Consider the following 115,343-nt stretch of genomic DNA (forward strand, 5'->3'; position numbering starts at 1 on the left):
GTAACGCTGGTCATGCAGTGCGTTGTAGGGTACATCGTTGCTGCGGATGTATTCCCAGACCTCAGCTTCGGTCCACTCGATAAGCGGATTGAACTTCATCAGGCCATTATCGGTATCGAACTCTTGATTGCCCAGATCCTGCCGGGTTGGCGACTGTTCGCGACGCAAACCGGTAATCCATGCGGTCTTGCCTGCCAGCGCCCGCTTCAGCGGCTCAATCTTGCGGATCTGGCAACAGGATTTGCGCAATTCGACGCTTTGATAAAAGCCATTGATGCCATGGGTATTGACATAGGTCTCGGTGGCGGCAGTGTCCGGGAAGTACACCTTTACCAGTACCGCCGGATAGCGTTCGGCAACCTGCTGCATCAGCGTATAGGTTTCGGCCGGCAGCCGGCCGGTATCCAGGCTGAACACCTGCAGCGGCAGGGACAGGCGGGCGATCAGGTCAGTCAGTACCATGTCTTCGGCACCATAGCTGTTGGCCAGCACCGCATCCGGGTGTTTGGCGGCAATTTCGGTCAGCAGGGCTTGGGTTGCTGCAAGTTTCACATCCAGGCTCATCGAGCGCTCCACTATAGGTAAAGTCTGGCTAGGGCATCATCCTACCCAAGCCCTATATAAACCTAAAAGAATATTGTGTTAGTATTTAATGCCTACAGGTTTTATGGAATATGCCCGTCTTATGAAACTGCAACAGCTGCGCTATCTGGTCGAAGTGGCCAAACAGGGTCTGAATGTCTCCGAAGCGGCAGAGAAGCTGCATACTTCGCAGCCGGGCATTTCCAAGCAAATCCGCTTGCTGGAGGATGAGCTGGGCATCCAGGTCTTCATCCGCAATGGCAAGCGTGTGGTATCCGTCTCCGAACCAGGCAAGGAAGTGCTGCGCATTTCCGAGCGCATTCTGCGCGAAGCGCAGAACCTGAAGCGTGTCGGCGATGAGTTCTCGCGCGAATCGGAAGGTGCGCTCACCATTGCCACCACCCACACCCAAGCACGCTACGCCCTCCCCCCCACCATTGCAGCGTTCGTGCAACGCTATCCCAAGGTAAAGCTGTCCATCAAGCAGGGCAGCCCGACCCAGATTTGCGAGATGGTTGTGTCCGGCGAGGCAGATCTGGCCGTTGCCACCGAGGGCATTGCCCTCTACAAAGAGCTGGCCATGTTGCCTTGCTATGAGTGGAACCGTTCCGTGGTGGTACCACAGGACCATCCCTTGCTGCAGCTGGATCATCCGCTCAGCCTGGCAGACATCGCCAGTTATCCGATTGTTACTTACGACTTTGCCTTTGCCGGCCGCTCCAAGATCAACAAGGCTTTTGCAGATCAGGGCCTCAGCCCGAATGTGGTGCTTACTGCCATTGATACCGATGTGATCAAGACGTATGTCGCCCTTGGCCTGGGCATTGGCATCATTGCCAGTATGGCGTTCGAGCCGGTCCGGGATGCAAACCTGCGCATTATCGATGCCGGCCATCTGTTCGAACCATCCACCACCAAGATCGGCATTCGCAAGGATGCCTACCTGCGCGGCTTTGCCTACACCTTTGTCGAACTGTTTGCTCCACATCTGCACCGTCGTGAAGTGGATGCGGCCCTTCTTGCCCATGACAGTGAGCTGGACGACTGACACTCAAGCATTCTGAGTTGCCCGACAAGCAAACGCCCCGGCATGCCGGGGCGTTTTCACTGCATCTGCCTGCTGCTTACAGCGTCAGGCCGCCGGTTACTTCAATGGCAGCGCCGTTGATGTAGCTGGCTTCGTCCGACGCCAGGAAGGCATAGACATTGGCAATTTCAGCCGGGTCGGCCATACGCTTCATCGGCACCTTGTCTTCCATGGCCTGGATCACTTTTTCCGGCATGGATTTCAGGATGGGCGTAGCCACAAAGCCCGGGCATACGGCGTTGGCACGAATGCCCTTCTTGCCCAATTCCTTGGCCCAGGTCTTGACGAAACCAATCACGCCAAACTTGGTGGCAGCGTAGTTGGTCTGGCCAAAGTTGCCATACACGCCGACTACCGAAGACGCATTCAGGATAACGCCGCCGCCCTGCTCCACCATGGTATCCACCACGGCGCGTGCGCAGTTGTAAACGCCCTTCAGGTTGATGTCGATTACCTTGTCGAACTGGTCGTCGGTCATCTTGATCAGTTGAGCATCCATTACGATGCCGGCATTGTTTACCAGTACATCGATGCGGCCAAAGCGTGCTTTCAGATCACCAACCATATCGGCGATCTGCGCCTTGTCGGTCACATTGACCAGATAGCCGACAGCCTCGCCACCCAGAGCCTTGAGTTCTTCCACCACTGCATTCACGGCATCGATGTTCAGGTCACAGACGGCAACGATGGCGCCTTCCTTGATGAACTTCTCTGCAGTCGCCTTGCCGATACCGCTGGCAGCGCCAGTGATGATGGAGACTTTCCCTTTCAATCGCATGGTTCTTCCTTCATTAACTTGAGGTTGCAGGCAACCCGGTTCCGGGTCGACCTTCGGGCTCCACCATCGACCCATTCAAGATCGGGTTCCTGTTTTGGTCTTGTCGTTATTATGTTGGTGCTACAAAAAACGGGAGCATCGTGCACTGTTATTTTGCAGCGCAACACGATGTCGCACTGCAATATAGCGCACCTGCTCCCGTCGGTAAAGCAATCGCTCTAGCCTGCCTGCCAACAAGACAAAGGCATTGAAGAAAGAGCGACTTACCGCTTATTCCAGACCCTTGCTGGCCAGGTAATCTTCATAATTGCCAGTGTAGTAGTCATAGCCGCCCTTGCCATCGAGCTCCAGTACATGAGTAGCCAGCGAGCTGACGAACTGACGGTCGTGCGAGACGAAAATCAGCGTGCCCTTGTACTTTTCCAGCGCCATGTTCAGCGATTCGATCGACTCCATGTCCATGTGGTTGGTCGGTTCGTCCATGATCATCACATTGGGCTTTTGCAGGATCAGCTTGCCATACAGCATGCGGCCCTTTTCACCACCGGACAGCACGTGAACCGGCTTGGTCACTTCGTCGCCGCCAAACAGCAGACGACCCAACGTGCCGCGGATCACCTGTTCATCATCACCGTCCTGACCCCACTCGCGCATCCACTCGGTCAGGTTCATGTCGGTGTCAAAATCGGCCTCGTGATCCTGCGCGAAATAACCGATCTGGGCTTTTTCCGCCCACTTGATGTTGCCAAAGTCAGCGGTCAGACCTTCGGCAAACTTGGGCTCAAAAGCACCGGCCAGCAGTTTGACCAGCGAGGTCTTACCTGCACCGTTCGGGCCAATCACCGCCAGGCGGGCACCGGCTTCCAGAATGAAGCTCATATCCTTGAACAGCACCTTGCTGTCGTAAGCCTTGTTGAGGCTTTCCACTTCTACGGCCTGACGGTGCAGCTTGAACTTGTCGTCGGTCTCGAAGCGGATGAAGGGGTTCTGTCGGCTGGACGGCTTCACGTCCACCATTTCCGACTTCAACTTGTCCACCTGCTTCAGACGGGAAGTCGCCTGACGCGCCTTGGACTTGTTGGCCGAGAAACGGGCCACAAATTCCTGCAGCTCCTGGATACGCTCCTTGGCCTTGCTGTTGGAAGACAGCTGACGCTCACGCGCCTGGGCCGAGGCAATCATGTAGTCATCATAATTACCCGGATAGATGCGGATGGTGTTGTAGTCCAGATCCGCCATGTGGGTACATACGGAATTCAGGAAGTGACGGTCGTGGGAGATGATGATCATGGTGGAGTTGCGCTCGTTCAGCACATTCTCCAGCCAGCGAATGGTGTTGATGTCCAGGTTGTTGGTCGGTTCGTCCAGCAACAGGATGTCCGGGTTGGAGAACAAGGCCTGTGCCAGCAGCACACGCAGCTTCCAGCCGGGAGCCACTTCACTCATCGGGCCAAAGTGCTGCTCCACCGGAATACCCACACCCATCAGCAGTTCACCGGCACGCGCTTCTGCGGTGTAGCCGTCATACTCAGCGAACTTGGCCTCCAGTTCGGCCGCGTGCATGTAATCTTCTTCGGTGGCTTCGAGATTGGCGTAAATGGCGTCACGCTCGCTCATCGCCGCCCACATCTCGGTATGGCCCATCATCACCACATCGATGACGCGCTGTTCTTCGTAGGCAAACTGGTCCTGACGCAGCTTGCCCAGACGCAGGCCGTTTTCGATGGCAACTTCGCCACCGGTTTGTTCCAGGTCACCGCCCAGAATTTTCATGAATGTCGATTTGCCGGAACCGTTGGCGCCAATCAGGCCATAACGGTTGCCTTCGCCAAACTTGACGGAAACCTTTTCAAACAAAGGTTTCACGCCAAACTGCATGGTAATGTTGCTTGTGGTAATCACGCTTGGGATCCTTCAGCCAATCCAGCCGTAAGTATCGGAAAAACCGTGGATTCTATCACATCGGCACGACAATCCGGCGCTTGGCACCAAATGCGATGACATGCTTTTGACCCGTAGGGGAATTCCGCTACAATCGAAGACTTTGAATCTTCATCCCTAGATATAGGCAGAACTATGCTTACCGGTAGCTTGGTTGCCCTGGTCACCCCGATGACCACAGATGGTCGGGTCGACTTCGAATCGCTCTCCCGCCTGGTCGATTTCCACATCGACAACGGCACCAGCGGCATTGTTGCCGTTGGTACCACCGGCGAATCCGCCACCCTTGCCGTTGATGAACACATCGCTGTCGTCGAAGCTGTCATCAAACAGGCCAAAGGCCGCGTCAAGGTTATCGCCGGTACCGGGGCAAACTCCACCGCCGAAGCCATCGAACTGGCGGCACATGCCAAGCAGGCAGGTGCTGACATGACCCTTTCCGTGGTGCCCTACTACAACAAACCGACGCAGGAAGGCATGTACCGCCATTTCCGCGCAATTGCTGAAAGTGTCGACATTCCGGTAATCCTGTACAACGTACCGGGTCGTACCGTTGCCGACATGAACAATGACACTGTACTGCGCCTCACCGAAGTGCCCGGCATCATCGGGCTGAAGGATGCAACAGGTGATATCGGCCGCGCTTGCGACCTGATCAGCCGTGTCCCGAAAAACTTCGCGCTGTACTCCGGCGATGATGCAACCGGCATGGCATTCATGCTGTGTGGTGGTAATGGCGTCATCTCCGTCACCTCCAACGTTGCACCGAAGCTGATGAGCCAGATGTGTGACGCCGCCATTGCCGGTAACGCGGCCTTGGCACGCGAACTGAACGACAAGTTGCAAGGTCTGCACAAGCAGCTGTTTGCCGAACCCAACCCGATTCCGGCCAAATGGGTACTGCAAGAGCTGGGCATGATTCCTGCAGGCATCCGCCTTCCCCTTCATGTGATGTCGGACAGCCTGCGCCCGCAGCTGACGGCCGCCATGAAGCAGGCTGAACTCATTTAAACCCCCTGACGACAAGGGAGTCCGCATGAAACGAAGCGCGCCCGCCGCGATTCTGCTTGCAACCGGCATTCTCGCTGGTTGCAGCACCTCCAACCCGCTGGAAAAGAAACTGGACTACAAGTCCGCCGAACCGCCCAAAGCGGGCAACACCCTGGAAGTGCCGCCGGACCTGACCGCGCCGCAAATCCAGAACAAATATGTCATTCCGGCCACCGGCAGTGCTTCTGCCCTGGCAAGCAGCAATGCCGTGGCAGCCACCCAGCAAGCCGCGGCCGTTCAGGCTGCCGTGACTGGCAATACAGTCGCCGTCAACAGTATCGACAACATCACCATGGAACGCGCAGGCACCCAGCGCTGGCTTGAGGTGAAGGGCAAATCGCCGGCAGAACTATGGCCGGTATTGAAAGCCTTCTGGCAGGAAAACGGTTTTGTCATCAAGACCGAAGAGCCGGATCTTGGCATCATGGAAACCGACTGGGCCGAAAACCGTGCCAAGCTGCCGTCCGATGGTATTCGCAAGCTGATGGAAACGGTTGGCCTGGGCGGCGCAATGTCCACACCGGAGCGTGACAAATTCCGCATCCGCCTGGAAAAAACCGCCAACGGCACCGAGATCTACTTCTCGCATCGCGGCATGTACGAAACCTTCATCAACGAAGGCAAATCGGACACCATGTGGCAGCCCCGTCCGGTTGATCCCAATCTGGAAGCCGAGCTGCTGGGCCGCTTCATGATCCGCATGGGCATTACCGAAGAGCAGGCCAAGGCCGCAGTCAAGAAAACCCAGGTTGTTGCCGACAAGCCGAAAGACAGCATTGTTGATGGCAAGCTCAACATCAATGACGGCTTCGATCGCGCCTGGCGTCGTGTTGGTCTGGCGCTGGATCGCATCGGTCTGGTGGTCAATGACCGCGACCGCTCGCAGGGCCTCTACTTCGTCAAGCCGGCCAAGGGCGAACTGGACAAGAAAGACGAGTCCTCCTCCGGTGGTGGCTTCTGGTCCAGCCTCGCATTCTGGAAGAGCAAGGATAGCGACGAGAAGGCCAATCCGTCCGGACCGGAATACCGGATCCAGGTCAAGGAAATTGACGGCGGCAGCAGCACGCTGGCCGTACTGGACAAGCAAGGCAAGCCGCTGTCGGACAGCTTTGCCAAATCGGTACTGTCCAAGTTGCAGACTGAGCTGCAATAAGCCTCCCGTAGTAAAGCAAAAAGCCCGCTCCAGCGGGCTTTTTTCATGCTTACGTACAATGCGCCGCCTGCAAGCGGCAAACAATGGGCGTAAAAAAACCGGCCGAAGCCGGTTTTTGGTGCTTTCGCGCTGAATTACTGAGCAGCGGAAGCAGCCGGAGCGGAAGCAGCAGCAGCGGAAGCGTCAGCAGCCGGAGCGGAAGCGTCAGCAGCCGGAGCGGAAGCATCAGCAGCCGGAGCGGAAGCTTCAACAGCAGGAGCGGAAGCTTCAGCAGGAGCATCAGCCTTCTTACCGCAAGCGGACAGAGCAACGGCCAGCAGGGCAGCAACGAGGAGCGACTGTTTCATTTTTTCTTGACCTTTAAAGATAAGTTAACAAGACGTCAATTTAATCGCCCAAGCTGTATTTGGAAATGACTGGGCGACTGAAAATCTTTCAGTGCGCAAATTGTATCACGAAAAAAATTGCTGTGTAGGGGGGCAGACCAGCAAAAACGCCACTAATCCCACTGCAACCTTCCGCAGCGCAGCATTCCCGGCAAAATGAGCGTTTGAACGCCGATGCTTGACCGGTAGATGCCTTGCCATGTGTACATTTGAACATCTGATGTGGTTATTTTGCTACAGACTGCGGCAAATGCCAATATCCAGATAGATATCCTTCGTACAGCACATCCAATAACGACGGCCTGATGTCGGCTGGGGACAAATGCCGCTGATTGGCAAATTGTTGCCACAGTGCAACATCATCCGGTTCGATTTCGAGAAGCTCACCATTGCAATAGAACATTTCATCATGGAACAGAATCAGGCTTTTGCGATCCAGTTCAATCCCGAGAAGCCTTACTTCTTGGACAAACTCATCCTCATCCAGCTCTTCTGCTGGTGAATCGTAAAACACATGCGGCTTCGGTTCGGTCAGATAGTGTCCAAGGAAGTCGCTGATCGTCCGCTTATCCCAGGTAATCTGGCTCAGCATCTGGCTGACCTTGTCCACCATTTCGTCGCTGATGCGTGCCGGGTCTGGCTGGCGCTGCAATTCGGGATCGGCATAACGCCCGTCCAGGCAGATGCGATCCTGCATATAGACCAGGAACTGTGTAGCCAGCTCCTGCGTCGGTGCGGCTCGAAAGCCGATCGAGTACGTCATGCCCGGCTCAAGCGCGACACCATAATGTGCGCACTTGGGCGGAAGGTACAGCATGTCGCCATGCTCGAGCACGAATTCTTCTTCCACGCGGAAATCCTGCAATACACGAATGGGGGCATCCGGAATAAAGTCGTCATCGGCTTGCGAAGAAATCTGCCAGCGCTTCTTGCCGCCCACTTGCAGCAGGAAGACATCGTAGGAATCAAAATGCGGGCCGACAGTGCCACCTGGCGGTGCATAGCTGATCATCAGGTCATCCAGCCTAGCAAAAGGGATGAAATCGAATTGCCACAATATCTTGTCGATATGCGGCAAGTGATGGTTCACATTCTGTACCAGGATGGTCCAGTCGGTTTCACCCAGCTTGCGGAAGCGGGCCGGGCGGAATGGGCCGCGTTCCAGATGCCATTTCCCGCTGCGGTTTTCGATCAGGCGGGACTCAACGTCCTCTTGCATGGCCAGTTCGGACAGGCATTTGAAATCAACATGCGGACCAACATCAGTCAGCGCACCACGGATCAGCAAAGGCTTTTTTTGCCAATATTCGCTGAGAAACTCTTCGGGGGTGAGTCCCCCCAGCAATGTCATCGGTTTCATGGCAGTTTCACGGGCTTGCGGGCCCTTCTATGGTTTACAATACGTTCAAGCGGCATTCCGCACTATTGCTTGCAGGACTGGGGCGCAATGTGCACCTCGCCCTGACAAGGTTTTTCATTTCATTCCGGACAATTTCTGATGCAAATCGCCAAAGATACCGTCGTTACCCTCCACTACGAGATGTTTGACGCAGAGAACACCCTTCTCGACAAGACTGAAGAACCCATTGCCTACCTGCATGGCGGCTATGACGGCATCTTCCCGCTGGTTGAAGAGGCCCTGCACGGCAAGAGCGTTGGCGACTCCGTCGACGTCAAGCTGACCCCGGATGATGCTTTCGGCGACCCGGAAGAAGAACTGGTTCGCGTTGAAGATCTGGACGTGTTCCCGGCTGACGTCGAAGTCGGCATGATGTTCGAAGCTGACGATCCGGAAACCGGCGACGTGCTGCTGTTCCGCGTAACCGACATCGCCGACGGCAAGGCTATCGTGGATGCCAACCATCCGCTGGCTGGCCAGACCATCCGCTTTGTTGCCAAGGTTACCGAAGTACGTGCCGCCAGTGCTGAAGAACTGAGCCACGGCCACGTTCACGGTGCACATGGCCACCACCACTAAGCAATAACGCCAGACAATACCCGCTATTGTCTGCTCAAGCTGGCGTAGTCCTTAATCTCTATGATGATCGGGGCTACGCCAGTTTTCCTTTAGCCATCCACAGGAAAACACAGCAGGAATCACTCCAGAAACATCACAGTTTTCGGACTGGAGCCAGCATGCCGTTGGAATCGGCCTTGCCCCTTGATACAGGGCAAAAAAACTACTGTTGACTGACAATCCCTCGCGCCCCTCTCGGCCAGACCTAAAGATATGCGCCTTACTGCCTCAGTCTTCACGAGGTGCGAGACCACGCCCCGCACTTACACCGAGAGCAAGTCAATCGGCATCTGTCCTAGAGATACCCGATCCAGTCCCGCCAGGTCCGCCCGTGTTGCTACTGCCTGCAAACCCGCCTGCCGCAATAACTGGCGTACAGCCGCCCCTTGATCATAGCCATGCTCCAGCATGATCCAGCCTCCAGGCTTCAGCCGTGCCGGTGCACCGGCAATGATTTTGCGCAGACAATCCAGCCCGTCGCCCTCATCCGTCAGCGCCATACGCGGCTCGAAACGGACATCGCCCTCTTCCAGATGATGATCGTGCTTTTCAATATAGGGGGGATTGGAAACAATCAGGTCAAATCCGCACTGTTCACCCAGCGGCTGATACCAGCTGCCCAGATGAAAACTGACAGTCGCGCCAAGCCGATCTGCATTGTCACGACTAACTGCGACTGCATCATTGGATAGGTCAACAGCCTGCACCTGCCATGCCGGCGCTTCCAGTGCCAAGGTAACGGCAATGGCACCACTACCACAGCCCAGGTCAAGCACGCGCATTGGTGCGACGGCGGCCACGTACTGCAAGGCGGCCTCCACCAGATGCTCGGTTTCGGGGCGGGGGATCAGCACTGCAGGTGTAACCCTGAAGTTGCGACCATAGAATTCCCGTTCCCCCAGCAGGTAGGCCATCGGCTCGCCCTGCAGTCGGCGCTGTGCCAGCTGCGTAAACTGGGCAACTTCACTTTCAGTTAGCTGCAGATCGGGATCGGCAATCATGCGAGCATGGGTCAGGCCCGGGCGGACATGCTGCAACAGCATACGCGTTTCCAGGCGGGGCAAGGGGTGGCAGCGCAGTGCCTGTTCAATGGTTAGCATGATTCAAAGCAGGAAGATGGTGGCCAGGCCAAGAAAAATGAAAAAGCCACCGGAGTCGGTACATGCCGTGATCAGCACGCTGGAACCCAGTGCTGGGTCACGTCCCAGTTTTTGCATCAGGGACGGAATCAATACGCCCATGGTGGCTGCCAGCATCAGGTTGAGCGTCATGGCAGCCAGCATCACCAGCCCCAATGACAGGCGTCCATACAATAGCCAGGCAATCAGGCCGATGGCTCCACCCCACACCAAGCCATTGATGATGCTGACCCCCAATTCCTTGCGCCACAGACGCCAAGCCTGGCTTACCTGCATCTGGCCCATGGCAAGTGCCCGCACGATCATGGTGATGGTCTGGTTGCCGGAGTTGCCGCCGATACCGGCCACGATGGGCATCAGTGCTGCCAGCGCCACCAGCTGATTGATGGAGTGTTCGAATGCACCAATCACCCGGGATGCTACAAAGGCCGTACACAGATTGATTGCCAGCCACGACCAGCGGTTTTTCACCGAGTCGATCACTGGCGCAAACAGGTCCTCTTCTTCTTTCAAACCCGCCAGGTTAAGTACTTCGCTGTCCGATTCTTCGCGCATGACATCGACCATCTCATCCACGGTCAGGCGGCCAATCAGCGCACCGCGCTCATCGACGACAGGCGCGGATACCAGATCGTAACGTTCGAATGCCTGGGCGGCATCCCGTGCTTCGTCTTCCGGCTGAAAGGACACAACCTCGGTTGCCATCACGGCTGACACCATGGCTTCCGGATCCGCCACCAGCAGGCTGCGCAAGGGCAGAACTCCGCATAGGGTTTCATTGGCATCCAACACAAATATCTTGTCGGTCTGATGCGGCAACTCATCAAAGCGGCGCAGATAACGCAGTACCACTTCGCAGCTGACATCGGCACGGATCTTCACCAGCTCGAAGTCCATCAGGGCACCGATACTGCCCTCAGGATAGGACAGTGCAGACTGCAACTGCTCGCGCTCGGCTTCGTCCAATTCGCCCATGACTTCATAGACCACCTGACGCGGCAGGTCGCCGGCAAGGTCAGCCAGCTCGTCGGTATCCAGCTGGCGCACAGCGGCCAGCAACTCGGCCGGGGCCATGGACTCGATTAGGGTTTCCCGGACGGCATCGGAAACCTCCAGCAGGATGTCACCATCCTGTTGCACTTTGACACGATCCCAAACCAGCAGACGCTCATCCAGCGGCAGGGCTTCCAGAATATAGGCGATATCTGCCGGATGCAGGTTTTGCAGCCTTTGCTGCAGTTCGTCCAGTGCCGGTGAGTTGCCCGGGGCGACGGCACCCTCTTCGACATGCAGCGCGATCAGCCTTTGCACCTCGGCCAGGCTTTCGCTTAATCGTTCAGCAGTTTGTTTTTTTTCAATAACCGACAAGCACAACTCCTTCCGCCATGGCGACGGAGACTGGGCTACACGGTCGTGACGGCGGGAATCAAGCAGGAAAAACAGGGAAGCCAGAGGCTATGGAGTAACTGGGTAAGTCCATGTGCAATACCACGCCTTGCGGTGTGGCAGAACGTATAAACAGGCGCGGGATTGTAACATGAAGCCCCCTTGCCTTCCAGCAAGGGGGCGATATCAGGGGAGATCAGCGAAAGCCATGCGCCGCTGGATGATGCGGGTTTTCTTCATCAGACCGGGAGCGTTGCGATGCTCATCGTAGTAACGCGGATTGGGCACCATGGCGGCCAGTTTGGCAGCCTGACCTGATGACAGGCGGGCGGCACCGGTACGGAAATAATAGCGAGCAGCCGCTTCCGCACCAAATACGCCATTGCCCCATTCAATAACGTTAAGGTAAATCTCGAATATGCGGCGCTTGTCCAATACCTTCTCAAGCATGACGGTAATGGCCGCCTCTTCCAGTTTGCGCCAGGGCGTCTTCTTGCTGGACAGAAACAGGTTCTTGGCCAATTGCTGGCTGATGGTGGAACCGCCGGCCACAATATGGCCCTGCTTCAGGTTCTTTTCGAATGCTGCCTCGATGCCATCCCAGTCAAAACCTTCGTGGTCGGCAAACTTGGCGTCTTCTGCAGCAATCAGTGCGCGCTTGAGATTGGGAGAAATCTGGGCGTACGGCACCCATTTCTGCCGCAACTCGGCCTCGGGGTCGTCTTCCTGTAATTTGGCTAGCTGTTCGTTCATGAAGGCACTGGCAGAGGGGTTGTGGCTACGCCAGTAGACGATGTGACCGAAAATCCACAGGTTGTACAACACAATGGCGGCCACCAGGACCGCCATGATCTTGAATAAAAGACGCATCAATCAGGCCAGCACTTCTCGCAGCATATTGGTGACCTTGCGTGTGTCCGGCTTTACACCACGCCAGATATGGAAGGACTCGGCAGCCTGCTCCACCAGCATGCCCAGGCCATCAGCCAGCATGCCGGCATTTTCGCTTTGGGCACGCTTAAGGAAAGGGGTGAGGCCCTTGCTGTACACCATGTCGTAAGCCAGTGTGCGCGCGGTAAAGATGTTTGCCGGCAGTGGCGGAATTTCGTTGTGCAGGCTAGTGGAAGTCCCGTTGATGATGATGTCAAAGGTTTTGCCTTCCAGCGCCTCGTAGCCGCTGGCCACCACAGCACCCCAGGGCGCAAAATGGTGGGCGATGGATTCCGCCTTGATCAGGGTGCGATTGGCAATGGTGACCTTAGCCGGTTTCTGTTCCAGGATTGGCTCCAGCACACCGCGCACGGCACCGCCGGCACCCAGAATGAGGATGCTTTTGCCTTCCATCGGAAAATCGAGATTTTCCACGATATCGCGCACCAGACCGACGCCGTCGGTATTGTCGCCATATACCTTGCCATCGCGGAAAGTCAGGGTATTCACCGCTTCGGCAGCACGGGCGCGTTCAGTGACTTCCTGCGCCATACGGAAGGCATCACCCTTGAACGGCAGGGTGACATTCAGGCCCAGACCGCCATTTTGTACGAACTGGCCAACCACTTCGTCGAATTTGCCCAATTCGGAAAACAGCTTTTCATATTGCACGGCCTCGCCGGTGGCGCGGGCAAATTCACTGTGGATAAACGGCGACTGGCTATGGGAAACGGGGTTACCGATGACGGCGTAACGGTTGGTCATGATCAGCTTTCTTGGATTCCTGTGGTGCTACCGCATCATGCGGTTCATCTGCTGAGGTAGCACTTTGCCGTGTAACGTCATAAACATCAACCGGTCAATACCCCTGTCCCAACAATTTAGACCCTGTTCAGCCCTGTACCCAGGGCAGGCCGTGGGCTTTCCAGCCGGTCAGATTGCCGCGATGCTCCAGCCCGTCCTTATCGCCTTCAAAACCCTCCAGCACGTTGTAAACCCGGCTGTAGCCAGCAGCAGCGGCCATTACCGCCGCCTCATGCGAACGCACCCCGCTTCGGCACATCAGCAGCAGCATTGCCTGCTTGTCTACTGCGCCCTGCAATTGGGCAGTGAACTGCGGATTAGGCTGCATACCGGGGAAAGTGCGCAGCTCGATACGCAAGGCACCGGGTACCACACCCACGAATTGCCACTCTGCAGCACTGCGGACATCCACCAGCACCGCCCCCTCCAGATGCTGGGTCAGATAATAAGCCTCCGGCGGCGTCAATGCCCCCTGATAGCCCAGTTGCTGGCTTGCTGCACGTTCGGCAGCGGTTTGCAAAATGACTGCGGACTGTTCCATATCGAAGCTTCCTTTCCTTGTAATGTAGCCATGCCACCCTATGCACGCGGGCTGACTTGGCACCCGGATACATCTGCGGATTGCCAATCGCACTGAATTGGTGCGTGCGCACAATGCAGCATCCCATTTTGGTGCAATCCGAATGACTAGCCGGACCGGATACCCTGTGACACAATGATTAAATTAGCGTTCTTAGCCTGGCACGCTTCATGCTTCAAGCGAAGCGTACCATCTTTATCAAGCAATATTGCTTTCGATGCACGTTGCCTTTAGGAGAACATTCATGGCGGTTGCAGACGTAGTCAAGCTGATTCAAGAAAACGACGTCAAGTTCGTAGACCTGCGCTTTACTGACACCCGTGGTAAAGAACAACACGTTACCATCCCGGCACACGTTCTGCTGGAAGATGCTGATGAATGGTTCGAGCACGGCCACGCGTTCGATGGCTCTTCGATCGCGGGCTGGAAGGGTATCCAGGCTTCTGACATGCTGCTGATGGCTGACCCGGCCACCGCCAAGATCGACCCTTTCTTCGATGAACCCACCGTATTCATGTCATGTGACGTGATCGACCCGGCCGATGGCAAGGGCTACGACCGTGACCCGCGCTCCATCGCCAAGCGTGCTGAAGCCTACCTGAAAGCCTCTGGCCTGGGCGATACCGCCTACTTCGGTCCGGAACCGGAATTCTTCGTATTCGACAGCATCACCTGGGGCACCGACATGTCCGGTTGCTTCGTGAAGATCAAGTCCGAAGAAGCTGCATGGGCCTCCGCTGAAGAATTCGAAGGTGGCAACACCGGTCACCGTCCGGGCGTGAAGGGTGGCTACTTCCCGGTTCCGCCGGTTGACTCCGCACAAGACCTGCGTTCTGCCATGGTTCTGCTGCTGGAAGAACTGGGCGTACCGGTTGAAGTTCACCACCACGAAGTGGCCACTGCCGGCCAGATGGAAATCGGCACCAAGTTCAGCACCCTGACCCAGCGTGCCGACTGGACCCAGATCCTGAAGTACGTGGTTCAAAACGTGGCGCACAGCTACGGCAAGACCGCTACCTTCATGCCCAAGCCCATCGTTGGTGACAACGGTTCCGGCATGCACGTTCACCAGTCCATCTGGAAAGACGGCAAGAACCTGTTTGCTGGCGACGGCTATGCTGGCCTGTCCGACACCGCCCTGTACTACATCGGCGGTATCATCAAGCACGCCAAGGCTCTGAACGCCATCACCAACCCGGGTACCAACTCTTACAAGCGTCTGGTTCCGCATTACGAAGCCCCGGTAAAACTGGCCTACTCCGCCAAGAACCGTTCCGCTTCCATCCGTATCCCGCACGTTGCCAATCCGAAGGGCCGTCGTATCGAAGCCCGTTTCCCGGATCCGCTGGCTAACCCGTACCTGTGCTTCTCCGCACTGCTGATGGCCGGTCTGGATGGTATCCAGAACAAGATTCACCCGGGCGATGCCGCTGACAAGAACCTGTACGACCTGCCGCCGGAAGAAGACAAGCTGATCCCGACCGTGTGCGCCAGCCTGGACGAAGCCCTGGCGGCCCTGGACGCAGACCGCGACTTCCTGACCCGTGGCGGTGTGTTCTCCAACGAATGGATTGACGCCTACATCGAATTGAAGATGCAGGAAGTAAACCTGACCCGCATGACTACCCACCCGGTAGAATTTGCAATGTACTACTCGCTGTAATCAGGTTTGGGTGTCTCTTGACGCCTTGCCAGATACAGAAAACCCGCACAAGCAGCGCTGTGCGGGTTTTTTCATGGCTGCCAGCTGCCACTTGGGAGCGCTCAGCCCGGTAGCCCGGCAAAAACCTTGAGCATGGCCAAACCATCTTGTGGCGCAACGACCAGCTGGCTGACATCAAATCCCGGGTCGAACACCGGGGCAAACTGGGGAAAGCGCGCCAGCGCCTCTGGCTGCGGTATATGGAAACCCATATACCACTGGGCAAACTCGCGTTGCTTGCATTCACTGCGAAACAGGGACTCCACCTGATGATGGCGCGGATCAAGGCTGATTCTCCTGAAAGCCGCTTCCACCACGTCAGCTTCACCTTCCAGCAGCTGCAAGAAACAACCATCGCGGTATAGCAACAGGCCAGTGATCTGCCTGGCCTGATTATTGGCCACAGACTTGTCCAGGATTACCGTCAATTCAGCAGGCGACAGGGCCGTGGTGGCTTTGCTGGAATAAAGCAACTGGATCAGCATGAGCAAGCTTTCTGTAAAATTACAAGGTGATGGCCTGAACGGATGACTGCAAACATTTCCTCATTCACCTTCTGCATGAATACCGGACATCAAATCCAGTCACATGGCATGCCATTGGCACGACGTGAAGCCGGACCGCATGATGACACAATCAGGATGATATGCGGCATGACTGCAGTGGCATTGTTGTCATGCAGATGTGACGCGAGCCAACCTTTTGCTTATCATAGTGTCACGTCCACCCGTTTTCACCGCAGATGCCCGACACCATGAAAACCCTTGCTTTCTGCCTGCTGCTGACCTGTGGCCTTGCCCATGCCGAGGTATACAAATACATCGACGCCAATGGCAATGTCACCTTCACCAATGTGCCGATCAAGGGAGCAAAGCCCATGCACCTGGCACCGCTATCAACCTATGGCAACAGCAAGCCACACACGTCGGGCAGCGGCAAGCCTGCCTCGACACCGGACGGCTATCCCAGTGTGGACAACGGTACCCAGACCAAGCGGGATGAAGGCCGGCGCAAGATTCTGGAAGGCGAACTGGCCAACGAGCAAAAGGCGCTGGCTGATGCACAAAAAGCCTATACCGACGGCGCAGCCACCCGCAACGGCGATGAAACCCGGAACTACCAGAAATACCTGGACCGGGTACAGAAGCTGAAGGACGCGGTAACCGATCGGCAGAAGAATGTGGATGCACTACGCCGCGAATTGGGGCAATCTGCATCTTCCGCACAATAATGGTGCATAATTAAGGCCGATTTCGTGCATTCGCTGTGCTCTGGCTTGGCGTGCTTATTGCTAATAGCTTCAGGCACAGCCCCATCCGATTCGGAGCACCATGAACTCTCCCAGCTTTGCCGGCCTGGAATTACTCGACACCCCGGTGCTGATTGCCCACGCCGACGGCAGACTCGAGTTTGCCAACCCCGCCTGTGAAAACTTGCTGGCCATTGGCCGGCGTGAGTTGCTGCGCCACTCGCTGTTCGAGTTGCTGCAAGACAGCCCCGCCTTGCGCCAGGCACTGACCACCGCCTTACAACATAACTCCAGTTATATCGAGCACGATCTCGAACTACGCACTCCGCATGGCGAGCAGCCGCTGCACATTGCCCTGTCTGTCACCCCCATTGATGCCGAAGGCCGACTGGCGCTGGTAGAGCTGCGGCCACTGGACCAGCAACTGAAAATTGCCAATGAAGAGCGGCTTTTGCTGCAACAGCAGGCCAATCGCGAGCTGATTCGTAACCTGGCGCATGAAATCAAGAATCCGCTGGGGGGAATCCGTGGGGCCGCCCAGTTGCTGGAACATGAGCTGTCCGACCGCCCCGAGCTGAAGGAATACACCGAGGTCATCCAGGAAGAAGCACTGCGCCTGCAGTCACTGGTAGACCGACTGCTGGCTCCACATCGCCGTCATGTGCGCAGCGAAATCAATATCCACGAAGTACTGGAGCGGGTACGCAGTATTGCGTTGGCCGAGTATCCGCAGGGCCTCACCATCCGCCGCGATTACGACACCAGCCTGCCGCATATGGTGGCCGACAAGGAGCAGCTGATCCAGGTGGTGCTCAATATCGTCAAGAATGCCATCCAGGCCATGAAGGCCACGGGGGAGGTGATTTTGCGCACCCGTGTCGCCCGGCAAGTCACGCTGGCACGGAAGCGTCACCTGCTGGCATTAAAATTGCAGATTGTCGACAACGGCCCCGGCATTCCGGAAGAAATCAGGGATCACATTTTCTATCCCCTGGTCACCGGACGCGCCGAAGGCACTGGTTTGGGGCTGACACTGGCCCAGGCCTATGTACACCAGCATGGCGGCAGCATCGAATTCGAATCCCGCCCCGGCCAGACTTGCTTTACCGTGATGCTGCCCTTCAGCAACACGGATTGAACCCAATAACAGAAACGAGGGCTGCTATGAATAACCCGGTGTGGATCATCGATGACGACAAGGCCATCCGCTGGGTACTGGAAAAGGCGCTCGGCCGCAGCGGCATTGGCTTTGACAGCTTTTCCAGTGCCGATGACGCACTCAACGCCCTGTACGACAACACGCCGCGCGTCATCATTTCCGACATTCGCATGCCGGGGACGGACGGCCTGAAATTCCTTTCCAAGGTAAAGGCGGATCATCCGCAATTGCCGGTCATCATCATGACCGCGCATTCCGACCTGGACTCCGCCGTTGCCGCCTTTCAAGGTGGTGCCTTCGAATACCTGCCCAAGCCCTTTGATGTCGACCAGGCGGTGCAGCTGATTGAGCGCGCACTGGCGGAAAGCAATAGCCAGATCGAAGCCACCGGCGGCGTGGAAGCCATGCCGGTGCTGCTAGGCCAGGCCCCTGCCATGCAGGACGTGTTCCGCGCCATTGGCCGCTTGTCGCAATCGCACGTCACCGTGCTGATTACCGGCGAATCCGGCACCGGCAAGGAGCGGGTGGCCGAGGCGTTGCATCGCCATTCGGTGCGTTCCAGCAAGCCTTTCATTGCCTTGAATACCGCGGCCATCCCCAAGGATTTGCTGGAGTCCGAACTGTTCGGCCATGAAAAAGGCGCGTTTACCGGCGCCCTGGCCACCCGTCGGGGTCGTTTTGAAGAGGCAGAAGGCGGCACGCTGTTTCTGGATGAAATCGGCGACATGCCCACCGAGTTGCAAACCCGCCTGCTGCGCGTGCTGTCGGACGGACACTTTTACCGCGTGGGCGGCCATGTGCCGATCAAAGCCAATGTGCGGGTGATTGCCGCCACCCACCAGAACCTGGAAGACCGGGTCAAACGCGGCCTGTTCCGGGAGGACCTGTTCCACCGCCTGAACGTGATCCGCCTGCGTCTGCCACCCTTGCGCGAACGGCGCGAGGACATCCCGCTGCTGACCCGCCATTTCCTGGCCAAGAGCGCCAGCAGCCTGGGTGTTGAGCCCAAACGCCTGACCGAAGCGGCCATGGAAGTGATCAAGTTCCACAGCTTTACCGGTAATGTGCGCGAACTGGAAAACCTGTGTCAGTGGATTACCGTGATGGCACCGGGCCAGCAGGTGGAAGTGGGCGACTTGCCCGCCGAACTGCGCGAACCGGAAGCCGCGGCACCAAGCACCGAGAGCGATGGCAGCCCGGTGATCAGCAGCGCCGTGCACGTGGTGGACTGGACGCTGGGGCTGGCCGAAGAAGTGGCACGCCGACTGCGCGCTGGTGAAGTCGGCATCATCGACGACCTGACCCGACGCTTTGAAGAAAGCTGCATCCGCACCGGGCTGGCGCACACCGGTGGTCGCAAGGTGGAAGCAGCCCACTTGCTGGGCTGGGGCCGCAACACCCTCACCCGCAAGATTCAGGAACTGGGCATGGAGGGGCATGACGAACATGCCGACCATGTCTAGGCCCTGACTGCTTAGCCGGCCAATACGGTCAAGCCGGGGAGCGTGGCGAAGCTGCGCTCCCGTACCGTGGCCAGAAAATCCCGCATGAAGGCAAGCGGCGCATCCTCGCTACGCACCGCGGCATACAACTCGCTGCGCAGGCCCTCATCGCCAATGGTACGCGCCACCACATAGCCCTTTTCCAGATAAGGCCGTACCGCCCAGTACGGCAAGGCCGCCACCCCGCGCCGACTGGCCACCAACTGGATGATGGCCACCGTCAGCTCGCTGCTGCGCCGTGGCGGGTTCACCCCGGCGGGCAACAATACCTTGCGCCACAAGTCCAGCATGTCATCCGGCACCGGGTACTGGATCAGCGTTTCCCCGGCGAAATCCGCCGCCTGCCACACTTTTTTGTCCGCCAGCGGATGATCCCGCGCCACGATGCCCACCATCTCGTAGGCAAACAGAGGGTGGTGCACCACGCCGGCTTGCGGCTCCATTTCCGACACGATGGCCAGATCAGCCCTTTGCGTCAGCAGCAGGCTGACCGGGTCGGCATGAAAGCCGGACACGATGTCCAGCTCCACCGCAGGCCAGTGCTGACGGTAACTGTCCATGGCCGGCATCAGCCAGTCAAAACAGGTGTGACATTCCACGGCAATGCGCAATTCACCGGCATCCCCTTCGCGAATGCGCGCCACATCACGCTCGGCCGCCGCCACACGGCCCAGCAGCTCATGCGCCAGTGTCAGCAGGCGTTCCCCCGCCAGGGTAAAGCGTAGCGGCTGGCTTTTGCGTTCAAACAGAGGCTGCTGATAGTAGGCCTCCAGCTGCTTCAGTTGATGCGACAAGGCGGACTGGGTGAGAAACACCCGCTCTGCCGCCAGCGACACGCTGCCGGTTTCCTGCAAAGCAATCAGGGTACGCAAGTGACGAAGTTCCAGCACGGTTGGCAGGCCTCAATACATGAATATGATTAATGCAGAACAATAAAATTATGCGTTTGAATCATACAACAAAAACCACCATGCTGGAGCCACTGACAACAAGGAGCCCCGCATGACCACACTGCACCTGAGCGGATTCCCGCGTATCGGCACCAAGCGCGAGCTGAAATTTCTGCTGGAAGACTACTGGCAAGGCAAAATTGACGAACAGGCACTGCGGCAGGGAGCGCGTGAACTGCGCCAGCGCCATTGGCTGCTGCAAAAGGGTGCCGGCATCACCCTGTCGCCGCTGGCTGACTTTTCCCTGTACGACCACGTGCTGGATGCGCAGATTCTGGTGGGTGCCATCCCGCCCCGCTTCGGCTTTGACGCGGCCACCATCAGTCCTGAACAGTATTTCCAGTTGGCACGTGGCAACCAGCAACAACCTGCGCTGGAAATGACCAAATGGTTCGATACCAACTACCACTACCTGGTGCCGGAATGGCATGCCGACACCCGCTTTGCCGCCAACCCGGCGGTCTTGCTAAGCCAGCTGGCCGAGGCGCGTGCACTGGGCATCCGGACCAAACCGGTGCTGATCGGGCCGGTCTCCCTGCTGTGGCTGGGCAAATGCAAAGGCGGGGATTTTGACCGGCTGCAACTGCTGCCCGCACTGCTGGCCTGCTACGAAAACATACTGCAACAGCTGTCCGCAGCCGGCGTGTCCTGGGTACAACTGGACGAACCCATCCTGGCACTGGACTTGCCCGCCGACTGGCTGCAGGCCATCGCCACCGCCTACCAGCAACTGGCTGCCACCCCGCTGAACATCCTGCTGGCCACTTATTTTGGCAGCGTCGCAGACCACTGCACCCTGCTTAGCTCGCTACCGGTGGCCGGCCTGCATCTGGACCTGGTACGCGCACCGGAACAGCTAGCGGCCTTCGCCGCTCATTGGCCGGCAGACAAGATTCTTTCCGCCGGCATCGTGGATGGCCGCAATATCTGGCGCAGCAATCTGTCCGCCCAGCTGGCACTGCTGGAGCCACTGGCCGGACAACTGGGCGACAGGCTGTGGCTGGCCCCCAGTTGCTCGCTACTGCACTGCCCGGTAGATGCCGCCGCCGAAACCACCATGGATGCCGACATCCGCAGCTGGCTTGCTTTTGCCGTACAAAAGCTGAATGAGCTCAAGCTGCTGCAGCGTGCTCTGGAACAAGGCCGCAACAGCATCGTGCATGAACTGCAGGCCAGCGACCATGTGCAGACCCTGCGCCGCAACAGCCCGCTGACGCATCGCCCGGCAGTGCAGGACAGGCTGGCCACCCTGCCGCCGGGTGCCGACCAACGCCGCAGCCCCTTCGCCAGCCGGGCAAAGCAACAGCAGGACTGGTTGCAGCTGCCCCTGCTGCCCACCACCACCATCGGCTCCTTTCCGCAAACTGCCGGCATCCGCAGCGCCCGTGCCGCCTTCAAGCGCGGCGAACTGTCTGCGGCGGACTATCAACAGGCCATGCAGCAGGACATCGCGCTGGCCATCCGCCGCCAGGAAGCGCTGGGCCTGGATGTACTGGTGCATGGCGAGGCCGAGCGCAACGACATGGTGGAATACTTTGGCGAACAACTGGATGGCTTTGTGTTCACCCAGCTGGGCTGGGTACAAAGCTATGGCAGCCGCTGCGTCAAGCCGCCCATCATCGTGGGTGATGTGGCACGGCCGCAGGCCATGACCGTCGGCTGGGCGGTTTACGCGCAAAGCCTGACGCAACACCCGGTCAAAGGCATGCTCACCGGGCCGGTCACCTTGCTGCAATGGAGCTTTGTCCGTGACGACCTGCCGCGCAGCACGGTGTGCAAGCAAATTGCCCTGGCATTGAATGAGGAAGTACTGGAGCTGGAAAATGCCGGCATCCGCATCATCCAGATTGACGAACCAGCCATCCGGGAAGGCCTGCCGCTGAAAAAAGCCGATCAGGCAGACTACCTGCGCTGGGCGGGTGAAGCCTTCCGGCTATGCAGCTGGCGGCTGGATGACAGCACGCAGATTCACACCCATATGTGTTACTCGGCCTTTGGCGACATCCTGCCGCAGATTGCCGCCCTGGATGCCGACGTGATCACCATTGAAACCTCGCGCTCGGACATGGCGCTGTTGCAGGACTTTGCCCGCTTCCATTATCCCAACCAGATCGGCCCCGGCATCTACGACATCCACAGCCCGCGCACGCCACACACTGCCGATATGGAGGTCCTGCTGCACAAGGCCTTGCAGGTGATTCCGGCCAGCCGCTTATGGGTCAACCCGGATTGCGGCTTGAAAACCCGCAGCTGGCCGGAAGTGGAAGCCGCGCTGCAAGGCATGGTAGCTGTGGCAAAAACGCTGCGCCAACAGCTGGCCGCAACGGCAGACTGACCACCATCTATTGCAATTTGTAAAAAGTATTTTTAGTATTTGCTTACCAAGACTCTCTCTCAGGGCCCGCTCCGGCCCGCTTGGTACCCGCTGATCAAGGGCTCCTTTGGGAGCCCTCTTTTTCTGCTGCACAATAAAAAACCCGCCATCTGGGCGGGTTTTGCGCAAACCGGATTATTCACTCTCCAGGTGTCAGCATGCTCGGCGTCATCATCACCTTCAGGCGTACTTGCTCCAGATCGTGGCGAACGCGATGGCTCAGCCACCAGACCGCACCTTTTTTCACGCTCCACAACAAGGGCTGCTCACCCAGCAACTGAGCGGACAAACGCCCGATATAGGGCTGATGCCCCACCAGCACGATGGTTTTGCCCGCCTCGGGCCAGTTAACCGCCTGCATCACCGCCTCAATCGAGGCATCCGGGTTCAATTCCGGCAGTACGGTATAACGCTTGCTCAGCAGCGCAGCGGTCTGCTGCGAGCGCTTGGCCTCGGATGCCAGCAAGATAAAATCGCGCGGCAGACGGTCGCGCAGCCAAGCGGCCATCTGGCTGGCCTGCTGCTGGCCACGACGCGTCAGTGCGCGCGCTAGATCATCCGACCCCTCTTCCGCTTCGGCATGACGCCACAGAATCAGATCCATCATTCACCTCCGTTATTGTTGTTGGTGCTGCGCCACGATAAGGCGGAGTCGCCTCTCTGTACAGCAGCTTATACCCGCTACAGCAGCTTGGCTGTGCGGCAGCCTACACCAGCCGTGTGTCAGCCGCATGTCGGACAAACACCTAGCCCCCAGCCTAGTGCTAATGCAGCAAGGGTGCCAGCAACGGCACCAGAATGGCCGTCACCACACCGTTCAACCCCATGGCGAGGCCAGCAAAGGCACCCGCCGTTTCCGACAGTTGAAACACCCTGGCCGTGCCAATGCCGTGGGCGGAGATCCCGGTTGCCGTCCCCAGCACCATATCGTCGCGCAGCCCCAGCAGGCCAAACAGGGGTTTGACAATGACCGCACCGAAAATGCCGGACAGGATGACAAACATGGCCGACAACTCCGGAATACCGCCGATGCCCTGCGACACACTCATGGCAATCGGCGTGGTGACCGCACGGGTAGTCAGCGACAGCAACACCTGCTGCGGCAATTGCAGCAGCCAGCCCACCCCCACCGCACTGACAATGCCCACCAGGCCACCAAACCCGATGGTAATGGCCAGGGGGCCGGCGGCACGCTTCAGCCGCGACAGATTGCCATACAGCGGCACGGCCAGTGCCACCGTGGCCGGACCCAGCAGCATCTGCACCATCACCCCGCCCTTCATGTAATCACGGTAGCCGGTGCCGGTGGCCAGCAGCCATGCCAGTAACAGCAGCACACCGATCAGCACCGGATTGGACAGCGGATGGCCCTTGCAGCGGCGGTTAAACAGCACCGCCAGTTTGTAGGCCAGCAGGGTGACAAACACCCCGGTCAAGGGCGAGGTGCGGATCACGCTCAGGGCTGCATCGGTATTCATGCGCCCTCCTGATGTCGATGGCGCGCCAGCAGCAGCTTGAGCAACAGGCCGGGCAGCAGCAGGGTCAGCGTGGTGGACAGCACCAGCACCACAATCAGCTGCCAGCCGAAACCGGCCAGCAAGTCACGGTAGGCCAGCACCGCGGCCCCAGCCGGAATGAACAGCAGTGACAGATGCGACAGAAAGCGCGGCACGTTCAGCTTCATGCTTTCCGGTACGGATTTGCGCAAGGCCAGGGTGGCAAACAGCAACAGCATGCCCAGCACCGGGCCAGGCAAGGGCAAGGAAAAAGTGCGGCTGATCAGTTCTCCAGCCAGCTGGTAGCCTACCAGCCACAACAGGGTTTCAATCATGATTGTCATTCCGCTTGCGGCAACTGGCCGCCACAAGTCTGGCAGTGGGCAAGGACATGGGGCTTTCATCATACCTGCGGCAGCCCGGCGGTGAAATAAACAGACAAGCCCATTGTCGTATTACAGGTGACAAACAGGACAAGCGGCACCGGGCTTTGGCATAATGCGCGCCATGATTGAGGATTCGCACTGGCTGCTCCAGCCACCCGCACTGGCACCGGCCCTGCTTGGTTTTGTCTCCGAGCCCGGCTCGCTCACCGAACGGTTGATGGCCACCGGCCACCGCTTTGGCGTACAGCTCCTGTTTCAGGGAGCAAGCACGGCCCACCCGGATGAAGCGATACTGCTAGGCCTCCCAGCCGGCAGCCCGCTCTACGCCCGCCATGTCCGGCTTACCCTGGATGACACCCCGGTGGTCTATGCCCGCAGCATCGCCCGGCTGGACTGCCCGGTATGGCAGCCGATACTGGATCGCGGCAGCCGCTCGCTGGGTTTCACTCTGTTTGGCGGACTGCCGCAATTGCAGCGCGCTGCCCTGCATTACCGGCAACTGGACAGCAGCCATCCGCTGCATCAGGCCAGTGAGGCCGAGGCTGACAGCCTGACGGCACGCCGCTGCCGCTTTGTGCTGGATGAAGCTCCCATGGTGGTATGCGAAGTGTTCCTGCCCGCCCTGAAAGACTTTGCCCGATGACACTGCACGCCCTGAAAGACCGCTACACCGTTTACAAGCAGCTGATGCGCATGGACAAGCCCATCGGCACCCTGCTGCTGCTGTGGCCTACCCTGTGGGGGCTGTGGATAGCCGGCAACGGCAAGCCGGACCCGCTGGTGGTGCTGATTTTCGTACTGGGCACCTTCCTGATGCGCTCGGCCGGCTGCGTCATCAACGACTATGCCGACCGCCACTACGACATGCATGTGGAGCGCACCAGCCAACGCCCGTTTGCCCGTGGTGCGGTGACCGAGCGTGAAGCGCTGCTGCTGGCCCTGGTGCTGGCCATTCTCTCCTTCCTGCTGATTTTGCCGCTCAACCAGCTGACCTGGCTGATGAGCGTGCCAGCCGTTTTCGTAGCCGCCAGCTACCCCTTTACCAAGCGCTTCTTCCCCATGCCACAGGCGTATCTGGGCATTGCCTTCTCTTTTGGCATTCCGATGGCCTTTGCCGCGCTCAACAATCACGTACCCGCGCTGGCCTGGCTGCTGCTGCTGGCCAATGCCTTCTGGACCGTGGCTTACGACACCGCCTATGCCATGGCCGACAAGCCGGATGACCTGAAAATCGGCATCAAGACTTCGGCCATTACCTTTGGCGATCACGACGTCACCGGCATCATGCTGTGCCATGCCGTGTTCGTGGCCATGATGGCGGGTATCGGTGCCGAACTGGCGCTGGGTTGGCCCTTCTTTGCCGCGCTGGTCATCAGCCTGGGCTTGATTGCCAAGCAGTATCTGGAAATCCGCACCCGCGACCGCGGGCTGTGCTTCAAGGCTTTTCTGGACAACAACCGCGTCGGTGCGGTGCTGATGGCAGGCATCGTGCTGAGCTATTTGTTGAAGTGAAGGTTTAGCCGCATGGTGGGCGGTCAAAGTTAAAACAGGTTTTGCACCCGCTCACGCGGATGATGGTTTACATGCCGCTTCCGCGCGGCGGACGGGAAAGAGGGCTTGCCTGGCCAATCCCTCCTTCACCTCCAAGGCCACCCCACAAGCATGGCCTGCGGCTGCCCGACAGGCCCCGTCCGGTGCGAGGCGCGCCTGAACTCGCGATTTGCTAACGTCAAATCGCTCAGACAGGGCAGGCGCTTAACACCTCGCCCCGGCCCCCCGTCGGCATGCTTGACGGGGCCTGTGGGCGCGTTGATGCGGTGGTTCTCTGATCAGGAACACCTGTCGGAGCCGCCCCTCTCCCGTCAGCGCGAGCCGACACAGACGTGCAGCTCAGGGTCTTAAGCGGTCGGCTGTCCGCAGCGGCGCGACGTTAGCGCGCCGCAAGTTCCGGCCGCGCCCTGGGCGGTGCGGCTGGGGCGGGAATTCGACACGCTGCGGGTCGCCTTTTCTTTGGGTACTTTCTTTTGGCGAAGCAAAAGCAAAGTACCTCGACGGCGGGGCGAGACCCGCGAAGTTGGTTTTTGTTTTGATCTTGCCGGCGATAACCCAGTGTGGGAATCCGCTCACGCGGATGATGATTTAAGTGCCGCTTCCGCGCGGCGAACGGGAAGGAGAGCTTGCCTGGCCAAGCCCTCCTTCACCTCCAAGGCCACCCCAGCAAGCATGACCTGCGGCTGCCCGACAGGCCCCGTCCGGTGCGAGGCGCGCCTGAACTCGCGATTTGCTAACGTCAAATCGCTCAGACAGAGCAGGCGCTTAACACCTCGCCCCGGCCACCCGTCGGCATGCTTGACGGGGCCCAAGGGTGGCGTCGGTACGATGGAAGTGATGTGAAAAGGTAAAAGAATCAGGTTTTATCCGACCGGGTTGTGGGTTCGAATCCCACGGTTTTAAAAGATGGTGAGTACAAACCCGGCGCGGTCCCGGCCCCGTCAGCGCGAGCCGACGCAGACGTGCCGCTCAGGGTCTTAAGCGGTCGGCTGTCCGCAGCGGCGCGACGGTAGCGCGCCGCAAGTTCCGGCCGCGCCCTGAGCGGCATGGCTGGGGCGGGAATTCGACGCGCTGCGGGTCGCCTTTTCTTTGGGTACTTTCTTTTGGCGAAGCAAAAGCAAAGTACCTCGCCGGCGGGGCGAGACCCGCGAAGTTAAACGCAGTGACGCAGGATGAACGTCGGGTTCCGCTGCGATGTAAAAACAGGCGTTGCCTCCGCTCACGCGGATGATGTTTTGCATTGCCGCTTCAGCGCGGCGGACGGAAAAGGGATCTTTGCTTGGCCCTCAACAAAAAAGGCCCCGCCCGGAGCCTTTGCGTGCTGAACGATACCTGCGCTACTGCGTCTGGAACGGCAGGCTGTAAGCCTTGTCACCCAGATGCAGGGTGGCAATCCAGTGACGGCTACCCGTGGCACATACCGGCAGGGTGATGCGGGCTTGCCAGTTGGCACCATCCGCCACAAAGCGGTAGCGATTGAACCCCATGTCCATGTCCGCCATGGAAAACTCCACGCTAGGTTCGCTTGCGCTTACACCCTCCAGCCGCATGACAAAGGGCTTGCCATTTTGTGGTGGGCTGACAAAACGCAGGCTGCCCCCATCCGGGAGGCTGCATAGCCCCTGCGTCGCATTACAGGCCAACGCAACAGGCGCTGCGACTTGCTGCTTGTGCTGCAGATACCACCACACCAGCCCGCCCTTGAGCGCAGCCAGCAGCAGCAGAGCCACCCCGATCAGCAGCAGTTTTTTCTGTTTCAGATTCATTGTCATTGCCATGCTCCCCGCATCAGGGCCACACCGTGGGCCGCATGCTGGCGGGCGCTGTCCACATCCTGCGGTTTCAGGCCACCCAGGGCATAAACCGGTAGCGGGATGCCATCCGCCAATACTGCTGCAAAACCGTCCCAGCCCAACGGGGTGACGCCGGGATGACTGGCCGTAGGCTGTACATGGCCCAGCAAGGCATAATCCAGCGCCAACTCACCTGCCAGTTGCAGCTCGGCGGCGCTATGCACCGACGCCCCCACCCAGGCAAAATCCGGCCGCTGTGCCAGATGCCGCAAACGGGTGCCATTCAGATGCACGCCATCCACCGGCCAGCCGGCCAGCCAGTCCGGGTCGGCATTCACCACCACCTTGCCGCCACGCGCATGCACGATGGCTGCCACGTCGGAGACAAAGGCCTGTAACTGCTGCCGGCTCATGTCCGGTTCGCGTACCTGTACCAGCCCGTATGCCGGTCCAGTGGCCAGCGCCTGCAGTTGGGAGGCCACCCCGATTTCATGGGCGCACGTGATGACATATACGGCAGGCAGTTGCAGGGATTTGAGAATCGGGCCATTGGCCGGCAGCATGGGCTGGACACTGGTCTGCTCTGGCGCTTGCCAGGCAAACTGTTGCCCCTCTTGTGGCTGTGGCTCGCCCTGCCAGTCCCATACGCGGAAGAAGTGCAAGCGCACCGAGGCGTGTTCGTAATGATGTACGCGGGTCAGCCAGGGGGTGGCATGGGTCACCGTGATGGCCATTTCTTCTTGCAGCTCGCGTACCAGCGCCTGCATGGCGGTTTCGCCAGCCTCCAGCTTGCCACCGGGGAATTCCCAGTAACCGGCATAAGGTTTGCCCTCTGGCCGGCTACCCAGCATGAAGCTGCCATCCGGGCGCATCAGCGCGCCGGCCACCACTTCGATGATTTTCTTGTCGGAATGCATGTTGATTATTGTTTGCCTTAATGTTTCTCGCGGGCCACCACCACGCCGCTGGCGATGATGAGTGCACCACCCAGCCAAGTGGTGATGCCGGGCATTTCACCAAAAAACAGATAGCCCAGCGCGGCTGCCCATAGCAGGATGCTGTATTCCAGCGGTGCCACTGCCGACAGTTGCACATAGCGTAGCGACAGGGCATTGACGAAATTGGCCAGTCCGCCGCTCAGGCCCAGCAATAGCAGCACCAGCCAGTCGCCCCAGCCCGGCAGCTGCCAGTCGCTGCCTGCGGTCAGCGCACTGACGCCCAGCATGATCAGCGTACCCAGCATGGCAATGGTGGCCGGGCTGTCGGTGGCCGACAGCTGGCGCGTCAGCAGCGAGGCCAGGGCATAAGACAAGGCCGAGCCCACCGCCAGCAGGCTGTAGATATTGAACTGCAGGCCGGACCAGCCACACACCACCAGCACGCCCAGCAGGCCCAGTGCCACTGCCAGCCATTGCCGTCGTCCTACCTTCTCACCCAGCCACACCAGGCTAAGCAAAAGCATGAATACCGGGTTGGACAGGGTGATCACCGTCACCGTGGCCAGCGGCAGATGGCGCAAGGCAATGAAGAAAGTGACGATGGTGACCAGCACCACCATGCCACGTAGCAGATGCCGCCACGGGTGAGCAGTAGCCAGCAGGCGTGCTGGCGCACTGCTGTGACGCAGCCCCAGCACCAGCAAAATGGGCAGGGCAAACAGCGAGCGGAAGAAGATGATCTCCCCCACCGGATAGCCGTGGGTCAGCCATTTGGCGCTGGCATCCATCACCGCCAGCAAAAAGATGGCCAGGCTGTACAGCAGGATGCCGCGGCCCTTGTGTTGCTGCGGCATGGCAGCCGCGGCCACGCTCACTTGCCCAGCTCCGCCTTGCGTTCCCTGGCGCTGCGACCGGCCCAGTCATTGGCAAACTGCCAGGCTACCCGGCCGGAACGGCTGGCGCGCAGCTGGCTCCATTGCAGTGCCGCGCGTTCGGCCTCGCTGTCCATCGGCAGCTGGAAATGTTCCAGCCAGGTTTTGACCGCGGCCAGATAAGCATCCTGATCAAAGGGATAAAACGACAGCCACAGGCCGAAGCGGTCGGACAGCGACACCTTCTCCTCAATGGCTTCACCCGGATGGATTTCGCCATCACTGACCCAGCCTTCGCGGTTTTCGCTGTGTTTTTCCGGCATCAGGTGACGACGGTTGGAGGTGGCATACACCAGCATGTTTTCCGCCCGGCGCGCCAGGCCGCCATCCAGCGCCGTTTTCAGTGCCTTGTAGGCGTCATCACCGTCTTCAAACGACAGGTCGTCACAGAACAGGATGTAACGCTCCTTGCGTCCGGCCACCAGTGTCATGATCTGGGCCAGGTCGGACAGATGATCCTTATCCACCTCGATGATGCGCAGGCCCTTGTCGGCAAACTCCGGCAGCAAGGCCTTCACCAGCGAGGACTTGCCGGTGCCGCGTGCGCCGGTCAGCAGCACATTGTTGGCAGGACGGCCCTTGACGAACTGACGGGTGTTGCGCACCAGCAGCTTGAGCTGGTTGTCGATATGGGTCAGCCGTGCCAGCGGCAGGGTGTGCGGCTCGTTGACGCCCTCCAGCCAGCCGGCCATGCCCTGACGCCGCCAGCGGTAGGCCGGTGCGCTCCAGTCCGGCTCGGGCCGGGCCGGAGGCAGCAAGGGTTCGAGACGGGCCAGCATGGCTTCGGCGCGGGCCAGAAAGGCTTCAAGTTGCTGCATGTCGTTCTCCGGGCAAAAAAACAGGCTGGCACGGCGGCCAACCTGTACGGACGGGCTGATGGCGGGCTTAGCCGCGCAGGCTGATGATCGGCCAGCCCTGCTCCTTGGCATGCTGGCGCAGGGTGTCGTCCGGGTCCACCGCCACCGGATTGCTGACAATGGACAGCAGCGGCAGGTCGTTGTGTGAATCGCTATAGAAGAAGCTGCGGCCATAGCTGGCCAGGGTTTGGCCACGCTCGGCCAGCCACATTTCCAGCCGGGTGATCTTGCCGGCCTGGAAGCTGGGCACGCCGGTGTGCTTGCCGGTGTAGCGGCCATCGGCGGTGCGTTCCAGGTCGATAGCGATCAGGTGTTCGTCATCCACGCCCAGTTCGGCGGCAATCGGGCCGGTGATGAAGCGGTTGGTGGCGGTGATGATCAGGATTTCATCGCCCTGCTGACGGTGCAGGTTGAGCAGGTCACGCGCGGCTTGCGGAATGATGGGGCGGATGTGCTCATCCATATAAGCGGCATGCAGCGCGGCCAATTGCTGGTTGTCGTAGCGGGTGAGCGGCTCCAGCGCGAATTCCAGGTATTCGCCGATATTCAGCGTGCCGGCCTTGTACTGTTCGTAGAAATGATTGTTGCGGTGGTCGTAGTAGGCTTGGTCGACAATGCCGCGCTTGATCAGGAAGCGCGGCCATTCGAAATCGGAGTCACCGATCAGCAGGGTGTTGTCCAGATCGAACAGGGCCAGATTGCGTGCTTGGGTCATGTGTCGGAAGAACTCGCGGTTTGCAAAACGTTTTTCACCAGCGGCACGGTGATGGGGCGGCGCAGTGCCAGCGAATAGCGGTCCAGCATGTCCAGCATGCCGATCAGGCTGGACAGGTCGCGCCGCCAGTGGGTAAGCAGGTAACGGAACACATCGTCGGCAATGGCCAGCTGGCGGTTGGCAGCGTGGGTGCGCAGCGCGGCCAGCTTGTCGTCGTCGGACAGCGCCTTTACTTCCAGCACCAGTCCCCAGCCCAGGCGGGTACGCAGGTCGTCACGCACGGCGGCGGCCATCGGCGGCTTGCGCCCGGCCATCAGCAGGCGGCCCTCGCCGCTCTCCTTCAGGGAGTTATAAAAGGAGAACAGGGTGATCTGGTCGTCCGGTGCCAGGTCGTCGACATGGTCTACCGCGATGAAGCTGGCTTCGCGGGCGAAATCCGGCAAATGCTCTTTCTGGCCATCCAGATAAATGGAAGCACGCCCCAGCCGCTCGGCGTGGGCAATCCAGGCCTGCAACAGATGCGTCTTGCCGCTGCCGGGTTCACCCCACAGGTAGATGAAGCGCTCGCCATCCTCCGCCGTGAGGGCAGTAATCACCTCGCGGTTGCGCTGGGCCAGAAAATTGTCGAAAGCCGGCAGCGGCGTGGGGGTCAGGTCTAGTACTAGCTGGTCCAAGAGTAATGTCGTGTGGGCCGATTGAGGTCAGACTGCGATTTTACGCTGAGATGCCCGCTTGGCGAAACCGCTGCATGGCATTTGTTTAGTGCTTGTTGTTGTATAAAATCGCCAACAGCCTCCTGTCAGACCGCAGGCGCACCAACCGTCTGCGGCAATGCTGGCCCGCATTTTGCCGCCCATCCCCACCCGCTTGTGCCGCTTTCTGACCGACAGATGCAAACTAAGCGCAGCTTTCCCAAGGAAATTCAGTTAAAATACAGTGCTTTCGCATCAGCGAAAGCTTGACGTGAAAATACTTCAAGTTAGCAGAAAGCGAGTTTACCTTGAGCACCCAGTCCCTCAGTTACCGTGATGCAGGCGTGGATATCGACGCCGGCGACGCGCTCGTCGAAAACATCAAGCCCTATGCCAAGCGCACCATGCGCCCGGAAGTTCTCGGTGGTATCGGCGGTTTCGGCGCACTGGTGGAAATTTCCAAAAAGTACAAAGAGCCCGTCCTGGTTTCCGGCACCGATGGCGTGGGCACCAAGCTGAAACTCGCCTTTGACTGGAATCGCCACGACACCGTCGGTATCGATCTGGTGGCCATGAGCGTGAACGACATCCTGGTTCAGGGCGCCGAGCCGCTGTTCTTCCTGGATTATTTCGCCTGCGGCAAGCTGGACGTACCGCAAGCCACCGACGTCATCAAGGGCATTGCCGCCGGTTGCGAACAGGCCGGTTGTGCATTGATCGGCGGCGAAACTGCCGAAATGCCGGGCATGTACCCGGTAGGTGAATACGATCTGGCCGGCTTTGCTGTCGGCGTGGTGGAAAAAAGCCAGGTGATCACCGGCCGTACCATCGTGCCGGGCGACGTGGTGCTGGGCCTGGGTTCCAATGGCGTGCATTCCAATGGCTACAGCCTGGTACGCAAGATCATCGACCGCGCCCAGCCGGATCTGGACGCCGCCTTTGACGGCGACAAGAGCCTGCGCGATGCCGTGATTGCACCGACCCGCATTTACGTGAAACCGCTGCTCAAGCTGATGCAGACCCTGCCGGTAAAAGGCATGGCCCACATCACTGGCGGTGGCATCACCGAAAATACCCCGCGCGTACTGCCGGACAATGTTGTTGCCCAACTGGATGCCAACAGCTGGGAGCTGCCCAAGCTGTTCCAGTGGCTGCAAAAGGAAGGCAATGTCGACAGCCAGGAAATGTACCGCACCTTCAACTGTGGCATCGGCATGGTGGTGATCGTGGCAGAAGAACACGTCTCCGCCGCCACCGCCCTGCTGCAGCAGGAAGGCGAAACCGTACATCGCCTGGGCAGTGTGCGCGCCCGCAATGGTGACGAACACCAGACCCAGATTTCCTGAGTCCGGCAGTGACACCAAACGGCGCCGCTAGCACTGCTGGCGGCGCTTGTTTTTTTACCGGCAGGCATTGTGGCTGCCGCAGACATGTTGACCCATGAAGAATATCGTCATCCTGATTTCCGGCCGCGGCTCCAATATGCAGGCCATTGTCGACGCCAATATCCCCGGCGCGCACATTGCCGCGGTGATCTCCAATCGCCCTGATGCCGCCGGCCTGGCCTGGGCGGCCGCACGTGGCATCGCCACTGCCGTGGTGGATCACAAGGCCTATACCAGCCGCGAAGCATTTGATGCACAGCTGGCGCAAGTGATAGACAGCTATCAGCCCGATCTGGTGGTACTGGCCGGTTTCATGCGCATTCTCACGGCAGACTTCACCCGCCGCTACGAAGGCCGCATGCTCAACATCCACCCCTCGTTGCTGCCGGCCTTCCCCGGCCTGCACACCCATGCACGGGCGCTGGAAATGGGCTGCAAGGTAGCAGGTTGCACCGTACACTTTGTCACCGCCGAACTTGATCACGGCCCCATCGTGTCGCAGGGTGTGGTCAGCCTGCTGCCAGATGACACCCCGGACAGCGTAGCCGCGCGGGTATTGCAACTGGAACACCAGTTGTATCCAGATTCCGTGCGCCGCTTCGTGGCTGATGATCTCAGTATTGTCGATGGCCGGGTTGCCTCGCCGGCACAGCCGGCTGCCAGCCTGATGGCACCGGCACCATAAAGCCGTCATCGGCATGAAAAAACCGCTGCGGGTCTTTGTGCTCGCCCTGCTGGCCTCCGTTCTGGTACATCTGGCTATGCTGGGCTCTGGTCTGCTGCCCGATGCCGTGATCGAACTGCCGCCGGATCAGGCCTTGCGCAAGATTGACGTCAAAATGCAGGCTCTGGCGCTGGATGCCCCGGCGCCACCCGCAGTACCCACCGCCCGCTTGCTGCCGGCAGGGCCGGCACCGGGTACGGTGTCGCACCATCCGGCAGCGAAAAAGCGCAAGCCCAAGCGTGAGGCATCCGGGCCGCAGGCCAGGGCAGACCGCGCACAGGACAAGCAGGCAGACACTACGGCAGAGATGGCCGATGCCAGCCAGCCGGCAGCGGAAAGCAGCAAAACGACAGAAGCCAGTGCGGCCACGGCAGAACACGTGGCAGCCAAAGCGGAAAAACACGCCAAGGCAGAAGAAGCCAGCACACCGGTGGCCAGCAGTACCGACAAGGCAACAGGCTATCTTTATCCAGCCAGCACGCTGCACCGCTTCCCGGCACGGGCCAAACTTGGCTACCAGACCTTCTATAATGGCGCGATGGTAGGCAGCGGCGGACTGGACTGGCAACACGATGGCCAGCGCTACACGCTGGAAATCCGCTTCAATCCGCTGGTGGGTGGCAATCTGCGCTATCTTTCACAGGGCAGCCTGGATAAGCACGGCCTGCAACCGGACAGCCTGCAAGCCTGGCGTGGCAGCGATGCCAAGGAATCTGCCCGTTTTGACCATGCAGCCAGCGTGCTGCACTTTGGCGAACAGGGCGACAAGGAAGTGGCATTGCGGGCAGGCGCACAGGATGTATTCAGCCTGGCTTTCCAGCTGGGCCTGAAGGGCGGCCAGCTTGGCAGCGCCCCGCTACAGATCACCACCGGGAAAAAGGTCTACGACTATCCGATGACCCCCAGTGGCGAAACCGATTACGACACCGGCTCCGGCAAAATCCGGGTGATCGTGTTCCGCGCCAAGGGCGAGGACGACATCACCGAATTCTGGCTGGCTCCGGATTTCTCCAACCTGCCGGTGCGCATTTCGCGCATCGACAAAAGCAAGCGGGTGGAACTGCGCGCCGTGCTGATCAATGTTGACGGCACCGAGCAATGGCGCCTGCCCGCGCGCCCCATGACCCGGAACAACCGTTAATGAATATCAGCCATAGCCAACTGAAACACATAGAAACCGTCATCAGCCAGATGACCCGCTTCGACCGCCCGGCCGACGCCGTGCTGTCCGCCTACTTCCGCGAAAACGTGAAGCTCGGTTCCAACGACCGTCACCTGATTGCCGAAACCGCCTTTGGCTGCCTGCGCCGCCTGATCCAGTTCCGCGCCCTCATCGCCCCGGAAAAAGCCACACCGCGCCGCCTGGCCATGGTGGCGCTGATGCGTCTGCAAAAGCTCAATATCAAGGAAATGGCCGACTGCACCAGCGCTGGCGAACGCGAATGGCTGGGTGGCATCAAGGGCAAGACGCTGGAAGACAGCCTGTCCGTGGCGGCCGAACTGCCAGAATGGGTGATCGAACGTCTGGCAGAAAAAGACCCGAAAGACGTGCTGGCACTGGGCCTGGGCCTGATGGAAGCTGCCCCGCTCGACCTGCGCGTCAACACCATGAAGATGAAGCGCGACGAAGCAATCGACCGTCTGCGCGCTGACGGCATGCCCTGCGAACCGACACCTTACTCGCCCATCGGTATCCGCCTGCAAGGCAAGCCCGCGCTGGCCAAGTACGAGTTGTTCAAGTCCGGTGCCATCGAAGTGCAGGATGAAGGCAGCCAGCTCTTGGGCCTGATCACCGGCGCGCGTCGCGGTGAAATGGTGGTGGACTTCTGTGCCGGTGCCGGTGGCAAGACCCTGCTGCTGGGCGCGCAAATGGCTTCCAGCGGCCGCCTGTATGCCTTTGACGTGTCGGAAAAACGCCTGGCCAACCTCAAGCCGCGTCTGGCCCGCTCCGGTCTGTCCAATGTGCATCCGCAACTGCTGGCACATGAAAACGACAGCAAGGTGAAGCGTCTGGCCGGCAAGGCCGATCGCGTACTGGTGGATGCCCCATGCTCCGGCCTGGGCACGCTGCGCCGCAATCCGGATCTGAAATTCCGCCAGAGCCCGGAAAGCGTGGCCGAGCTGAACGTCAAGCAAACCGCCATCCTGGCCTCGGCAGCCCGTCTGGTCAAAGTGGGCGGCCGTCTGGTGTATGCCACTTGCAGCCTGCTGCCGCAGGAAAACCGCGACATCGTGGAAGCCTTCCTGGCCGCGCATCCGGACTTCAGCCTGCTGCCGATGGATGCCGCGCTGGCCGAGCAGAAAATCCCGCTAGAGATCGGCGATTATCTGCAACTGAAGCCGCATCTGCATAATTCTGACGGTTTCTTCGCCGCAGTTCTGGTCAGAAAGGCGCATTGACCTTATCATTGAGTATTAGCAAAGTCGAAAATACTGTTTAATCCAGAATGATTTGCGTTTCGGCTTTGCTGCTCTCTCGATAAACCGCCACGGAGTTCCCACCCCCATGCCCGACGCCAGAGTCGCCCGACGCCTGGGCCAGCACGGCCTGCGCGCCAGTCGCCGCCTGAGATACCTGTATCTGTCCATGGCATTGTGGCGACGTCGGGCTCCCATCTGGATTGCCGCCATTCTCATCGGCCTGGTGGCCGCCGTGTTTGCCAATGGCAGCCATCTGTCACATGAGCTGTTCTACCAGATCTACGACCAGTCGCCGTTCTGGGCCCTGTTGATCACCCCGGCCGGGCTGGGCTTGTCGGTGTGGCTGCTGCGCACCTTTTTCGAAGGTGCGGGCGGTGGCGGCATTCCGCAAACCATTATTGCCATGCAGCCGGGCATGCATGCGCTGCGCGCCCGCATCCTTACCATGCGTGCGGCGGTGGGCAAGATGGTACTGACGCTGATTGGCGTCAGCTGCGGCTCTACCATGGGTTATGAAGGCCCCATCGTGCAGGTGGGGGCGGCCATCAAGTATTCGCTCAACCGTGAAGCCGCACTGCGGCATGAAGGCGTGGCACGCAGCTTCATTCTGGCCGGAGCCGCCGCCGGGGTGGCAGCCGCCTTCAACACGCCGCTGGCGGGCATCGTGTTCGCCATCGAGGAAATGGGTCGCACCTTCGACCAGCGTGCCAGCTCCACCATCCTGCTGTCGGTGATTCTGGCCGGTATTACCGCCATTGCCGTACTGGGTGATTACAACTATTTCGGCGTAGTGTCAGTAGCGCTGGATCTGCGCGCCGGCTGGATGGCCATTCCGGTGTGCGGCATCATCGGCGGCATCATCGGCGGGCTGACATCGCGCATCATCCTGATACTGGCCGAACGCTTGCCCGGCCCGTTGCATGGCTGGCGCAGCCACTATCCCATTCTGTTTGCCATTGCCTGTGGCTTGCTGCTGGCACTTATCGGCATTGCCAGCGACGGTATCACTTTTGGCACCGGTTATTTCCGTGCCAAGGAAATCATCGAAGGCGGCGGCAGCAGTATGCAGGAATACGGCATCCTCAAGCTGGTTTCACTGGTCATCACCTATATCAGCGGCGCGCCAGGCGGTATGTTCGCCCCCTCGCTGGCCGTGGGAGCCGGCTTTGGCCTGAACCTGTCTCTGCTACTGCCCGCCCTGCCACAGGCTGCCATGGTGTTACTGGGCATGGTGGCGTTTTTCTCCGGCATGACCCGCGCCCCAATGACCGGCTTTGTCATCGTGATGGAAATGACCTCATCCTCATCCACCATGATCATCCCGCTGATGGCCACTGCGCTGATGGCGGCCAACGTGTCGCGCCTCATGAACCGCCATGCACTGTATGACGGCCAGGCCGAATTGTTTTTGCAGCAGTTGCGCGCCCGCAATCAGGCAAATTGACCACGACCGCACGCTTACGTACAATAACCCATCGATTCAGTCAAGTATTCAAGGGCCAGCCCGGTGCCGGCCCGTTCACAGCAAGGAATTCCCCATGGATACCCAGGAAATCATCAAGCAGACAGTCACCGAAAACCCGGTTGTGCTGTTCATGAAAGGTACGGCCCAGTTTCCGCAGTGCGGCTTCTCTTCGCGCGCAGTGCAAATCCTGAAAGCCTGTGGAGTGGAAACCATCAAAACCGTTGACGTGCTGCAGGATCCGGAAATCCGCCAGGGCATCAAGGAGTTCTCCAACTGGCCGACTATCCCGCAACTGTATGTTAAGGGCGAGTTCATTGGCGGTTCGGACATCATGTACGAAATGTACCAGTCCGGCGAATTGCAGCAGGTGTTGGAAAGCCTGTAAGCAAACGCTTGAAGACGTGTATGCAAAACCCGGCCTGGCCGGGTTTTTTTATGCGGCAAACAGATGCCAGCGTATCCACCTGGAATTCCCTGTCTTACAATTCACAGATAACAGACCAGACTGGCGGCACCCTGCCCTTTCCCTTGCGGACCACACAGACGACATGACCTCTTCCCAGACAGACGGCTTTTTCGCACCTCCGGATCATCCAGCCAGCCCGCTGACCGCGGACAACGGCACTGCCATGCCGATTGATGAAATCTGGAAGGCACTGGTCAATGACCAACTGGTTCCGTATTTTCAGCCGATTGTCGATGTCCAGACCCGCCGCGTCGTCGGGGCCGAAGCGCTGGCGCGCTGGCGCCATCCTGCGCTGGGCGTGCTTTCTCCCATCACTTTTGTTCCGGTCATGGAAGAACGCGGCATGATTCGCGAATTGACCGAACTGATTCTGGAAAAGACGCTGTACGCATGCCGTGACTGGCTGGATCAGGGTTTTGAGCTGAATGTGTCGATCAACCTGTCGGCCCAGTTGCTGGCAGACCCGCAGCTGACAGGGCACCTGAGCCAGAAAACCCGACTGGCCGGACTCAAGCCTGCCAATCTGGCTCTGGAGTTCTCGGAAAATACCTTGCGTCAGCATTGGTCGGTGGCTGATGTGCAACTGGCCACCCTACGCCAGGCCGGCTTTGGCGTGATGGTGGATGAGTTCGGTATTGGCGTAGGCCTGACCGACAAACTCAAATCCAGCCATTTCAGCGGGCTGAAAATCGACCGGGCTTTTGTTCATGGTGCAGGGGACAACCAGCACCTGCGCGCCATATTGGGTGAGGCGCTGGCACTAGGCAAGGCCGAGGGACTGCAAACCATCGGCATGGGGGTTGAGGATGCTGGCGATCTATCGGTACTGAGCGAGCTGGGCTGCCAGTCGGTACAAGGCTATATCTGTTCTGCCCCACTGCCAGCCACAGGGTTAATTCCGTGGATTTCCAGCTGGGAAAAGCGGTAGAATACCGCCCCATACCTCATTCAAAGACCGGCCGCGGCAACAAGGCCGGTTTCGCATATCTGAAACAAGCTGCCATTGCGGTTCACAAGACCGGCATCGGCAGCTTTTTCGCAAGGTTGGGAACAAAAAAATGAATATCCATGTAGTCAACCATCCGCTGGTACAGCACAAACTCGGCCTGCTGCGCGAAGGCGATATCAGCACCATGAAATTCCGCCAGCTTACTCAGGAGCTGGCCCGTCTCCTGGCTTACGAAGCCACTCGCGATTTCGAACTGGAAGCCACCACCATCGACGGCTGGTGCGGCAAGATCGATGTACAGCAAATCAAGGGCAAGAAAGTAACAGTCGTTCCCATCCTGCGTGCCGGTATCGGCATGCTGGACGGGGTGCTTGATCTGGTTCCCTCGGCCAAGATCAGCGTAGTGGGCCTGGCTCGCAATGAAGAAACGCTGGAGCCGGTGTCCTACTTCGAGAAATTCGTCGACAGCCTGGACGAGCGCATTGCCATCATCATCGACCCGATGCTGGCTACCGGCGGCTCCATGGTGGCCACCATCGAACTGCTCAAGCGCAAGGGCTGCAAGCAGATCAAGGCCGTGGTGATGGTGGCAGCGCCCGAAGGTGTGAAAACCGTCAACGACGCCCACCCGGACGTACAGCTGTATGCCGCATCGCTGGACAGCCATCTGAATGAAAACGGCTACATCATTCCGGGTCTGGGTGATGCCGGTGACAAGATTTTCGGCACCAAGCACGTTTGAGTTCTGCCCATGCCAGCAACACGCCGCTCACCTTCAATAGAAGTAGCGGCGTTTTTTGCAGGCCATGCAGCCCCTGCCCCATGCACAAGGAAGGCTTACCGTGTTGAACGCCCATCAAGCCATTGACCAGGATTTTTTGCTGCGCTTTCCCGATGGTTTGCAGGATGCAGCATGGCAGGCACTGGCCAGAAAACACCGCAGCGTGGACAGCGTCATCACACTGTGCCAGCAGGGACTGAGTGCACAGACCATGCAGCAGGCACTGGAAGACGGCCAGTATGCCACCATCAGCGAAACCTGCCGCCAGATCATCGGCCGCAGCACCACGGTGAGCACCTTCGAGAAGATGGCGTTTCGCAACTATCTGGCCTTTCGCGATGTACATGTGCCGTTTGTGCAGGCGCTGTACCGCCTGTTGTACCAGTTTGGTCCGGACAGTTTTTCCGACTTTGTCGAAGTACTGCAGCTGTGCCGCAACGATGGCAATGCCAATCCGGCCAAGTGGCCGGTGGTGAGCTGCTTTCTGGCCTACAGCCAGCCCGATGTGCATGTGTGCATCAAGCCCACCACCATCAAAAAAGTGGCGGCGCGGCTGGGCGTGGAGATTGCCTATCGGCCGCTGCCCAACTTTGATACCTACTCACGGGTACAGGCCATGGTGCGGGACTTCAGGCAACACAGCGTGCTGGCACGGGAGCAGAACAACATCATCGCCCAGGCCATCATGTATTGCACGGTCTGAGTCAGCGTCAGGCCTTGCCGGTTTTACCAAATCAGATTTCAACAAAAACAGGGATATCCCATTATGTTCCAACACGTGAAGGTGGCCATCTCCGGCGCCCAGATCCTGTTCGTCGCTTTTGGCGCGCTGGTTCTGGTTCCGCTGCTGACCGGCCTCAACCCGGCCATGGCCTTGCTCGGCGCCGGCATCGGTACCTTGTTATTCCAGCTGTGTACCGGTCGTCAGGTACCCATTTTCCTGGGCAGCTCGTTCGCCTTTATCGGCCCCATCATCTACTCCATCCATACCTGGGGTCAGGGTGCCACCATGTTCGGCCTGTTTGCTGCCGGCTTCATGTACTTCGTGTTTGCCGCCATCGTGCGCTGGCGCGGCATGGCCTTGATCAACAAGCTGCTGCCACCGGTGGTGATTGGCCCGGTCATCATGATCATCGGTCTGTCGGTAGCCACCGCCGCATCCGGCATGGCCATGGGACAGGCGGGCGGCAAGCAGATCATGCCGTATGAAACCTCCATGCTGCTGGCGGCCATTTCGCTGGCCACCACCATCATCGTGTCCATCTACGCCCGCGGCATGTTCAAGCTGGTGCCCATCCTGGCCGGTGTTACTGTAGGCTATATCGCCGCCGCCTTCATGGGCATGGTGGACTTTGCCAAGCTGGCCAATGCACCGTGGTTTGCCGCGCCGGTCTTCCATAGCCCGGAAGTCAACTGGTCAGCTGCCCTGTTCATGCTGCCGGTGGCCATTGCCCCGTCCATCGAGCATATCGGTGGCGTAATGGCCATTGGTGGCGTAACCGGCAAGGACTTCACCAAGACTCCCGGCCTGCATCGCACCCTGATGGGCGATGGCCTGGGCGTATGCCTGGCCGGCCTGATCGGCGGCCCGCCGGTGACCACCTACGCCGAAGTAACCGGCGCGGTGATGATTACCCGCAACTTCAACCCGGTCACCATGACCTGGGCTGCCGTGTTTGCCATCTGCATGGCTTTCTTCGGCAAGTTCAATGCCCTGCTGCAATCCATCCCCATGCCGGTGATGGGCGGCATCATGGTGCTGCTGTTCGGCACCATCGCTTCCATCGGCCTGAAAACGCTGATTGAAGCCAAGGTAGACCTGATGCAGCCGCGCAATCTGGTGATCATCTCGGTGGTGCTGACTGCCGGTATCGGCGGCCTGACGCTGAAACTGGGCGGGCTGGAACTGGCCGGCGTGGGCCTGTGCTCGATTCTGGCCATGGCGCTGAACCTGATTCTGCCCAAATCCTCGGCCAGCCATGACGGCATTGTCGAAGGGCAGGACATCTGAACACCTGACCAGGCTGCAATACAGACAACCCCTTCTCGCTTTCTGGGAGGAAAGCGAGGCTCGCTTTTTCTCTTCTATTGGCAAGGCAAGGGCGGGGGGATAGGGAATAGATGGGAAGGCTGCGGAAGCAATAGCTTAATCGAAAGGCCCGGCTTTGCCGGGTCCAGTACAGTCGCATCAAATAACTTTGTCAGCAGCCTGAAGCGCGGACCATCCGCGCTTTTTCTTTATATAAATCAGAGACGTCGCAATATTACCGCTTCATGTCCGGATGATGAAAGACAGCTTGCCGGGCAGATTGGATAATGTTGACACTCTGTTGAAGTTTCTTCAGGGCCTGCATGCATCCGTAGGCCACTGCCGTCAGGGGCAGACAGCAAACTCCTTTGTTGTGTAATTGAAAACGCCATCTTGCGATGGCGTTATTTTTTTGTCCTGCGGCTAATCCGCGCCATGCATGGGCAAGGGACGCAGTCTTGCCATTTTCAATACATCTTCATAGCGCCCATTGCGCAAGGCATACGCGCGCAAGCGGGCTTCTTCGACAAAACCGTACTTGCGGTACAGTGCCAGCGCAGCGGCATTATCGGTAAATACCGTCAGTTCCACCCGGTGCAGGCCCAGCCAGTTATCAGCCAGATCCAGCATGGCCTGCAACAAGGCAGAGCCCACCCCCTGCCCCTGCCATTCGCGCTGCACCGCCATGCCCAGGCTGGCACCATGTGCCAGTCTTGGTGCACATTCCCGCCACAGTGAACCATGGGCAATCACCTGCCCTTCGGCTGTTTCCAGCAATAGCGCATGGTGCAGCGGGTCGTTACCTGCCAGCCGCTGTTGCCATAGCTGCATGGATGGATAAGGCAGCTGCAGGGTATTGCCATAACAGAGCGGATCGCTCATCAGCGCGCGCAGTGCCGCGGCATCCGCCGGACCCGGTTTGCGAATGTGAAACTGGCTCATGCCTGACCTCCCGCCGGCCAGTGCAGCCGTGCCATCACCACGCTGTCCACATAGCGGCCATCTTGCAGAATGTCCTGCCGCACCACGCCTTCATGCTGGAAACCAAAGCGCTCGTACAGCGCAATGGCGCGCTGGTTGTCCTGCTGGGCCATCAATTGCAGCCGGATCAGCCCCAGCCAGTTGTCAGACAGCTCCAGCAAGGCCTGCATCAGTGCGCGCCCGACGCCCTTGCCCTGCCATTCGTCACGGACCAGCAGGAACAGGTCGGCCACATGGCGGCAACGCGCCTGCGACAGGATGGTGAGCCCGGCGCTGGCTATCACTTCGTCGGCAGCATCACAGGCCACCAGCCAGTGACAGGATGGGGACAGCTGTTGCAGCTTGTGCTGCCAGTCGGCGGCCGACTGATAGGGCTGCTGCGAGGTATGGCGTACCACGCCGGGGGCGGATTGCAGCCGCGCCATGGCGGCAGCGTCTTCCGGCTCGATGCGGCGGATATGAAAACTCATGCGCGATTGCTCCCTTACAGCCAGTTACAGACAGTCAATCTGCCATCATGACAAACAGCAGCAGGGTGTTACAAGCCAGCTGATCAAACAAAAGCCCCGCTCCTTGACGGAAACGGGGCGATCCGGGGGCGGCTGACGCGGCTTAACGGCTGCGGCAGGCCTTGTCCACCAGATACATCAGGCTTTGATAAGGGATACCGGAGTTGGCCGACAGGCCGATCTCGCAGGTGACGCTATTGGAGAAGCCGCTGCCGCAGTCCTTCACCTGAGCCTTGAGGCCGGTGAGCGCGCTGCTGTTGAGTTCCGGATGGCTGAAGCCCTTGTCACCGGCAAAGCCGCAGCAGGTAATGCCCTGCGGCTCGACCACCGTGCTGGCGCAGCGCTTGGCCAGTGCATTGAGCATTGCCGCCTGGCCGGTCTTGCGCATGGAGCACACCACGTGCAGGGCCACGCTTTCTTGCTGCGGGGTGAACGCCAGATGTTCGGCGGCCACCTCCTGCACGAAACGGGTGACGTCATACACGTGCAGGCGTTTGTCCTGCAGCCCTTCCAGCATGCTGGCGGTACACACGCCATTATCGACAATCACCGGCCAGCGGCCGTTGTCGCTGGCCGCCAGCAAGGCGGCTTCCAGCTCGGACAGCTTGCTGGTCGCGGCATCAGCCGCGCCCTTGGACTTGAACGGCGTGCCGCAGCACAGGCTGTCCATCTGCTGCGGGTAGAGAATCTGGTAACCGGCCTTGCCCAGCACCGAGGCCACTACCTCGTTCAGCGGCCGTTGATCCGGCTGCGCCTTGGCCGGAGCAAAGGTACGCGTCAGGCAGGATGGCAGGTACACCACCTTGCGCTCGCTCCGTTTGCCACCATCCAGCCGCAGCTTGCCGGCGGCACGCGGGAAGTATGGCGTCCAGTAGGGAATACGACGCCCCACTACCCGGCGCAGGCTGCGCATCAACACACCGGTGGCGGCGTTGCCCGCCACGCTTTGCACGGTTTGCAGTGCACGCAGGCCCAGGCGTGCGCCCGCAGTGGCGGTGTCGTAATGACTGGCCAGGGTATTGGCCACCGCCCAGCCGGTATCGCTGAGATTCTGCTGGCGCAACTGGCTGGTAAGCGAGCCGGTGTTGATGCCCACCGGACAGGCAGACTCGCACAAGCCACAGGTGGTACAGGTTTCATCACCGGCAAACTGGTAGCTCTCGCGCAGCGCATCCAGCCGGGACTGATCCTTGCCGCTTTGCTCCAGCGAGGCCATTTCGCGGTTGGCGACAATGCGCTGGCGCGGCGTCAGGGTGATGGCGCGACTGGGGCACATCACTTCGCAGAAGCCGCACTCGATGCACTTGTCGATCAGCGTATTGGCGGTGGGAATCGGCTTCAGGTTGCGGATATGCAGCAGCTTGTCGTGGGTGATGATCACATCCGGGTTCAGGATGCCATCCGGGTCGAACAGGGCTTTGAGCTCCTGCATGATACGGTAGGCAGCCGGGCCCCACTCCATTTCGACAAACGGCGCCATATTGCGGCCGGTGCCGTGCTCGGCCTTGACCGCCCCTTCGTATTCCACTGCCACCAGCTTGCACACGTCCTCGATAAAGGCTTCGTAGCGTTTGATTTCGGCATCGCCGGAGAAATTGGGCGTGAACACGAAGTGCAAATTACCCTCCAGCGCATGGCCGAAGATGATGGCTTCGTCGTAATGGTACTGACGGAACAAGGCTTGCAGCTTGAGCGTGCCTTCAGCCAGGTGCTCGATGGGGAACACCACGTCTTCGATGATGACGGTGGTTTCCGCCGCCCGCATCGCGCCCACACTGGGGAACATGCCTTTGCGGATATTCCACAAGCGGGTGTATTCCTCGGCCACATCGGTAAAGCGGATGCCGGACAGATTGGGAATGGCTGCGATATAGCCGCAAATAGCGTCGATCTGCGCAGTCAGTGCCACGGCATCACGGGCACGGGTTTCAATCAGGATGGCGGCAGCCTCGTCGCCCAGCGTCTTCAGTTCGGCCGGCACCCCGGCCTTGTTTTCCACCGAGCGCAGGCTGGCGCGGTCCAGCAGCTCGGCCGAGGACACCACGTCCTTGTGCTGGGCCAGCAACTGGATGGCATCGCAGGCATCCTTGATGGTGGGGTACAACACCAGCGCCGATGCCTTGCTGGGCAGCTCTTCCACCGTGTGGTAGGTAGCTTCCGACACAAAGGCCAGCGTGCCTTCGCTGCCGACAATCAGGTGCAGCAGCATGTCCAGCGGATCGGCAAAATCCACCAGCGCATTCAGGCTGTAGCCGGTGGTGTTCTTCATCTTGTACTTGCGGCGGATGCGCGCTTCCAGCTCGCCATCGGCACGGATACGGCCTGCCAGTGCGCCCAGCCCGGCCAGCAAACCGGCGTGGGACTGGCGGAAAGCCGCCACGCTGGCCGCATCAGCGGTATCCAGCACCGTGCCGTCGGCCAGCACCAGCCGCAGGCTCTTGATGGTCTGGTAGGTGTTTTGCGCCGTACCGCAGCACATGCCGCTGGAGTTGTTGCTGACAATGCCGCCTATCATCGCCGAGTTGATGGTGGCCGGATCCGGTCCGATCTTGCGGCCAAACGGCAACAGTGCCGCATTGGCCGCCGCGCCGATCACCCCCGGCTGCAGGCGGATGGCACGTCCTTCATCCAGGACTTGCAGGTCTTTCCAGCCGTGATTGGCCACCACCAGAATGGAATCGCTCACCGCCTGGCCGGACAGCGAAGTACCCGCTGCACGGAAGGTGACCGGCAATTTCAATGCCGCAGCCTGTGCCAGCACTGCCTGCACTTCGGCCTCGGAGTGTGTCTGGATGACAAGTTTGGGCACCAGCCGGTAACAGGACGCATCCGTCCCGTAGGCCAGGGTGGACAGCGGGTCGCTAAATACCCGCCTGGGGTCGATCACTTCGATAATGGCTTGGTGAAACAGCCGGTAAGCACCTTGCAGCATGAACTCTCTCCACGGCGCGGGCAGCTGCTCTGTGTCGGCTTGCCACGCCAGGTTGCGCACGTCACCTGCTTGCAGAACTGCAATGGCAGATGAACGGTCCCAAGAATGTTGAAGCGGCATAGTGCCACATCTGGCTTATCTGCCCATCAAGGGATTACCCTGTCAGCCAGACAGTTTATGCGCGGTAAATAACAGAGAGGGAGACACAGACATGCTGATGCAAATCGATCAGGCCACCCTGCTGGTGGTGGATATCCAGGACAAACTGCTACCGGCGGTGGATCAGGCTGACAGCATGCTGGCGGCAAGCCTGTGGCTGGTGGGTGTGGCCCACGACACCGGTCTACCAATTGTGTTTTCCGAACAATATCCACGCGGCCTGGGCCATACCGAAGCCAGCTTGTTGGCACAGGCCCCGCAAGCCAGCGTGGTGGAAAAACTGCACTTTTCCTGCGTGGCGGCAGAATGCCTGCCGGACAGCCTGCTGGCGCGCAAACAGGTGATTGTCTGTGGCATGGAAACCCATGTCTGCGTGTTGCAGACCGTGCTGCAACTGCTGGCGCAAGGCAAACAGGTGTTCGTGGTGGCCGATGCGGTAGCCAGCCGCCGCGACAGCGACAAGCAACTGGGCTTGCAACGCATGCAGGCAGCGGGCGCGGTATTGGTGAGTCGGGAAATGGTGCTGTTTGAAATGCTGGGCGCGGCTGGCAGCGAACTATTCAAGGCCATGAGCCGCAAATACCTGATGGGGGTACAGCCCTGAAACTCCAGGATCCACGCTGGCAACAGGCAATGCGGCAGGCCTAATGGGCAGCTTGTCAGGCCTCACCACCTGCGAACATAATTTCCGCCATATTGGGTCTACCAAGTCTGTTTTCCCAGGCAATAATTAAAATCCGCAGCAGCATCCAGGCTTGTCACTGCAATCGCAGGCAAAACCTGATCCACAAATGAAAACGTGGATCAGGTTTTTGTTTTTGGAGCATCACCAATGCGTATTTGTAAAATACTCAACAACAATGCAGTCATTGTCCGTAATGCACAACAGCAGGAACAAGTTGTCATGGGGTGCGGACTGGGTTTTCAGAAACGCCCTGGAGATTATCTGGACAAAACCTGCATTGAAAAAACGTTTTCACTGCAAGAACCTGGCTTGCAAGCATTACTCAGCGAACTGCTGCAACGTATTCCGATAGAAATCATCACCGTCAGCGACCATGTGATTTGCCAAGCGCGGAAAAAGCTTCCATTTTTGCATGACCGCATTTATCTGACTCTGGTTGACCATTTCCACTTTGCCATCGAGCGCCATCGTCAAGGAATAGCCATCCGCAACCTCATGCTGTGGGATATTCAACAATTATATCCTTGCGAATACGATATAGGCGTAGCGTCATTGGAACTGATCGCGCAGGAACTGAACTGTCAGCTACCAGTCGATGAAACCGGGTTCATTGCATTACACTTGGCCAATGCCCAATTGACGGGAGACATGCAAGTAACCAATCAGATCAGTCTCCTCATGCAGGAAGTGCTGCAGATTGTGCGCTTAAAAATGCATATAAGACTGGATGAAAATACACTGGCCTTCCATCGCCTTGTGACACACCTTAAATTTCTGGCTCAGCGAATACTCAACAAGCAGGGTTTTCCTTCCGTAGACCTGGAGCTGCAAAAAATGGTGGAAGACTGCTACCCGCAAGCTTGGAATTGTGCCAAGACAATTAGCAATCATATCGAAAAGCATGCCTACCCAAAATTGACAGATGCAGAACTCATGTACCTGAGCTTGCACATTAACCGCCTGCACGACCGACAAAGCAAACAATAGCAACCATAGAAATTCCGCTTTGTAATATTTAAAAAACCTCCATCTTCAAGCACACAAAAAGAGCGCGCAAATGAAATAAGCCTCCGCAATAGAATCAACACATCACCAATCAACTGGATTGTTATCGCACCTGCGAGCAAAACCTGAAATCACTCTCCACCATGAGAGCTGGCTTCAGGTTTTTTTATTTAATCACTCAAGGAATAAAAAATGGAGGAACTGGCCAATACCATCCTGAGCAATATAGGTGGTAAGGACAATATAGAAAGCCTGGTTCACTGTGCCACTCGTTTGCGCTTCAAACTGAAGAATAGCAATCTGGCACAAACGGCCGAACTAAAGAAAACGCCTGGAGTGCTCATGGTGGTGGAGAGCGGTGGTCAATATCAGGTTGTCATTGGCAATGATGTTGCCAAGGTTTTTGCCGCTATCGAAAAACAACGACAACAGGCAGAAAAGTCAGTCGATGTGTCGTCCCGCGACAAGGAAACCTTATTCAGCCGCTTTATTGACGTCGTTTCCGGCATTTTCACCCCATTTCTTGGCGTCATGGCTGCGTCCGGCATCCTGAAGGGTTTGCTGGCGCTGGCGCTGGCCTGCCATTGGATGACAGCGGACAGCGGTGCTTATCACGTGCTGTATGCCGCCAGTGACGCACTCTTCTTTTTCCTGCCTATTGTCCTGGCCTATACCGCCGGACAGAAATTCGGCGGTTCGCCCTTCATCACCATGGCAATCGGGGCTGCCTTGCTGCACCCGACCATACGCAGCCTGTTTGCCAGCGGCAGTACTGGTGCGTCGCTGAATTTCTTTGGCTTGCCACTCACCTTGCTGGATTATGGCTCTTCAGTGATGCCGGTCATTTTCGCGGCCTGGTTTAGTTGCCTGCTGGAGAAACGGGTACAAGCACGCATCCCTGCCGCCATCCGCAATCTGGCAACGCCATTGCTTTGCCTCGTCATCACGGTTCCCTTGACCTTTCTGTTGATCGGCCCGCTGGCCACGCAGGCCAGCCATGGACTGGCGGCTGGCTATCAATGGCTCTATGCCTTGTTCCCGGTGCTGGCAGGTGCCGTCATGGGGAGCTTATGGCAGGTATTCGTCATTTTTGGCCTGCACTGGGGCTTCATCCCGCTGATGCTCAATAACCTCAGCGTGTTGGGCTACGACAGCATGCTGCCGCTGCTCTTGCCGGCGGTCATGGGCCAAGTGGGCGCGGTACTGGGTGTCATGCTGCGTAGTCGCGACAGCAAGCAACGCTCGCTGGCCGCCTCTGCCGCTACGGCTGGTTTATTCGGCATTACCGAACCGGCCATCTATGGCATCAACCTGCCTGCCAAGCGCCCTTTCCTGTTTGCCTGTATCGGCGGGGCGCTAGGCGGCATGGTGGTTGGCTATGTGCAAAGCAAGGTGTACTCGATGGGCTTGGTCAGCGTTTTTACCTTTGCACAGATCATTCCGCCAAGCGGGGTGGATGGCAGCGTGTGGGGTACCTTCATCGGGACTGGCATTGCTTGCCTGTTTGCCTTGCTGGCCACCTTTTTCTTTGGCCTGCCTGCCACGGTAAAAACCAGTCCGCGCCATCCCGTCCAAACAGAACAGCACACTATTCTCTCGCCCATTAGCGGCAATATCCGCCAGCTCTCCAGCATTCACGATACAGCCTTCGCATCCGGTGCGCTGGGCGCTGGGATTGCCATCCATCCCACCACGAACAGCCTGCACGCACCTTGTGCCGGCAGCATCAGCGGTGTGCAACCTTCCGGGCATGCACTCACCCTGCACACCGAGCATGGCGTGGAAATACTGATTCATGTCGGCATCAATACCATCCATTTGCAGGGACAGCATTTTCATCCACAGATTGCGCCGGGGCAGCGCGTCACAGCAGGCCAGCTACTGATGCACATTGATCGAGAAGCCATTCAGGCGGCCGGGTATGACCCCACCGTGCTGCTTACCCTGTGCCAAGGTGCGGACAAGGCCAGCATCCAGCTACTGCAAGCCGGCCAGGTTCAAACCGGCGACCCATTGTTTCTGCTTCACACCGACCATCTCCCAACCCAAGCTTAAGGAGTACAACATGCAACGTTTTCCCGAGCATTTCCTATGGGGTGGTGCTATTGCCGCCAATCAGGTTGAAGGTGCCTACCGGGAGGGTGGCAAGGGCTTGTCCACCTCGGATGTGCAGCCCCAGGGCATTTTTGGCCCCATCAGCCAGCGTGAGGAAGGTGACTTCAATATCAAGGATGTTGCCATCGACTTTTACCACCGCTACCCGGAAGACCTCGCCCTGATGGCGGAAATGGGCTTTCGCTGCCTGCGCACCTCGATTGCCTGGAGCCGGATTTTTCCTGAAGGGGATGAAACAGAAGCCAATGAAGCAGGCTTGGCTTTCTATGACGCCCTGTTTGATGCAATGGCCAGCCACGGCATCGAGCCGGTTATCACGCTGTCCCACTATGAAATGCCGCTGGGGCTGGTACAGCGTTATGGTGGCTGGCAGGATCGCCGCCTGATTACCTTTTTTGGCCACTATGCCAACACCGTGTTCAAGCACTTTGGCCATCGGGTGAAATACTGGCTGACCTTCAACGAAATCAATATGTCGCTGCATGCGCCGTTTACCGGGGTGGGCATGGCGGCAGACAGCTCTGCGCAAGCCATTTATCAGGCCATTCATCATCAACTGGTTGCCAGCGCCCGCGCCGTGCGTGATTGCCATGCCATGCTGCCAGATGCGCAAATCGGCAATATGCTGCTGGGCGGCATTGTTTATCCGCTTAGCTGCCATCCGGACGACATGCTGGAAACACTGCGACAAAACCGGCAATGGCTTTTTTTTGGCGATGTCCAGGCACATGGCAGTTATCCGGCGTATATGGAGCGGTTTTTCCGTGAGCAACAGATTCAGCTGGAGATCAGCCAGCAAGACCTGACGGATCTGCAACATACGGTGGATTTCATCAGCTTCAGCTATTACATGTCTGGCTGCGCCACCGCAGACCCGGCGCTACAGCAGCGCTTGCGCAGCAATATTCTGGATACTGTTCCCAATCCGCATTTGCCCAGTTCGGAATGGGGCTGGCAGATTGATCCGCAAGGCCTGCGCTATCTGCTGAACCTGTTATACGACCGCTACCGCAAACCGCTATTCATTGTGGAAAACGGCCTTGGCGCACGTGATGTGGTGGCCGAGGATGGGTCCATTCAGGATGATTACCGGATCCGCTATCTGAATGATCACCTGCTGCAGGTGGCGGAAGCCCTGCAAGATGGTGTGGACGTGATGGGCTATACCAGCTGGGGGCCCATTGACCTGGTCAGCGCCTCAAAGGCACAAATGTCCAAGCGTTATGGCTTTATTTATGTTGATCGGGATGATGATGGCCAGGGCAGCCTTAAGCGCCTGCGCAAGAAAAGCTTCTTCTGGTATCGCGATGTGATTGCCAGCCAGGGCGCCAGCCTGCAAGCCGGGGAGTCCCGCCCATGAAAACGCCATGGCAATATAAGCCGGCAGGCCCTCTCGCCCTGACCATGCTGCTGACACTGTGCAACGGACCACCAGCATTGGCAGAGCCCACCCAAGCCTTGATCACAGAAAACACTGGACTGCTGGGCGGAAGCCGGCTGGATCTGTCGCTGCGCAATCTCTACCGCAGCGGCAATGCCAGTGAATGGGACCCGGATCTCCTGCCACATCATTACAGCACCTGGGTGCAAGGGCTCAGCCTGGATTATCGGAGTGGCTACTGGCAGGACCGACTCGGCTTGGGCATGTCCTATGAATCAGTCATTAATCTGCGCACCCGTACAGAAAATGGCTACACCGACAATATGCTGCCGCGAGACCTGGGCAGCTTCAGCAAACTTGGCCAAGCCTATCTGCGCTACCAACAGCACGGCCTCAGTGCGCAAGTTGGCTGGCAGCATATGTATAACGTTGGCGTGATTCATGCACGCGACAGCCGTGCCGCGCAAAAGAGCTACCAAGGCCTGCGCCTGGATGGTGAAGCCGGACAGTGGAGTGGGCTGCTAGCCGTGGTGGATCGCACCTCAGACCGGCACGAGCCTGAGAAACGGCGGTTTTACAGCCGGGATGGTCGTCACCAACTAAACCATATTGTCAGCGGCCAAGTGAAATGGGAAAGCGCAAAAAACAACTCTCTATTGTATTTTGCCGGTGAAGCTGACCGCTATCTGTTCCGCCAGGGGCTGGAAACCTCCTGGCAGGCCCAGCCATCCGGACTACGTCTGGAAGGCTTTCTCTATCACAATCGCGGCCTGAGCTGGTGGGAAAGACGGGACTTCAGCCGCGACGCATATCATTTTGGATTCAAAGCAAGCCGCGAACTGGGGCCATTCACCCTAACCGGGGGCGGCAGCCATACCTGGGCCAAGCCGCAAAACCCGTCCGATCTGGGCTTCTTTTATTTCAATCTGGCCCGTAACGCAGTCGGCCGCTTTGCCAGCCCGGCATACAACGGCATTTTCGATTACATGCATGATCGTGAAACCATGCTGTTCGCCGGCCTCAGCTATCGCCCACATGCCTCCACCCGTATTGGCATGGCCGCCTATCACGGCAGGGGCATGCGTTATCAGCAGATTCCGTTGCGGCACTGGGACGTGCTCGGTTTCATCGAGCACAAACCGCCGCAGTTGAAGAACCTGAGACTGCTCCTGATGGTTGATTACGGCCAGAGCTGGAAACGCACGCGCAATGGACAGGCAGATGTAGCCAGCGGCCAGCAGATCAACAAACCTAAAATCGGCAGCGGTTTCCAGATCGACTACTTGCTGCCGCTACTGTGAGTGCCATCCAGCAACCCACTTCAGAACAGGAGCCACCATGCGCCGCCTCCCTGCCCGCTTAAGCCTGCTTGCCTTTTTTTTTGTCACTGATGCCATGTCTGCTGACACCACCGCCGATATTGAAATCTATATTGCACGCCACGGAAGAACCATGCTGAATGCCAGCGATCGGGTACAAGGCTGGAGCGATGCCGTCCTGACACCGCAAGGTCAACGCCAGGCCATCAGCCTGGGCCGTGGCCTGGCCAAGCAAGGCATTCTTTTCAATGCGGCTTACAGTAGCGACAGTGGCCGGGCCCTGCAAACAGCCCGCCTGCTATTGGCACACAATGGCCAAGCCCAGTTGCCAGTACGCACCGACTGGCGCTTCAGAGAATTCAATTTCGGCAGCTATGAAACCCTAGCCAACCAAACACTGTGGCAGGACATCGCCGACCAACACAAGATGAGCCTGGCGCAATGGCTGACCAAGGTCACCCCCAAGGACTTTGCCGATACCGTTGCCATACTGGACCAAGCGCGGCAACAAGCTCGTGCCGATACCTGGCCCGCAGAAAACTATGCAGCCATCCAGCAACGCCTGCGCAGCGGCATGGAACAGCTGATCAGCCAAACTCGCCAACAGGGCGGTGGCAAAGTACTGCTGGTATCGCACGGACTTAGCATCAATGCCCTGCTCGACCTGCTGCTACCCGGCCAGACCGTGGCAACGACAAAGCTGGAAAATGCCAGCATCACCCGCCTGCGTTTGCACAACGGCCAATATCAATTGCTGGACATCAATGATTTGCGCTATCTAAAGACGGGACAGCTTCCAGCCGACATATCGTTGCCGGCAGACAGCATTGCGCCACCCACGTCAAAGGAGTCCTCCCAATGACGACAGCAACTGCGCTTTTGATGCAGGAACACAAACCTAGTCCATGGCCGACACCAGCAATCCTGCTTAGCCTGCTGGCATGCTGTGCCTTGCCTGCCTTGTCACATGCAACACCGGCAGAAAGCTGGGATGGCTATGTGCTGGGCATGGAAAACACGGACAACGGTGTACTGGGCGATATGCACGGCTTGCGCTCAACACTGGCAAACCATGGCTTCACCTTTAGCACTGCCTGGTTAAGCCAACTCGCCCGCAATATAGAGGGGGGATACAATCCCGACCGTCACACCGCCTACATCGACCAGTTCTGGTTCATGTTCACCCAAGACTTGTCCGATGCAACCGGTATACCGGACGCCAAAATAGAAGGAAACATTGTCAATCGCAATCACGACAATAATCTGACCGCAATGCGTCTACAGGATAATCGTGTCACCGGCGGCGACCTTGCACAGGAGAGCTGGGGCGGACAATCCATCACACGTCTGGGCTGGCTGACGTTCAGTCGCAGCTTTCTGGATCAGCGTTTGCAATGGCGGCTGGGACTGATGAACAAGGTGCAGGATTTCGACCAATCCATTCCCTGTGATTTCCAATTGCTCAACCTGTGTGGTGGTAAAGCTGCCGCTGCCCGGACTTGGTATAACTGGAATTCACATTACTGGGGCAGTACTTTCCAATACAAGATCACCCCGGAATGGACAGTGAAAACCGGGCTACTGGAACAAAACCCTGAGGCGACTTCCCGCAGCCATGCCTGGAGTGTCAGCACCCAAGGCAGCAAGGGCGTTTTGTTCCCGCTGGAACTGGAATGGAAAACCGCCTCGGTAAACGGCTTGCCCGGCATCTACAACCTGGGATGGCTCTACACCAATGCCAGGCAAAACGCCCTCTTCCAAGGCAATGCGACACAGCCCGAGCAGTATCGCCACACCGGCTATTGGTATGCCGGATTAAATCAGCAACTGACCCGTCATCATGGTGATAAACAACGCGGGCTGAGTTTTTCCTGGAGCCTCGGCCTGGGTGACAAAAGAAGCAATCCCATCCCGCTGGTTACCTCCGCCTCATTACGTTACCGTGGGCTGCTGGACAGCCGACCGCAGGACATGATGGGCATTGGCACGGCCTGGATGCACTACAGCAGCAACTACCAGCGACAGCAGCAGTATCTGAATACCCAGAGCGGTATCAGCGACTATGCCGATGCCAGTTATGGACCACTCCCCGGCTATGCGATGAACAGTGAATTTTTCTATCGCGCCCAGCTGCGGCCCTGGCTGCAACTGCAACCGGGTATCCAGTACTGGAGAAAACCTGCGGGACTCAAGGAAACCCCAGATGCCTGGGTGGTGACACTCAAGACAGTCGTCATATTCTGAGTATCTTGTCCCGGCGGATTACGCCGTGGTTTGCACCATCCACTTGATCACCATGCGGGAACATCACTATCAGAATGGAAAAAGTTGGCCAAAGCATTTGCTTTGGCCAACTCTGTTCCGGTGGCGGCTATGCCGCTCTGTTTTCTCCTTTGCAGACTGGCGCAGGACGGTGATTGCAAGGAGGAGGGAGCAATCACCCGTCGCCAGCTACTGCATGACATATAGCAATTGTCGTGCCAGAAAACACAATTCATTGATAACAATGAAAATATGAATATTTACTGAGCCAGCAAGCCAGCGAGCTTCCCATGTGCACAGCGAAAATGCACCATTTTGGGGCGCAGCCAGACCAGAATGGCGCAGTCAGCCTCAGCCTCCGAGACAGCCTGCTCTTGTGCTAGCATCAGTCACTGATTCCGACAACACCTTGCCTCAAGCAGGAAACCCACCGCATGACGACCACTTTCAAGGATATTCTGGAAACCTTGCCCGCCACCGATGGCATTGCCGCCATCGTACTGCTGGATGCCGCTGGCGAAACCCTCACCCGTCTGGAAAACAAACCAGGCACCGCCGGTTCGGTACGGGTTTACCATGCCCTCATCAAGAAACACAGCCATATCAACCGCGCAGCAGCCCAGGAAGGCTTGCAACTGTACGCAGAACATACTGCCGATGCCCGCCTGCATCCGGGCAAACATCCGAATATCGACCGCCTGCTGGCCATTGCCGAAGACGGCGCACCCGGCCTGCGCGCCCGCATCGTGTTGCAGGACAACTAAACTGCACCCAGCGCGACAGCCTGCCCTGCACTTGGCCGGCTATCGCCACCAGCCTTACCAGCTCTCCGGCAGCACACCAAACAGCGATACCACCGCATACACCCCGCTGAGAAAAAAAGTGGTCATGATCAGCCACTGCACACTGCGGTGGGCATACCAGCCACAGACAAACTCACTGCTCACATCGCCCCGGCGTCGTGCCGCATTCAGCAGCAAAACCGGAATAATGCCCATCAGCACGCCACCAAATGTGCCGGCGAAGTACAGCGCATTGACGAAGCTGGCAATGCCCGAGTACGCCAGCAGGAAGGGCGGCAGTGCCACCACCACCAGTACCAGCAGCCGTTTTGACTTCTGGGTTTCGCTACCCAGGCGGAAGTGGTCGAAGATATTGGTGAACAGGCAGCCACCCAGCCCCCAGTAGGAAGTCAGCATGGCCAGTAAGGCGAAGATATTGGCGGTATAATAGGCCCATTGCCCCAGCGCCCTGCCCCAGCTTAGCGTGGCCACCTGGGTCAGGTTGTCGCTGCCCACCAGGGCGATCACCGAAGCCGGAATCAGCGCGACAAAGACAAAGGTCAAGGCCATGCCGGCCATGATGAGACCCGGCAGCTTGCGCGGCGCAGTCAGATTGCCGCGTACCAGCTCCGGCACCAGAAACTGGGCACCGAACACAAATACCGCCAGGTTGAACACCGGCACCACGTACTGCCAGTGACTCAGCCACAGATTGCTCAGCCGCGCATCCTGACTGACGATGGATGCCAGAATCAGCGCCAGGATGATGACAATCATGCTGATGCTGATCAGCTTGTTGCCCGCGCCCAGCACCTTCAAGCCCAGATACAGCACGGCCACCGACGGCACAATGAACAGGATGCTGCCCAGCTCCTTGCTCATGCCATATCCACCCAGCAAATCCAGCAAGATGCTGCCGCTGCCTGCCATATAGGCAGTCAGCGCCCCGAAGCTGTTGGCCGCCACAGCCAGAAACAACAGCCAGCCCCCCAACCCGCCCAGATAACGGCGCGCCAGACCGCTGAGCTGATGGTTGCCACGGGTACGTAGCGCCACTTCAGTCAGGTAGAGCATGGTAATGGTACACAGTACACAGGTAATCGCCAGACACAACAACAACGGGACATAACCGGTCTTGCGCGCGGCAAAGGCCATGCCCAGCACCCCTGCCCCGATATTGGTACCGAAAATGATGCCTATGGTTTCCAGCCTGCCGATGGGCTGAACCAGAAGGCCAGAGTCTGCATGGGACGGCTCTGCCGCCAGTTCACTTGAATGCATGGTAGCTCCGTGGAAGTGCAAGATTCAGCCGGTCAGCGTGGTGACCACGCTGACGCGGCTGGCGACAGGTTTCACTACGGATGGGAATACAGCTTGAACGCAATACGCCAACGGCCCTGGCGCTTGCACAGCGAGACGTAATCGGTAAATACCCGCCCGGCCAATGGCGTTTGCAATTCGGCCATGGCGGCATTGCCACAGAGACGGATCTCACCTATCTGCAATCCGTAGGGTGCACCCTGAGCATGCGGCGAGGGCCGGCTTTGCAGCAGGCTACGGTATTGCGCCTGATCCAGCCGAGACTCGGCCCCTTCGACATCACCCAGCAGCACGGCGTCGGGGCGAAAAGCCTCTGCCAGTTTTTCCGGTCGACCGTAATACAGGGCCTCGTAATAGGCGGTCAGTGCCTGGCGGATCTGTTCCAGATCGGATGAGCAGGACATGCAATTCTCCAGATGGGATCTAGCGGGAATGAGGGGCTGCAGTCTTGGTTGGCGACAGTCCGGAAGGGGCCAGCTTGCACAACTGCTGCATCAGCCAGGACGGCTGACGGTTTTCATCTGCAGCCAGGTCTACCTGCCCCACCGCATGACGGACCAGACGGCCACCGAGATAGCGCAAGGGTTCGGGCGGGAAATCGCGCTGCAGGCCATGAACCAGACCACATCGCGACCATTCGTTGTCCAGCCGTAACGCCAGCGCGGCCAGAATCTTGCCCCCCAGCATGGAGGGGCCGACACCATTGCCGGAATAACCGATGGCATAGAAAACATTGGCCTGACCGGGCAAGGCACCAAAATGCGGCAGGCCGTTACGGGTACGATCAATCGGCCCGGTCCAGTTGCTGACGATGTCCGCTGACTGCACGCCCGGATAGGCGCGGCGCAGATGAGCCGCTACCGTGGCGGCGATGCCGGATGCGCCATCCAGCTTGTCGGCCAGCCTGGCACCGTACACCAGTTGCTCACTACCACCACCCTTGCCGAACACAATGCGGCCATCCGGCGTGGTGCGGTAGTAGTGCACCAGCATGCGGCTATCGGAAATGGTCATGCCACTGCTCCAGCCAATTTTCTCCAGCAAGCCAGGCAAGGGCCGTGTCATCACCACATCACTGGACACCACGACAAAAGCCTTGCGGATGTCGGCAAACTGCGCGGCCCAGGCATTCATCGCCAGAATTACCTTGTCGGCACGCACACTGCCATGGGTACATTGCACCCGCGCCGGTACACCACCGTCCAGCCGTTCCATTGGTGAAGACTCGTATACCTTGACCCCGAGCCGACGGGCATGGCGCAACAGACCGCGCGCCAGCATGGCTGGCTGAATGGAGGCCGATACCGGCTCGAACACCCCGTCCAGATGCAGACTGGAACCACTCAGCTGCGCCGCCGTTCCTGGAGCCAGCCGCTGAAAGGGGGATTGGCCCAACCGTTCCAGTTGGCTGACGGTACTTTCCCAGCTACCGAGCTGGGCAGTGTTTGTGGCTGCCCACAACCAGCCATCCAGCCGCAACTGGGCATCGATGTCATGTTGCTGGCAGAAGGCCTGCAAATCGACAATGGCCTGCGACGACTGCTCGCACAGGCGCAGGGCTTCGGCTTGGCCGCACATTTTGGCCAGCGACTGATACTTGGCCCACAGGCTGAGTACAAAGCCGCCATTGCGGCCGCTGGCACCGCTGCCGCACAGTCTGGCCTCGGCGATGACGACCTCGGTATCGGGGTTGGCCTGCTTGATTTCGATGGCACTCCACAAACCGGTAAACCCGCCGCCCACAATGCAGACATCGGCACGAATATCCTGCCGCAGCGACTCGGGGGCAACCGGCCCCTCTGCGGCCAGCGCCTCGGCAAGCCAGCTACTGAAAACACTACAGCGGGATGCAGCGGAGGACATGCGGTATGACTCCTTGTGTCAAGACAGCTGCCTACCGGTACAAGGCAGCCACTCACGACAGGGGCGGCCTTCAGTACAGGGCGGAGCTGTTGGAAAGATCAGCAGGGAGCTTATTTGAATTAGCCGGATAGATTGATGGGAAAGAACTGAAACAGCAGCATGAAAGGAGTTGAGCCTTGCCGGTAAAGTCTGCGGCAGGAATCAGGCAGGAGAATGCAGGGCAACGCGGCGAAGTACGGTGCAGGGAGAGCAAGACATGAAAAAAGCCCGCATGAAGCGGGCTTTTTTCTTGCAGCATAATTCCGGATAAGGGAATCAGGCTTGAGCAACCACAACCACTTTGATCGGGGATACTACGTCGTGGTGCAGAGCGATTTCGATGTCGTACTCACCGATGGCCTTGAACGGGCCGTTCGGCAGGCGAACTTCGAAACGCTTGATTTCCACGCCGAATGCGGTCACGGCTTCAGCCACGTCCACATTGGTCACGGAACCGAACAGACGGCCATCAACACCAGCTTTTTGAGCGATGGTGATAACAGCGTCAACCAGCTTTTCAGCACGAACCTTGGCATCGGCCAGGATTTCAGCTTGCTTGGCTTCCAGTTCGGCGCGACGAGCTTCGAACTCTTTCAGGTTGACTTCGGTAGCGCGCTTGGCTTTGCCTTGCGGGATCAGGAAGTTACGGGCGTAGCCGTTCTTAACCTTTACCACGTCACCCAGTTGACCCAGGTTGGCAACTTTTTCGAGCAGAATGATTTGCATCTTAAGTCCTTTCCCGGCTTAGTGTTGATCGGTGTAAGGCAGGAAAGCCAGGAAGCGAGCACGCTTGATAGCAGTGGTCAGCTGACGCTGGTAGCGAGCCTTGGTACCGGTAATGCGAGCCGGGATGATTTTGCCGTTTTCGGCGATGAAGTCTTTCAGGAGATCAACGGATTTGTAGTCGATTTCCTTGATGCCTTCTGCCGTAAAGCGGCAGAACTTCTTGCGCTTGAAGAGTTGACGAGCCATTTTGACTAACCTTTTACAAATTCAACATATTCGATATTGAGTACCAACCGCGGATTCTTCAGACTGCGCTGGGACAGAAAGCCGGTGAGTGTCACCGTGTTTCCCGCCAGTTTCCCGGCATGTTTCCGGGCGTCTTCTCCAATCAGCACGGCCTGGATTTCACAGGCCACATCGCGTTCGAACCCGCCGGCAGTCTGTCTTGACTGATGCCGGACCCACATTTGCACTACCGGAATACCGGCAGGGGTGTAACGCAGGTCTTCTTCGCGTTCGACCGTCGCGGTCAATACCAGACGGTTCTGCAAGTCCTTCACTCCTGCCTATCAGGCAGCAGCTTCGGCCTCGGCTGCCGGCTGCTGGGAATCCAGCAGATTCTTAGCCTTTTCGTCCTTCATCATCGGGGACGCTTCGGTAATGGCGCGATCCAGCTTGATGGTGAGGTGACGCAGAACAGCGTCGTTGAACTTGAAGGCGTGCTCGATCTCGGCCAGGGTTTCGGACTGGCACTCAACGTTCATCAGAACGTAGTGGGCTTTGTGCAGCTTCTGGATCGGGTAAGCCAGTTGACGACGGCCCCAGTCTTCCAGACGGTGGATCTTGCCTTCAGCGGCCAGAACCATGCCCTTGTAGCGCTCGATCATGGCCGGAACCTGTTCGCTCTGGTCCGGATGGACGATGAACACGATTTCGTAATGACGCATGTTAACTCCTTATGGCTATTTAGCTTTTTGCCATGCGGTTGCAAAAAGCAAGGTAGTGAAACCGCAGCATTCTACGCACTTAATCTGGGCTGGGCAAACTAAATCGGCCATGCAAGCCGGGTAATGTGCCATCTGCCCGATCAAAAACAACAGCTACATGCGTTTGTCGCGGTGAATTTCGCTGATCAGGCCCTGATGCAGGGTGATTACCGTGGTATAGGGCAGATCGATGTCGCCCAGCCAGTACAGCTGCGTGTCGCCACTAGCGGCTGGGTCGTTGCGCACATAATCGGGCTTGCCGGCAAGCTGCTGCAGCTCGCTGGCGGGCATGTCGCGGTGCAGGTGCATGAATTGTTCGAACGGTAGCGGATCGGCCTGCAGCAGCGATGACAGCAACAAGCCTGCCAGCGCAGGCAAAAGGGTTTTCATGGCAATGCTTCTCTTACCGGGTGGGAAGCCAGAGTATTCCACAGGCAAGCGCGGACATGGCTGACCGCCATGAAATTTCCGGTCAATGTTGTTTAACGCACCTTTTTCACCACATCAATCAGCTCGGTCACCATGCCGGTGGCGTCGCCTTCCTGCAGGGCACGGCTGACACAGCCCTTCATGTGGTTTTCCAGCAACTGCATGGCAACTGCATCCAGGGCTGACTTCACTGCCGCCACCTGGGTGAGCACATCCACGCAGTAACGGTCTGATTCCACCATGCCGCTGATGCCACGTACCTGCCCCTCGATACGAGCCAGACGCTTGAGCAGCGCTGCCTTGTTGGGCTGGGTCACGCTCTTGCCACTGGCTTCCGGCTGCGGGTGGCAGCAGGCGTCGTTTTTTGGGGCAAGGCTCATGCGGACTCCGCGTTCTGGATTGAAATCAGGGCTGCCAGTGTAACACCGGCAGCACCGGGCTTGCGCAGCCTGCCGCTCAGGCGCTGACCTCCAGCATGGCCATCATGCCGGCGTCTTCGTGCTCCAGGATATGGCAGTGGAACATGCGCAGGCCGGGCATGGCCTGCACAAAGCGCAAACGCACCGTCTCACCCGCCGGAATATTTACCACATCGCGCCAGGCCAGGAAGGGTTCTGGCTGCCACACGCCATCATCGGTGCGGGCTATCACCTGGAACTGGGTGCCATGGATATGGAAGGGGTGGTCCATGTGCGCCTGGCTGACGATATCCCATTCTTCGATCTGGCCGACCTTGCCGGTGAAATCCACCCGATTCATGTCGAACTTCTTGCCGTTGATCAGGAACATCGCCGCCGGATCAGCCATGTTCTCGCTGAACTGCACCACCCGCTTGACGGCAGGCGCCTCCAGCGGCGCAATCGGGCGCAGCGTTGTCGGCAGCTCGGCAGTGTCCTTGCTGCCGTTGCGGCTGATCGTCGCCAGGGTGAGGATTTCGCTCTGTTCCGGCCCCATGGCCTTGCCACGGTTGTAGGGCAGCGCCTGCAGGGCTGATGGCTGGCCATGCGTGAAGCGCCCGGTGATGACGATCTCCGCCCGCTCGCCTGGCGACAGCAGCAGCGTATCAATGCGACGCGGCGCGCCAATCAGCCCGCCATCCGTCCCCACCAGTTGTACTTCGTGCGCGGGCAAGGCCAGCTTGAGGATGCGGGCGCTGCTGGCATTCCAGATGCGCCAGCGCTGCCGTTCTCCCTCGGCCAGGGTAATCACCGGTTGCCAGCCGCCATTCACCAGCACGAACTGGCCTTCGCGGCCATCATGCCGGTCGGCAGCACTGCTATCCGCAATCTGGCCATGGACATCCAGCTTCAGATCGGACAGCACCAGCCACTGCTCCGGCAGATGGGCCAGCGGGTCGTTGCGGCTTTTCACCACGAATACCCCGGCCAGCCCCATATAAGCCTGCTGTGCGGTATGGCCATGCGGATGCGGGTGATACCAGTAGCTGGCGGCACTACCAGCTGGCAACTTGAAGTGGTAATTGCGGGTCTGGTCCGGCAGCACCGGCGCGTGCGGATTGCCGTCCTGCTCCGCCGGCACCGGCATGCCGTGCCAGTGAATGGTGCTGGGCTGCGCCAACTGGTTGGTAAACTGCAGGCTGACCTCATCGCCCTCCCAGGCCACGATGGCCGGGCCGGGAATCTGGCCGTTATAGGCCCAGAAGGCGGTGGCCGGCTTGCCCGGCAACAGCGGCAGGCTGACCGGTGCGGCACGCAGCTGGCCAAGGAATTGGCCGGCCGCCCCCTGATTGGCCAGCATGGACAGGGCCGGTAAAGGCAGGCCACGCGGCAGGCCGAGACCCTCTGCCGCCGGCAGGGCTGCATCGGTGGCAGCGCCATGCCCCATCCCGGCGTGATCCATGCCCGGCATGTCGGCCATGCCTTCTGCCCAGCTCTTGCGCAGCAGCAGCGGCGTCAGCGCCAGCGCGCTGCTCCAGTGCAGGAAATGTCTTCTGTCCATGTAGTGACTCCGTCAGCAAATGAAATGCGCTTGATCCTGCCTGGCTGCATTCAGGATCGCCACGCCATACCCCCCAAGGGTATAAGCACCATAGAGTGCAGTATACGCACCCGGGTTCCGCAACGGAGCAGACTCAGCACAAAAAGCTGGCCGCCATCAAAAAACCCCATGCCGCGGCATGGGGTTTGCAGGATGAATGTGGTGCAGAAGCCTCAGCCAGCCTGCGCTTTCAATACGCGCTGACGGCGGCTTTCCGCCAGCACCATGCCGGAAGACACCGACACATTGAGGCTTTCCACAGTACCGAACATGGGGATGGACACCAGCACATCGCAGTGTTCGCGCGTCAGGCGGCGCATGCCCTCGCCTTCCGAACCCATCACCCAGGCCAGCGGGCCGGCGGCATCCACATGGAACAGGTCGGTATCGGCTTCCATGGTGGTGCCGGCAATCCACACCCCGGCGTCTTTCAGATCGCGCAGCGTGCGGGCCAGATTGGTGACGGTAATGTAGGGAATCACTTCGGCAGCGCCGCAGGCCACCTTGGACACAGTGGCGTTCAGCCCGGCGGAGCGGTCCTTGGGTGCCAGCACCGCATGCGCGCCCATGGCATCGGCCACGCGCAGGCAGGCACCCAGGTTATGCGGGTCGGTGACGCCATCCAGAATCAGCAGCAGCGGTGGTTCGCTGAGGTTTTCCAGCACGTCGTCCAGATCGACATGGTTGCGGCTGGCGTCAATCATCGCCACCACGCCTTGATGGCGGGCGTTGCCGCTCATGCTGTCCAGCCTGGCCTTGTCGACAATGTGCAGCTTGATGTTTTCTTCAGCGGCCTTGTCCAGCACGGCCTTGGCGCGCTCGTCCTGCCGGCCTCCGGCCAGCCAGATTTCGATCAGGCTTTTCGGGTTCTGCCACAAGCGGGCGTTGATGGCATGAAAGCCGTGAATGAGTCGCTTGTTGCTCATGCGCTTGAAGCCTTGTAAACGGGAATGGGCGCTATTGTAGCCGCAAAGCCAGGGCCTTGCTGCCAAACTGCAGCGCCCGCAGCCTACATCCCGCCCTGCCAGTCCGCCAGGACTGCCAGCCGGGCCGACTTGGCCAAACGCTCCGCCAGTTGCGGAAACTCCACCGCCGGCACCGGTTTGCCAAAGTGGTAGCCCTGCAGCAGGGTGCAGCCCTTGAGTTCCAGAAAATCTGCCTGAGCCGCATTTTCCACACCTTCGGCCACCACCTTGAACTTGAGCTTCTTGGCCATGGCCAGGATGGCTTCGGCAATGGCGGCATTGTCTTCATCGCCCGGCAGGCCGTCGACAAAGGAGCGGTCGATCTTCAGCGTATCCAGCGGGAAACGCTTGAGGTGTGACAGCGAGGAATAACCGGTACCAAAGTCGTCAATTGACAGCCACACCCCCAGTGCTTTCAGTTCGGCAAGCTGGTGCACGGCTTCCACCGGGTTCTGCATGATCATGCTTTCGGTGATTTCCAGCTCCAGCCGGCAGGCATCCAGCCCGGTGGTTTGCAAGGCACGGGCCACATTGTCCACCAGCGTGGTCTGTTCAAACTGGCGCGCCGACAGGTTGACGGCCACGCGCGGTACAAACAGCCCGGCATCGTCCCAGGCCTTGATCTGGCGGCAGGCTTCCTGCAGCACCCAGTCGCCAATGGGCTTGATCAGGCCGGTTTCCTCGGCCAGCGGAATGAAGCGCAGCGGCGGAATCAGCCCCAGTTGCGGGTGACGCCAGCGGATCAGCACTTCTACCCCGGACATGTCGCGGCTGGCAGCATTGAGCTGCGGCTGGTAGTGCAGTTCGAATTCACCCCGCTCCAGCGCCTGGCGCATGCCGTTTTCCAGCAACAGGCGTTCGAAGGTCTGGGTGTTCATCTCGGCATCAAAGAACTGGTAGGTGTTCTTGCCGGCGTCCTTGGCACGGTACATGGCGACATCGGCGTTTTTCAGCAGGCTGCGCGCATCGGTGCCGTCATTGGGGAATACGCTGATGCCGATGCTGCCGGTGACAAACACTTCGTGTTCTTCCAGCCGCAGGCCACGTCCCAGCACGGTGAGGATGTCCTCGGCCAGCCCGGCCAGCTCGGCCTGGTCGGCAAATTCGGTCAGCAGCAGGGTGAATTCGTCGCCGCCTTGGCGTGCCAGCAGGCCACGCTCGCCCACCGAGTTGGACAGGCGAATGGCAATTTCGCGCAGCAGTTCATCACCGGACTGATGGCCGAAGGAGTCGTTGATCAGCTTGAAGCGGTCCAGGTCGATGAACATCACCGCCAAGGGCGTCGGTTCGCCGCTCATGTCGACAATGGACTGTTCCAGCCGGCTGATCAGGCTGCTGCGATTGGGCAGCCGGGTGAGCGGGTCGTGATTGGCCAGAAACTGCAGCCGCTCTTCGGCCTGCTTGCGCACGGTGATGTCGGAAAACACCGCCACGTAGTTGCTGTGGAAGCCACCGTCGTCACGCACCAACGAGATGGACAGTTCGGCCGGATACCAGTCTCCGTTCTTGCGCCGGTCGCGCATTTCGCCCTGCCACTGGCCATGCTGGGCCAGCGCCTGCTGCATTTGCTGGCTGACGCTATCGTCACTGTCGGCAAAAATGCGCGACAGCTTGCCCAGCGCTTCGGCCTCTTCGTAACCGGTGATGCGGGTAAAAGCGTGGTTGACCGCGATGATGCGGGTATCGGCGTCGAGAATCAGGATGCCTTCAGCTGAATTTTCAAACACTTTGGCCGCCAGCTTCAGGTTGGTATCGGCAGCGATGCGGTCGGAGATATCCACCACCACACCGATCAGCGCGGGCTTGCCGTCATACTCCACCAGCCGGCTGTGGACTTCCAGATCGACCAGCCGCCCGTCACGGCTGATGGCGCGCGTGGTGTAGTGCATTACCTGGATATTGTCGCGCAGGCGGCGCTTGATCTGCAGCCGGATGCGGCTGGCTTCGCTGGGCGGCAGCAGGCTTTCCAGCGGCATGTCCTGCATGTCTTCGGGCTGGTAGCCAACAATATCGGCCAGCTTGGGGTTGACATACACCAGCCGCTCGTCCTGCAGGATATAAATACCCACCAGGGTTTGCTCCACCAGCGCCCAGTACTTTTCCTCGGCTTCTTTCTTGGCTTTCTGCTCTTCCCGCGTACGGGTGATATCGGTATCCACGCTGCCCACACCGGCGGGCCGACCCTGGCTGTCGAACAAGGGAAACTTGGTCACCAGCATGGTGAAGGTGGCATCACCGACGCTGAAGCTTTCCTCGAACTGACGCGGTTCCAGGCAATTGAGTACCACCTCGTCCTGCTGCTGGATGCGCCGGGCATCTTCCGGTACAAAATAATCCGCCAGCGAACGCCCTACCATGGCGTATTCGGTCACCCCCAGCATGCGGCTGTAAGCACGGTTGGCCAGCAGAAAACGACCATCCAGCCCCTTGAGCGACATCATATTGGGACTGTTGTTGACCAGCGACTCCACCCGTGAGCGGAATTCGTTCAGCTCGTCGTCCTTGCGCCGGTGAATATCGCTGAGCGTGGCCACCAGCAGAGATGCCACGATGAAGGTCAGGCACAAGGCCGTTTCCGTCATCAGCTCGGTACTGCCAGCGTACAGGTACAGGCTGGGGAAAAAGCCTGGCAGCGACAATAGCAGGCACAGCAGCGAGCCGGACAGGCAGGCCCCCAGCAGACGGCCACGGAAAGCCGCCCAGATCATCAGCGGGAAGAACAACACCGGGCGGGGAAAAGGCAGGTTGTGGGTATTACTCACCATTGACGCCCACACTGCCAGCATCACCAGCAGGATCACCAGCAGCTCCAGCAGGCGGCGGCGATCCGGCAAGCCCGGCAAGCGTAACAGCGGCAGCCAGCAGGTCATGGCCAGCATGCAGCAAGCGGCCGCCAGCGCCATCCACGGCAACACCATGGCCAGGCTGCCATGCCAGAAGCAAAACAACCCCAGCAGGGCGACCGGCGGTGCCGCAAGGTAGGCGCACACTTCCAGCAGGTTCAGCAACAGGTGGGAAATGACCGAGGCATCCGACAGCACCACCGGCTGCGCACGCAACAAGCGGGCCCCTGGCAGCAACAGCAGCAGCGACAGGCTCAGTGCGCCAGCCCATGACCACGGCAGCCACTGGCTGCAGATCAGCCAGGCGGCCAGCGGCCAGTACCACACCGCGCCGAAACCACGCCACAGCAGCCAGCCGGCAAACAAGCCATGCGGCAGGAAGCCGTACAGCGGAATTTCACCCAGCGCCTGCCTGGGCCACAACAACAAGCTGGCAGCAAACAGCAGAAATGCCGCCCAGCCGGCAAACAGCCCCTTAGTTTTCACTCTCCCAGTCCTTTGCAGCCACGCTCTGACCATGCCCGGCACCTGCCGGGCACTATTGATTGGTATAGGGTTCAGATTTCTGGCGGGTCTCGGGCCTGATGGCCTCTTGTAAATGGATGGCAAACACACCGTTGGTATGAAATGCCCGCTGGTATAATACCCGCAGATCCACGAATGTGAAGAAGAATGTTGGACACACTGCCCCGCATTGCACCAGCCGGTCAGAAGACCCGCTGCCCCGCCCTGCCCGATGGCCTGGATGCCGCCGTACTGGCCGGTCTGGCCCAGGCAGGCCATACCCTGCTGGTACTGACTGCCGATGCCCAGTCCGCGCAACGGCTGAAGGCCGAGTTGCCATGGTTTGCCCCCGATATCAAGGCCGCCTTGCTGCCCGATTGGGAGACGCTGCCTTACGACCACTTTTCGCCGCACGGCGAGCTGGTGAGCGAGCGGCTGGCCACGTTGTGGCAGATTCACCGTGGCGAATGCCAGGTGGTGATTGCACCGGTCAGCACCGCCATGACACGGCTCGCGCCGGTCAGCTACCTGCTGGGCCGCACCTTCTTGTTGCAAAGCAAGCAGCAACTGGATGTGGAGCAACTGCGCGCCGACATGGTGATGGCCGGCTACAACCACGTCACCCAGGTGATGGCACCGGGCGAGTTTTCCATTCGTGGCGGTCTGGTGGACCTGTTCCCCATGGGCAGCACCCTGCCCTACCGCATCGACCTGTTTGACAAGGAAATCGACAGCCTGCGCACCTTCGACCCGGACAGCCAGCGTACGCTGTACCCGGTGCCGGAAATCCGCATGCTGCCGGCACGCGAATACCCGGCCGATGAAAGCGGCGTCACCGCCTTCCGCCAGCACTACCGCGAGCGCATGGAAGGCGACCCGTCCAAGAGCCGCATCTATAAGGATGTGTCGGCCAATCTGTTCCCCGCCGGCATCGAGTACTACCTGCCGCTGTTCTTCGACGAAACCGCCACCCTGTTCGACTACGTGGGCGAATCGGCGCTGGTGGTGCTGCACCGCGACGTGGCCGGAGCCGCCGATACCTTCTGGAAGGACGTACAGAACCGCTACCACATGGCACAGGGCGACCCGGAACGCCCGGTATTGCCACCGGCCGATGTGTTCTTGCGTCAGGACGAATTCCTCGGCCGCATCAAGCCTTATTCGCGCATTGAAATACCTGCGGCAGCCGAAGCGGATGCCGCCAGCCTGAGCCTGCCCGACCTGGCCGTCGAGCGCCGCGCCGACAACCCGCTGCACAAGCTGGCGCATTATCTGCAGACCAGCGGCCAGCGCGTGCTGCTGACAGCAGAAAGCCTGGGCCGGCGCGAAACCATGGTGCAGTTCCTGCAGGAACATGGCATCAAGCCACAACTGATCGACAACTGGCAGGAGTTTGCCAACGGCAACATGCCGCTGGCGCTGGTGGTGGCCCCGCTGTATTCCGGCTTTGCCCAGCAGCAACCGCCGCTGTCCATCATCACCGAGAGCGAGCTGTACCAGCACATCGCGCGCAGCCACACCCGCCGCCGCCATGTGAAGATGAGCTCGGACTCCATGCTGCGCGACCTGGCCGAGGTGAAATCCGGCGACCCGGTGGTGCACGAACAGCACGGCATCGGCCGCTATATCGGCCTGGTGTCGATGGACCTGGGCGAAGGCGAAACCGAGCTGATGCAGCTGGAATACGCCGACAACGCCACCCTGTATGTGCCGGTCAGCCAGCTGCACCTGATTTCGCGCTATGCCGGTGGCCCGTCCGAGCAGGCCCCGCTGCACAAGCTGGGCAACCCGGCCTGGGAAAAGGCCAAAAAGCGCGCTGCTGAAAAAGCGCGCGATACCGCCGCCGAGCTGCTTAATCTATACGCCCAGCGCGCCGCGCGCGAAGGCCACAGCTTCACCCTGTCGCACCACGATTACGATGCCTTCGCCGCCGGTTTCGGCTTTGAGGAAACCATCGATCAGGCCAATGCCATCGAGGCCGTCATCCACGACATGTGCAGCGGCAAGCCGATGGACCGTCTGGTCTGCGGCGACGTGGGTTTCGGCAAGACCGAAGTCGCGCTGCGCGCAGCTTTTGTCGCGGTGATGGGCGGCAAACAGGTGGCGCTGCTGGTGCCCACCACCCTGCTGGCCGAGCAGCATTTCCAGAATTTCTCCGACCGCTTCAACGACTGGCCGATCAAAATCGCCGAGCTGTCGCGCTTTCGCAGCGCCAAGGAAAGCAAGGCCGCGCTGGCTGGCCTTGCCGAAGGTACGGTGGACATCGTAATCGGCACCCACAAGCTGGTGCAGCCGGACGTGCAGTTCAAGAACCTGGGGCTGGTGATCATCGACGAAGAGCACCGCTTTGGCGTGCGCCAGAAGGAACAGCTCAAGCGCCTGCGCGCCAATGTGGACGTGCTCACCCTCACCGCCACGCCGATTCCGCGCACACTGTCGATGGCGCTGGAGGGCCTGCGTGACTTCTCCGTCATCGCCACCGCCCCCAATCGCCGGCTGGCGGTGAAAACCTTCATCAGCCCGGCCAGCAACGGCGTGATCCGCGAAGCCGTGCTGCGCGAACTCAAGCGCGGCGGTCAGGTGTTCTTCCTGCATAACGAAGTCGACACCATCGAGAACATGCGGGAAAAGCTGGCCGAACTGGTGCCAGAGGCCCGCATCGGCGTGGCCCATGGCCAGTTGCGCGAACGCGAGCTGGAACAGGTGATGCGCGACTTCCTGCAACAGCGCTTCAATGTACTGTTGTGCTCCACCATCATCGAAACCGGCATCGACATTCCCAATGCCAACACCATCCTGATCAACCGCGCCGACAAGTTCGGCCTGGCCCAGCTGCACCAGTTGCGCGGCCGGGTGGGTCGCAGCCATCACCAGGCCTATGCCTATCTGCTGACCCCGGACGGCATGACCAAGGACGCCGGCAAACGGCTGGAAGCCATCCAGCTGTCCGGCGAGCTGGGGGCCGGTTTCTATCTGGCCATGCACGATATGGAAATCCGTGGCGCGGGCGAAGTGCTGGGCGAAGGCCAGTCGGGCGAAATGCAGGAAGTGGGCTTCTCGCTGTTTACCGAGATGCTCAAGCAAGCCGTGCGCGACCTGAAAAAAGGCCGCGAGCCAGACCTGGACGCACCGCTGGGCGTCACCACCGAAATCAATCTGCACAGCCCGGCGCTGCTGCCGGATGCCTACTGCCCGGATGTGCATGAACGGCTGGTGCTGTACAAGCGCCTGGCCACCTGCGACACCGAGCAGGACATCGACGCCATCCACGAAGAGCTGATCGACCGCTTCGGCCTGCCGCCACAAACGGTGAAAACGCTGATTGAAAGCCACCGCCTGCGCCTGCTGGCCAAGCCGCTGGGCGTGGCCAAGCTGGACGCCAGCGAAGTGGCCATCCAGTTGCAGTTCATCAAGAACCCGCCGATCGACCCGATGAAGATCATCCAGCTGATCCAGAGCAAGAAGAACTACAAACTGGCCGGGCAGGACAAGCTGCGGGTGGAATCAAAAATAGAAGAAGTGGGCCTACGCGTGGTGCGGGTGAAGGAGCTGCTGAAGGAGCTGAGCTAAGGCCTGGATCAAAACCACGGAAGTCCGGTCAACGCCGAAACAGTGTTGCGACACCGTTTCGGCGTTTGTCCATCTCAGGCTTGCCAGTCCCCCCGTTCGACAGCCGCCAGGCGAGCAAAGCAGCCGCGCGGCCTTCCGCCGCCTGTCACAGATGCGATGTCAACATGGCAAGGCTGCCGCTGCGCCCGACTGCCGGGTGTTTCCGCAAGCCGGGCGCGCCCACCACCACAGACTAGCGCCCCAGGTATTGCGGCCTTCGCTTGTCAAAGAAGGCCTGCATGCCTTCCTTCTGGTCTTCTGATGAAAACAATATCTGGTAGGCTTTGCGCTCCAGCATCAAGGCAGTTGCCAATGGCACGTCGGCTCCGGCCAAAACCACTTCCTTGATCTGTTGCACCGCCAGCGGTGGCATGGCTGCAATGCTGCGTGCCAGCTCGATGGCGCGGTGCTCAACGGCCTCATCCGCGACCACTTCGCTGATCAAGCCCATCGCCAATGCTTGTTGCGCGCCAACCATGCAACCGGTCAGCAGCATCCGCATGGCCTGCGCCTTGCCCACGGCGCGCAGCAGGCGTTGTGTGCCGCCGGCTCCAGGCATGATGCCAACCTTGATTTCCGGTTGCGCGAATTGTGCCGACTCCCCCGCCACGATAATGTCGGCATGCATCGCCAATTCGCAGCCGCCGCCCAAAGCATAGCCAGACACGGCAGCGATAATCGGTTTCGGGCATTCGGCCACCGCTTGCCATAGTTTGTGTACCTGGCGCTGCATCAGCGCGATGCTGCCGATGTCGGCCAGTTCCTTGAGATCCGCCCCGGCAGCAAAAGCCTGTTCGTTGCCGGTCAGCACGATGACGCGTATCTCCGGGGTGTCGGACAAGTGTCTGAGCGCGTCCGCCAGTGCCTGGCGTAGCGCCATGTTCAGCGCATTTCGCGCTTCGGGGCGGTGCAGACGCAAACGGGCAATGCCCTGCTCCGGGTAGTCCAGCAGTAATGGTTCGGTCATGATCGCCTCCTTTATATGCGCTCAATCACCATGGCGATGCCCTGGCCGACGCCGATACACATGGTGCATAGCGCCAGCCGACCGCCGGTGGCTTCCAGTTGCCGTAGCGCGGTCAGCACCAGCCTTGCGCCGGAAGCACCAAGTGGGTGCCCCAATGCAATTGCTCCGCCATTCGGGTTCACCTGCGCGGCATCATCCGCCAGGCCCAATGTACGGAGCACCGCCAAACCCTGCGCGGCAAAGGCCTCGTTCAGTTCAATCACGTCCATGTCCTGAATGTGCAGGCCCAGGCGCTGGAGCAGTTTCTGGCTGGCAGGTGCCGGGCCGATGCCCATAATGCGCGGCTCCACCCCCGCGCTCGCCATGCCCAGTATTCTGGCGCGCGGGGTGAGCGCATGACGTGCCACCGCCGCTTGGCTGGCAATCAACAAGGCCACGGCACCATCATTCACACCGGAGGCATTGCCCGCCGTCACCGTGCCGTCGGCGCGCACCACACCGTTCAACTTGGCCAGCATGGCCAGGGTGGTATCCGGGCGCGGGTGTTCATCATGCTGGATGAACAGTGCTTCGCCCTTTGGACGTGGCACCGCTACCGGCACAATTTCGTCCGTGAAAAAACCATTGGCCAGGGCGGCGGCGTAGCGCTGCTGGCTGCGTAGCGCAAAGGCATCCTGATCGCAGCGATTCACCCGGAAATCAGTGGCGACGTTCTCGGCGGTCTCGGGCATGGAATCGACCCCGTACTGTTGCTTCATCCTCGGGTTGATAAAGCGCCAGCCTATGGTTGTGTCTTCCACCTTGGCGCTGCGCGCAAACGGCTTGTCCGCCTTGCCCAACACAAAGGGCGCGCGCGACATGCTCTCCACGCCACCAGCGATGATCAAGTCGGCCTCGCCCGCCACAATGCTGCGCGCGGCCATACCAATGGCGTCCATGCCGGAACCACACAGCCGGTTGATCGTCGTGCCGGGCACGCAGACGGGCAGGCCGGCCAGCAGGCCTGCCATGCGCGCAATATTGCGGTTGTCTTCTCCGGCCTGATTGGCACAGCCATAAATCAGCTCGTCCACCAGGCTCCAGTCAAGGTCGGGGTGGCGCTCACACAGCGCACGAATCGGGATGGCAGCTAGATCATCTGTACGAATGGAAGACAGTGCACCGCCGTAGCGGCCAAAAGGGGTGCGAATGCCATCGCAAATATAAGCGTGGGTCATGATGTTGTCTCGAAGGCGTGGCTGGGATTAGCGGTGATGGAAAGCGGGCGGACGTCTTTCGACAAAGGCGTTCATGCCTTCTTTTTGGTCTTGCAGCGCGAAACTGGCGTGAAAGACCCGCCGCTCGAACAGCAGCCCTTCGGACAAGCTGGATTCGAAAGCCCGGCCCAGCGACTCCTTGATCATCATCAGCACCGGCAGCGAGTAGCCGGCCATCTGCTGTGCCAGTTCAAAAGCGGTGTCGAGGACGGCCTCGTCGGCCACCACGCGGGATACCAGGCCGGCTTTTTCGGCTTCGGCGGCGCTATAGAAATTGCCGCTCAAACACCATTCCATCGCCTTGGCTTTGCCGATGGCGCGAGGCAGGCGCTGGGTGCCGCCCATGCCGGGCAAAGTCCCGATCTTGACTTCGGGCTGGCCGAACTTGGCCGAGACACCGGCCACGACGACATCACACATCATCGCCAGTTCGCAGCCCCCACCAATCGCGTAACCGCAAATCGCGGCGATCAGCGGCTTGCGCAGGGTGCGCGCACTTTCCCAGTGCCGGGTGACATAGTCGGAGAGAAACACATCATGGAAGTCCCATTCGGCCATGCAACCGATGTCGGCACCGGCGGCGAATGCCTTTTCGTTGCCAGACAGGACAATGACACTGGTGCCTGGGTCCTGGTCTGCGGCCATCAAGGCCGCCTCCAGCTCCTGCACCAGTTCTTCATTCAGCGCATTGCGCTGGGCGGGACGGTGAATTTCGATATGCGCAACGCGTTCATGCTGCGCCGTTTTCAGGTAGGTGTACTTGCTCATGCGGAGTCTCCTCCTGCCTGGGCGGTATATGCGGCAAGCCGGGGCTATACACACCATGCAGGAACATCTGACTGACGATCTCCGCCATTGCTGCTCTATCTATCGGGCCATCGGCACGAAACCAGGTAAAGGTCCAGTTCATCATGCCGAACAGCGTCATGGCCACCGGCTTGATCTGCACCGCCGTCAACTCCGGACGCAAGCTGGCAATCAGCCTGGCAAACCCGTCCACCACCTGGCGTTGCTTCTCGGCCACCTTGCGGTATGCCTCGTCCTCCAGGAATTTCACGTCCTGCACCAACACGATATGGTAGTGGCGCGACGTGGCATATTCTTCCATGAAACGGACGATAAGCTCGGTCAGGTGCGCTTCGGTATCCAGCCCTTGTCCGGCGACCTCATCCTCAATGGCAACCAGGCGGTCGAGGTAGGTGTCGGCGATATCGAACAAGAGATGCAACTTGTCCCGATAGTAGTGATACAGCAGCGGCTTCGACATGCCACATAATTCAGCCAGTTGGGCTATCGATGCACTGGGGAAACTTTTCTGCGCAAACAACTGCGCGGCGTTCTCCAGTATGGTGCTGCGCTGTACTTCGAAATTGGGGGATTTTGTTCTTGCCATATCCGGGGTCTGCTTGATTCGTGGTGCGTCAGACTCGGCTTATGCGAAAACGGCCCCCTTCATTCGGAGTACGGCATGTCAACGTTCGTCAAAACTGACCACAACGTTTTCGGTAAGCGGATGCGCCTGACAGGTGAGTGCAAAGCCCTGCTCGACTTCTGCCGGTTCGAGGGCGAAATTCTTATCCATGCGCACTTGGCCAGCAAGGACCTTGGCACGGCAGGTGCAGCATACCCCACCTTTACACGAATAGGGTAGATCGATCCCTGCGCTGACGGCGGCATCCAGAATGCTTTGTCCTGCCGACAATCCCACCTCACGGGCAAGGCCGTCCATGATGACCGTCACGGTGGCTTGTGCCGCTTCATCGTCCCGCGCCGTGCGCGGTGTATCGGCCCCCTGCGGTACGCAAAAGCGCTCGGTATGGATATGCGCGTGCGGCAAGCCAGCCTGCTGCAAAGCGCCGATGGCGTCATCGATCATCTCGTTGGGGCCGCACACAAAGGCGTCGGAGATGTTGGAGAGCAGCAGCAGGGTGTCGAATATCCGTTGCAGGCGCGCAGCGTCCAGCCGACCATTAAACAGTTCCAGCTCCTGCGCCTCACGCGTGAGGAAGTGATAGACGGCGAAGCGGTCCATGAAGCGGGCTTTCAGTGCCGCCAGGGCGTCGGCAAACAGAATGGTGCCGCGCCGCTGGTTGCCGTACAGCAAGGTGAAGCGGCTGTTCGGCTCTACTGCCAGCGTGGTCTTGATGATGGACAACAGCGGCGTGATGCCACTGCCGGCCACGATCGCCAGGTAATGTTTTTTATTGCCTGCGGCCAGCGGTACAAAAAAACGGCCATCCGGTGGCAATACCTCGATACGCTGCCCCGCACGCAATTCCTTGTTGGCATAGGTGGAGAAGATTCCGTTTGCCACTTGCTTGATGGCAATACGCAGCTCGCCATCGCCAATGCCGCTGCAGATCGAATAGGAGCGGCGTACGTCAGCGCCGCCAATATTGGCGCGCAAGGTGAGATGCTGGCCCTGGATAAAGCGGTAGGTGTCGGCCAGCGCGGGGGGGACTTCAAAGCGGAGCGATATCGCCTCTTCGCTCTCTTGGCGCACTTCGGCGATGCGCAGCAAATGAAAATTCGTACTCATGGTGGGGTCCTTGCTCCGTAGATTCCCTGGCGGAAGACTTAGGCTTAAATGGGTTTGAAGTACTCGAATGGTTCGCGGCAGTCCTGGCAGCGGTACAGCGCCTTGCAGGCGGTAGCACCAAACTGGCTCAGGCGCTCGCTGTGCTTGCTGCCGCAGCGCGGGCAGGCCGGGTGCAATGGCGTGAAGTGCAGAATCTGCCAGCCGTCCTCGGACGTTTCCGCCCGATGCTCCGGCGGCGCAATACCGTACTCGCGCAATTTGCGCCGCCCCTCCTCACTGATCCAGTCGGTGGTCCAGGCCGGGCTGAGCTGCGTACTCAGCCGCAGGGGGCCGGCCCCGGCAGCCGTCAGCGCATCGCGCACCGAAGCCTCAATCACTTCGGTGGCAGGACAGCCGGAGTAAGTGGGCGTGAGCGTCACCTGCAGGTCTGCCCCATGGCGGCGGATATCGCGCACGATGCCTAAATCGCATAAGGACAGCACGGGTATTTCCGGGTCGGGTACCTGGTGCAGCACCGCCCAGGCTTGGGCTATGGTTAACATCACGCCTCCCTTTACCAGTTGCCGCCGGGATAGGCGCGCTGCAGAAACTGCATCTGCGCCAATAGCGGACCCAGCGCCTCGCTGTGGATGCCATACTTGCCGCGGCTCAGGCAGCCTGCCACTGTCGGCACTGGCAGCGTTGCTGCGGCCAGCACCGGCAGCACAATGCCTTCCCAGGCGCTGCGCAAGCTATCTGAGGCAGGGACCACGCCTGCCAGCCGTGCTTCCACCTCGTCCCGGTCAAACAGCTCTGCGGTGAAGGACCACAAGTATTCCAGTGCCGCCTGCATGCGGCGGTGCGACTCCTTAGTTCCATCGCCCAGTCGCACTACCCAATCGGCACCATAACGCAGGTGATAGCGGCTTTCCTTGAGGCTCTTTTCGGCGATGGCGGCCAGGCGGGCATCGGTGGAGCGCTGCAATGCCTGCCACAACACCACCTGATAGGCGGCAAACAACAGCACGCGCAGCACCGTGCGGCCAAAATCGCCGCCATCCAGCTCGGTCAGCGTCAGATTGTGGAATTCCAGCTCGTCACGCAGGAAGGCAAGTGCATCCTCGTCACGGCCACTGCCTTCCAGCTCTCCGGCATAGCTCAATAGCTGACGCGCCTGGCCGATCAGGTCGAGCGCGGTATTGGTCAGTGCGATGTCTTCTTCGATCGCTGGTGCATGGCCGCACCATTCGGACAGCCGCTGGCCCAGTACCAGTGTGGAGTCGCCCAGGCGCAGCAGATAGTCGATCAGGTCTTGCTTATCAATTTCAGCCATGGCTGGGCTCCTTACATATTGTTGACGGCGGCGGGAAGCTGGTAGAAGGTGGGCAAGCGGTAGGTTTTGTCGGCCATTGCATCGAAAAACGGCTCACTCCACACGGCCTCGCTGGTCAGCACGGATGCAGAAGGTAGCACCCACAGACTGCCTGCCGGATATTGTCCAAAGGCTGTTTCTGCACTGCGTAGCGCTGCCGCAGCATCACAGGCGTCGACACTGCCAATGTGCTTGTGATCCAGCCCTGGTTTCAGCCGCAAGAAAACTTCAAACTGCCGCGGGGTCTCGCTCGTGCCAGCAACAGGCGCCGCGCCGTTCTGACTGACATCACTGGCAGCCACCACCCACAGGCTGTTGCCTTCCTGACGCCGGGTGTAGACATCGCGCGCCAACAGCAATGCATGCTGGCCGTCGGTGGCGTGCAGGCTGCTGGAATGCTTGTGCTCAAGACCGTTACGGCTTTTGATGAAAACCTCGTACCGCGGCCATTGCTCGTGCAATTCTGTCATCGTGGAGTCCTCCGGATTAGTGAGCCGGCCTGGCGATTTTTTTCTCGGCATGCACACGGGCGGCTTCACGTACCCAACTACCGTCTTCGTGCGCCTTGATGCGGGCCGCCATGCGTTCGCGGTTACAAGGACCATTGCCCTTGACCACCTGCCAGAATTCTTCCCAGTCGATGGCGCCGAAATCGTAATGGCCACGCTCAGCATTCCACTTCAGCGCGGGGTCGGGCAGCGTTACACCGAGCACCTCGGCCTGCGGAACAGTGGCATCGACGAATTTCTGCCGCAGATCGTCATTGGAGAAGCGCTTGATACCCCACTTCATGCTGGTGCCGTTGTGTACCGAATCCTGGTCGTGCGGGCCAAACATCATCAGTACCGGCCACCACCAGCGGTCCACCGCCTCCTGCACCATCGCGCGCTGCTCCGGGCTGCCTTTCATCATGGCCACCAACAGGTCATAGCCTTGGCGCTGGTGGAAGCTTTCCTCTTTGCACACCCTGACCATCGCGCGGGCATAAGGGCCGTAAGAGCAGCGACACAGCGGTACCTGGTTGGTAATGGCGGCTCCATCCACCAGCCAGCCGATGACACCGATATCAGCCCAGGACAGCGTCGGGTAGTTGAAGATGCTCGAATACTTGGCACTGCCGTCCAGCAAGGCAGCCACCATGGTGTCGCGGCTGACGCCCAGCGTTTCGGCTGCGGCATACAGATACAGGCCATGCCCCCCTTCGTCCTGCACCTTGGCCAGCAGGATGGCCTTGCGCTTTAACGTTGGCGCACGGGTGATCCAGTTTCCTTCCGGCAGCATGCCAACAATCTCCGAATGGGCATGTTGGGAAATCTGGCGGATCAGCGTCTTGCGATAGGCATCGGGCATCGGGTCTGATGGCTCGATCTTGATATCGGCCGCCAGCTTCTCGTCGAAGCCGGCACACGGCGCTTCTGTCACTGCATTGCCGGTCGCTTGTGCACCGGGCAAGTCCAAAGCTTGTGTGTACATCTGCACAACTCCTTGTCGATGAATGGGTAAGAAACGTCGTCATTTCATCATTCGCCACAAGCTGCCTGTGCTTTGCTGACGCAGTGGCAAGGCGCGGTGGATTGCTGGCGAATTTAATTAACTTACCGGTCGGTAAATTAAAAAGCAAGAAAAAAAAGGACGGTAATGAACCTGCATCCAGCCCGCTTAGTGCGGACGCTTGTCGATCACACGCCGCACCTTGCCTACCGAGCGCATGATCGTCATCGGCTCAACCACCTCTACCAGGGTACTGACCCCGACATTGCTCTTGATCATCTGCTGCAATTCCTTGGCCATGCGCATTTTGGCTGCATCAGAGGCATAGCCCGCCGGGTCGCGTTCAACAAAAACGGTCAACACGTCCAGATGGCCATCTTTATCCACTTCCAAATAAAAATGCGGGGTTAGCGAATCAAGCCGCAGGATCAATTCTTCGATCTGGGTTGGAAAAACGTTCACGCCGCGGATGATCAGCATGTCGTCAGAGCGACCGACAATCTTGTCGATACGCCGCATGGAGCGCGATGTGGGGGGCAACAGACGGGTCAGGTCACGCGTGCGGTAGCGAATCACAGGAAACGCTTCCTTGCTCAAGGATGTCAGCACCAGCTCACCCTCCTCGCCATCCGGCAACACCTCCCCCGTGACCGGATCAATGATTTCCGGATAGAAGTGGTCTTCCCAGATAACCGGCCCATCCTTGCTTTCGATGCACTCGCTGGCCACTCCCGGTCCCATCACTTCGGACAAGCCATAAATGTCCACCGCATCAATACCAGCGCGCTTTTCGATTTCAAGGCGCATCTGCCCGGTCCAGGGTTCTGCACCGAAAATCCCCACCTTGAGCGAAGATTTGGCCGCATCAAGCCCCTGCCGCGTCATCTCGTCGAGAATGTTCAGCATATAGGATGGCGTCACCATGATGATGTCGGGCTGAAAATCACGGATCAGCTGCACCTGCTTTTCAGTTTGGCCACCGGACATCGGCACCACCGTACAACCAAGTCGCTCCGCACCATAATGTGCGCCCATGCCGCCGGTAAACAGTCCGTAACCGTAGGCGATATGCACGATGTCCCCCTTGCGCCCCCCTGCGGCGTACACCGAGCGTGCCACGATACCGGCCCAGGTATTGATATCGTTCTGGGTATAGCCAACCACGGTGGGGCGTCCGGTAGTGCCGCTGGACGCGTGGATACGCACGACATCCTTGCGTGGTGTTGCAAACAAACCAAACGGGTAGTGCTCGCGCAAATCGGACTTGGTGGTGAACGGAAACAGTTTCAGGTCTTCCAGCGACTTTACATCTTCCGGATGCACCCCAATCGCTGCACATTTGGCACGAAATGGTGCCACATTGTCGTAGGTGTGCTTGAGCGACCATCGGAGCCGCTGCAGTTGCAAGGCACTCAATTCATCGCGGCTGGCGGTTTCTATCGGCTCCAGTTCGTGGGCCTGGGCTACTTTGCTCACCATGGTGTTTCTCCTCTTGTGTGGATCGGGTCACCCCGTTCTGTTTTTCGCGCGCCAGTCCGGCAAGACCAGCAACGCCAGGCGTGCTCTGCGTTGTGTATAAACCGTGATGTCATGCCAGCCTTCTGCCCTGCGACAACATGCAGGCGAGGGCATTTTCCGCATGCGGCAGCACATGGGTGTCAGGCATGCAGGCGTCTTCCCGCCGCAGCGCGACGACGAATCAAGGGGGAAATGCGGTAGCGGCTCTCGCCATAATGGCGGTGCAGTGCTTCAAGCACCTGGGCCAGGCGGGCAGCACCGAAGCCATCGGCCCACGCCAGAGGACCGACCGGATAATTGGTGCCGTAGCGCATCGCCAAGTCGACATCTGCCGCGCTGGCGATGTCAAACAGCACAGCATCGGCCGCCTCGTTGGCCAGCATCGCCATCGTGCGCATCACCACCATCCCGGCGATGTCATCAATGGGCAAAATCGTGATGCCCGCCACCTGTAGCAAGCCGGCAGCTTGTTCCAATGCACCGGTAGCTGCCTGATCTGAAACGCATAAGGCCAAGTGGCTTGTACTTATGTAGTCCTGGGCCAGATCAAACAGCACCCAGTTCGGGTGTCCGGTTTCCGATGCGCGAACCGTGGCAGTCCGACCATCAGTCAATGCCAGTCGCAGCTCTCCTGCCAATATCAGGTAGCCAATCCCTTGCGCTGCTTGCCGCTCGACCGCAAGCCCTGCCTGCATCAATCGATGCAGCAGCGGCTCGGCAATACCAAGATCGCCAACCACCCGCACCTTGTGCGGCGCGGCTTGTCGCGCCAGTGCTGGCGGCTCAGACCGGGCGGCCTGGTCGCGATAGTCGTAGAAACCCCGCCCCGTCTTACGTCCCATCCACCCCGCGGCAACGCGCTCCTGCTGTTGCAGCGAAGGTTGAAAACGTCCGTCGTTGTACATGGCGGCAAAAACCGAGCTGGTCACGGCGAAATTGACGTCGTTGCCGATCAGGTCCATCAATTCGAATGGCCCCATCGGAAACCCCCCGGCCCTGCGCAGCAAGGTGTCAATCACCTCGGGCTGGGCAGCCGCTTCGGCCAGAGTCCGCAGCCCCTCAGCGTAGTAAGGACGGGCCACGCGATTGACAATGAAACCCGGCGTTGACTGCGCCCGCACCGGCAGCTTGCCCCAGGCGCGGACCGTGTCGCACAGGAGGTCGACCACCGCCGGATCGGTTCCCAAGCCGCTGATCACCTCGACCAGCTTCATCTTGGTGGCGGGGTTGAAAAAGTGCAGGCCGGCGCATCGCTGGGGATGGACCAGGCCACGCGCCAGCGTGGTAATTGAAATCGATGAGGTGTTGGAGGCAAGAATGGCCGACTCGGACAACACGGCTTCCAGCGCCCGGAACAGGGCTTGTTTCGGCTCAGCCAGTTCGACAATGGCCTCGATCACCAGTGCGGCATCAGCCAGTTCTGCCAGCGTGGAAACCGGATGCAGGCGCGCACAGGCAGCATCCTGCTCCGCATCGGTCCATTTGCCACGATCCACCAGCACCTGCCATTCGGCACTGATCAAGCCAGGTGCCGCCAGGGCGGAGGCAGCATCCATATCGAACAGGTAAACCTCATGACCCGCTCTGGCAGCGACCGCGGCAATACCCCGGCCCATGGCACCGGCTCCCACTACGCCGATACGATCCTTGCTTGTCAGTGCCATCTCATTTCCCCACAAATTGCGGTATGCGCTTGGCCATGAAGGCCGCCACACCTGCGCCATAATCGGCGCTGTAGCCAAGTTCGCGCTGAAAAGTACGCTCCAGTTCAAGCTGCTGCTCCAGCGTATTGCGCTCGGCAGCATGCATGGCCTGCTTGATGCGTGCATAAGCCAGCGTCGGCCCCGCGGCCAACTGGCGGGCGGTACTTGCCACCTCGGCGGCAAAATCGGCATCGTCTACACAACGCCAGATCAGCCCCCATGCTGCGGCCTGCTCGGCTGGCAACTTGTCCGCCAGCAGCGCCAGCCCCATGGCGCGTGCATTACCCAGCAAGCGGGGCAGGAAATAGCTGCCGCCAGAATCCGGCATCAGGCCGATCTTGCTGAATGCCTGGATAAAGCAGGCCGATCGTGCAGCGATGACAATGTCGCAGGCCAGCGCGATGTTGGCACCTGCCCCGGCGGCCACCCCATTGACCGCGGCAATCACCGGCTTGGGCATGCTACGCAAGCGGCACACCAGCGGGGCGTAATAGCGTTCAATCGACTCTCCCAGATCGCGCGGAGTATCGGAAGGAGCTACCGTCCGGTCGGATAAATCCTGCCCGGCGCAAAAGCCTCGTCCGCTACCGGTCAACACCAGCACACGTACCGCCTCATCCTGGCTGAGCTGCTCCAGTGCCTCGGCCACTTCACCGTGCATGTCGGCATTGAAGCTATTCAAGCAATCGGGCCGTGTGAGTGTCAGGGTGGCAACGCCGGCTTCAATATCGAGGCGAATGTGCTGAAAAGGGCTGCGCATGTGGTTCTCCGTACAGTTAGCTGCCCGATAAGCCACTCATAGCCAACAAGCAGTTAAGTCAATGTTTTAAATACAGATTTTTCATAACAACAGAATGATAGCGGTGCCTAATGCCGACCCAATCTATCATTGACCGACCGGTAAATCAATATTAGAGTGATCCAGGTCAAGGAAATTTTTCAGCACCGGTTTCCACGACAGAGTTCCGCAAGCATCAGCCCCTGATCAGGCTCGAAAAACACCATTCGGCCTTTGTATTGAAAGGAATGAAGCGATGGCAAATCCGCTATTTGAACGACATGAAGCCACCTTGCACCAGGCCTTGAACGCCATTCGTGAACGTGGTTACTGGACACCATATCCGGAGACACCGAGCCCGAAAATTTATGGGGAGGCAGCCGCCGATGAAGGTAGGACAAGGTTCGAGGCCCTGCTTGGCAGTACATTCGACTTTCCCGGCCAGCCCCCAGCCAGCGGTCTTGTTGGTAGCGAACGTTCGCCCTACAGCGGCGCACTCAATATCCGCTACCCGCGCTTTGAGGTTGATACCCTGATCGCCGCTTCGAGCGATGCGCTGGAGAACTGGCGCCGGGCCGGGCCGGAAGCCTGGGTGGGGGTGTCATTGGAGATTCTTGCACGGCTGAACCAGCACAGTTTCGAGATGGCTCATGCGGTGATGCATACCACCGGTCAGGCATTCATGATGTCGTTTCAGGCCGGTGGCCCACATGCGCAAGACCGTGGATTGGAGGCGGTCGCTTACGCCTGGCGTGAAATGTCCGCCATTCCGGCTTCAAGCAGCTGGAGCAAGCCGCAGGGCAAGCATGAGCCGGTCGTGCTGCAAAAGAACTGGAAAATCGTGCCGCGCGGCATTGGTCTGGTCATTGGTTGCTGCACCTTCCCCACCTGGAATGGCTATCCGGGCTTGTTCGCCAGCCTGGCAACCGGTAACACCGTCATCGTCAAACCGCATGCAGGTGCGGTACTGCCGATGGCCATCACGGTGAAGATTGCCCGCGAGGTGCTGCAGGAAGCAGGCTTCGACCCGAATGTGGTGCTGCTAGCCGCTAACCAAAGTGGGGAACCGCTGGCCAGCAAGCTGGCGGAAAACGCAGCGATCAAACTGATCGACTTCACCGGCAGCCGTAAAAACGGTGAATGGCTGGAGGCTAACTGTCGGCATGCACAGGTTTACACCGAGAAAGCGGGTGTTAATACCATCGTGATCGACTCGACCCACGACTTCAAAGGACTCAGCCGCAATATCGCCCTGTCGCTGGCTTTGTACGGCGGGCAAATGTGCACGGCACCGCAGAATATTTTCATTCCGGCCGGCGGCATTGCAAGCGCGGAAGGGCATCTGTCCTACGAAGAAGTGGTGGCTGGTATCGTCTCAGCCATCAATGGCTTGACCGCCGACCCGGCCAAGGCGGTGGAATTCCTCGGTGCCATCCAGAACCCGGGGGTTCTGGCCCGGCTGGAGGCGGCACGGAAGCTAGGTCAACCCTTGCTCGACAGTCGTGTCATCGCGCACCCGCTTTATCCCGAAGCCGTCGTGCGTACACCGCTGCTGCGCGCCCTGTCGGTACAAGACCAGGCAATCTACCAGGAAGAGCATTTCGGCCCGATTGCCTTCGTGATCAAAACCAGCAGCAGTACCGAAAGCCTTGCCATTATTGAAGATACGGTACGCAAACACGGTGCGCTGTCTTTCTCGGTGTACAGCACCGACGCCACCGTACAGCAGCAGGCACAGGCGGTTGCCGAAGGTGCCTGTGTCTCGCTGTCCCTCAACCTCACCGGCAGCGTGCTGGTCAATCAGTCGGCTGCATTCAGCGACTTCCACGGCACCGGAGGCAACCCGGCGGCCAATGCCGCGCTATCGGACAGTGCCTTCGTAGCCAACCGCTTCCGTGTGGTACAAACCCGCCGTTTCGCCTAAGCCACTTGCCGCCCGGTATCTGCCGGGCGTTTTTCATCTTGTTTGCGGAAAGATCGCGCGATGCAGTGCTTTGCAATTGACGGAGTGATTCCTGTTGTCAGCCCGGATGCCTTCATCCACCCCTCAGCCACATTGATCGGGGACGTTGTGGTGGGCGCGGGCTGCTATATCGGCCCGGGTGCGGTACTGCGCGGTGACTTTGGCCCGATCCGCATTGCCGCAGGCAGCAATATCCAGGACAACTGCGTGCTGCATAGCGGGGTGGATACTCCCTTGATCGTTGAAGAAAACGGTCACGTCGGCCACGGTGCCGTCTTGCACGCCTGCCATCTGGAACGCGGGGTGCTGGTCGGCATGAATGCCGTCGTGATGGATGGCGCACGACTAGGCCGGCAATGCATCGTCGGCGCGATGGCCTTCATCCCGGCGGGCAGGGTTTGCGCTCCACGCCAGTTGCTGCTGGGCCTGCCGGCCAAAGCCGTGCGCACGCTCAGCGATGAAGAAATCATTGCCAAGCAGCGCGCCACACGCGCTTATCACCATCTGGCCATACGCTGCCGTCGCAGCCTGGTAGCGGTGCAGCCCTTATCCACACTCGAAGCCAAGCGCCCCATGCTTGATCTATCCGTATTCGCGGCAAGCGCAGCCGAAACCTCCGGACTGACTGAATAACAAGCATCGCCATACCAGCCCATGCAGCAGGGCAAGCCCAGCCCTGGAGCCAACCTGCTCTGCGCACGGCCACTTCCAGACAGCGGCTGACAGTGGTCGCGCGCAAGATAAATGCAGCGGAATGCAACTGGCAGGAGGCCCTGTTGTGGCGCTACACTGCAAGGGCAAGACCGCATAATTCCCTCCCGAAAGCAAAAGGAAAAGCGATGTCCCGGCCCCTCTACCCTACGCCGCTGCACAGCCACAGCGACGATGACGATGACGACGCAGTCAAACTGCCCGCCTTCCGCCGCTACGAATCACAAGGCGTGATCCGGCAGATTTCCTACTATCTGTCCGGTGAAATCGTCGATCCCATCCAGTACACCGACCTGCTGTACACCCTGCGCACCGCCAGTGCCACCGACCTGATCTTCCTGCACCTGAACACCCCCGGTGGCAATTTCGATACCGGCCTGCAGATCATCAACAACATTGCCGCCAGCGACGCCCATGTCATCACCATTCTGGAAGCCCGCGCCTTTTCCATGGGCGCGCTGATTTTCCTGTCCGGGGATGAGCTGATCGTGCACGACACCTGCCAGCTGATGTTCCACAACTACTCATCGGCTTCCATCGGCAAGGGCAATGAGCAGGCAGCGCAGGTGATGGCCAGCCGCAAATGGTTCGACAAAGTGATGCGCAATGTCTGCCGCCCCTTCCTGAGCGATCAGGAACTGGAGCGCATCAGCAAGGGTGAGGATATCTGGCTGGACACCGACGACATCCGCCGCCGCCTGTTGCACATCCAGAAAGGCGAGCCGGCGGTCAAACCCAAAGCGGCCAGCGCCAAGGTCAAACCGGTGGCCGTGGGCGAAGATGAAGCCGGCAGCGTCGCCAAACCGGCCAGCAAGCCGCGCAAGAACAAGCCGGTCTGAGTCCGTACTTAGAGCGGCTAACAAAATAGCGTAGCAGCGCTGAAACAAGCCACGCCAACGCAGACAGTCGGCGTACGGCAAGGCGCAACACCGCAGCAGGTTTTTTGTGAGCCGCTTTCAATCCACAATGAACAGGCGCGCACCGGTTCTGGTAGACGAACGGTGCGGCTCGCCTTCATCTGCCACCTGATAACTCAGGCCCGGAGTCAGCATGAAGCGACGCCCATCAGCCAGTTCGGTCAGCAGCTCACCTTCCAGACACAGCAGGATATGGCCCTTGCGGCACCAGTGGTCGGCCACATAGCCCGCGCTGTATTCCACCATGCGCACGCGAATGTTGCCGAACTGACAGGTGCGCCACAGCGCCATGCCGCTTGCGCCGGGATGCTCGGTAGGGGCAATGGCCGACCAGTCGGTCACGCCAAAGGGAAAGTCGCTCATCTGCATGATCTGCTCCAGTGTGGAAGGGTTGAAGTACTCGCCATGAGTACAAACCACTTATGGCAGAATACTTGACCTGCTTGCAAGCGCAGTCGGCATCGGATGCCAACCGGCAGCACACAGCTCACTCAGCTTGCCCTGCACCTGCAGCAGTTGGCCGCACAGAGCGACGTACCGCAGGTAAGACCTGCAATAACAAAGCCGACAGCACACAGACCATGCCTAACAGCTGTGAGCGGCGAATATCTTCCTGTAGCACGCCGGCCGCAAACAATAGCGCCGACACCGGCAACACTGCAGTGAACAGCGCCGCCTCACCCGCCGCCACCCGCGCCGCGCCGGCATACCACAGTACAAAACCCACTACGGTTGGCACCACCGCGTAATAGGCCAAGCCAAGCAGTGCAGCCACTGACACATGCCAGTGGCCCTGCCACTCCAGCACCGCTGGCGGCAAGGCCAGTAGCAAACCCAACGCACACAGATAGCAGGACAAGACCAGCGGTGGCAATGGCTGACGCAAGCGGCGGTTAAGCAGAATGAACAGCGCCTCGCAGGCAACCGCCAGCAGGATCAGCCCGTTGCCGACCAGTTCATCGGTACTGCTGAAAGATAGTGCAGCATCGGCACGCAAGGACACCGCCAGCGCCCCCGCAGTACACAGCAGCAGCGCCAACACCTGCCTCCAGTGCATGCTTTCGCGGAACAGCAATAGCGCCAGCACGCTGGATACCATCGGTAATGTTCCCATCATCACGCTGGCGTTTGCAGCAGAAGTAAGCCGCGCTCCGGCCATCAACAACACGGTATAGCCGACACTGCCCGCTCCGGCCTGTAACACCAGCAGCAGCCAGTCATGGCGGCACGGACGTGACCAGCTACCACCACACCAGTACAACAGCAGCAGGAACAAGGGTAAAGCCATGCCGAAACGGATGGCGGTGGCAGTAAAGGGCGGCAGGCTGGCGGACACCAACTTGCTGACCACCACGGTACTGCCAGCGGCCAGCATGGCCAGCAGCAAATACAGATAGGGAATATGACGCGCAGACATAGCAGCTCCAGATCATGGGATATGAAGCCAACAGTTAAACCGGCATCACCCGTGGCCGGCTTGGACAAAATTGCAGTGCAGGAGGTGGACAGCAGCAGGATGAAACACTTAGCGCATGGCCTGAATGTAACGGCCAGGTGTAATGCCCAGCCGCTGCAGGAAGACACGGTTCATATGGCTTTGATCAGCGAAGCCGCTTGCAGCCGCCACATCAGCCAGCGGACTGCCCTGCACGATCAGGCCACAGGCCAGATTCAAGCGCCGCTGCTGCAGATAGTCATGCGGGCTGCAACCCAATTGGCGGGTAAAGCTGCGTAGCAGGCGAAAGCGGCTGATACCGGCCTGCTCCGCCAGCGCAGACAAACTGTGCGCGCGCGTCGGCTCATCATCAAGCAGTACCCGCACCCGGGAAATATCGGCAGAGCAAACCGAAGGCTGTGGGCGATAACAATGTGCCGGCATCAGTCTGGCCAGCAACTGCAATATGGCCTGCTCTTCCTCCAGCCCTGCCTGCTCCTTGCCGCCAAGCAGGGCAAACAGGTGCATGAACTGCTGGCGCAGGCAGACATCTCTCACCTGCGGCATCAACAGCGGTGGCGTACCGCCGTCCTGCTCCGCCAGCTCAGTTGCCAGCTGCTGCCATAGCGCCGGCTGGATGTACAGCATGTGCCATGCACGTCCCCCCTCCCCCAACGGCTGACCATCATGCACCTCGCCGGGATTGACCATGATGAGGTCTCCCGGCCCGGCCTCCACCGTGCCACGGCCGCTGAACGATCGCTGTGCACCACGCACGATCAGCCCGATGCCGAACACCTCGTGGCTGTGGCGGGCAAAGGTTCGGCGGCTATCGGCCTGCATGGCGTGAATACCGTGCATGGCGCTACGGTAATAATCGATGCGCTCGGCCATTCGCCCTCCTCCTGATGCGGCAAACCAGTCTGCATGCTACTGCGCTAGCCCGCACAGCGACCAGCCCCCTAAGCGGTGTCCGACGCAAAAAAGCCCGGAGCGTGCTCCGGGCCCAGATTATTGACAAACCCTCTCTCGCTTTCTAAAGGAAAGCGAGGCTCCCTTGCAGGGCAAGGGCGGGGGGATGGGGAATAGATGGCAAGGCTGCGGAAGCAATCAGTGGGTCGAAAGGCCCGGCTTTGCCGGGTCCAGTGCAATCGCACCAAATCACTTTGTCAGCAGCCTGAAGCCCGGAGCGTGCTCCGGGCCTGTGCGGTGATGTGCTGAAGATTTATACCGCCTTGAGCTTGCCCTTGGCCTTGGCAGTCACGGCAGGTGCAGTGGCGACCTCGCGCAGATGGGCTTCGCGCCAGGCGTGGCCGTAGTAGCTGTCCAGCAATAGCTGCTTCAGTTCGCTGATTAGCGGATAACGCGGATTGGCCCCGGTGCACTGGTCGTCAAACGCAGCTTCGGCCAACTGGTCGACCCGGGCCAGAAAGTCCGCTTCTTCCACACCGGCAGCCTGAATCGACATGGGGATGTTGAGCATCTGCTTGAGCTCGTCCACCCACTGCACCAGTTTCTCCACCCGTTCATGATCGCGCTCGCCTTCCAGCCCCAGATGACGGGCAATCTCGGCATAGCGCGCCACGCTCTTGGGCCGGTCATACTGACTGAAGGCAGTTTGCTTGGTCGGAATATCAGCCGCGTTGTAGCGGATGACATTGCTGATCAGCAAGGCATTGGCCAGACCGTGCGCCAGGCCGAATTCCGCCCCCAGCTTGTGCGCCATGGAGTGGCATACGCCCAGGAAGGCGTTGGCAAAGGCGATGCCGGCAATGCTGGCGGCGTTATGCACTTGCTCACGCGCTTTCGGGTCGCGTGCGCCGTTCAGATAGGCCGATGGCAGGTAGTCCTTCAGCAGCTTCAGCGCCTGCAAGGCTTGCGGGTCGGAATATTCATTGGCCATCACCGACACATAGGCTTCCAGCGCATGCGTCACCGCGTCGATGCCGCCAAAGGCAGTCAGCGACTTGGGCATGTCCATCACCAGATTGGCATCCACAATGGCCATGTGCGGGGTGAGTTCGTAGTCGGCAATCGGGTATTTCACCCCGGTCACTTCGTCGGTCACCACGGCAAACGGTGTTACTTCCGAGCCGGTGCCGGAGGTGGTGGGCACCGCCACCAGCATGGCCTTGCCACCCAGCTTGGGGAACTGGTAAATGCGTTTGCGGATGTCCATGAAGCGCAGCGCCAGATCGGCAAAATGCACTTCCGGGTGTTCGTACATCACCCAGATGATCTTGGCGGCATCCATCGGCGAACCACCACCCAGCGCCATGATCACGTCCGGCTGGAAGGCATGGGCCAGTTCTGCACCCTTGCGCACCACGGCCAGCGTGGGGTCGGCAGGCACATCGAAGAACACTTCAACTTCCAGGCCCATCTTTTTCAGCAGGCGGATGGGCTCGTCGACAAAACCGTGTTCCAGCAGGTATTGCCCGGTGACAATCAGGCAACGCTTTTTACCAGCCAGGTCTTCCAGTGCCACCGGCAGGCAGCCGCGACGGAAGTAAATGGACTTGGGCAGTTTGTGCCACAGCATGTTTTCCGCCCTCTTGGCCACGGTTTTCTTGTTGATCAGGTGTTTGGGGCCGACGTTTTCCGAGATGGAGTTGCCACCCCAGGAACCGCAACCCAGCGTGAGCGACGGTGCCAGGCTGAAGTTGTACAAATCACCGATGCCACCATGCGAGGACGGGGTGTTGATCAGGATGCGGGCGGTTTTCATCTTGTCGCCAAAATAGCGGATGCGCTCGCCTTGCAAGTCCTGGTCGGTATACAGCGCCGAGGTGTGGCCGATGCCACCCAGTGCCACCAGCGCTGCGGCCTTGTCGCAGGCATCGGCAAAATCGCGGGCGCGGTACATGGCCAGCGTGGGCGACAGTTTTTCGTGGGCGAAGGCTTCGTCATTGCTCAGATCGCTCACTTCACCAATCAGCACCTTGGTGTCGGCCGGTACGGCAATGCCGGCCATGGCGGCAATTTTCACCGCGCTCTGACCGACGATGGCGGCATTCAGATTGCCGCGGTTGAGGATGACACCAGCCACGGCGGCGGTTTCCTGCGCACTGAGGATGTAACCGCCATGGCGCGAAAACCGTTCGCGTACGGCCTCGTAAATGCTGTCCACTACGATGACCGACTGCTCGGAGGCGCACACCACGCCGTTGTCGAAAGTCTTGGACATCAGGATGGAGGCCACGGCGCGTTTGATGTCGGCGGTTTCGTCGATCACCGCCGGGGTATTGCCTGCGCCCACGCCAATGGCGGGTTTGCCGGAGGAGTACGCGGCTTTCACCATGCCGGGGCCACCGGTGGCCAGAATCAGGTTGATGTCCGGGTGCTGCATCAGCGCGTTGGACAACTCCACGCTAGGCTCGTCTATCCAGCCGATGATGTCCTGCGGTGCACCGGCAGCCACGGCAGCTTCCAGTACCAGCCGTGCGGCTTCGCAGGTGGAACGACGCGCCCGCGGATGGGGCGAGAAGATGATGGCATTGCGGGTTTTCAGCGCGATCAGCGCCTTGAAGATAGCCGTGGAGGTGGGGTTGGTGGTGGGCACGATGCCGCACAGGATGCCAATGGGTTCGGCAATGGTGATGGTGCCGAAGCTGTCATCTTCCGACAGCACACCGCAGGTTTTTTCATCCTTGTACTTGTTGTAGATGTACTCGGAGGCAAAGTGATTCTTGATCACCTTGTCTTCCATCACCCCCATGCCGGTTTCTTCCACCGCCATGCGTGCCAGCGGAATGCGCGCATCGGCCGCGGCCAGCGCCGCGCTGCGGAAAATGACATCAACTTGCTGTTGGGAGAATTCGGCAAAAACCGCCTGGGCCTGTTTGACACGCGCTACCAGCGCATCGAGTTGTTCAAGAGTGGAAACCGACATGATGCTACTCCAATAAGGAAAGAAATCTGTCAGAGCGGACCAATGGCCATCCAATTATTCCATTTACATGGATATATAATCACGGCATCTTTTCATCCGGCTCACCGCGCCATTTCTGTAATTAACTCACTACAAAAACGTCAATTAATCTGTACGGTAAAATTGTCAGACAGCCTTTGTTTTCAAGGCATCTTCTTAATTAAAGCCAGATTACTCCCTTTATTTAGCCAGCGTTTTGCGCCAGGCCAAATCTGCGCAGCAATTTCATCGCACAGCTGAATCAATTGAGCGCCCGCGTGAAACAGCAATAGCAATGGTTTGTAGCGGCCTGCTTACAGCAAGGCTTGGCCACCTGCCGCCAAAACAAAAACCGCCACGGCGCAATGGCGCGGTGGCGGTGGATGGGACAAAGCCGAGGGCTGGCGTTCAGCGCATGAAGCTGTACTTGAAATACTGGCCTTGCTTCATCAGTTCGCGAATCCTGGCAGGCTCGGTTTCACCGTTCAGATTAGTAATGATCAGCTTGCCTGCACCCTGGTGCAGATCGTTACGGAAATCGTAGAACGCCCCCAGGATGGCCAGATGCCCCTGCTCCACCTCACCGGAGAATTTCAGGATGGCGCTTTCCACCTGGTTATTCACATTCAACAAAGCACCATCAGTAGGGTCGATACCTTGCGGGATATTGATGGTGGCCAGTTCCTTGCGGATAGCCGGTTCTAGCTTGCTGTAATCAGCCGAGGCCGCCTTGATGGCACCGCAGGCGGCATGACCGACAAAAATCAGCAAGGGGGTGTGCAGATGACGTACTCCATACTCTACCGAGCCCTCTGCCGTGGCCAGCTGATTGCCGATATCACGCACCATGAACAGGTCGTTGACCGCACCCTTGTCCATCACCTCGCTTTGCACCCGCGAATCGGAGCAGGTCACCACGGTAGCGCGCGGTGTCTGCTTGTCGGCAAAGGTCTTGAAATAGGTGGCACTGTGGTGCGCCATATAGTCGGTATTGTCGTGCAGGATGGTGGTAACTGCCGCACGCACCTGCTGCACCTCGGAGCCATGGCCGTGTTCGTCGTGGCTGCTCTCCGCCGGCTTTGGCAGCACCGGTTTGGGTTTGGCTCGATGCGGCTTGAGCGTGCGTTTTGCTGCATGAGCAGCCCCGCCCGGTGCATGTACTTCCGGGCTGGGGCCAAGCGGAGCCTTGACCTGCGGTGCGGCAGCCTGCTTCACCTCGGGCTGCAATATCTCCGGCTCCTTGGGCTTGGCCCGCGCCGCCGCCATGGATGCCGCCAGCTTGCCCGGCAGCACGATGGTTTTGCTTGGGCTCTCAGCCGCAGCAGAGGCAGCCTGCTTACCCGGCAATACAATCGGCTTGCCGTGTTCGGCAGGGGCGGCGGCTTTTTCCTCCGCCTGTACCATTGCTGCCAGCAAACTCCCCCCCAGTATTACTGCCGCCGCATGCCGCGAGCGGATCTGCCATGTCTTGTTCATCACACCTTGCATCCTGTTGTTGGTAAGAGATGCCGTTTTCACTCAGCCTGCCCAGGTAGTGTTGCCGGCTGGCTTGCCTGTTCTCTTTTTATGCTGACCCGGTCGTCATCACCGCCCTGGCTATTGGCAGCGATCATGCTGCCAACCACTGCTACTCGTCATATCGGCCAGTTTTTACCAAACTTAACCTTCAGCCAGCACGCTCGTCGGCCGCTCCCGCCCCAGCAACACCCCGCCCAACACCAGCAAACAGGCAAACCACTGCGGCGCTACCAGGGTTTCACCCAACAGCAGCCAGGCCAGTATCACGGTAAACAGTGGAATCAGATTGATAAAGGCAGATGCCCGCGATACCGGCATCTTGCTGACCGCCCAGGTGTACAAGCCATAGGCCCCCAACGTCACGCACACCCCCAGATACACCACCAGCAGGCTGGGCAACGGCGGAAAATGCGTGGGCCAATGCGCCCACGGGGTAAGCAAGGCAGCACCGAACCAGACGCTACCCAGCAGGGTCTGCATGCCGGTGATGGCCAGCGCGGAGTAACGCAAGGACAGCCGCTTGGCAATCAGCACATAGCCGGTGGCGCACAACATGGCGCAAAACTCCAGCGCATTGCCCAATACCGGATTGGGTGCCTGGGCGCTCACCTGGTTGTCCAGCGTCAGCCACAGTACACCGGCAAAAGAAATGGCCAGCCCCAGCCAGCTACGCCGGCTCATCCTTTCATGCAGGAACAGCATGGCCCCCACACCGGTCAGCAGAGGAAGCGTGGCGGTAATCACCGATGCCTGTGCGGCACTGGTATTCACCAGCGCCTGCGCCTCAAACAAAAAGTACAAGCATGGCTCGGCCAGGCCCATGGCCAGCATCCAGCGCCAGTCACCACGCTGGTAACGCCAGCGCTCCCCCCGCTGCCACAACAGCGGCAGGATGCAACAGCTGGCCAGCACCATGCGGGCGAACAGCACCGCCAGCGGGTCGAACACGGCAAAAACGATTTTGAGGGCGATAAAGGCACTGGCCCACAGCAGCATGGCGGCACTGAGCGCAAAAGTGGGCAACATGAGCAATCCATTGCAAAAGATAAACCGCCGGCGACCATCACCGGCGGCGGTCATTCTCCCATATCCGGCTCTAGCGCGTTACTTCGGCAAAGGCTTCCAGCACTTTGCCAGTCAAGGGCTGACTCAGGGCGCGCAGATAACGCTGTGCAAGCTGCTCGCGGCTTATTGACGTGAAACCGGCAAAAGCCTCGGCACCGCGTTCATCCCCCGCCACCACGCCGGGGCTGACCAGATTCACCCGCGCCTGTCCCCACAATTCCTGTGCCGCGGAGCGCACAAAGGCCGCCAGGCCGGCATTGACCACGCTGGCGCAACTGCCGCCAAGGATATGCTCACGCTCCAGCAGGCCGGAAGTCAGCACGAATACCGCTCCCGGCCGTAGATGGCGCGCCCCGATCTGCACCAGCCGCACCTGCCCCATCAGCTTGTCATGCAAGCCTGACTGCCAATCCGCCTCGCTCAGCTGTTGCAAGGGCTTGAACGGCACGTGGCCGGCGGTCACTACCACGGCATCCAGATCAGGATGCGCCTGGTACATGGCCTCGATACTGGCCGGGTCGGTCATGTCCACTCGCACCTCACCACCATTACGCCCACCCACCAACACCTCATGCTGCGCGGACAACAGCGCCACCACAGCACTCCCGATAACACCGCGTCCACCAATAACCAATACTTTCATTGCCTTGCCTTTCATGATTGACAATCGTTCAAAAAAACATGCCAATCAATGATACACAGGGCGAATTAACTGATTAATCCTGAAAAAAAGACTTCAATGTTCAACATTTAAAACAATTCAGGATAATCACGCCTCCGAGACAGCTCACTGGGAAAATTCTTGGCACTGTTCAAAAAACAGGGCCATCCCTATGCTAATATCGTGAAAAATACCGTCAAATACCTAGCCCTTCCCACACACTGTTCTGTCATGAAAACAAGTAGCACCCCTACGCCCGATGCCCTGCTAGCTTTTGATGCGCTGGCCCGAAAAGGTAGCTTTACCGCCGCCGCCGATGACATCGGCTGTGCCAAAAGCCGGATCAGCCAGTTGGTAAAGGAGCTGGAACAACAGCTGGGCACGGTACTGGTATTGCGCAATACCCGCCGCGTGGCACTGACCGAAACCGGACAGCGCCTGGCTTCGCACGCTCGCCAGTTACGCGAGATGCTGGAAAAAGTGGGGCCGGACATCGAAGAGGCGCAGGGACTGATCGAAGGTCCGCTGCGCATCAGCGCCACCGCCTCCTTCGCCCAATACCTGCTGGCGCCCATGCTGTCCGAGCTGGCCGCCTGCCACCCCGGCCTGGAGCTGGAGCTACGCGCGGAAAACCGTTTGCAAGACCCCATCAACGACGGCGTGGACTTCTGCATCCGCTCGCGCAATGTGCATGACGACCGGCTGGTGGCCAAACCGCTGGGCTTTGTCTGGGAAGCACCCTACGCCTCGCCGGACTATCTGGCCAAGGCTCCACCGCTGAATAGTCCGGATGACCTGTGTCGCCACCGCATCCTGCTCAACAGCCACCATGTATATGGCCGTGAATGGCGACTGGAAAAAGACGGAGAACTCAAATCCATCACCACCCGCCCCATGCTGGTATGCGACCAGTACGCCTCGCTGATCTCCGGCCTGATTGCCGGCCACGGCGTGGCCCTGCTGCCGCACTATGTGGCCAGCCATTATCTGGAAAGCGGGCATCTGGTACGCGTACTGCCGGGCTGGCAAGGCGGAAGCTGGCCGGTGTATCTGGTATTTCCCTACCGCCAGCCCTTGCCGAAAAAATATGAAGCCTTCATCCAGCACGTCACCCCGCGCCTGCGCGCCGTGCTGGAAGAGCGGCCGCTATATTCCGGTGAAAAAGCCTGACACGGCCAGCACACGGCCCCGGCCAGACCCTTGATCCAGACCAAAGCAGCTGCGACCGGCTTTTGCCACAATCGCGCGTCAGAAAAGCAATCGAGAATCAGGCGCAGTGCGCCGCATGAGGGCAGCAATGGAACATCTGGATATCTTGATCGTCGGCGGGGGCATGGTGGGCAGCGCCCTGGCCTGCGCACTCAGTGGCAAAGGCCTGAAACTGGCCGTACTGGAGCAGACCGCTCCCCCCGCGTTCGACCCGGCACAGCCACCCGACCTGCGTGTCTCGGCTATCAGCCCGGCCTCGGCCAGCCTGCTGGACGGCATTGGCGCCTGGCAGCGCATCATGGCCATGCGCGCCGCGCCTTACCGCCGCATGCAGGTATGGGAAGACGAGGAGCGCAATGGCACCCTGTTTGATGCCGCCGAAGCCGGTGTGGACGCATTGGGCCACATTGTGGAAAATCGCATCGTGCAGCTGGCCACCACCGCCTGCCTGCAAGAGAAAGACGACATCCGCTATATCTGCCCGGCACGCATTGCCAGCATTGTCTACTCACCCAAGGCATCCCGCGTCACGCTGGAAGACGGCACCGTACTGGTGGCCCGCCTGCTGGTGGCCGCCGACGGCGCCCGCTCCCAGGTGCGCGACGCCGCTGGCATCGGCATTACCAGCTGGGATTACCCCATGCATGCGCTGGTGGCCAGCTGCGAAATGGAATACGGCCAGCAGGACATCACCTGGCAACGCTTTACCGCCACCGGCCCGCAAGCCTTCCTGCCGCTCACCGGCTCGCATGCCTCACTGGTGTGGTACAACACGCCCACCGAGGTAAAGCGCCTGCTGGCACTGAGCGACGAAGAACTGGTTTCCGCCTTCAGCGCCACCTTCCCACAAAAACTGGGCGGCATCCGCCAGCTGCTGGCGCGTGGCTCCTTCGCCCTCACCCGTCGCCATGCGGCAACGTATGCCAAGGATGGCGTGGTGCTGGCCGGTGACGCCGCCCACACCATTCACCCGCTGGCCGGGCAAGGGGTCAACCTCGGTTTTCAGGATGTGGCCGAGCTGGCCGACATCATCAGCCGCGCCGTCAGCGAAGGCCGTGACTTTGCCGATATCAGTGTGCTCAAAGCCTACGAACGACGCCGCAAACCGGCCAATCTGGCCATGCAAACCGGCATGGACGCCTTCTGCTTCGGTTTCGCCAACAACATCGGTCCACTAAAGGCCGCCCGCAAGCTGGGGCTGAAACTGGCCGACAAGGCCGGCCCGCTCAAACGTGAAGTCATCCGCTACGCTCTGGGCTTGCCGCGCTGAGCCTCACCTGACAGACCTCGCTGCCAGCAAAACAAAAACCGGACAAACGTCCGGTTTTTTCATGCCCACACTGACTCAGTCGGGCTATTTAAGAATTTCCACTTGTTTGACATCAATCTTGCTACCGGAAAATTCCTTGTCTACCTTGCCTTGCAAACGGACTTTGCTTTGCGCGGTAAATTTTTCAGCCGGCAGATACTTGCTGTCAATTTCCACTTTTGCCGTACCACTGGCATCTTTGAACTCGTAATGCTTTTTATCGATCTGGCGCAGGATGTTGCCTTCCAGCAGCACCGGGCTGTGGTCGGCCGCCTGCATGGCCTTGGCTACCGTCGTCAGTACCGGCGTGCTGCCTTCGCCGACAAATTCAGCATGCGCGCTCAAGGGCAGGATGGCGGTGATACTCAGAATGGCGAGAATTTTTTTCATGATGCGTCCTTTTGTGATGGGAAAGTGCCTCACCATTTAAGTCTGACGAGCTTAAGCCATGCTTAAAGCAGTCATCACACTCCCCATCCTTTAGTCCAGCCATACCCAAGCGGAGCACCAAAAAAAACCGCCCTCGAAAGGGCGGTTTCTGTCTAGCCGGCAGATGCAGGCTTAGGCGTTCAGTTCGCGAGCCAGGTACAGCCAGGTTTCCACCACAGTGTCCGGGTTGAGGGACACGGTTTCGATGCCCTCTTCCACCAGCCACTTGGCAAAGTCCGGATGATCCGACGGGCCCTGACCGCAGATACCGACATACTTGTCGGCCTTGCGGCAAGCCTGGATCGCCATGTGCAGCATGGCTTTCACGGCTTCGTTACGCTCGTCGAAGGTAGCGGCAATCGGGCCACCGGAGTCGCGGTCCACGCCCAGGGTGAGCTGGGTCATGTCGTTGGAACCGATAGAGAAGCCGTCGAAGAACTGCAGGAACTTGTCGGCCAGCACAGCGTTGGTCGGCAGTTCGCACATCATGATCAGACGCAGGCCGTTTTCGCCACGCTTCAGACCATTGGCAGCCAGGATCTCAACAACCTTCTCGGCTTCAGCCAGGGTACGGACGAACGGGATCATCACTTCCACGTTGACCAGACCCATCTCGTCGCGCACCTTCTTGATGGCGCGGCATTCCAGGTCGAAACAGTCACGGAAGGATTCAGCCACATAGCGCGCTGCACCACGGAAACCGATCATCGGGTTTTCTTCGTGCGGTTCGTACAGCTGACCGCCGATCAGGTTGGCGTACTCGTTCGACTTGAAGTCGGACATGCGCACGATAACCTTTTTCGGGGTGAAGGCTGCGGCCAGGGTAGCAACACCCTCGGCAATCTTGTCCACGTAGAAGTCAACCGGGCTGGCGTAGCCGGAAATGCGATCGCTGATGGTCGCCTTCAGGTCGGCCGGCAGGGTGTCGAATTCCAGCAGGGCTTTGGGGTGAATACCGATCTGGCGGTTGATCACGAATTCCATGCGGGCCAGACCAACACCTTCGTTCGGCAGCTGCGCGAAGTCGAAGGCCAGTTCCGGGTTACCCACGTTCATCATGATCTTGACCGGAGCAGCCGGCATCTTGTCCAGCTCGAGGTCGATGATTTCAACGTCCAGCAGGCCATCGTAGATGTTGCCGGTATCGCCTTCGGCGCAGGATACGGTCACCTGCATGCCTTCACGCAGGATGTCGGTGGCATCGCCACAACCTACCACGGCCGGGATACCCAGTTCGCGGGCGATAATCGCCGCGTGGCAGGTACGACCACCACGGTTGGTCACGATGGCGGCGGCACGCTTCATCACCGGTTCCCAGTCCGGGTCGGTCATGTCGGTCACCAGCACGTCACCCGGCTTCACGCGGTCCATCTCGGACGCATCCTTGATGGTGCGCACGGTGCCCTGGCCAATTTTCTGACCAATGGCGCGACCTTCGCACAACACGGCGGACTTGTTGTTCAGGCGGTAGCGGCGCAGGGTGTCCTTGCGGTCTTCCTGCGACTTCACGGTTTCCGGACGGGCTTGCAGGATGTACAGCTTGCCATCGCCACCATCACGGCCCCACTCGATGTCCATCGGGCGGCCATAATGTTTTTCGATGATCAGCGCGTATTCAGCCAGCTCGGCCACTTCGGCGTCGGTGATGGAGAATTGCTTGCGCAGTTCTGCCGGCACATCCACGGTCTTGACCGAACGGCCAGCCTGGGATGCATCGGTGAATTCCATCTTGATCAGCTTGGAACCCATGTTCTTGCGCAGCACAGCCGGACAACCTGCCTTCAGGGTCGGCTTGTGTACGTAGAATTCGTCAGGGTTGACCGCACCTTGCACCACGGTTTCGCCCAAGCCATAGGAAGCGGTGATGAACACCACGTCTTCAAAGCCGGATTCGGTGTCGATGGTGAACATCACACCGGCAGCACCCGTGTCGGAACGCACCATGCGCTGTACACCGGCGGACAGGGCCACAACATCGTGGGCAAAGCCTTTGTGTACGCGGTAGGAAATGGCGCGGTCGTTGTACAGGGAAGCAAAAACATGCTTCATGGCATCCTTGACGTTTTCAAGGCCACGAATGTTCAGGAAGGTTTCTTGCTGGCCTGCGAACGAGGCATCGGGAAGGTCTTCTGCGGTTGCAGAAGAACGGACTGCTACGGAAATATCTGCACCACCGGAGTCGGCGACCATCTTGTCCCAGGCAGTCTTGATATCTTCATCAAGCTTGGCCGGGAAAGGTGTGTCGATGATCCACTGGCGGATTTCCTTGCCGACACGAGCAAGCTCGGTCACGTCGTCGATGTCCAGTTTGGACAGCGCGGCGCTGATCTTGTCGGCCAGGCCATTGTGCTGGAGGAAATCACGGTAGGCATCCGCGGTAGTGGCGAAACCACCGGGGACTCGGACGCCCGAGCCTGCCAATTGACTGATCATTTCGCCCAGGGAGGCATTCTTGCCGCCTACCTGTTCAACGTCAGTCATGCGCAGCTTCTCGAACCAGATGACGTAGTTCTCTGCCATCACTTCACTTCCTGTATTGGATTGGACGGATAGAAAACCCGCATTCTAGCCGAATACCACTGCATTTGCGTAGCCCATTTTGCGGCGCACAACGCAAGGGTTTGCCCCATATCAATGCAAACTGCGCCCAGGAATGGTCGATACAGGGGCGTTTCTTTGCAGATTTGTGACTGCAATGTAGTGTGGCAACTACAACAAAAGCCACGGCAGGGGCGGATCATGGCCAATTCGTGGCAAATCTCCCGTCAACTACACCCAGCTGCCGTACGCAGGGCAGCCGAGGGTATAATCTGCTGCAACATTTTCCCCATTGCTTCCGAAACAGGTGCATCCATGCCACACCGCCGCTCCGCCTTTTTCATTTCTGACCGCACCGGCATCACTGCCGAATCGCTGGGCAATACCCTGCTGACCCAGTTCGACACGCTGGATTTCAAGCGCGAAGCCATCCCCTTCATCGATACGGTGGAAAAGGCCCAGGTGGTGGCCCACCATATCCGCGCAGTGGCCGAAGCCGACGACCTCAAGCCCTTGGTGTTCACCAGCATCGTCAATCCGGAAGTGCGCGAAGTGCTGCATATCGACAATGCGCTGGTGATGGACTTCTTCGACACTTTTATCGGAGAACTGGAAGCGGAGCTGGGTCAGAAGGCCTCGTTGACGCTGGGCAAGGCCCATGGCGTGGGTAGCGAGGAAAAATACGACCACCGCATCGAGGCGGTTAACTTCTCGCTCAACCACGATGACGGCGTGAAGCTGAAAGATCTGGCCGAAGCCGATGTCATCCTGGTGGGGGTGTCGCGTTCCGGCAAGACGCCAACCTGCCTGTACCTGGCGCTGCAATACGGCATCAAGGCGGCCAACTATCCGCTCACCCCGGAAGACCTGGACAGCCCCACCCTGCCTAAGATGCTGCTGCCCTATCGCAACAAGATGTTCGGCCTGACCATCGACCCGGCCCGCCTGCACCACATCCGCCAGGAGCGGCGTCCGGATTCCAAGTACGCCAGCCTGGACAACTGCCACTTCGAGGTGAACGAGGCCGAGTCCATGTTCCGCTTCCACGGTGTGCCTTTCATCAGCACCACGCACAAGTCGATCGAGGAAATTGCCACCACCATCATGCACAAGGCCACGCTGACCCGTCGTTTCTAAGACACAAGCGGCTCACAAAACCCCTGGTGCTGCGTTGCGCCTCCTTGCCGTACCCCGTGTACTGTCCACGTCGGCGCGCCTTGCCCCAGGGACGCTACGCTATTTTGTGAGCCACCCTGAAAGCCGCTGATAAAAAACCTGCTGCGGCCTTGTGGCAACACACGGCGCATTGCGCTTGACGCCTGCTGCTGCGCCGTGGTGTGATAGAAAACATGAACTCCCGCATCGCATTCGCATCCTTCAACTGGTGGTGGCGCCTCTCCTGAGGTGGCACCGGCGACTGCGCACGCATACAACCCGGAGGCTGCCGACAAGGCGGATCCGGGTTTTGTTTTGTCTACGTTCCGCCTTGTCGATGGTTTCCGTTACTTGATCAGCAACAGGAACACGACATGAAACCGAGCGACATCACTTCCCAGGACATCATTCTCACCGGCGACCGCACCACCGGCTCGCTGCATCTTGGCCATTACGTTGGCTCCTTACGCAACCGCGTACTGCTGCAAGACCGCTGCCAGCAATTCCTGCTGCTGGCCGACGCCCAGGCGCTGACCGACAATATGGGCAATTACCTCAAGGTGCGTGACAACGTGCTGCAAGTGGCGCTGGATTATCTGGCGGTGGGCATCGACCCGGCCAAGAGCACCATCTTCATCCAGAGCCTGGTGCCGGAGCTGACCGAGCTGGCGTCCTACTATCTCAACCTGGTGACGGTATCGCGGCTGGAACGCAACCCCACCATCAAGGATGAAATAAAACAACGCGGCTACGAGCGCGACATCCCCGCCGGTTTCCTCACCTACCCTGCCGCCCAGGCCGCCGACATCACCGCCTTCAAGGCCACCATCGTGCCGGTGGGCGAAGACCAGATTCCGATGATCGAGCAGACCAACGAAATAGTGCGCCGCTTCAATGCCAGCGTGGAAACCGCACCAATACTGGTGGAAGCCAAGGCCATGGTGCCAGAGGTGGGCGCGCGCCTGCCCGGCATCGACGGCAAGGCCAAGATGTCCAAATCGCTGGGCAACACCCTCACCCTGTCCGCCAGCGCCGATGAAATCCGTCAGGCGGTGAAAATGATGTACACCGACCCCAATCACCTGCGCGTATCCGACCCAGGCCAGGTGGAAGGCAATGTGGTGTTCAGCTATCTGGATGCCTTCCACCCCAATATCGAACTGGTCAAACGCCTGAAGGACCACTACCGCCTGGGCGGGCTGGGCGACACTGTGATCAAGCAACATCTGGAAGAATGCCTGCAGGAGCTGCTGGCCCCCATCCGCCAGCGCCGCGAGGAATACGCCCGCGACCCGGCTGCCGTACTGGCCATGCTGAAGGAAGGCACGGCGCGCGCCCGTCAGGTGGCGGCTGTCACCCTGAGTGAGGTAAAGGCAGCCATGGGGCTGAATTACTACTGATCCGCCGCCATCCACCATGGCAACACGGCCACCCGGCTGCGGGTGGCCACCAACAGGAGCAACACCCATGGAATTCGTCTATCAATGTCAGAATCTGGATGAAGTACGCACGCAAATCGACCGCATCGACCGTGCGCTGGTATCGCTGCTGGCCGAACGCGGCCTGTATGTGAAACAGGCCGCCCGCTTCAAGCACAGCAACGAGGAAGTGGAAGGCGGCAAGCGGGTGGATCAGGTGATGCGCCGGGTGGAAAAGCTGGCGGGCGAACTGGGAGCAGACCCCAAGCTGACTGCCGAGGTGTACCGCACCATGATCAGCCATTTCATTGCCAGTGAACTGCAGGAATTCGCCAGCATGGGCAAACCGCTGCCCACGGCTTAGACTGTCAGCCTGTACTTATCCTTCAGGAAACGACCATGACGCTGCTGCGCCCCCTGCTGCTGGCTGCCAGCCTGTGCAGCCTGCTTCCCCTGGCCCAGGCCGAGGAAGTCGGCAAGGTATCCACCACCTTCCGCCTGCTCAGCCCCAACGACAAGGTGGTGGTGGAGGCCTTCGACGACCCCTCGGTGGCCGGTGTGGCCTGTTATGTATCGCGCGCCCAGACGGGCGGCTACAGCGGTGCAGTGGGCCTGGCCAAGGACCCGTCGCGCTTTTCCGTGGCCTGCCGCCAGATCGGCGGCATCAGCTTTGCCAAACCGCTGCCGAAACAGGAAGAAGTGTTCAAGGAGAGTGCGTCCTTCATCTTCAAGCATGTGCGGGTGGTGCGTATTGTCGATGCCAAACGCAATACCCTGGTGTATCTGACCTATTCCGACAAGCTGGTGGACGGCAGCCCGGACAATGCAGTCACCGCCGTACCAGTCAGCGGCAAGAACATTCCGCAGAAATAGGGTGAAGACAATGGACGCGGATCAGGCTCGCGCCACCCCCACCCTGCGACTGGCCGGACAACTGTGGGATTTTTTGTCAGCAGGCCGCGGCCATCAGACCTGTGATGTGCTGGTGGTATGTGGTTCCTACGATGTCCGGGTGGTCGACCATGCGGTGGGCTTGCTGCAACAGGGAATCGCCCCACGCATGCTGATCAGCGGCAATACCGGCAACTGGACGCGCGATTTGTGGAACAGGCCCGAAGCCGAGGTGTTTGCCGAGCGAGCGCTGGCGCTGGGCGTCAAGCGTCAGCAAATACTGCTGGAGCCACAGGCACGCAGCTTTGCCGAGAATCTGGCCTTGGCGCGCGCCCTCTGCCCGGATGCGCGGCGCGTCACCTTTGTCACCAAGCCCAACTCCATCCGCCGGGTAGCCCAAACCCAGCCGATACACTGGCCGGATATCGACTTCTCCGTCGATGCGCCGGAGTTCGCCTTTCCCTGGGGCGTTTCCAATATGGTGGGGGTGTTTGGCCTGATCGAAGAAATGGTGGGGGATATCCACCGCCTGCTGCGCTATCCGCGCCTGGGTTTTCAACAGGCACTGCACATTCCGGTCGAGGTGCTGGAAGCCTGGCAACAACTGATTGCGCTGGGTTACAACCGCCACCTGTTACGTGGCAGCGCGCTGGATGACCTGCCTAGCCTAGTCCAACCATCGGTTATGGTGTGCCGACAAGTACCTGTTCAACCGCCTCTCGTTTGAGATAATCCGGAAAAGTATGTCTGGTTTTATTCATGGACACAGCTTTAAGTGGTAATTATCCACCTTAAGTTAGTGTCCACGGAGAGTGGGACAGACCAGCTCACAGGATTTCCTGCTAGATCAAGTACCCGACCTCCCTCCCCTTCAAGAACTGCCTGAGCTGCGGCAGTGTCCCACTCGCAAGTCGGAGCTAGTCGTGGATAGATATCTGCTTCACCTTCTGCCACTCGGCAAAATTTCAAGGAGCTTCCGGCCGGCACAAGACGGACCTGGCCGAGACGATCAATGAAGTCTCGAGTCTCGCTATTAAGATGGCTCTTACTGGCAACCACCCGGCAGGTGTCTACATCTGGTTCCGACAGCACATGGATTGCTTCAGTCAACTGGTTACGAGTCCTATACGCCCGCAAGCCATCGCCCCCCAATACAAACAGTCCATGGCCGGAGCATATACCGCTCCCAACACACTACGTCCTAGATTGATCAATGCGATGTTGACCGTGAATTCTCCATTAGGCGCGATAAACTCCTTGGTGCCATCCAGCGGGTCAATCAACCAGAAGCAGTCATCTGCGTTTCTGTGTCTCAACGAAATCTCGTCTTCCTCGGACACCACTGGAACATCAAGCAAATGCGGCAATGCAGTTACAAGGCACTGATGCGAAGCCAAGTCAGCAGCCGTCACCGGACTCTGATCCTACTTAAGTACGATATCTCTGGCACCACTTGCGTACACAGCCATGATGGTCTGCCCCGCCTCCTCAGCAATACCCTTCAGGCATGGTATCAATCCAGTCAAATAAATTTGTCGCATAATTTTACTTGTATTGAGTTAGGTCTTTACTGCATGATATTTTTCCATAAAAAGCACATGTATTTGGCAAATGGAACAAATTGCGACAAATGGAGAGGCTCCACAAGGACACGATAATCAGCTGGTATGGAATACCGAACTAGCTTATGAACATATGAAGCGAACCGGTCTCGTTGATAGCAAACGCACAGCAGAACGACGCTTGCAATCCACCGGTACTCTGCCGCCAAACTTGCAGGCAGTACACCTGCGAGACGAGCTGGGTCGCCCTACTAACAGCCTGATACTGACATGGGCTATTGAGCAGGCCCGCAAACGCCGTGACCGTGTATTGTTCGCCCAACTACATCCGCTTCCAGATGGGATGCCTTGCCTGCATGCTAATGATGCCCGAGGGGCAAGGTTCTGGGTGCCAATGGGTGCAACCAACGATGCAACGATCCGCCAGGCGCTACTTGCACTGCAGTGCCATATTGGTAAACCAATTGTCGTTCTCCCTCATGGCACACTCGTCTCATACATACGCAATTTGAGTGACATCAAGGACGTTATCTGTTACCCGCAAGCCTATCACCCGATGTTGACACCGCCAACGATACTGACAGTACCGAAAAAGCGAAGCATCTCACCATCCCAACATTTAAAGCGACTGGAAGCAGAGAGCATTGCCATCATCCGTGAAGCACTGGCTGAGGCGCAAAACCCAGCAATGCTGTATTCGGTTGGCAAGGACAGCAGCGTCATGCTGCACATGGCACGCAAAGCCTTCTACCCGTCCGTCCCTCCACTGCCACTGCTGCATGTAGATACTTGCTGGAAATTTCAGGAGATGTATCAGTTCCGGGATCTGGTAGCACGTGAAAGCGGAATGGAACTGCTGATTCATATCAATCCGGAAACCAACAGTAAGAACATAAATCCGTTTGACCACGGCTCGGCCCTGCATACGGACATCACTAAAACCGAGGGCTTGAAGCAGGCGCTAGACCATTATAAATTTGATGTGGTTTTTGGCGGAGCACGGCGTGATGAAGAAAAATCTCGAGCTAAAGAGCGGGTATTTTCATTTCGCAACGCAACCCACCGTTGGGACCCAACGCGTCAGCGTCCCGAGTTATGGAGCCTGTATAACACACGAAAAAAACAGGGTGAAAGTATCAGGGTGTTTCCCCTTTCCAATTGGACCGAGTTGGATATCTGGCAATACATTTACCAGGAAAGCATCCCGGTTGTACCCCTCTACTTTTCCAAACCACGGGCCGTGGTCGTACGACCGGAAATGATCATGCTGGTAGATGACGATCGCTGCCGCATTCTACCAGGCGAAAACATTCACATTCGCAAAATAAGATTCCGCACACTAGGCTGCTACCCACTTACTGGGGCTATAGAATCGGATGCCACAACAGTAGAAGACATCCTAGTGGAACTGATTCAAGCACGCCAATCCGAGCGTCAAGGTCGCAAGATTGATTCTGATAGTTCTGGCTCCATGGAAAAGAAAAAGCAGGAAGGTTACTTTTGATGGCACCTCCAAAGAAAAAAACACAGTCAACAAACAAATCGGATGTAGTAGAACAAATCACACTGGATGGGTGGCTAGCGCAACAAAGCAACCAGGACCTACTACGCTTCATTACCTGCGGTAGTGTCGATGATGGCAAAAGCACCCTAATTGGCCGGCTGCTATGGGAATCGCAGCAAATATTTGAAGATCAGTTGACTACGCTGCAAATCGACTCCAAGCGTCATGGTACTCAAGGAGACCATCTCGATTTGGCACTACTAGTGGATGGACTCACAGCAGAACGTAAACAGGGTATTACCATTGATGTTGCCTACCGATTCTTCTCCACGGCGCGGCGAAAGTTTATCGTAGCGGACACCCCAGGTCACGAGCAATACACTCGCAATATGGTCACAGGGGCATCGACAGCAGATCTGGCGATTATTCTGATAGACGCACGCCGTGGTATTCAGAACCAGACACAGCGGCATGCCTATCTAGTTTCTCTGATGGGTATTCGTCACGTCATACTAGCCATTAACAAGATGGACCTAGTTGGTTTTGATGCTGCAGTGAGTCAGAACATAGAAACAGAATTTAATCGATTAGTCCAAACACTAGAATTCGAAAGTATCACGGCTATTCCAGTATCGGCCTTGCATGGCGACAACATTACCTGCCGTTCCATTCATACGCCATGGTATAAAGGACCAACCCTGATTAGTCTACTGGAAACAATTAAAGTCTCTCGTGGTACAGATAACCGTTTCGTATTTCCTGTTCAATGGGTCAATCGCCCTCAGCCAGACTTTCGGGGGTTTAGCGGTACGATCGCCAGCGGTCGTATTTCGGTGGGAGACTCCGTACGGGTTACTGCATCAGGAGAAATTGCTCAGGTCGAACGCTTGGTCACATTTGATGGTGACATGTCAGAGGCCCATAGTGGCGATGCCATCACACTTGTACTGAACAAAGAAGTAGACGCGTCGCGTGGTGACATCATTTCAGCTGCCGAAGCCCCGCTAGAAATGACTGACCAGTTTGAAGCCACACTAATCTGGATGCATGAAGAAGCCGGGTTAGTTGGTCGTAACTACGAGCTAAAGCTTGCCAACCAGTGGACAAGTGGATCAATCACAACCATCAAATACAGAATCAACATCAATACTCTGGTGCACGAGTCGTGCCGCCAACTTGGAATCAATGAAATAGCCGTGTGTAACCTGGCACTTAGTCGCCCGCTGATACTCGATTCATACAAACAGTCCAAAATTTTAGGGGGGTTTATCCTAGTGGATCGTTTTAGCCTGGCGACCATAGCTGCAGGCTTCATTCACCACAACTTACGCCGTGCGCAGAACGTTCATCGCCAGGCGCTAAGTATTACGCGCCAAGATCGTGAATACCTTAGCGGGCATAAGGGCAAGGTAATTTGGTTTACCGGTCTATCTGGTTCCGGAAAATCGACTCTGGCCAACAGGCTGGAGCAAGAACTGTATGCTCAGGGCCGACGCACCTATATTCTCGATGGCGATAACATTCGCCAAGGTCTTAACAAAGATTTAGGCTTTACCGATGCAGACCGCGTGGAAAATATTCGCCGAGTAGTGGAAGTAGCCAAATTAATGCTCGATGCAGGGCTAATTGTCATGACAGCCTTTATTAGCCCATTTCGTGCTGAACGAGAAATGGCTAGACAATTGATAGGAGAAGAAAACTTCCTCGAAGTCTACGTTAATACCCCGCTTGAGGTCTGTGAACAACGAGATCCCAAAGGGCTATATAAGAAAGCAAGAGCAGGTCTCATACCAAACATGACAGGCATTAATAGTGCTTACGAATCCCCATTAAAACCAGACTTTGTTATAGCTAACAACGAACCTGACTATACGACAGCAATAAAAAACATATTAAAAATGTTAATAATTTAATTTAACACATAAAAAAGAGAGTACAAAATATAAAATAGCAGGGTTATCTTCAGCAAAAACCACAAGATAGGCCTGCCATAAATTCAAGCAATTGAATAATGCGTAAAAATTAAAGATACTACGCGTTAAGAATAACCAAAAATGTTGTGATACAAGTCAAAACAACCTGGGGTATTAAGTAGATAGTTTCTGGCTTCGATATACTCTGTGGAAGCTTGATCCACCTCAGACATATCAACATTAACTCTTTTGTCCCGTAAAATTTTTGCATTAAACTCGGGATTGCCACCAATATAGTGAAAGGCCGTTTCATTATCTTCGATCCTTCTCGCTCCAATTTTAGAGAAATCACGAATCACTCCTAAAACGCCATCCGTATCAGCACACAAATCTTCGTGCCTAACTATCAGATATGGAATTCCAATTCGAGAACAAGAGCGCATCAAATCAATATATGTATCACGCCAAATTTCTGCCCACTTCCACATCGGCCACTGAAAATCGGCATGCCTACTTTTCGAGCTAAGAATAAATCTTATCGGATTTCTCACCAAAATAATTGGACGAGCCATTGTTTTAACATTATTTTCTGCGCAAACAGCGTTTAACCAATACGCATGTTTAGACCCATCTACTAGAATTGATTTGCCGGTAGCTTGTGCCAATTTTGCATACCGTTCAGTATGATTGCTCGCCTGCCTAATATCCTCAATCAATTTTTCATCAAATACAGGACACTCCTGTCCACCAGTGGAACAGACTTTACACCAATTAGAATGAAATGGGTTTTGATTATTACCAACTCCCGAAACTCTGTCTAGCTCACCAACATTAAAAACATGGTCATATTCGGATAGCAGGCTGGCAAGAAAAGTTGAACCACAGTAAGGTGTCCCCAAAATAAATAAAATGGTATGCATATAGTTATCCGACAATTTTTCTATAAATCTTTTTTATTGTAACACGGAGTCCGTAATTTCTTACATTACGTATTACTGTGGTCACAATAGCCCGCAAAGATCTATGCGCACCTACGCTTACAGTTCCCTGTGGCAGCGTCCAGTGGGTTGCTATTGTCTCTACGCCAGAGCCAGCAACATATCTATCATGTGGTAAAGCCCCCAAGTTAAAATATTCATTAGGCACCGGGTTTATCACTAATGCGGAAAAAATTTCCATTAAATATTTTTTTGCATCAGTATCTCTAATTTCAGAAAAGCGTAGATTCGAGATAAAATTTAGAAACTCTACAACTTCATTTCTTATTTCATCTGATACCATGCTTCGTACTTCGTCCATTACAAACCCCTGACGTCGTTCGAACTCATCACCTACAATACGGACAATCTGATCCTCACTTGCAACAAATGGCAGCTCGAGAAGCTCAACGCCTCTTGAAAAAATATGGCCCCACTGAGTTGATTCCTTTTCGAAACTTTCAAAAAGGAATGATTTTATATTTTCGTGAGAGTAAGCGTTATTTAATTTACCTACGTAGTATCCATGAATTTTATGACCGAGAACCAACTCGAGCGCTTCATGACTACTCAAAGCCCAACCGACATCTACCACTGCAACATCTGAACTCAGCAGGCCAATATCCTTTGCATATTTTTTGTAATCGGCATGTTCTTGTCGCATTTGTGGCAACGCTAATTGGTATGACTTACCCAAAAACTCTAACTGCTTTGAAGCTGAAATCTCAGAAAATTTTTCGTTTCCTTTTTTTGGAAGTAAGTCCAGTATTTGACTTAGTGCCTCTAAACGGAGATCACTCAAAATATTAATGATGGGCTTTTCTGAAGCCGAAACAAAAAAACGGTCCCATATAATTTTATTTTTTGTCGCAGCAGGGAAGAGAATGGCTCGCCGCGATATATTTAAAATTTTAAAATCAAAATTTGGAGCAATTTTTTTAAGAACGTCTGAAATTGCATACCCATCTCGCGCCATCAAATATAGCGTTTTTACACCATCCTTATTTGCCTGCTTGGTTAGCCATCCACAAAATAGATACAATAGCGGAACTGCATAATTAATGCCAAATCTTTGAGCTGAAGATATCTCCACCCTAAATTCTCGCTGATAAGCTAAGTATGAAACTAGAGATCCAAAAAAATTACACCCTGCATCATGAGCCATCCTCATATTATGCAAAGTATGTAAATTATAACTTGAGTCCCTGAATAGTCTTGAAGTAATCTTAGGTATTTTGATAGATATAATACCAGTCTGCATTGCAGAAATATAATCGGAGTGTTCATTATCTCCGACGTGCAAAACTGCATCTGCTTTTAACTTATTTTCACATAAAAACATTTCAAACAATTTACGTTCATATTTTCCGCATCTTGCATCAGCTGACGAATAGATTCCATCCATTTCTATTTGATTGCAGCTTAAAATATGCTCTAGCTCAGCAGAGCTAAAGTATATGTCAGAGATCGCGTAAACTGGCTTACCTAGTTTTTTTGCTAGTTTATATATTTCTAATACTTTATCTCTCCGGCTCAAATGGGAAATTTCGAAATCGAGCTCATTCTGCCAAGTAATCCTCCATGAGTCAGAAATATTGGCATATATATTAGATATATGAACTTCAGCATGGGATTTTTTTAACTTGTATACTTCTCTCGCCAGTGCCTCAGCAGTAATACGGCTCTTTTTGAAATTTAAAGCCTCAGCATCATTCAGACCTTTGTCTCGTGCCAAAAAATAAAACAGATCATCGGGATTTAAAAACCTAGGTCTAATCAATAGTGTATCAAATACATCAAAGGTTATTACGTCAGCCTTAGCTACCAAGTTTTTAATTGAGTCAAAGTCGAGCAACACATCAATTACCCCATCTTATATAAAATCAAAATTGCCTCTAATTTTTCTCAAGGCAGATCAGTGAATTACATGATATATCAACCGTACCTGTCGTTTTAAGAAGAGGCTCAGGATTAACACGAAATGCTGCAATATCAATTACTCGGTGTAGATAAGTCTGAACTTCATTTACATCCCCTAGAACGCCCGCATTTAAAAAATAAACGGCAGGATTAAAGCAGCACAAAAATTCAAAAGTAACCTTATATACGTCTCCAGCATTGACTAAACTCAGGCTTTCTTGCTTAGATGCGGCTGTAACAGCTCCTCCCAACTCAATACCACTTATTGACTTGATAAGCATACCAAATATCACATTAGTTACACTTTTATCAAATCGTACTTTATAAACATAACGATAAAAATTTCCACGTGTTATATTATTAACCTGCTCGTTATTTAAATTGCTTATCGTGACATCATAAATAAAAGCGCCAAGCGATTCATAATTGATCTTACTAGTTGATTCAATTGAAATGTCAAAAAACTCTGAACAGATTCCATCAAGTTTTGTTGAGTTGTTTGAAATAAGTAGGACGTCATCTTCATTTTTTACAGAATTTTTACGGGTAGAAGTTGGTGTAATATAATTTCCCTGTATTATTTCATTACGAACACTCTGATGCCGTTCATTAGGTGCATAAATCAATTTCTGATAGGTTCCTAATATTTTTTTGGGTTCACCTGATGCCAAAAATTCTCCTGAGTCAAGCAAAATAGCCCTATCACAAAGATCGACAACAGTAGCGGCTGAATGAGATACGAATAGCACTGTGACGCCATCATTGCGCAATGACTCTATACGAGAAAAACATTTTCTTTGAAATAACTCATCTCCAACAGAAAGTGCCTCATCTACAATCAAAATTTGCGGGCATACATTAATTGCAATTGCGAACGCCAATCTAACAACCATGCCACTTGAGTATGTTTTTACAGGTTGATCTATGAATTGACCAATCTCTGAAAATAAAATTATTTCATCAAATAAGTTATCAATTTCTTCATAGCTTATACCCAGAATGGCGCCATTTAGATAAACATTTTCTCGCCCAGTAAATTCTGGGTTAAATCCTGACCCGAGCTCTAATAGTGCAGCAATACGCCCATTAGTCTGGATATTGCCACTGGTGGGCGATAAAGTTCCACAGATCAGCTGTAGTAGTGTTGATTTGCCACTACCATTTCGACCAACTATGCCTACTGTTTCACCTTTTTTTATTTCAAAGTTTACGTCTTTCAGCGCCCAAAATTCGCGATTATATGGTTTGTAAGAACGGCCAAAAACCTTCCGCAAACGAGGCATGATAAATTGCTTTAATCTATCTCTCGGCTTATCGTAAATATGAAAACACTTGCTTAGGTTTTCTACCTTGATTGCGATATCAGAGGACATCTGCAAACCCCTTCCGTGTTTTCTGAAACCAAAGAAAACCAAGAAAAGCCATAGTGATTGTCACCAACCAATATATTCCCATCATAGAAAAGTCAGGGGTTTTTCCCCAAAATAAAATATCGCGAGACTGTTCAACAACCAGTGTCATAGGATTAAAATACAGAATTTTTCGATAGTTCTCTGGCAATGCGGTAATCGGATAAAAAATGGGTGTCATAAACATTAATGCACTGATCAACAATCCAGCAATTTGCGACACATCGCGCAAATAAACCCCTAATGATGCCAATACCCAACTAAGCCCCATAATAAAAAATCCAAGAGGTAAAATTATAAGTGGCAGGTAGAGTACAGTTGCATGTGGAATACCAATAAGTAGTGTGTATGAAATTAACCACACCAATAAACTAATCATTGCGTGATAAAATGCGGTTAGCAAGCTAATAAAGGGCAGTATTTCCAATGGGAAAATCACTTTTTTGACATAGTTTTGATTTGACAATATAAGGCAAGGAGCCCGATTAATGCACTCTGCAAATAAATTAAATACAATCAGGCCGATAAAAAGCACTAAGGCAAAATTCGTTTTTGAATCTCCACCACTACCCCAGCGAGAATTGAATACTTCGCTAAATACGAAAGTGTAAACAGCAAGCATGAATAATGGGTTAAAAAAAGACCACATTATCCCTAATGCAGAACCTCGATAGCGACCAAGCACCTCCCGCTTGGTCGAAGCATGGATCAGTTCACGGTTACGCCACAGGCTCACACACATTTCGATCGGACTTGCAGAAAATTGACGCATCAGGTAAATACCTCAGTTTCTTTCAATGGCTGACTTTGCGCCTCGTTAATTGACAGAGGGGATTGGATATTTCTTATCCCACCAATAATATTTAGTTTCGGAACTGCTTTCTTAAAAAAATGTCATATTAAAGTTTTTTAAAAAAAATCGCATCGCCAAATAATATGGGATTTTTAAATAAGCAACTGTTGTATCAATTTCTCATTAATAGAATTGACATTTCATAAATGATATAAATAAAATATAAATAAAATATAAATAAAATATAAATAATGATAAATGTAAAATGCCAAATCACTTAAGAAAGCTCAGGAAAGCATTACGAAGTCTTGAATGTAATGCATCAATGCCAGTCAATTGGCATTAAAAATTACATTCAGCGTTATCTGTCATATCAATAACTCATTGCAACATTAACTTGAGATATTTCGCCAACCACCTTGAGAAAGCAGCTAGAACGTAGACCACAGCAGGGCAGGCACCCGCCGGCAAACTAGGTCCCGCATTGAAAAGACACTGACTGGTGCAGCCTATCTTTATGCAGGTGACTTACAGATATGGGGCCACTGAAGCAACGTGCCCCTGGCAAGGAAGGGAGGATTCAAGAACCAAGTGCAACACGAGCCAATTAAAGGTTAAGTTGTTGCATGCAAAGAACTTATGAGCACCTAAGTGCCGAAGAACGCGGGTTCATCATGGCAATGAAACAGCAGGGAGAAAGTGCCAGGGCCATTGCAAAGGCATTGCACCGGGCACCCAGCACGATTTGCCGAGAACTGCGCCGTAATGGATA

106 protein-coding genes (2 of these 106 cut by a window edge) are annotated in these 115,343 nt (G+C 57.9%); 43 read left to right on the forward strand and 63 right to left on the reverse strand.

Features of this window, described 5'->3' with window-relative positions; genetic code table 11:
* A protein-coding gene (locus tag QVF59_RS16735) for a phosphoadenylyl-sulfate reductase (protein WP_159875148.1) crosses the window boundary here: on the reverse strand, positions 1 to 564 show its 5' portion. 141 nt of this gene lie to the left of the window's left edge; the window shows 564 of its 705 coding nt (coding positions 1-564); its start codon is at positions 562 to 564; its stop codon lies off the left edge, out of view.
* 121 nt (positions 565 to 685) lie between these two features.
* Here QVF59_RS16735 and cysB point away from each other — a divergent pair, with 121 nt between their 5' ends.
* Complete coding sequence (gene cysB, locus QVF59_RS16740) at positions 686 to 1,630, forward strand: HTH-type transcriptional regulator CysB (protein ID WP_159875147.1); 945 nt, start codon at positions 686 to 688, stop codon at positions 1,628 to 1,630.
* 76 nt (positions 1,631 to 1,706) lie between these two features.
* Here the strand turns inward: cysB and fabG are convergent, their stop codons facing one another.
* Entirely contained in the window at positions 1,707 to 2,447 is a 741-nt protein-coding gene (gene fabG / locus QVF59_RS16745) for a 3-oxoacyl-ACP reductase FabG (RefSeq protein WP_159875146.1), read from the reverse strand.
* Positions 2,448 to 2,717: 270 nt separating this feature from the next.
* Positions 2,718 to 4,349 (reverse strand): ABC-F family ATPase, encoded by a 1,632-nt coding sequence (locus QVF59_RS16750; RefSeq protein ID WP_159875145.1) that lies wholly within the window; start codon positions 4,347 to 4,349, stop codon positions 2,718 to 2,720.
* 174 nt (positions 4,350 to 4,523) lie between these two features.
* Here QVF59_RS16750 and dapA point away from each other — a divergent pair, with 174 nt between their 5' ends.
* Together dapA and bamC are read left to right on the forward strand one after the other, a co-directional pair.
* Positions 4,524 to 5,399, forward strand: coding sequence for a 4-hydroxy-tetrahydrodipicolinate synthase (dapA, locus tag QVF59_RS16755; RefSeq protein WP_287881368.1), 876 nt, complete (start codon positions 4,524 to 4,526; stop codon positions 5,397 to 5,399).
* 25 nt (positions 5,400 to 5,424) lie between these two features.
* On the forward strand, positions 5,425 to 6,591 hold the full coding sequence (gene bamC, locus QVF59_RS16760; RefSeq protein WP_287881369.1) for an NlpB/DapX family lipoprotein: 1,167 nt from the start codon (positions 5,425 to 5,427) through the stop codon (positions 6,589 to 6,591).
* Positions 6,592 to 6,640: 49 nt separating this feature from the next.
* Here the strand turns inward: bamC and QVF59_RS16765 are convergent, their stop codons facing one another.
* The gene (locus QVF59_RS16765; RefSeq protein WP_287881370.1) at positions 6,641 to 6,871 is read right to left on the reverse strand and encodes a hypothetical protein; all 231 of its coding nucleotides are present in this window, start codon (positions 6,869 to 6,871) and stop codon (positions 6,641 to 6,643) included.
* 332 nt (positions 6,872 to 7,203) lie between these two features.
* Entirely contained in the window at positions 7,204 to 8,337 is a 1,134-nt protein-coding gene (locus tag QVF59_RS16770) for a ribosomal protein uL16 3-hydroxylase (protein ID WP_287881371.1), read from the reverse strand.
* Positions 8,338 to 8,475: 138 nt separating this feature from the next.
* Between QVF59_RS16770 and QVF59_RS16775 the strand changes: the two genes are divergently transcribed.
* Positions 8,476 to 8,955, forward strand: coding sequence for an FKBP-type peptidyl-prolyl cis-trans isomerase (locus tag QVF59_RS16775; RefSeq protein ID WP_159875141.1), 480 nt, complete (start codon positions 8,476 to 8,478; stop codon positions 8,953 to 8,955).
* A 302-nt stretch (positions 8,956 to 9,257) separates the two neighbouring features.
* Here QVF59_RS16775 and prmC read toward each other — a convergent pair whose 3' ends face one another.
* The 5 genes from prmC to QVF59_RS16800 all read right to left on the reverse strand — a co-directional run bounded on the left by prmC (position 9,258) and on the right by QVF59_RS16800 (position 13,794).
* Positions 9,258 to 10,094: a peptide chain release factor N(5)-glutamine methyltransferase gene (prmC, locus tag QVF59_RS16780; protein ID WP_287881372.1), complete on the reverse strand. Its 837-nt coding sequence runs from the start codon at positions 10,092 to 10,094 to the stop codon at positions 9,258 to 9,260.
* 3 nt (positions 10,095 to 10,097) lie between these two features.
* Positions 10,098 to 11,501, reverse strand: a complete 1,404-nt coding sequence (gene mgtE, locus QVF59_RS16785; RefSeq protein WP_287881373.1) for a magnesium transporter — start codon at positions 11,499 to 11,501, stop codon at positions 10,098 to 10,100.
* Between the two features lie 204 nt (positions 11,502 to 11,705).
* The gene (gene mtgA / locus QVF59_RS16790) at positions 11,706 to 12,389 is read right to left on the reverse strand and encodes a monofunctional biosynthetic peptidoglycan transglycosylase (protein WP_287881374.1); all 684 of its coding nucleotides are present in this window, start codon (positions 12,387 to 12,389) and stop codon (positions 11,706 to 11,708) included.
* A gap of 3 nt (positions 12,390 to 12,392) precedes the next feature.
* Positions 12,393 to 13,214, reverse strand: coding sequence for a shikimate dehydrogenase (gene aroE, locus QVF59_RS16795; protein ID WP_287881375.1), 822 nt, complete (start codon positions 13,212 to 13,214; stop codon positions 12,393 to 12,395).
* 127 nt (positions 13,215 to 13,341) lie between these two features.
* Positions 13,342 to 13,794 (reverse strand): rhodanese-like domain-containing protein, encoded by a 453-nt coding sequence (locus QVF59_RS16800; RefSeq protein WP_159875136.1) that lies wholly within the window; start codon positions 13,792 to 13,794, stop codon positions 13,342 to 13,344.
* Positions 13,795 to 14,077: 283 nt separating this feature from the next.
* Here QVF59_RS16800 and glnA point away from each other — a divergent pair, with 283 nt between their 5' ends.
* Complete coding sequence (gene glnA, locus QVF59_RS16805) at positions 14,078 to 15,496, forward strand: type I glutamate--ammonia ligase (protein WP_159875135.1); 1,419 nt, start codon at positions 14,078 to 14,080, stop codon at positions 15,494 to 15,496.
* 101 nt (positions 15,497 to 15,597) lie between these two features.
* On the opposite strand, the gene QVF59_RS16810 is transcribed toward glnA, so the two are convergent.
* Positions 15,598 to 16,020, reverse strand: coding sequence for a BLUF domain-containing protein (locus QVF59_RS16810; protein WP_159875134.1), 423 nt, complete (start codon positions 16,018 to 16,020; stop codon positions 15,598 to 15,600).
* A gap of 269 nt (positions 16,021 to 16,289) precedes the next feature.
* On the opposite strand from QVF59_RS16810, the gene QVF59_RS16815 reads away from it, so the two are divergent.
* From QVF59_RS16815 to ntrC, 3 genes are all read left to right on the forward strand, one after another.
* Positions 16,290 to 16,766 carry a DUF4124 domain-containing protein gene (locus tag QVF59_RS16815; RefSeq protein WP_159875133.1) on the forward strand — a complete coding sequence of 159 codons (477 nt, stop codon included), beginning with the start codon at positions 16,290 to 16,292 and terminating at the stop codon, positions 16,764 to 16,766.
* Between the two features lie 100 nt (positions 16,767 to 16,866).
* Positions 16,867 to 17,922, forward strand: coding sequence for a nitrogen regulation protein NR(II) (glnL, locus tag QVF59_RS16820; RefSeq protein WP_159875132.1), 1,056 nt, complete (start codon positions 16,867 to 16,869; stop codon positions 17,920 to 17,922).
* Between the two features lie 26 nt (positions 17,923 to 17,948).
* Entirely contained in the window at positions 17,949 to 19,406 is a 1,458-nt protein-coding gene (gene ntrC / locus QVF59_RS16825) for a nitrogen regulation protein NR(I) (RefSeq protein WP_159875131.1), read from the forward strand.
* A gap of 11 nt (positions 19,407 to 19,417) precedes the next feature.
* Here ntrC and QVF59_RS16830 read toward each other — a convergent pair whose 3' ends face one another.
* Complete coding sequence (locus QVF59_RS16830) at positions 19,418 to 20,344, reverse strand: LysR family transcriptional regulator (RefSeq protein WP_287881461.1); 927 nt, start codon at positions 20,342 to 20,344, stop codon at positions 19,418 to 19,420.
* A gap of 103 nt (positions 20,345 to 20,447) precedes the next feature.
* Here QVF59_RS16830 and metE point away from each other — a divergent pair, with 103 nt between their 5' ends.
* Entirely contained in the window at positions 20,448 to 22,730 is a 2,283-nt protein-coding gene (gene metE / locus QVF59_RS16835; RefSeq protein WP_287881376.1) for a 5-methyltetrahydropteroyltriglutamate--homocysteine S-methyltransferase, read from the forward strand.
* Positions 22,731 to 22,908: 178 nt separating this feature from the next.
* Here metE and QVF59_RS16840 read toward each other — a convergent pair whose 3' ends face one another.
* The 3 genes from QVF59_RS16840 to QVF59_RS16850 all read right to left on the reverse strand — a co-directional run bounded on the left by QVF59_RS16840 (position 22,909) and on the right by QVF59_RS16850 (position 24,600).
* Positions 22,909 to 23,376 carry a SixA phosphatase family protein gene (locus QVF59_RS16840; protein ID WP_240902591.1) on the reverse strand — a complete coding sequence of 156 codons (468 nt, stop codon included), beginning with the start codon at positions 23,374 to 23,376 and terminating at the stop codon, positions 22,909 to 22,911.
* Positions 23,377 to 23,533: 157 nt separating this feature from the next.
* Positions 23,534 to 24,247, reverse strand: a complete 714-nt coding sequence (locus tag QVF59_RS16845; RefSeq protein ID WP_287881377.1) for an LrgB family protein — start codon at positions 24,245 to 24,247, stop codon at positions 23,534 to 23,536.
* Positions 24,244 to 24,600 carry a CidA/LrgA family protein gene (locus tag QVF59_RS16850; protein WP_045847635.1) on the reverse strand — a complete coding sequence of 119 codons (357 nt, stop codon included), beginning with the start codon at positions 24,598 to 24,600 and terminating at the stop codon, positions 24,244 to 24,246. The genes QVF59_RS16845 and QVF59_RS16850 overlap by 4 nt, the downstream gene beginning before the upstream one ends.
* 163 nt (positions 24,601 to 24,763) lie before the next feature.
* On the opposite strand from QVF59_RS16850, the gene QVF59_RS16855 reads away from it, so the two are divergent.
* Both QVF59_RS16855 and ubiA read left to right on the forward strand, forming a co-directional pair.
* Positions 24,764 to 25,294: a chorismate--pyruvate lyase family protein gene (locus QVF59_RS16855; RefSeq protein WP_287881378.1), complete on the forward strand. Its 531-nt coding sequence runs from the start codon at positions 24,764 to 24,766 to the stop codon at positions 25,292 to 25,294.
* Positions 25,291 to 26,163 carry a 4-hydroxybenzoate octaprenyltransferase gene (gene ubiA, locus QVF59_RS16860; RefSeq protein WP_287881379.1) on the forward strand — a complete coding sequence of 291 codons (873 nt, stop codon included), beginning with the start codon at positions 25,291 to 25,293 and terminating at the stop codon, positions 26,161 to 26,163. Before QVF59_RS16855 ends, ubiA begins: the two co-directional genes overlap by 4 nt.
* Positions 26,164 to 27,539: 1,376 nt before the next feature.
* Here the strand turns inward: ubiA and QVF59_RS16865 are convergent.
* The 6 genes from QVF59_RS16865 to hda form a co-directional block, all read right to left on the reverse strand.
* Entirely contained in the window at positions 27,540 to 27,974 is a 435-nt protein-coding gene (locus QVF59_RS16865; protein ID WP_287881380.1) for a hypothetical protein, read from the reverse strand.
* Positions 27,971 to 28,912 (reverse strand): Nudix family hydrolase, encoded by a 942-nt coding sequence (locus QVF59_RS16870; protein ID WP_287881381.1) that lies wholly within the window; start codon positions 28,910 to 28,912, stop codon positions 27,971 to 27,973. Before QVF59_RS16870 ends, QVF59_RS16865 begins: the two co-directional genes overlap by 4 nt.
* Positions 28,913 to 28,929: 17 nt before the next feature.
* Positions 28,930 to 29,808 (reverse strand): DMT family transporter, encoded by an 879-nt coding sequence (locus tag QVF59_RS16875; RefSeq protein WP_287881382.1) that lies wholly within the window; start codon positions 29,806 to 29,808, stop codon positions 28,930 to 28,932.
* Positions 29,805 to 30,683: an ATP-binding protein gene (locus QVF59_RS16880; protein WP_287881383.1), complete on the reverse strand. Its 879-nt coding sequence runs from the start codon at positions 30,681 to 30,683 to the stop codon at positions 29,805 to 29,807. Before QVF59_RS16880 ends, QVF59_RS16875 begins: the two co-directional genes overlap by 4 nt.
* 67 nt (positions 30,684 to 30,750) lie before the next feature.
* Complete coding sequence (locus QVF59_RS16885; RefSeq protein WP_159875118.1) at positions 30,751 to 31,437, reverse strand: histidinol-phosphatase; 687 nt, start codon at positions 31,435 to 31,437, stop codon at positions 30,751 to 30,753.
* Positions 31,434 to 32,111, reverse strand: a complete 678-nt coding sequence (hda, locus tag QVF59_RS16890; protein ID WP_045847287.1) for a DnaA regulatory inactivator Hda — start codon at positions 32,109 to 32,111, stop codon at positions 31,434 to 31,436. The genes QVF59_RS16885 and hda overlap by 4 nt, the downstream gene beginning before the upstream one ends.
* Before the next feature lie 326 nt (positions 32,112 to 32,437).
* Between hda and purM the strand changes: the two genes are divergently transcribed.
* The 10 genes from purM to QVF59_RS16940 all read left to right on the forward strand — a co-directional run bounded on the left by purM (position 32,438) and on the right by QVF59_RS16940 (position 42,331).
* Complete coding sequence (gene purM, locus QVF59_RS16895) at positions 32,438 to 33,475, forward strand: phosphoribosylformylglycinamidine cyclo-ligase (protein ID WP_159875117.1); 1,038 nt, start codon at positions 32,438 to 32,440, stop codon at positions 33,473 to 33,475.
* A gap of 94 nt (positions 33,476 to 33,569) precedes the next feature.
* Entirely contained in the window at positions 33,570 to 34,199 is a 630-nt protein-coding gene (gene purN, locus QVF59_RS16900; protein ID WP_287881384.1) for a phosphoribosylglycinamide formyltransferase, read from the forward strand.
* Between the two features lie 13 nt (positions 34,200 to 34,212).
* Positions 34,213 to 35,379: a DUF3108 domain-containing protein gene (locus QVF59_RS16905; protein ID WP_287881385.1), complete on the forward strand. Its 1,167-nt coding sequence runs from the start codon at positions 34,213 to 34,215 to the stop codon at positions 35,377 to 35,379.
* A gap of 5 nt (positions 35,380 to 35,384) precedes the next feature.
* Positions 35,385 to 36,638: an RsmB/NOP family class I SAM-dependent RNA methyltransferase gene (locus QVF59_RS16910; protein WP_287881462.1), complete on the forward strand. Its 1,254-nt coding sequence runs from the start codon at positions 35,385 to 35,387 to the stop codon at positions 36,636 to 36,638.
* A gap of 106 nt (positions 36,639 to 36,744) precedes the next feature.
* Positions 36,745 to 38,103 carry a chloride channel protein gene (locus tag QVF59_RS16915; RefSeq protein WP_287881386.1) on the forward strand — a complete coding sequence of 453 codons (1,359 nt, stop codon included), beginning with the start codon at positions 36,745 to 36,747 and terminating at the stop codon, positions 38,101 to 38,103.
* Between the two features lie 94 nt (positions 38,104 to 38,197).
* Complete coding sequence (gene grxD / locus QVF59_RS16920) at positions 38,198 to 38,509, forward strand: Grx4 family monothiol glutaredoxin (protein WP_159875112.1); 312 nt, start codon at positions 38,198 to 38,200, stop codon at positions 38,507 to 38,509.
* A 163-nt stretch (positions 38,510 to 38,672) separates the two neighbouring features.
* Positions 38,673 to 39,518: an EAL domain-containing protein gene (locus QVF59_RS16925; protein WP_159875111.1), complete on the forward strand. Its 846-nt coding sequence runs from the start codon at positions 38,673 to 38,675 to the stop codon at positions 39,516 to 39,518.
* A gap of 130 nt (positions 39,519 to 39,648) precedes the next feature.
* Positions 39,649 to 40,281 carry a uracil phosphoribosyltransferase gene (upp, locus tag QVF59_RS16930; protein ID WP_159875110.1) on the forward strand — a complete coding sequence of 211 codons (633 nt, stop codon included), beginning with the start codon at positions 39,649 to 39,651 and terminating at the stop codon, positions 40,279 to 40,281.
* 100 nt (positions 40,282 to 40,381) lie between these two features.
* Positions 40,382 to 41,023 (forward strand): hypothetical protein, encoded by a 642-nt coding sequence (locus QVF59_RS16935; RefSeq protein WP_287881387.1) that lies wholly within the window; start codon positions 40,382 to 40,384, stop codon positions 41,021 to 41,023.
* A gap of 63 nt (positions 41,024 to 41,086) precedes the next feature.
* On the forward strand, positions 41,087 to 42,331 hold the full coding sequence (locus QVF59_RS16940) for a uracil-xanthine permease family protein (RefSeq protein WP_287881388.1): 1,245 nt from the start codon (positions 41,087 to 41,089) through the stop codon (positions 42,329 to 42,331).
* 441 nt (positions 42,332 to 42,772) lie between these two features.
* On the opposite strand, the gene QVF59_RS16945 is transcribed toward QVF59_RS16940, so the two are convergent.
* From QVF59_RS16945 to QVF59_RS16955, 3 genes are all read right to left on the reverse strand, one after another.
* On the reverse strand, positions 42,773 to 43,291 hold the full coding sequence (locus QVF59_RS16945; RefSeq protein WP_287881389.1) for a GNAT family N-acetyltransferase: 519 nt from the start codon (positions 43,289 to 43,291) through the stop codon (positions 42,773 to 42,775).
* On the reverse strand, positions 43,288 to 43,800 hold the full coding sequence (locus QVF59_RS16950) for a GNAT family N-acetyltransferase (protein ID WP_287881390.1): 513 nt from the start codon (positions 43,798 to 43,800) through the stop codon (positions 43,288 to 43,290). The genes QVF59_RS16945 and QVF59_RS16950 overlap by 4 nt, the downstream gene beginning before the upstream one ends.
* Before the next feature lie 142 nt (positions 43,801 to 43,942).
* Positions 43,943 to 46,831, reverse strand: coding sequence for an FAD-binding and (Fe-S)-binding domain-containing protein (locus QVF59_RS16955; RefSeq protein WP_287881391.1), 2,889 nt, complete (start codon positions 46,829 to 46,831; stop codon positions 43,943 to 43,945).
* Positions 46,832 to 46,982: 151 nt separating this feature from the next.
* On the opposite strand from QVF59_RS16955, the gene QVF59_RS16960 reads away from it, so the two are divergent.
* The 8 genes from QVF59_RS16960 (at position 46,983) to QVF59_RS16995 (ending at position 56,461) form a co-directional block, all read left to right on the forward strand.
* On the forward strand, positions 46,983 to 47,534 hold the full coding sequence (locus tag QVF59_RS16960; protein ID WP_287881392.1) for a hydrolase: 552 nt from the start codon (positions 46,983 to 46,985) through the stop codon (positions 47,532 to 47,534).
* Between the two features lie 195 nt (positions 47,535 to 47,729).
* Positions 47,730 to 48,602: a BglG family transcription antiterminator LicT gene (gene licT, locus QVF59_RS16965; RefSeq protein WP_287881393.1), complete on the forward strand. Its 873-nt coding sequence runs from the start codon at positions 47,730 to 47,732 to the stop codon at positions 48,600 to 48,602.
* 210 nt (positions 48,603 to 48,812) lie between these two features.
* Positions 48,813 to 50,675 (forward strand): beta-glucoside-specific PTS transporter subunit IIABC, encoded by a 1,863-nt coding sequence (locus QVF59_RS16970; protein WP_287881394.1) that lies wholly within the window; start codon positions 48,813 to 48,815, stop codon positions 50,673 to 50,675.
* A gap of 10 nt (positions 50,676 to 50,685) precedes the next feature.
* A complete protein-coding gene (locus tag QVF59_RS16975; RefSeq protein WP_287881395.1) occupies positions 50,686 to 52,095 on the forward strand; it encodes a glycoside hydrolase family 1 protein in 1,410 nt (469 codons plus the stop codon).
* Positions 52,092 to 53,417 carry an OprD family outer membrane porin gene (locus QVF59_RS16980; RefSeq protein WP_287881396.1) on the forward strand — a complete coding sequence of 442 codons (1,326 nt, stop codon included), beginning with the start codon at positions 52,092 to 52,094 and terminating at the stop codon, positions 53,415 to 53,417. Before QVF59_RS16975 ends, QVF59_RS16980 begins: the two co-directional genes overlap by 4 nt.
* A 37-nt stretch (positions 53,418 to 53,454) precedes the next feature.
* Complete coding sequence (locus tag QVF59_RS16985) at positions 53,455 to 54,297, forward strand: histidine phosphatase family protein (protein WP_287881397.1); 843 nt, start codon at positions 53,455 to 53,457, stop codon at positions 54,295 to 54,297.
* A complete protein-coding gene (locus tag QVF59_RS16990) occupies positions 54,294 to 55,679 on the forward strand; it encodes a carbohydrate porin (RefSeq protein ID WP_287881398.1) in 1,386 nt (461 codons plus the stop codon). Before QVF59_RS16985 ends, QVF59_RS16990 begins: the two co-directional genes overlap by 4 nt.
* Positions 55,680 to 56,131: 452 nt before the next feature.
* Complete coding sequence (locus QVF59_RS16995; RefSeq protein ID WP_287881399.1) at positions 56,132 to 56,461, forward strand: DUF2322 family protein; 330 nt, start codon at positions 56,132 to 56,134, stop codon at positions 56,459 to 56,461.
* A gap of 54 nt (positions 56,462 to 56,515) precedes the next feature.
* On the opposite strand, the gene QVF59_RS17000 is transcribed toward QVF59_RS16995, so the two are convergent.
* The 12 genes from QVF59_RS17000 to QVF59_RS17055 form a co-directional block, all read right to left on the reverse strand.
* A complete protein-coding gene (locus tag QVF59_RS17000; protein WP_287881400.1) occupies positions 56,516 to 57,760 on the reverse strand; it encodes an aromatic amino acid transport family protein in 1,245 nt (414 codons plus the stop codon).
* 74 nt (positions 57,761 to 57,834) lie between these two features.
* The gene (locus tag QVF59_RS17005; protein ID WP_159875100.1) at positions 57,835 to 58,203 is read right to left on the reverse strand and encodes a nuclear transport factor 2 family protein; all 369 of its coding nucleotides are present in this window, start codon (positions 58,201 to 58,203) and stop codon (positions 57,835 to 57,837) included.
* A 19-nt stretch (positions 58,204 to 58,222) separates the two neighbouring features.
* Complete coding sequence (locus QVF59_RS17010; protein ID WP_287881401.1) at positions 58,223 to 59,662, reverse strand: FAD-dependent oxidoreductase; 1,440 nt, start codon at positions 59,660 to 59,662, stop codon at positions 58,223 to 58,225.
* 315 nt (positions 59,663 to 59,977) lie between these two features.
* The gene (gene rplI / locus QVF59_RS17015; RefSeq protein WP_159875098.1) at positions 59,978 to 60,427 is read right to left on the reverse strand and encodes a 50S ribosomal protein L9; all 450 of its coding nucleotides are present in this window, start codon (positions 60,425 to 60,427) and stop codon (positions 59,978 to 59,980) included.
* Positions 60,428 to 60,445: 18 nt separating this feature from the next.
* Positions 60,446 to 60,673, reverse strand: coding sequence for a 30S ribosomal protein S18 (gene rpsR / locus QVF59_RS17020; protein ID WP_011137185.1), 228 nt, complete (start codon positions 60,671 to 60,673; stop codon positions 60,446 to 60,448).
* 5 nt (positions 60,674 to 60,678) lie between these two features.
* Positions 60,679 to 60,978, reverse strand: coding sequence for a primosomal replication protein N (gene priB, locus QVF59_RS17025; RefSeq protein WP_159875097.1), 300 nt, complete (start codon positions 60,976 to 60,978; stop codon positions 60,679 to 60,681).
* A gap of 18 nt (positions 60,979 to 60,996) precedes the next feature.
* Positions 60,997 to 61,374 carry a 30S ribosomal protein S6 gene (gene rpsF / locus QVF59_RS17030; RefSeq protein ID WP_089085557.1) on the reverse strand — a complete coding sequence of 126 codons (378 nt, stop codon included), beginning with the start codon at positions 61,372 to 61,374 and terminating at the stop codon, positions 60,997 to 60,999.
* 153 nt (positions 61,375 to 61,527) lie between these two features.
* Positions 61,528 to 61,803, reverse strand: a complete 276-nt coding sequence (locus QVF59_RS17035) for a hypothetical protein (RefSeq protein ID WP_159875096.1) — start codon at positions 61,801 to 61,803, stop codon at positions 61,528 to 61,530.
* A gap of 92 nt (positions 61,804 to 61,895) precedes the next feature.
* Entirely contained in the window at positions 61,896 to 62,222 is a 327-nt protein-coding gene (locus QVF59_RS17040; RefSeq protein ID WP_159875095.1) for a metal-sensitive transcriptional regulator, read from the reverse strand.
* A 76-nt stretch (positions 62,223 to 62,298) separates the two neighbouring features.
* Positions 62,299 to 63,801 (reverse strand): multicopper oxidase family protein, encoded by a 1,503-nt coding sequence (locus tag QVF59_RS17045; protein WP_287881402.1) that lies wholly within the window; start codon positions 63,799 to 63,801, stop codon positions 62,299 to 62,301.
* Between the two features lie 212 nt (positions 63,802 to 64,013).
* The gene (rlmB, locus tag QVF59_RS17050) at positions 64,014 to 64,766 is read right to left on the reverse strand and encodes a 23S rRNA (guanosine(2251)-2'-O)-methyltransferase RlmB (RefSeq protein WP_287881403.1); all 753 of its coding nucleotides are present in this window, start codon (positions 64,764 to 64,766) and stop codon (positions 64,014 to 64,016) included.
* An 83-nt stretch (positions 64,767 to 64,849) separates the two neighbouring features.
* Entirely contained in the window at positions 64,850 to 68,134 is a 3,285-nt protein-coding gene (locus tag QVF59_RS17055) for a sensor domain-containing protein (RefSeq protein WP_287881404.1), read from the reverse strand.
* A 186-nt stretch (positions 68,135 to 68,320) separates the two neighbouring features.
* Between QVF59_RS17055 and mfd the strand changes: the two genes are divergently transcribed.
* Positions 68,321 to 71,722: a transcription-repair coupling factor gene (gene mfd, locus QVF59_RS17060; RefSeq protein ID WP_287881405.1), complete on the forward strand. Its 3,402-nt coding sequence runs from the start codon at positions 68,321 to 68,323 to the stop codon at positions 71,720 to 71,722.
* A 232-nt stretch (positions 71,723 to 71,954) separates the two neighbouring features.
* Here the strand turns inward: mfd and QVF59_RS17065 are convergent, their stop codons facing one another.
* The 12 genes from QVF59_RS17065 to paaG all read right to left on the reverse strand — a co-directional run bounded on the left by QVF59_RS17065 (position 71,955) and on the right by paaG (position 83,346).
* The gene (locus QVF59_RS17065; RefSeq protein WP_287881406.1) at positions 71,955 to 72,728 is read right to left on the reverse strand and encodes an enoyl-CoA hydratase; all 774 of its coding nucleotides are present in this window, start codon (positions 72,726 to 72,728) and stop codon (positions 71,955 to 71,957) included.
* A gap of 11 nt (positions 72,729 to 72,739) precedes the next feature.
* The gene (pcaF, locus tag QVF59_RS17070) at positions 72,740 to 73,945 is read right to left on the reverse strand and encodes a 3-oxoadipyl-CoA thiolase (RefSeq protein WP_287881407.1); all 1,206 of its coding nucleotides are present in this window, start codon (positions 73,943 to 73,945) and stop codon (positions 72,740 to 72,742) included.
* A gap of 27 nt (positions 73,946 to 73,972) precedes the next feature.
* Positions 73,973 to 74,752, reverse strand: a complete 780-nt coding sequence (locus QVF59_RS17075) for an enoyl-CoA hydratase-related protein (protein ID WP_287881408.1) — start codon at positions 74,750 to 74,752, stop codon at positions 73,973 to 73,975.
* The gene (locus tag QVF59_RS17080; RefSeq protein WP_089085548.1) at positions 74,715 to 75,377 is read right to left on the reverse strand and encodes a TetR/AcrR family transcriptional regulator; all 663 of its coding nucleotides are present in this window, start codon (positions 75,375 to 75,377) and stop codon (positions 74,715 to 74,717) included. The genes QVF59_RS17075 and QVF59_RS17080 overlap by 38 nt, the downstream gene beginning before the upstream one ends.
* Positions 75,378 to 75,455: 78 nt before the next feature.
* Positions 75,456 to 76,523, reverse strand: coding sequence for a 1,2-phenylacetyl-CoA epoxidase subunit PaaE (gene paaE, locus QVF59_RS17085; protein WP_287881409.1), 1,068 nt, complete (start codon positions 76,521 to 76,523; stop codon positions 75,456 to 75,458).
* A gap of 44 nt (positions 76,524 to 76,567) precedes the next feature.
* Positions 76,568 to 77,065, reverse strand: a complete 498-nt coding sequence (gene paaD / locus QVF59_RS17090) for a 1,2-phenylacetyl-CoA epoxidase subunit PaaD (protein WP_089085546.1) — start codon at positions 77,063 to 77,065, stop codon at positions 76,568 to 76,570.
* An 11-nt stretch (positions 77,066 to 77,076) separates the two neighbouring features.
* Positions 77,077 to 77,835: a 1,2-phenylacetyl-CoA epoxidase subunit PaaC gene (gene paaC / locus QVF59_RS17095; RefSeq protein WP_287881410.1), complete on the reverse strand. Its 759-nt coding sequence runs from the start codon at positions 77,833 to 77,835 to the stop codon at positions 77,077 to 77,079.
* Positions 77,836 to 77,846: 11 nt separating this feature from the next.
* Positions 77,847 to 78,344 carry a hypothetical protein gene (locus tag QVF59_RS17100; protein WP_287881411.1) on the reverse strand — a complete coding sequence of 166 codons (498 nt, stop codon included), beginning with the start codon at positions 78,342 to 78,344 and terminating at the stop codon, positions 77,847 to 77,849.
* A 16-nt stretch (positions 78,345 to 78,360) separates the two neighbouring features.
* Positions 78,361 to 79,347, reverse strand: a complete 987-nt coding sequence (gene paaA / locus QVF59_RS17105) for a 1,2-phenylacetyl-CoA epoxidase subunit PaaA (RefSeq protein WP_287881412.1) — start codon at positions 79,345 to 79,347, stop codon at positions 78,361 to 78,363.
* A 186-nt stretch (positions 79,348 to 79,533) separates the two neighbouring features.
* Positions 79,534 to 80,844 carry a phenylacetate--CoA ligase PaaK gene (gene paaK, locus QVF59_RS17110; protein WP_287881413.1) on the reverse strand — a complete coding sequence of 437 codons (1,311 nt, stop codon included), beginning with the start codon at positions 80,842 to 80,844 and terminating at the stop codon, positions 79,534 to 79,536.
* Positions 80,845 to 81,023: 179 nt separating this feature from the next.
* A complete protein-coding gene (gene paaH, locus QVF59_RS17115) occupies positions 81,024 to 82,547 on the reverse strand; it encodes a 3-hydroxyacyl-CoA dehydrogenase PaaH (RefSeq protein ID WP_287881414.1) in 1,524 nt (507 codons plus the stop codon).
* A 1-nt stretch (position 82,548) separates the two neighbouring features.
* A complete protein-coding gene (gene paaG, locus QVF59_RS17120; protein WP_287881415.1) occupies positions 82,549 to 83,346 on the reverse strand; it encodes a 2-(1,2-epoxy-1,2-dihydrophenyl)acetyl-CoA isomerase PaaG in 798 nt (265 codons plus the stop codon).
* 274 nt (positions 83,347 to 83,620) lie between these two features.
* Between paaG and paaN the strand changes: the two genes are divergently transcribed.
* The 3 genes from paaN to QVF59_RS17135 all read left to right on the forward strand — a co-directional run bounded on the left by paaN (position 83,621) and on the right by QVF59_RS17135 (position 86,877).
* Positions 83,621 to 85,288 (forward strand): phenylacetic acid degradation protein PaaN, encoded by a 1,668-nt coding sequence (paaN, locus tag QVF59_RS17125; protein ID WP_287881416.1) that lies wholly within the window; start codon positions 83,621 to 83,623, stop codon positions 85,286 to 85,288.
* A 60-nt stretch (positions 85,289 to 85,348) separates the two neighbouring features.
* A complete protein-coding gene (locus tag QVF59_RS17130; RefSeq protein ID WP_287881417.1) occupies positions 85,349 to 85,960 on the forward strand; it encodes a gamma carbonic anhydrase family protein in 612 nt (203 codons plus the stop codon).
* A 206-nt stretch (positions 85,961 to 86,166) separates the two neighbouring features.
* Positions 86,167 to 86,877: a Clp protease ClpP gene (locus tag QVF59_RS17135; protein ID WP_287881418.1), complete on the forward strand. Its 711-nt coding sequence runs from the start codon at positions 86,167 to 86,169 to the stop codon at positions 86,875 to 86,877.
* Positions 86,878 to 86,994: 117 nt separating this feature from the next.
* On the opposite strand, the gene QVF59_RS17140 is transcribed toward QVF59_RS17135, so the two are convergent.
* The 7 genes from QVF59_RS17140 to QVF59_RS17170 form a co-directional block, all read right to left on the reverse strand.
* Positions 86,995 to 87,324, reverse strand: a complete 330-nt coding sequence (locus QVF59_RS17140) for a DHCW motif cupin fold protein (protein WP_159875079.1) — start codon at positions 87,322 to 87,324, stop codon at positions 86,995 to 86,997.
* Positions 87,325 to 87,442: 118 nt separating this feature from the next.
* Positions 87,443 to 88,372 carry a DMT family transporter gene (locus tag QVF59_RS17145; RefSeq protein ID WP_287881419.1) on the reverse strand — a complete coding sequence of 310 codons (930 nt, stop codon included), beginning with the start codon at positions 88,370 to 88,372 and terminating at the stop codon, positions 87,443 to 87,445.
* 108 nt (positions 88,373 to 88,480) lie between these two features.
* A complete protein-coding gene (locus tag QVF59_RS17150; RefSeq protein WP_287881420.1) occupies positions 88,481 to 89,284 on the reverse strand; it encodes a helix-turn-helix domain-containing protein in 804 nt (267 codons plus the stop codon).
* 331 nt (positions 89,285 to 89,615) lie between these two features.
* A complete protein-coding gene (gene adhE, locus QVF59_RS17155) occupies positions 89,616 to 92,282 on the reverse strand; it encodes a bifunctional acetaldehyde-CoA/alcohol dehydrogenase (protein WP_287881421.1) in 2,667 nt (888 codons plus the stop codon).
* 426 nt (positions 92,283 to 92,708) lie between these two features.
* The gene (locus tag QVF59_RS17160) at positions 92,709 to 93,776 is read right to left on the reverse strand and encodes a carbonic anhydrase (protein WP_287881422.1); all 1,068 of its coding nucleotides are present in this window, start codon (positions 93,774 to 93,776) and stop codon (positions 92,709 to 92,711) included.
* 183 nt (positions 93,777 to 93,959) lie between these two features.
* Positions 93,960 to 94,844: a DMT family transporter gene (locus QVF59_RS17165; RefSeq protein WP_287881423.1), complete on the reverse strand. Its 885-nt coding sequence runs from the start codon at positions 94,842 to 94,844 to the stop codon at positions 93,960 to 93,962.
* Positions 94,845 to 94,914: 70 nt separating this feature from the next.
* Complete coding sequence (locus QVF59_RS17170) at positions 94,915 to 95,526, reverse strand: short chain dehydrogenase (protein WP_159875075.1); 612 nt, start codon at positions 95,524 to 95,526, stop codon at positions 94,915 to 94,917.
* Positions 95,527 to 95,775: 249 nt separating this feature from the next.
* Between QVF59_RS17170 and QVF59_RS17175 the strand changes: the two genes are divergently transcribed.
* The gene (locus QVF59_RS17175) at positions 95,776 to 96,714 is read left to right on the forward strand and encodes a LysR family transcriptional regulator (RefSeq protein ID WP_287881424.1); all 939 of its coding nucleotides are present in this window, start codon (positions 95,776 to 95,778) and stop codon (positions 96,712 to 96,714) included.
* Between the two features lie 127 nt (positions 96,715 to 96,841).
* Complete coding sequence (locus QVF59_RS17180) at positions 96,842 to 98,023, forward strand: FAD-dependent monooxygenase (protein ID WP_287881425.1); 1,182 nt, start codon at positions 96,842 to 96,844, stop codon at positions 98,021 to 98,023.
* An 84-nt stretch (positions 98,024 to 98,107) separates the two neighbouring features.
* On the opposite strand, the gene QVF59_RS17185 is transcribed toward QVF59_RS17180, so the two are convergent.
* Together QVF59_RS17185 and ppsA are read right to left on the reverse strand one after the other, a co-directional pair.
* The gene (locus tag QVF59_RS17185) at positions 98,108 to 98,452 is read right to left on the reverse strand and encodes a YgiW/YdeI family stress tolerance OB fold protein (RefSeq protein WP_287881426.1); all 345 of its coding nucleotides are present in this window, start codon (positions 98,450 to 98,452) and stop codon (positions 98,108 to 98,110) included.
* Positions 98,453 to 98,623: 171 nt separating this feature from the next.
* The gene (gene ppsA / locus QVF59_RS17190; protein ID WP_287881427.1) at positions 98,624 to 101,011 is read right to left on the reverse strand and encodes a phosphoenolpyruvate synthase; all 2,388 of its coding nucleotides are present in this window, start codon (positions 101,009 to 101,011) and stop codon (positions 98,624 to 98,626) included.
* Positions 101,012 to 101,344: 333 nt separating this feature from the next.
* Here ppsA and ppsR point away from each other — a divergent pair, with 333 nt between their 5' ends.
* The 5 genes from ppsR (at position 101,345) to QVF59_RS17215 (ending at position 105,220) form a co-directional block, all read left to right on the forward strand.
* Positions 101,345 to 102,166: a posphoenolpyruvate synthetase regulatory kinase/phosphorylase PpsR gene (gene ppsR, locus QVF59_RS17195; RefSeq protein ID WP_089085530.1), complete on the forward strand. Its 822-nt coding sequence runs from the start codon at positions 101,345 to 101,347 to the stop codon at positions 102,164 to 102,166.
* A 392-nt stretch (positions 102,167 to 102,558) separates the two neighbouring features.
* Positions 102,559 to 103,584 (forward strand): tryptophan--tRNA ligase, encoded by a 1,026-nt coding sequence (trpS, locus tag QVF59_RS17200; protein ID WP_287881428.1) that lies wholly within the window; start codon positions 102,559 to 102,561, stop codon positions 103,582 to 103,584.
* Between the two features lie 67 nt (positions 103,585 to 103,651).
* Positions 103,652 to 103,966, forward strand: coding sequence for a chorismate mutase (locus QVF59_RS17205; protein ID WP_287881429.1), 315 nt, complete (start codon positions 103,652 to 103,654; stop codon positions 103,964 to 103,966).
* Between the two features lie 35 nt (positions 103,967 to 104,001).
* Positions 104,002 to 104,475, forward strand: a complete 474-nt coding sequence (locus QVF59_RS17210; protein ID WP_287881430.1) for a CreA family protein — start codon at positions 104,002 to 104,004, stop codon at positions 104,473 to 104,475.
* Between the two features lie 10 nt (positions 104,476 to 104,485).
* On the forward strand, positions 104,486 to 105,220 hold the full coding sequence (locus QVF59_RS17215) for a YdcF family protein (protein ID WP_287881431.1): 735 nt from the start codon (positions 104,486 to 104,488) through the stop codon (positions 105,218 to 105,220).
* A 44-nt stretch (positions 105,221 to 105,264) separates the two neighbouring features.
* Here the strand turns inward: QVF59_RS17215 and QVF59_RS20870 are convergent, their stop codons facing one another.
* Positions 105,265 to 105,585: a 3'(2'),5'-bisphosphate nucleotidase CysQ family protein gene (locus tag QVF59_RS20870; protein ID WP_353851353.1), complete on the reverse strand. Its 321-nt coding sequence runs from the start codon at positions 105,583 to 105,585 to the stop codon at positions 105,265 to 105,267.
* Between the two features lie 14 nt (positions 105,586 to 105,599).
* Positions 105,600 to 105,905 (reverse strand): 3'(2'),5'-bisphosphate nucleotidase CysQ family protein, encoded by a 306-nt coding sequence (locus QVF59_RS20875; RefSeq protein ID WP_353851351.1) that lies wholly within the window; start codon positions 105,903 to 105,905, stop codon positions 105,600 to 105,602.
* Between the two features lie 706 nt (positions 105,906 to 106,611).
* Between QVF59_RS20875 and cysD the strand changes: the two genes are divergently transcribed.
* Both cysD and cysN read left to right on the forward strand, forming a co-directional pair.
* Positions 106,612 to 107,559 carry a sulfate adenylyltransferase subunit CysD gene (gene cysD / locus QVF59_RS17220; protein ID WP_287881463.1) on the forward strand — a complete coding sequence of 316 codons (948 nt, stop codon included), beginning with the start codon at positions 106,612 to 106,614 and terminating at the stop codon, positions 107,557 to 107,559.
* Positions 107,559 to 109,472 carry a sulfate adenylyltransferase subunit CysN gene (cysN, locus tag QVF59_RS17225; protein ID WP_287881432.1) on the forward strand — a complete coding sequence of 638 codons (1,914 nt, stop codon included), beginning with the start codon at positions 107,559 to 107,561 and terminating at the stop codon, positions 109,470 to 109,472. The genes cysD and cysN overlap by 1 nt, the downstream gene beginning before the upstream one ends.
* 125 nt (positions 109,473 to 109,597) lie before the next feature.
* On the opposite strand, the gene QVF59_RS17230 is transcribed toward cysN, so the two are convergent.
* From QVF59_RS17230 to QVF59_RS17245, 4 genes are read right to left on the reverse strand one after another with little or no spacing between them, the layout of a single operon-like run.
* Positions 109,598 to 110,392: a sulfotransferase gene (locus tag QVF59_RS17230; protein ID WP_287881433.1), complete on the reverse strand. Its 795-nt coding sequence runs from the start codon at positions 110,390 to 110,392 to the stop codon at positions 109,598 to 109,600.
* Between the two features lie 4 nt (positions 110,393 to 110,396).
* On the reverse strand, positions 110,397 to 112,307 hold the full coding sequence (locus QVF59_RS17235) for a hypothetical protein (protein WP_287881434.1): 1,911 nt from the start codon (positions 112,305 to 112,307) through the stop codon (positions 110,397 to 110,399).
* Between the two features lie 37 nt (positions 112,308 to 112,344).
* Positions 112,345 to 113,742: an ABC transporter ATP-binding protein gene (locus QVF59_RS17240; protein ID WP_287881435.1), complete on the reverse strand. Its 1,398-nt coding sequence runs from the start codon at positions 113,740 to 113,742 to the stop codon at positions 112,345 to 112,347.
* The gene (locus QVF59_RS17245) at positions 113,732 to 114,550 is read right to left on the reverse strand and encodes an ABC transporter permease (RefSeq protein ID WP_287881436.1); all 819 of its coding nucleotides are present in this window, start codon (positions 114,548 to 114,550) and stop codon (positions 113,732 to 113,734) included. Before QVF59_RS17245 ends, QVF59_RS17240 begins: the two co-directional genes overlap by 11 nt.
* A 647-nt stretch (positions 114,551 to 115,197) precedes the next feature.
* Here QVF59_RS17245 and QVF59_RS17250 point away from each other — a divergent pair.
* On the forward strand, positions 115,198 to 115,343 hold the beginning of the coding sequence (locus QVF59_RS17250; protein ID WP_287881437.1) for an IS30 family transposase. The gene runs 925 nt beyond the window's last position; 146 of the gene's 1,071 nt are visible here — the first part of the coding sequence; the start codon lies at positions 115,198 to 115,200; its stop codon lies off the right edge, out of view.

The sequence above is a fragment of the Aquitalea sp. genome, from assembly GCF_030150775.1.
In the GTDB taxonomy this organism is placed as follows: Bacteria; Pseudomonadota; Gammaproteobacteria; order Burkholderiales; family Chromobacteriaceae; genus Aquitalea; species Aquitalea denitrificans.

Bases quoted from the DNA above. Each gene is read 5' to 3' on its own strand.
- cysB (WP_159875147.1), top strand. From the start codon at position 686: ATGAAACTGCAACAGCTGCGCTATCTGGTCGAAGTGGCCAAACAGGGT.
- fabG (WP_159875146.1), bottom strand. From the start codon at position 2,447: ATGCGATTGAAAGGGAAAGTCTCCATCATCACTGGCGCTGCCAGCGGT.
- dapA (WP_287881368.1), top strand. From the start codon at position 4,524: ATGCTTACCGGTAGCTTGGTTGCCCTGGTCACCCCGATGACCACAGAT.
- bamC (WP_287881369.1), top strand. From the start codon at position 5,425: ATGAAACGAAGCGCGCCCGCCGCGATTCTGCTTGCAACCGGCATTCTC.
- QVF59_RS16765 (WP_287881370.1), bottom strand. From the start codon at position 6,871: ATGCTCCTGCTGAAGCTTCCGCTCCTGCTGTTGAAGCTTCCGCTCCGG.
- QVF59_RS16770 (WP_287881371.1), bottom strand. From the start codon at position 8,337: ATGAAACCGATGACATTGCTGGGGGGACTCACCCCCGAAGAGTTTCTC.
- QVF59_RS16775 (WP_159875141.1), top strand. From the start codon at position 8,476: ATGCAAATCGCCAAAGATACCGTCGTTACCCTCCACTACGAGATGTTT.
- prmC (WP_287881372.1), bottom strand. From the start codon at position 10,094: ATGCTAACCATTGAACAGGCACTGCGCTGCCACCCCTTGCCCCGCCTG.
- mtgA (WP_287881374.1), bottom strand. From the start codon at position 12,389: ATGCGTCTTTTATTCAAGATCATGGCGGTCCTGGTGGCCGCCATTGTG.
- aroE (WP_287881375.1), bottom strand. From the start codon at position 13,214: ATGACCAACCGTTACGCCGTCATCGGTAACCCCGTTTCCCATAGCCAG.
- QVF59_RS16800 (WP_159875136.1), bottom strand. From the start codon at position 13,794: ATGGAACAGTCCGCAGTCATTTTGCAAACCGCTGCCGAACGTGCAGCA.
- glnA (WP_159875135.1), top strand. From the start codon at position 14,078: ATGGCGGTTGCAGACGTAGTCAAGCTGATTCAAGAAAACGACGTCAAG.
- QVF59_RS16810 (WP_159875134.1), bottom strand. From the start codon at position 16,020: ATGCTGATCCAGTTGCTTTATTCCAGCAAAGCCACCACGGCCCTGTCG.
- QVF59_RS16815 (WP_159875133.1), top strand. From the start codon at position 16,290: ATGAAAACCCTTGCTTTCTGCCTGCTGCTGACCTGTGGCCTTGCCCAT.
- glnL (WP_159875132.1), top strand. From the start codon at position 16,867: ATGAACTCTCCCAGCTTTGCCGGCCTGGAATTACTCGACACCCCGGTG.
- ntrC (WP_159875131.1), top strand. From the start codon at position 17,949: ATGAATAACCCGGTGTGGATCATCGATGACGACAAGGCCATCCGCTGG.
- metE (WP_287881376.1), top strand. From the start codon at position 20,448: ATGACCACACTGCACCTGAGCGGATTCCCGCGTATCGGCACCAAGCGC.
- QVF59_RS16840 (WP_240902591.1), bottom strand. From the start codon at position 23,376: ATGATGGATCTGATTCTGTGGCGTCATGCCGAAGCGGAAGAGGGGTCG.
- QVF59_RS16845 (WP_287881377.1), bottom strand. From the start codon at position 24,247: ATGAATACCGATGCAGCCCTGAGCGTGATCCGCACCTCGCCCTTGACC.
- QVF59_RS16850 (WP_045847635.1), bottom strand. From the start codon at position 24,600: ATGATTGAAACCCTGTTGTGGCTGGTAGGCTACCAGCTGGCTGGAGAA.
- QVF59_RS16855 (WP_287881378.1), top strand. From the start codon at position 24,764: ATGCGCGCCATGATTGAGGATTCGCACTGGCTGCTCCAGCCACCCGCA.
- ubiA (WP_287881379.1), top strand. From the start codon at position 25,291: ATGACACTGCACGCCCTGAAAGACCGCTACACCGTTTACAAGCAGCTG.
- QVF59_RS16865 (WP_287881380.1), bottom strand. From the start codon at position 27,974: ATGACAATGAATCTGAAACAGAAAAAACTGCTGCTGATCGGGGTGGCT.
- QVF59_RS16870 (WP_287881381.1), bottom strand. From the start codon at position 28,912: ATGCATTCCGACAAGAAAATCATCGAAGTGGTGGCCGGCGCGCTGATG.
- QVF59_RS16880 (WP_287881383.1), bottom strand. From the start codon at position 30,683: ATGCAGCAACTTGAAGCCTTTCTGGCCCGCGCCGAAGCCATGCTGGCC.
- QVF59_RS16885 (WP_159875118.1), bottom strand. From the start codon at position 31,437: ATGACCCAAGCACGCAATCTGGCCCTGTTCGATCTGGACAACACCCTG.
- purN (WP_287881384.1), top strand. From the start codon at position 33,570: ATGAAGAATATCGTCATCCTGATTTCCGGCCGCGGCTCCAATATGCAG.
- QVF59_RS16905 (WP_287881385.1), top strand. From the start codon at position 34,213: ATGAAAAAACCGCTGCGGGTCTTTGTGCTCGCCCTGCTGGCCTCCGTT.
- QVF59_RS16915 (WP_287881386.1), top strand. From the start codon at position 36,745: ATGCCCGACGCCAGAGTCGCCCGACGCCTGGGCCAGCACGGCCTGCGC.
- grxD (WP_159875112.1), top strand. From the start codon at position 38,198: ATGGATACCCAGGAAATCATCAAGCAGACAGTCACCGAAAACCCGGTT.
- QVF59_RS16925 (WP_159875111.1), top strand. From the start codon at position 38,673: ATGACCTCTTCCCAGACAGACGGCTTTTTCGCACCTCCGGATCATCCA.
- upp (WP_159875110.1), top strand. From the start codon at position 39,649: ATGAATATCCATGTAGTCAACCATCCGCTGGTACAGCACAAACTCGGC.
- QVF59_RS16940 (WP_287881388.1), top strand. From the start codon at position 41,087: ATGTTCCAACACGTGAAGGTGGCCATCTCCGGCGCCCAGATCCTGTTC.
- QVF59_RS16945 (WP_287881389.1), bottom strand. From the start codon at position 43,291: ATGAGCCAGTTTCACATTCGCAAACCGGGTCCGGCGGATGCCGCGGCA.
- QVF59_RS16950 (WP_287881390.1), bottom strand. From the start codon at position 43,800: ATGAGTTTTCATATCCGCCGCATCGAGCCGGAAGACGCTGCCGCCATG.
- QVF59_RS16960 (WP_287881392.1), top strand. From the start codon at position 46,983: ATGCTGATGCAAATCGATCAGGCCACCCTGCTGGTGGTGGATATCCAG.
- QVF59_RS16970 (WP_287881394.1), top strand. From the start codon at position 48,813: ATGGAGGAACTGGCCAATACCATCCTGAGCAATATAGGTGGTAAGGAC.
- QVF59_RS16975 (WP_287881395.1), top strand. From the start codon at position 50,686: ATGCAACGTTTTCCCGAGCATTTCCTATGGGGTGGTGCTATTGCCGCC.
- QVF59_RS16980 (WP_287881396.1), top strand. From the start codon at position 52,092: ATGAAAACGCCATGGCAATATAAGCCGGCAGGCCCTCTCGCCCTGACC.
- QVF59_RS16985 (WP_287881397.1), top strand. From the start codon at position 53,455: ATGCGCCGCCTCCCTGCCCGCTTAAGCCTGCTTGCCTTTTTTTTTGTC.
- QVF59_RS16990 (WP_287881398.1), top strand. From the start codon at position 54,294: ATGACGACAGCAACTGCGCTTTTGATGCAGGAACACAAACCTAGTCCA.
- QVF59_RS16995 (WP_287881399.1), top strand. From the start codon at position 56,132: ATGACGACCACTTTCAAGGATATTCTGGAAACCTTGCCCGCCACCGAT.
- QVF59_RS17000 (WP_287881400.1), bottom strand. From the start codon at position 57,760: ATGCATTCAAGTGAACTGGCGGCAGAGCCGTCCCATGCAGACTCTGGC.
- QVF59_RS17005 (WP_159875100.1), bottom strand. From the start codon at position 58,203: ATGTCCTGCTCATCCGATCTGGAACAGATCCGCCAGGCACTGACCGCC.
- QVF59_RS17010 (WP_287881401.1), bottom strand. From the start codon at position 59,662: ATGTCCTCCGCTGCATCCCGCTGTAGTGTTTTCAGTAGCTGGCTTGCC.
- rplI (WP_159875098.1), bottom strand. From the start codon at position 60,427: ATGCAAATCATTCTGCTCGAAAAAGTTGCCAACCTGGGTCAACTGGGT.
- rpsR (WP_011137185.1), bottom strand. From the start codon at position 60,673: ATGGCTCGTCAACTCTTCAAGCGCAAGAAGTTCTGCCGCTTTACGGCA.
- rpsF (WP_089085557.1), bottom strand. From the start codon at position 61,374: ATGCGTCATTACGAAATCGTGTTCATCGTCCATCCGGACCAGAGCGAA.
- QVF59_RS17035 (WP_159875096.1), bottom strand. From the start codon at position 61,803: ATGAAAACCCTTTTGCCTGCGCTGGCAGGCTTGTTGCTGTCATCGCTG.
- QVF59_RS17040 (WP_159875095.1), bottom strand. From the start codon at position 62,222: ATGAGCCTTGCCCCAAAAAACGACGCCTGCTGCCACCCGCAGCCGGAA.
- QVF59_RS17045 (WP_287881402.1), bottom strand. From the start codon at position 63,801: ATGGACAGAAGACATTTCCTGCACTGGAGCAGCGCGCTGGCGCTGACG.
- rlmB (WP_287881403.1), bottom strand. From the start codon at position 64,766: ATGAGCAACAAGCGACTCATTCACGGCTTTCATGCCATCAACGCCCGC.
- mfd (WP_287881405.1), top strand. From the start codon at position 68,321: ATGTTGGACACACTGCCCCGCATTGCACCAGCCGGTCAGAAGACCCGC.
- QVF59_RS17065 (WP_287881406.1), bottom strand. From the start codon at position 72,728: ATGACCGAACCATTACTGCTGGACTACCCGGAGCAGGGCATTGCCCGT.
- pcaF (WP_287881407.1), bottom strand. From the start codon at position 73,945: ATGACCCACGCTTATATTTGCGATGGCATTCGCACCCCTTTTGGCCGC.
- QVF59_RS17075 (WP_287881408.1), bottom strand. From the start codon at position 74,752: ATGAGCAAGTACACCTACCTGAAAACGGCGCAGCATGAACGCGTTGCG.
- QVF59_RS17080 (WP_089085548.1), bottom strand. From the start codon at position 75,377: ATGGCAAGAACAAAATCCCCCAATTTCGAAGTACAGCGCAGCACCATA.
- paaE (WP_287881409.1), bottom strand. From the start codon at position 76,523: ATGAGTACGAATTTTCATTTGCTGCGCATCGCCGAAGTGCGCCAAGAG.
- paaD (WP_089085546.1), bottom strand. From the start codon at position 77,065: ATGTTAACCATAGCCCAAGCCTGGGCGGTGCTGCACCAGGTACCCGAC.
- paaC (WP_287881410.1), bottom strand. From the start codon at position 77,835: ATGGCTGAAATTGATAAGCAAGACCTGATCGACTATCTGCTGCGCCTG.
- QVF59_RS17100 (WP_287881411.1), bottom strand. From the start codon at position 78,344: ATGACAGAATTGCACGAGCAATGGCCGCGGTACGAGGTTTTCATCAAA.
- paaA (WP_287881412.1), bottom strand. From the start codon at position 79,347: ATGTACACACAAGCTTTGGACTTGCCCGGTGCACAAGCGACCGGCAAT.
- paaK (WP_287881413.1), bottom strand. From the start codon at position 80,844: ATGGTGAGCAAAGTAGCCCAGGCCCACGAACTGGAGCCGATAGAAACC.
- paaH (WP_287881414.1), bottom strand. From the start codon at position 82,547: ATGGCACTGACAAGCAAGGATCGTATCGGCGTAGTGGGAGCCGGTGCC.
- paaG (WP_287881415.1), bottom strand. From the start codon at position 83,346: ATGCGCAGCCCTTTTCAGCACATTCGCCTCGATATTGAAGCCGGCGTT.
- paaN (WP_287881416.1), top strand. From the start codon at position 83,621: ATGGCAAATCCGCTATTTGAACGACATGAAGCCACCTTGCACCAGGCC.
- QVF59_RS17130 (WP_287881417.1), top strand. From the start codon at position 85,349: ATGCAGTGCTTTGCAATTGACGGAGTGATTCCTGTTGTCAGCCCGGAT.
- QVF59_RS17135 (WP_287881418.1), top strand. From the start codon at position 86,167: ATGTCCCGGCCCCTCTACCCTACGCCGCTGCACAGCCACAGCGACGAT.
- QVF59_RS17140 (WP_159875079.1), bottom strand. From the start codon at position 87,324: ATGCAGATGAGCGACTTTCCCTTTGGCGTGACCGACTGGTCGGCCATT.
- QVF59_RS17145 (WP_287881419.1), bottom strand. From the start codon at position 88,372: ATGTCTGCGCGTCATATTCCCTATCTGTATTTGCTGCTGGCCATGCTG.
- QVF59_RS17150 (WP_287881420.1), bottom strand. From the start codon at position 89,284: ATGGCCGAGCGCATCGATTATTACCGTAGCGCCATGCACGGTATTCAC.
- adhE (WP_287881421.1), bottom strand. From the start codon at position 92,282: ATGTCGGTTTCCACTCTTGAACAACTCGATGCGCTGGTAGCGCGTGTC.
- QVF59_RS17160 (WP_287881422.1), bottom strand. From the start codon at position 93,776: ATGAACAAGACATGGCAGATCCGCTCGCGGCATGCGGCGGCAGTAATA.
- QVF59_RS17165 (WP_287881423.1), bottom strand. From the start codon at position 94,844: ATGTTGCCCACTTTTGCGCTCAGTGCCGCCATGCTGCTGTGGGCCAGT.
- QVF59_RS17170 (WP_159875075.1), bottom strand. From the start codon at position 95,526: ATGAAAGTATTGGTTATTGGTGGACGCGGTGTTATCGGGAGTGCTGTG.
- QVF59_RS17175 (WP_287881424.1), top strand. From the start codon at position 95,776: ATGAAAACAAGTAGCACCCCTACGCCCGATGCCCTGCTAGCTTTTGAT.
- QVF59_RS17180 (WP_287881425.1), top strand. From the start codon at position 96,842: ATGGAACATCTGGATATCTTGATCGTCGGCGGGGGCATGGTGGGCAGC.
- QVF59_RS17185 (WP_287881426.1), bottom strand. From the start codon at position 98,452: ATGAAAAAAATTCTCGCCATTCTGAGTATCACCGCCATCCTGCCCTTG.
- ppsA (WP_287881427.1), bottom strand. From the start codon at position 101,011: ATGGCAGAGAACTACGTCATCTGGTTCGAGAAGCTGCGCATGACTGAC.
- ppsR (WP_089085530.1), top strand. From the start codon at position 101,345: ATGCCACACCGCCGCTCCGCCTTTTTCATTTCTGACCGCACCGGCATC.
- trpS (WP_287881428.1), top strand. From the start codon at position 102,559: ATGAAACCGAGCGACATCACTTCCCAGGACATCATTCTCACCGGCGAC.
- QVF59_RS17205 (WP_287881429.1), top strand. From the start codon at position 103,652: ATGGAATTCGTCTATCAATGTCAGAATCTGGATGAAGTACGCACGCAA.
- QVF59_RS17210 (WP_287881430.1), top strand. From the start codon at position 104,002: ATGACGCTGCTGCGCCCCCTGCTGCTGGCTGCCAGCCTGTGCAGCCTG.
- QVF59_RS17215 (WP_287881431.1), top strand. From the start codon at position 104,486: ATGGACGCGGATCAGGCTCGCGCCACCCCCACCCTGCGACTGGCCGGA.
- cysD (WP_287881463.1), top strand. From the start codon at position 106,612: ATGTTGACACCGCCAACGATACTGACAGTACCGAAAAAGCGAAGCATC.
- cysN (WP_287881432.1), top strand. From the start codon at position 107,559: ATGGCACCTCCAAAGAAAAAAACACAGTCAACAAACAAATCGGATGTA.
- QVF59_RS17230 (WP_287881433.1), bottom strand. From the start codon at position 110,392: ATGCATACCATTTTATTTATTTTGGGGACACCTTACTGTGGTTCAACT.
- QVF59_RS17240 (WP_287881435.1), bottom strand. From the start codon at position 113,742: ATGTCCTCTGATATCGCAATCAAGGTAGAAAACCTAAGCAAGTGTTTT.
- QVF59_RS17245 (WP_287881436.1), bottom strand. From the start codon at position 114,550: ATGCGTCAATTTTCTGCAAGTCCGATCGAAATGTGTGTGAGCCTGTGG.